We start from the raw sequence: 114,648 nt of genomic DNA, 5'->3' as shown, positions 1-114,648 counted from the left end.
CCGTACCCTGAAACCATGCCTTCTTATCGCGTCACCATGAGTATCGAATCCCTGCACCCGGGAACCGCGCCAGCCTCGGTCGTGCCGCTGGCTGCAGCCGCAGCCGCAGAATTCACCACAGTGGAGGCCTCCGACCTGTCGATCGTTGCCGGCGCACCCCGGGTGATCGTGCGTTTCACAGCGGATGACGCCCCGTCGGCCCTGCAGATCGGCGCCCACGTCGTGGCCGAGCTGAGGGTCGTCGCCGAGCTGCGAGCGTCCCTGGTCACCGAGCGAGTCAAGGGCACGTGGGTGCCGGTGCGCTGAAGTGAACTGACAAAGGCGCGGGTGACGATGCGTCACCCGCGCCTTTGTCGTCTGCCGTGTTACGTCTGCCGTGTTACGTCTGCCGTGTTACTGCAAGGGCGCGGTGACCGTGTTGCTCTGCAGCGTGACGGCCGTCTGGGCCAGGAGGCGGCCGTTGATGGTCGCTCCGGTCTTCATGGCGATCATGGTGTGGCTGAGAATGGTGCCCTCGAGGTGCGCGGTCGTGCCGATGGCGACGGATCCGGCAACCTGCCAGAACACGTTCTTCGCCTGCACGCCGCCGACCAGGATCACGTTCTGGGCGGATGCCTGTTCCAGGCCCTTGGAGATCTGAAAGATGAAGACGTCATCCGCGGTGCCGGTGAGGACGACATCGGTGCAGATATTCACATCGGTGCCCCACTTGTAGAGGCCCTGGGTGAGGGGCAGGCCGCCGATTTCGCCGGCGCCCAGGTTGATGAAGTCGGGAGTGGTGCGCCCGGCGGCATCGGTGTAGGCGATTTCGAGGTCGCTGACGGCCTCGGTGAGGTACGTGGCATCGGTCACCTTGCACGAGGGGCCCTCGGCGTCGACGCTGTAAATCGTTCCGTTGGTCACCTCCGGGCAGGTGAGGTGGATACCGGCACCCGAGATGACAACAATGATTCCAACGAATAGAATCTGTCTAACCCAGACGAGGGGTAGTTTGCGCCGTCAGGGAACGTACTAGACAACCGGGTCCATCGAGCTCAGGTGGCAGGCGTCGTTCCACATCTGCAACACCCTGTTCTCGCGCTCCCAGCCGAGCGTCGACATCGTCGCGGTACCGAGGCTGAGGCCCTTGCCTGCGACGGCGGGCAGGCCCATCCAGCGCGCGGTCATGATGCGCAGAAAATGTCCGTGCGCGAAAACGGCCACCCGGCCTTCGGCCGCGAGGCATTGTTCGATGACGAGGTCGGCGCGTGCGCCCACCTCGTCGACGGACTCACCGCCCAGAACCGGGTTGTCCCACACGGTCCACCCGGCAATTTCCGAACGGATGTCCACCGTGCGCCGACCCTCGTACACCCCGTAGTCCCACTCCAGCATGTCGTTGCTCGGCACACCCTGGGCGCCGTAGCCCGCCCGTTCCATGGTCTCCCAGGCCCGCACGAGCGGACTCGAATAGACCCGATCGAAGTGTGCGCCGTCGAGCATCTCGCCGAGGGCATCCGCTTGCCGACGCCCGAAGTCGGTCAGAGGAACGTCGGTGTGCCCGGTGTGCTGGCCGGAGATGCTCCACTCCGTCTGGCCATGGCGAATAAGAACGATGTCGTTCTGGGTCATGCGGCTCCTCGCGGTCGCCGAAGTGACCTCCGGGCTTTCCAGTCTACGTTTGCGCGCCGCAACGCCTCGGTCTTCGCACTGGAGATCGATGCCAGGCGCATCCTGACCCCGATCGTGGGGCTCGCCCTCAGGCGTACCTTGTCATTCATTTCGTCGAGGGGGAACGCCCTCATGGCGTTGCTCGCGGCCGGCCTGGTGAACGAGTTCGTGCCGTCTGGCGGCGAGCCGTTTGCTGCACGGGCCGGCGCGAGGCTGGACACCACCTGCGCATGTAGCAACTGACCCCGGACGTTCAATTTCGACCCCGACGAGAGTCGTAGGCTAAAGGCTAGCCATCGAGTCTGAGACGGGTGCCATGAGGGTCATTAGTTACAACCTCCGCAAGAATCGCGCCAGCGGCGAACTCGTCGCACTGACCGAGCGTTACACGCCCAACATTCTCTGTCTGCAGGAATGCAACACCATTGACCTGCCGGCCGAGGTCGGCAACCTGCACCTGGCCGACTCGACCCGCCGCAACCGGCTCGGCCTCGCCATCTACTACCGCAAGGATCGCTTCACGGCGGTCAAAACCCAGACCTTCGCGCTCAAGAAGTCCTTGCACGACCGACTCGCCGCGCCCGCGCACGAACGACTGATCGCCACCCGTCTTATCGACCATGTCGCACAGCGGGAGTTCGTCGTCGCATCGTTTCATGCGGCGCCGCTGACCGCCCTCAATTCCTTGCGCCGTAACCAGATCCACTCGGCACACGAAGAGTTGAGCATCCTCGGCCCCGGCCTGCCGACCCTCATGGTCGGCGACTACAACTACCCGATCTTTCAGGGCAAGCTGGGCAACAGGGTGAACCGCACGGGCTACGACCTCACGCTCAGCGACACGCGCACCTACACCCGCTACAAGTTCTTTCGGGGGCACTTCGACCTCGCGACCTCGATGGGCCTGACGATCTCCAACGTCGAGACGCTTCCGCAGGGAACGTCCGACCACATGCCCATTCTCGTGACGGCCACCTATGAGCAGCAAACGGATGCCGCGCATCACCCCGCCGAGCCAGCGTCGGTGTCGGCAGAGGGCCTCGACTTCATCATCTAGACGCTGCCGAAACAAATGAACCGAAGTCCGGTCAGGGGCACCTCTCGGAGAAGAATCGCGAGAGCCTGCTGCGCGGGCCCTCCGAGCGTTTTTTGTGCTGGGAGTGGGCGGGGCTTGCGCGATCAGGTGAGCAGCTCGAGAACTCCGCGCACGATGGTCGCGATCGACCCGAGGTAGGCCACAATCACGAGCAGGCGCCGGGCCACGTGCGGCTCGATCACCGTGGAGAGCAGGTCGCCAACGATGAGGCCGATGATGCAGGCGCATCCGATCAGAATCCAGACCACGGTGGGTAACTGCGGTACGTCGGCCGAGCCCAGGGCGAATTTCGACGACAGGGACGCCAGCCCGATCGTGAGAAAGTACGGCTGCATCGTGGCGGCAAAGGAACGCTGCGGCCAACCCGTGGCGATCGCGTAGATGCTCACCGCCGGGCCGCCGACGCCGGCAGTCGTGTTCATGAACCCGCTGGTCACGCCCGCAATCACGCGGAAACCCAGCCGGTCCCGCACGACAACCCGGCCGAGATTCACCGAGACGGTCAGTCCAGCGGCCACGAGTACGCCGATCGAGATTTCAAGCCACGCCACGGAGACGAACTGCAAAACGTACGACCCGGGAACAATGCCGACCACGGCGCACGCCGCCAGAAGGCCGTAGCGCCGCCAGTCCACCTGTCGAAACACGCGCATCAAAATCACGCAGGAGGTGAGTGCCCCGCACACGTTGACCACGATGACACCGTCAACCGGTCCCAGCAGCAGAACCAGAAACGGAGCCGCGACCAGCGCGAACCCCATGCCGGTGATGCGCTGCATGCTCGAGCCGATCAGCACGGCCGCAATCACCGGAACGGTCGTCCACACAGTAGGGTCTCCCAGCTCGGTTGTTGCTGCCAACGATACCGGCCCGGGCCGCACCATACGCGGTGAGCGACCACGCGGGGTTTACCGCGGAGACATCCCGCCACGACGAAATGACACGCCCCGCGGCACACCGTTCGCGCTGCTGGTGATCGAGCACGCGCCAGCCGGGTTGCAGGCCGGCTGCGATTGTTCACGTGGAGTCGCCGAAAAGGTAGAGAACGGTCACCGCCACACCCCAAATGAACGTAACGTTGATAGGCGGTATGCACGTTCGGCTTTTCCGAGTGGCGCGAGCCGCAAAACGAAAGGTTTTTCCCTCTTGGACGACGAATGCATCCACGGACTCGAGGGCCAATTGTGCGCCCTGTGTTTTCCCAAAGCCGCCATTGAGCCCGCTACGCCGGTGAAGAAGACCCGCGCCCCGAAGCTGTCCTCGTTGCGCGACCCGTTGCCGACCGCGGCCACGCCGGCCGCGCGCACTGCTCGCCCCGTTCGCTTCGCCGGCGCACCCCGACCGGTGCGTGCCGAACCGCTCTCGGCCGACAATGTCGACGAGCAGCGCGTGTATCACCTCACCCACATCAGCAACCTTGCCGCGATTTTGCACGACGGGCGCTTGCTCGCCAACGAGGCCCTCACCACGCGGCCCACCGTTGACATCTCGACCCCGGCTACTCGCGACGTGCGCCGTGAGGCCCGTGTCGCTGGCGACGGCCGCGGCGTCGCCGAGTATGTGCCCTTCTTCCTGTCGCCGAATGCGACCGTCTGGGAAAACCTGCGCGCCGAGGCCGCTGACCCGCGCCTGGCCCTCAACGCCCATGGGTCAGAGGCCTTCGACTTCGTCATGCTCGTGAGCACGGTCAAAAAGATCTACGACGGACTCGCTGCCCTCCCCGCGACGGATGCCGACCCCACCGAGGACGAGACCGCCCTCATCCCCACGGTGATCGCCGTCACCAACGGTGATGCCGCCGACGAGCTCACCCGGTTCGGCGCCACGCCGGCCACCGCCGAGCGCATGCTGCAGACCCTGCGCGCCGAAGCCGATGGCGCGATGCTCCTCGAAGCCGAGCTGCTCGTGCCCGATGCGTTCCCGATCGAGTGGATCACGCTCATCGGAGTGTCCAACGACAATGTGCGCGAGACCGTGCGCGGCATTTTGAAGTCCAGCTCGTTCAAGCCCAAGGTCGCGGTCTACCCGCCGTGGTTCCACAGCTCCGCTGACGCGCAGTAGCGTAAACCCCGCCGGCCGAGACTCCAGTCGAGACCCCGGTCGTGGTGCGGGTGACGGGGGGCGCCGAGTCGTCCTCGGGCGCGCTCACCGCTAGACGACGCCGAGGGGGAGTTGCTCGCCTGCGGGGAGCTCCACCCGGATGCAGTCGCCCGGGTTCACGACCCCGCCTCTGACCACGACACCCATGATGCCGCCGCGGCGGTGAACCGTACCGGCGGCATCCGTTTTGATGAGCTGCTTCATCAGGCCTTTTTGATAGCCGTTGATGAGCGAGCAGGGGCTGCGCATGCCGGTGATTGAAACCACAGCCTGCGCGCCGAGGTGCAGCCGGGTACCGAGTGGCAGGGACATCAGGTTGATTCCCTCGGTCGTCACGTTCTCGCCGAGTTCGCCCGGCGCTACCGTGTAGCCGGTCGGCACGAGGTCATCGAAGAGCTCGGTGGCCATGAAGTGCACCTGGCAGAGGTTCGGCGCCGAAGGATTGCGCTTTTTTTCATACAGGTGCTGCACCGTCGCCCCGGCGTGCGAGTCGCCCTCCACGCCGAATCCGGCCACAAGACGAATGCTGCTCACCGTCGGTTTACTGAAGCGGTGCTTATCGTCGCGGCTCACGGACAGGACTGTGCCGGGAAGCCTCACGCGTGTCATGCCACCGATTCTGCCACAGCGCACGCACGTTCGAAGAGATGCCGACGACGCGACCGTGCAGGCGTCAGCGTGCCTCCGCCTAACGCTTGACGCAGCGGCACGCGCGGCCTACGTTGCATCCATGGAAAGGTTGCCGATGACCAGTACTGCCCCGGACCAGCCCAACGAGTCGGTGACGGTGTCTGCCCCTACAGAAGAGCCAACAGCGCACATCGCGCGCCCGTACCGGGCTCTCGAACGTGAGCTGGAACGCGCGGTGCGCGATCGGGTGGAGGTCACCCTCCGGGTCACCGCGGCGGTGAACGCGATGCGCGACGGCGGCTGTTCCTGGGCCGACATTGCGCGCATCCTCGGCACCGCACCGCAGACCGCGCACAAAAAATATAGCAAGCCGCGCGCGCCACGGGAGTCGAACGACGCCTGACCTGCCGCGAGATGCGTGCTTGCATCTGCTGCCCGAAAACCCGGGGGCCGCACTTCGGGTCTGCGACCCTCGGTCGGGCTACTGGCATTGTGCCCCAGAATCTTTCGCGGTGATATGGTCTCGATGCAAATTCCCCCCGATTGGAAGGTCACCATGCAAGCCTCCGAAAGACTCAGCAACAACCTGCAGTCCGTTCTCGTCGACATGATCGAACTGCACGTTCAGGGCAAGCAGGCGCACTGGAGCGTCGTCGGCAAGAACTTTCGAGACCTCCACCTGCAACTGGACGAAATCATCATGGATGCGCGCGAGTTCTCCGACGAAGTGGCCGAGCGGATGCGCTCCCTCGATGCCATGCCGGATGGCCGTAGCGAGACGGTCACCACAACGACGCACCTCCCGAAGTTTCCGGACGGCGAGGTCGACACCACCGAGACGGTCACGCTGATCACTGAACGGCTCGATGCGACCGTCGACAACATGCGTAAGGTGCACGATGAGGTCGACGAGGAAGACCCCACGAGCGCCGACCTTCTGCACGCGTTCATTGAAAAACTCGAGCAGTACGCCTGGATGGTCAGCGCGGAAAACCGCAAACCGCGCAAGCGCTCCTCGTCCACGTCGAAGTCTCGGGCGTCCTGACGTTCGGGCCCCCATTCGGGAGCCGCCAACGGAAAGGGTTGACATGCCGGGTGAATCGAAGGTGCTCTGGGCCGACAGCGGCAGCACACAGGGTGGCCTTGCTGGCGCTGCCTTCGCGGTCAACGGTGACGCGCGGCGGGCGCTGACGCTTGCGAGCACTCTCGCCGCCGTTCCCCGGCCAGGGGAGGGCCACACGGCGCAACTCTTCGACACACTGTCGACGCTCGCGGCGGCCGACCTCACGGCGGCGCGGGTGGCCGAGGCGCACCTCGACGCGCGGGCAATTCTGCACCAGGCGGGCTACCCGGCCCGGCCCGACCAAACCTGGGGCGTGTTCGCGGCGGAGAGTGCTGGCCCCGCGGTCACGGCAACCCGGGTCGGCGACCGGTGGCGGCTCGACGGCATCAAGCCGTGGTGTTCGCTCGCGGGATTACTCAGCCACGCGCTCGTGACGGCTCGCGTATCAGGCTCGACTGGCGACCCGTGCCGCCGTCTGTTTGCCGTCGACCTGCGCGATCTGGGCATCAGGGTGCACGACGACGCCTGGGTGGCGCGCGGGCTTTGCCAGGTGACGAGCGGCCCCGTCGATTTTTCGGCCGTCACCGCCGATCCGGTCGGCGACGAGGGATGGTACTTGCGTCGGCGAGGGTTCGCCTGGGGCGGCATCGGCGTGGCCGCCGTGTGGTGGGGTGGCGCCGTGGGAATGGCCCGCACGCTCTACGATTCCACCGCGAACCGCACCCCCGACCAGATTGCACTCGCCCACCTCGGCGCGGTCGACGTGGCCGTGACCGGGTCGAAATTGGCGCTCGGGGCGGCGGCACTCGCCATTGATGCCGGCGAGGCTGACGGGCCAGCTGGTTCCCTGCTCGCCGCACGCGTGCGGGCGCTCGTTGCCCGAACGGTCGACGAGGTTGTATTCCGTATCGGGCATGCGCTGGGGCCGGCTCCGCTCGCGCTCGATGCCCGGCATGCCCAGCGGGTGGCCGACCTGCAGCTTTATGTGCGCCAACACCATGCCGAACGCGATGATGCTGCGTTGGGCCGGATGCTCGTAGCGAGGGGGAGTGCACCATGGTGACTTTCAGTCATTCTGACAAAGGAACGCTTGAGAAGGTCTGGGAGGCAGCTCACTGGCCCGATCGCTTCGCTTCGCTGGACCTCGACGGGCTAAAACGACTTGTCGTGGTGTCGGCGCATCCCGACGACGAGAGTCTTGGCGTCGGTGGACTCATCGCTCATGTCGCCGGGCTCGGGCTGCCAATCGTGGTCATCGTGCTGAGTAACGGCGAGGCGTCTCACCCCCAGTCACCGACCCATGATCCGGCGCGACTCGCACAAATTCGCCGCATCGAGGTGACGGATGCCCTGGCGCACCTCGCTCCCAACGCCCGGGTTCACCTGTTGGAGCTTCCCGACGGCGAACTGGCCGAGCATGTGGGAATCGCCGCGGAAGAAATCGTTGAGGCGATCGGCGAGGCGGGTGGATCCACCTGGGTTGTATCGCCGTGGCGAGCCGATAAGCATCCGGATCATGCAGCGGCCAGTGCGGCGGCCGAGCGGGCGGCGCGAGAACGCGGCGCGCGCCTGTTCGAGTATCCGATCTGGGCCTGGCACTGGTCGACCCCCGACGCTGCGGTCTGGTCGGAGGCGACCGTGCGTTTGTTCGACCTGCTTCCCGCCGAGCGTAAGGCCAAGGCTCGAGCTCTCGCATTTCATCGCAGCCAGGTGGGGCCCCTGTCGGATTCCCTCGGCGATGAAGAGATCGTTCCGGCTGGCTTTCGAGCGCACTTCGCGCGGGACTACGAAACGCTCCTCGAGATGACTCTGAACGGAGCGGCGGATGCCCCGCCCCGGCCCGCTCGCGCACGAAAACCTGCGAATCGCCCCCCTCGCGCCCGGGCCGACCCGAATCAGACCCTCACCGCCGGGTTTTTCGAGGGTGTCTACGCATCGGGTCCCGACCCGTGGGGATTTGAATCCCGCTGGTATGAGAAACGCAAACGCTCCGCATTGATCGCGGCCCTCCCGCGCCAGCGCTTCTCTACCGCGCTCGAGCTGGGCTGCTCGACCGGAGTGCTGACGGCCGAACTCGCCGAGTACTGTGACACCCTGCTGTGCATCGACCTGGTTGAGGAGCCGCTCACCATAGCCCGCGAACGGCTGGCTGGCCGGCCGGGTGTCACCTTTGAGTGCCGCACGGTGCCGGGGGAGTGGCCGGACGGTGCGTTTGACCTCATCGTGCTGTCAGAGGTCGGTTATTACTGTTCCGCGAGCGATCTGCGCCGCCTGCTCGAACGGTGTCGGGCCAGCCTCGCTCCGAATGGAGTGCTCGTGGCCTGTCACTGGCGGCATCCGGTTGCGGAACATCCGCTCACCGGTGACGCGGTACACACCCAGCTCACCCGCGTGGTTGGGCTGCAGCGCACCGTGCACCACCTTGAACGTGACTTCGTGCTCGAGGTTTACGAGCCGCGGCCGGCCCTGTCGGTAGCCCAGCGCGGCGGGCTGGTTCCGTGATCAGTCTCGTTTCCATCGACGTCGTAGCGATCGTCGTTCCCGTGCGCAATGAGGAGCTGCTGCTGCCACGCTGTTTGAGCGCGCTCACCGCGGCGATCGACGCGCTGAGCGCCGTGCCCGAGCCGGACCGACCACGAGTGTTCGTGCTTCTGGTGCTCGATCGCTGCACCGACCTGTCAGCGCGAGTAGCCGCACACTGGACAAACTTCAGCTGCCACGAGATCGAGGCTGGAGCCGTTGGAGTGGCTCGCCGCGTCGGTATTCGGCGTGCGCTGGACCTGCCGCTGCATTCACGAACGGATGTCGCGGCATCCGCTGCGGGTATCTGGATCGCCACCACCGATGCGGACTCGGCCGTGCCGCCGAACTGGCTGGTGACCCAGCTGGCGCTGGCCCGCAACGGTGCCGAACTCGTGCTCGGAACGGTGCAGCCCGACGACGATCTGGCCGTTTCCGAGCTGCGGCGCTGGGAGGCCCTGCACACGATTGGCGAGGGGCATCCGCACGTTCACGGCGCCAATCTAGGCGTACGAGCCGACCTCTACCTCGCCGCCGGCGAGTTTGCACCGGTCGACCGCGATGAAGACGTGCTGCTGGTGGCCTCGCTGCGCGACCTCGAGGTGACCGAGGCCCGCACCGCGCTGATTCCGGTGCTGACGTCGGGGCGACGGGTCGGACGTGTTCCAGCGGGATTCGCCGACTATCTGCGCGATCACGTCGACGCCACACAGCTCGACAGCAAAGCCGCGCACTGATCGATTGCCTGACCGCACCCGAACTCGGCGCTGCAGATGCGATCATGGTGGAATGACCTATCTTCCGAATGAATCCCGATACGAGTCCATGCCGTACCGTCGCGCCGGGCGCAGCGGCCTCAAACTTCCTTCCATTTCGCTCGGACTCTGGCAAAACTTCGGCGACGACAAGCCGCTCGCAACGCAGCGGGCCATTCTGCGTCGGGCCTTCGACCTTGGCATCACCCACTTCGACCTTGCCAACAACTATGGGCCTCCCCACGGTTCGGCCGAAACAAACTTCGGCCAGCTATTCCGTGAGGATTTTGCCGCCCACCGCGATGAGGTCGTGCTTTCAACCAAGGCCGGATACGACATGTGGCCGGGTCCCTACGGCAACTTCGGCTCCCGCAAGTACCTGTTGTCGAGCCTCGACCAGTCCCTCGGCCGTATGGGCGTCGACTATGTCGACATTTTCTACTCCCACCGCGCCGACCCCGACACCCCGCTCGAGGAGACGATGGGGGCACTGCACACCGCCGTCACGAGCGGCCGCGCCCTCTACGCCGGCATCTCCTCCTACTCGCCCGAGCGCACCCGGGAGGCCGCCGCTATCCTGGCCGACCTGGGCACGCCGCTACTGATCCACCAGCCGTCCTACTCCATGTTCAACCGGTGGGTCGAAAACGACCTGCTCGACACGCTCGACGACATCGGTGCCGGCTGTATCGCCTTCTCGCCGCTGGCCCAGGGGCTGCTCACCGACCGCTATCTCGGGGGCATCCCGGCGGACTCGCGTGTGGCGCGTGAGGGTTCGGCGAAGAAATCCATGGTGAGTACCGAGGCGCTGACCCACATCCGGGCGTTGACCGAGATCGCATCCGAGCGCGGTCAGTCGCTCGCCCAGATGGCCCTGGCCTGGGTGCTGCGCAACTCCGCGGTGACCAGTGCCCTGATCGGGGCATCGTCGGTCGCCCAGCTCGAGACGAACGTGGCGGCACTGCAGCACCTCGAGTTCAGCGCCGAGGAATTGGCCGCGATCGACGTGCACGCCGTCGACAACGGCATCAACCTGTGGGCAGCTTCGAGCGACGTCTAACCCCGGGATCAGGGCTCGAGCAGCCCGCGAATATCGTCGGCGGTCAGCGCACTGCTGAACATGGCGTCGTCGTCGAGCACCGCGGTGAACAACTGAGATTTCTGCTTCTGGAGCGCCACAACCTTCTCCTCGATGGTGCCGGTGGCGACCAGCCGGTAGACCATCACGTTGCGGGTCTGGCCGATGCGGTGGGTGCGGTCAACGGCCTGCGCCTCAGCCTGGGGGTTCCACCACGGGTCGAGCAGAAAGACATAGTCGGCTTCGGTCAGGTTGAGACCGAAGCCGCCGGCCTTGAGACTGATCAGAAACACCGGTGCCGCTCCGCTCTTGAACCGGTCGATCACCTCGCTGCGCCGCAGTGTCGACCCGTCCAGGTAGCAATACGGAACTCCCTGCGCGTCGAGCCGGGCAGCGGCGAGCTTCAAAAACGACGTGAACTGGCTGAAGACGAGCGCCCTGTGTCCCTCGGCGATGACATCGTCGAGCTGTACAAACAGGGCGTCAAGCTTGCTCGAGCGCACACCCGCATACTTCTTGTCGACGAGTGAGGCGTCGAGGCTCAGCAGCCGCAGCAGGGTGAGCGAACGAAAAATGATGAATCGGTTCTTGTCGACCTCCTCGATCAAGCCGTAGAGCTTCTGCCGTTCCCTCTGCAGAAACGTATCGTAGAGTTTTTGGTGCGCCGGGTTCAGCGCGATCTGCAGCTCCTGCTCCTGCTTGGCCGGCAGGTCGCGGGCCACGACCTCCTTGGTGCGGCGCAAAATCAGCGGGCGGATGCGCCGCCGCAGCTTCGCGACCCGCTCCGGGCTCGATCCAAGGGTCACCGGCCGCACGTAGTCCTCGATGAATTTGCGTGACGATGCAAACAGGCCCGGTGCGACGATGCTGAACAGCGACCACAGGTCCATCAGGTTGTTCTCCAGCGGAGTGCCAGTGATAGCCAGTTTGAACGGCGTGTTCAGCTCCTTCGCGCAGGCGTAGGCGCGGCTCGTGCGGTTCTTCACGAATTGCGCCTCATCGAGAATGAGGCCGGCCCAGGTCACCGCCTGGTACGCGTCGAAATCGAGACGGAACAATGCGTACGAGGTGACGAGTACGTCGACGTCGGCCGCGGCATCCGCTATGAGCCGGCGGCTCTTGGACTCGGTGGCCGTGAGTGTGCGCACTCGCAGTCCGGGCGTGAATCGGGTTGCCTCGTTCAGCCAGTTCGCCACCACGGATGTCGGTGCCACAACCAGGAATGGCCCTGGTAATGGGAATGTCAACGTCGACTCGGTCGCGTGCACCAGTGCCGCCAGGGTCTGCAGCGTCTTGCCGAGCCCCATATCGTCGGCGAGGACCCCGCCGAGCTGGTGCTTCCAGAGAAATGCGAGCCAGGCGAACCCCTCCTGTTGATATGGGCGGAGGATCGCCTGCACACCTGCAGGCAGCGGAACCGCGTCGATCCCGGCCAGGTCTTGGAGGCCTGCGGCGGCCGCCCGCCACGACGTGGCCGGCAAGGTTTCATCGGCGAGATCCTCAAAATCGTTCCATAGGCTGGCCTGGTAGCGGCTGATGCGCAGGCCGGTCTCCCATTCCTGCAGCGCGCGGGCTTCGTTGATCAGTTCGTGCAGCTGCTCGAACTCGGGCTGTTCGAGCGAGAGAAAGCTGTTGTCGACCAGCTTCAGGCGGGTCTGGCCCTTCGCGAGGGCCTTGAACAGCGGCCCGAACGGCACGGTGATCGCGCCCACCGTGACGATGACGCCGAGGTCGAACCAGTCCCGCTGGTCGGTCTCCACCGTCGTGATCACGAGGTGCGGCACTTCGGTGCGTTCAAAATTATCGGGGAGGACCTCGGGAAAACGTACCGAGGCATCCAAGCTGGTGACTGCGACCGAGCGTTGCAACGATGGGTAGACGGTCCCAAGAAACTCGGCCGTGTCGGCCGCGGGAACCGCTGCCGCATCGACCTGGCCGACCAGATGACGCTGCTCAGCGCTTAGCGGACCAGCCGTCGGCGCCAGGGTGAACACGGTCGGGGCGCCGTACCGCACGCTGTAGACCCCGTGGCCCGCGATGATTCCGGCGGCCTCGAGCGGATGCCCGGTGCCGTCGATGTGCAGGCGAGCTTGCAATACCAACGGGCCGGCAGCATCCGCCTGGGAGGCGTCCAGGCTGATCTCAGCGAGCGACCCGACCCGCACAGAAACGCCTTTCTTGCTGCCGACGAAGCCGATGCCGAGCTGCTCGGCCTCACGCAGAAGCGGCCAGAGCAGCGGGCTGGTGAAATTGTCGAGATAGATCCAGTCGGTCTCCTGGCTCGTGTAGACCTCGCGCACGGCCTTGTAGAGGGCGGCGAACTGGGAGATCCAACGGTGATGTTCGGGGTCAAGGTTGAACCGGTTCAACTGAAAGGTGAGGTGGCTCCACGTCACGTTGCTGCGCACCCAATTACCATTGGCATTCTGGATGACCGGCCGCACGCCGAGCCGGAACTCGCCGTGGCCGGCCACGAGGGCCTTCACCGGTTTGGCGGTCGGCCCACGCCAGCGGTCGTTGGTGCGCGGAGTCTGCTCACGCAGCTCGAACTGTAGCCCCATCGGTACCTTCGGCCCGGTCGCTGACGGCCGTGGTTGGCCGAAATTGCCGATCCGTGGCAGAGCGGATGCGCCGTGCGGCGGTTTCCCCGGCAGCACCAGCCGCTTCCAGGCCGCGGTCCCGTCGGGCCCACTCGCCGGGGCACCCGCCGAATCCGTCATTCCCCTACTTGTCGCTCTCTGAGGCGTTCAGGCCGGCGGCGTCGAGCACCCAGGCGTAGTTGAACGCACGCTCGTGCCAAGCGCTGTACCGACCGGAGACCCCACCGTGACCGGCCGACATTTCGGTCTTGAGCAGGGCGTCCGCGCCCACTTCGCGCAGCTTCGCCACCCACTTAGCCGGCTCGACATAGAGCACTCGGGTATCGTTCAAGCTGGTCACGGCCAAAATTGCCGGGTAGGTGACGGCGCGCACGTTCTCGACGGGGGAGTACGACTTCATGTAGGCATACACCGCGGCATCGTGCAGGGGATCGCCCCATTCGTCCCACTCGATCACGGTCAACGGCAGGGAGGGGTCGAGAATAGAGGTGAGCGCATCGACAAATGGAACCTCGGCGAGGATGCCGGAAAACAGCTCGGGCGCGAGGTTGGCGACGGCGCCCATCAGCAGCCCGCCGGCGCTTCCACCCTCGGCGACCAGCTGAGCCGGGGTGGTGAAGCCTGTATCGATCAAGTGCCGGGCGCAGGCCACGAAGTCGGTGAAGGTGTTGCGCTTAGTCGTGGTTTTTCCATTTTCGTACCAGGTGCGCCCCAGTTCGCCGCCGCCGCGCACGTGCGCGATGGCGAAGACCATACCGCGGTCGAGCAGGCTGAGCCGGGCGATGCCGAACCCGGGATCGATGCTGTGCTCGTACGATCCGTAGCCGTAGAGCAGGGTCGGTGCCGGTGCGCCGGGCGTGACGAGGTCGCGGCGATAGACCAGTGAGATCGGCACGCGGGTGCCGTCCTCGGCGGTGGCCCACTCGCGGCGCTGCTCGTAGCGGGCCGGGTCGTAGCCGCCGAGCACGGGCTGCTGCTTGAGCAGGCGCCTCTCGCCGGTTGCCACGACGAGGTCGTACACCGTCGAGGGGGTGACAAAGCTGGTGAATCCGAACCGGATGGTCGGTTGATACCATTCCGGATTGCCCGCCGAACCGACGGCGAACAATGACTCGTCGAAGTCGAGCTCGGTGAGACCTTTCGCGTCGTGCCGGTCGATGGCGAGCCGAGTGAGGCCGTTTCGGCGGTATTCCACGACGAGAAAATCGGCGAAGGCGTCGACGCTTTCGAGGCGGATCTGCGGGTCGTGCGGCAGCAGCATCCGCTGCTCACCCTGCGGGTCTCGTGCTGCCACGCTGACCAGCTCGAAATTGATCGCACCGCCGCCGTTGTGCACGATCAGCAGGCGGTCTTCTCCGTCGATCACGGCATGCTCAACGTCGTATTCCGTATTGTCCTGCCGCGGCCAGACCACGGTGAAGTCCCCGGTCGGCTCGTTTGCGTCGAGCACCCAGGATTCGGTCGTGACACTCGAGCCGGCCTCGATCATGAGGAACCTGCGGCTGCGCGTGATGCCCACGCCTACCCAGAACCGTTCGTCGGGTTCGTGGAAGATGCTCATATCAGCGTCTGGCGCGGTGCCGATTTCATGCCGCCACACGGTGTCGGGGCGCCAGGCGTCGTCGACGGTCGTGTAGAAGAGGTAGCGACCGCTCGGGTCGAACAGGGCGCCAGCGCTCGTGTTCAAGATCGTGTCGGGCAGGTTTTCACCGGTCGCGATGGTGCGCACGCGGATCGTGTAGCGCTCGTCGCCCCCCACGTCGATCGCATAAAGCAACTGGGCGCCATCTTCGCTCAGGTCGAAGCTGCCGAGCGAGAAGAAGTCGTGGCCTTCGGCTTCGATGTTGTCGTCGAGCAGAATTTGCTCGCTGGGAAGGCCCGGACTGGTCGGGTCGGTGTCGCCGAGGATGGGGGCGACCCAGTCTTCGGGACCACTGATGGGCGCCCGGCAGTGGATGCCGTATTCCTGGCCCTCCACGGTGCGCGTGTAGTACCAAAAGCTGCCGCGACGCACCGGGACGCTCAGGTCGGTCTCCTGGGTGCGGTTCTTGATTTCGTCGAAGATCTGTTGCCGCAGCGATGCCTGGCCGGCGGTGCGGGCCTGTGTGTAACCGTTCTCGGCCTCGAGGTGGGCGAGGACCTCGGGGCTGTCCTTATCGCGCAACCATTCGTAGTCGTCAATGTAAACGTCGTTGTGGTGAATGCGACGGTGCGGCTTCTTTGCGGCGAGGGGGGCGGCGAGCGGGGCGGCGACGGGGGGAGTGATCGGGCCAGAGGTCATTTCTCCAGCGTAGTTTGTGAGGCCGACACTCCACACGCCCGTTCACCCTTGCTCTGGGTGTGTCGAATCAACCGGTTGCCTGCTCTATCGGATCGTAGACAACTCTTATAAAACATCAGCATTCAGCTGAGCTTCTTTCGCTTTTTGGTGTGATTCGGGCTAGAATTGTGGGTGAAGGAGGCATCGCCGCCATGACCCTCACCGTCCCGCCCGCTGCAGCCGGTTCTGTGCCGGAGCCTTCGTTCTCCCGGGTGGCGGCGATTGCGCAGGCTGGTGCGATTCTGGCTGGGGCGTTGGATGGGGTGCGGTTTGGTCACCTCGGCGACACCGAGGCCATCGCGGTAATGGCAGCCCTGGAAGCTCTCGGTCGCAAGGTTGATGGGGCCAGGCTTCGAGCCACCACCGACATTGGTGCGCGCGCCGAGGCCGATCTCGGTACCGGGTCGCTCGCCTATAAGAACGGATGCCGCAACCGGGTCGAGTTCATCAGCCACCTCGCCGGCATCTCCGCCCACGAAGCCAAACGCCGCCTCAAGCTGGGTGAGACCGCCGTGGAACGCACCCCGCTCGGCCTACCCGTGCCAGCCCGTTACCCGGTCATCGCCGCCAGCCTCGGGAGCGGCGACCTCGGTATCGAGTCGGCCGAGATCATCGCCACCACCCTGACCGCGTTACACGGCCGGGTCGGGCAAGACGACCTCGACCGGGTCGAACGCGCCCTCGTCGCCTCGGCGACCGGCGCCATCACCGCAGAGTCCGCCGGGCTACCCGGCGCGGGGATCCGCTTCGCGCCCGACCTGCTGCGGGCGCAAGCCCTGGAGTGGCAGGGCCGCCTCGATCCCGACGGCACCGCCCCCAACGACGACGCCGTCGAAGCCACAAGCACCCTCACGTTCGGGCTGCTCCGCAACGGGCTCTACCCGCTGCGCGCCGACGTCACACCAGAGCTTCGCGGCATCATGGACACCCTGTTCGACACCTACCTGTCGGCCCGGTCGACCACGCCGCGGTTTGTGCCGACGGACCTGCTCAACGGCACGGCCGGCACCGGCACGGGCACCGGCACAGAGCCGTTCAGTGACGACCCGTCCACGGGCGACACCCGCTTCGACGGCGACCGTCGCACCGGCGGAGAGAAACGCGCCGACATCCTCCGCTCCATCTTCGAATCCGCCGCCCGCGACCCGCGCACTCCAACCATGGGCGGCGCCGCCCCCACCGTGCTGGTGCACATCAACGCGGCCGACCTCGACCAGGGCCGCGGCGTCGGCTGGATCGACGGCGTCGAAGCCCCCGTGTCATTTCGCCGGGTGCAGGAACTCATCTGCGCCGGCGGCTACCAACAGGTCCTGCTCGGAAACGACGGCAACGTGCTCTACCTTGGCCACACACTCCGCTGCTTCACCCCGAGACAGCGCGCGGCGATCGCCGCCCGCGATGAGGGGTGCATCATTCCCGGCTGCACCATCCCGGCCCGCTGGTGTGAGGTGCACCACGTCATCCCGTGGCAGCAGAACGGACCGACCAATATCGACAATGGAACCCTTTTGTGCTGGTACCACCACCACACCATCGACACGAGTGGGTGGAAGATCCGCATGGTCAACGGCCGACCGCAGGTGCGGGGGCCTCTGCTCTGGGACCCCTCCCAAACCTGGCGGCCAGCCCGCACCCACCGTGCCAACACCCCCAGCGCTGATCCACCCTGGCGCACGTAGGTGCACATCGTGTTGAGCGTCGAGCGGGTCGACGTGCAGATCAATCGACGCGCACACCCTTGCGCCAGACCGCAGCGGTCAGTGGAACCCCGACGCGGTAGGCCAGGTGCGAAATCGACGGAGCATTCAGAACCTGCAGGTCAGCGCGTCCGCCGACAAACAGGGAGCCGACGGCATCCGCTCCCCGATCGCGGCCGAGGGACCGGGCAGCACCGCGCGTTGCGGCCCACACGGCTTCGCCCACGCTCAGGCCCATCTGCAGCACTGCGGTCGCCACGCACAATGGCATCGACGTTGTGTAGGAGGTGCCCGGATTGCAATTTGTCGCCAGAGCGATGACCACGCCGGCGTCGAGCAACTGTCGGGCTGGCGGAAAGGGCTGCCGGGTCGACAGATCGCAGGCCGGTAGCAGGGTGGCGACCGTCGTCCCGGCGGCCAGCGCATCGATGTCGGCGGGCTCCAGGTAGTTGCAGTGGTCGACGCTCGCGGCGCCGAGTTCAACTGCCAGCCGCACGCCACCGCTGAAACCGAGTTGGTTGCCGTGCACCCGCAATCCCAGACCGGCGGCACGGCCGGCCAACAGTACCTCCCGGGCTTCTTCCACATCGAACGCGCCCGTCTCGCAAAACGCGTCGATGAACTGCACATAGGGGAGCGCAGCAGTGAGCATCGGTCCGGTCACGAGGTCGATGTAGGCGCGACGATCCATGCCGGCGGGCACAATGTGGGCACCGAGAAAGGTCACGACATCGGCGACGTTGGCGGCAGCGCGCGCCGAACGCTCTTCACTCGCCACATCGAGCCCATATCCGGTCTTCGTTTCGAGAAAGGTGGTGCCCTGGGTTTCTGCCTCGTGGCGCAGATTACGAGCTGTGGCCACGAGCTGCTCCTCGGGCGCTGCCCGTGTAGCCGCGACGGTCGTGTTGATGCCGCCAGCAGCGTAGGCCCGGCCAGCCATCCGGGCTTCGAACTCCGCCGAGCGGTCCCCACCGAACACGAGGTGGGTGTGCGTGTCGACCCAGCCGGGTAGAACGGCGCGACCGTCAACATCCGTTCGACGATCGGCAGCGGGCGCCTGAGCGGCCGGGCCGATCCATAGGATTCGACCCTCGCCGATCACGAGGGCGGCGTCGTGCAGTCGTTCACTCGATTCATCGTGCGTGGTCAGTTCGCCGATTCCGGTGACCAGCTCGGTGCCATTCATGTGCTGAGCCTATCGAGAGCGTCGGCCATCAGGGTTGCCGGCCAAGCACCGCCGACCAGCTGACCGCACTCGGCGACCAGGCGCCCGCCAACGACTACGCGCTCCACGTCGGAAGCCGTTGCGGTCAGCGCAAGCTGCTCCGGCACAGACCCGATCGTGCGCACGCTGGTCGTGCTGATCTCGACAAGATCGCACGGGTCGCCCGGTTGCAGACGGTGACGTCCGAGCCCGAGGGCGGCATAGCCCCCGGTCGATGCGCCGGTCAGCAACTCGGCGGGGGCGAAGCGACCACGTTTCTGCGAGGCGAGCCGCTCACCCATTTCGAGACCGCGCATCTCCAGAAACGGATCGATAACCGCGTTCTGATCGGAACCGAGCGCAATCGGCGTACCCGCCGACGCCAGCGCGAGCGCTGGACCGATGCCGTCACCCAGGTCGGCCTCGGTGGTCGGGCACATGACAACGGTCACCCCGGCGTCACCGAGTAATTTTCTGTCGTCGTCCCTCACGTGCGTCGCATGCACCACGCTCAGCCGCGGCGACAGAGCGCCCACTGTATCGAGCAGACCGGTCGGAGTCAGGCCGTACGCCGCCAGACAATCCTCGTTCTCCTGCGGCTGCTCCGACAGATGTATGTGTAAGGGAACCTCCGGCGGCAACCCGTGCAGCAGCTCACGCATCGCGTCGGGCGGAACGGCGCGTACCGAGTGCAGGGCGGCCCCGAGCGTCACGAGCTCGTCGCCGGCAAGTTGTGAACGCAGCGACCGCCACCGGGTCAGCCAGCCAGCCGCACTGCCGTCGCCAAAGGCTCGCTGCTCCGGCGCCAGGTCCCGACCGATCGAGCCCTGCAAATACACGGTGTCGAGCAGCAGCAGACGAATGCCGACCTGCCGTGCCGCCGCCGCGAGCGCCAGTTCCATCGCATGCTCGGTCTCATACGGCTCACCGCTGGGTCGGTGATGCACGTAGTGAAACTCGCCAACGGCAGTGTAGCCACTCACGAGCATCTCGGCGAAGACCGCCGTCGCCAGTGCCTGGTATCTCAACGGGTCCAGCTGCGCGGCAACCCGGAACATCCGCTCGCGCCAGAGCCAGAAATCGCCGCCCTCACCGTGAGTCTGGCCCCGCAGAGCGCGGTGAAAGGCGTGCGAGTGCGCGTTGCCAAAACCCGGCATCACCGTTCCCAAGCAGATGTCCGCAGCCTCCGCCGCGACCCCGCGCTGAACCCGAGCGATGCGCCCAGCCACGTCGACCTCAAGCCGCACCCCCGCGTTGGCTGTTCCGTCGATCAGCAGGGACGCGCACCAGTATCCGGCCGACACCTCAGTCTTCCCACATGGGAACGCGCAGACCGCGCTCGCGGGCCACTTCTTCGGCCCGCTCGTAGCCCGCATCGACGTGCCGCATGACCCCGGTGCCTGGATCGTTGGTGAGCACGCGTTCGATCTTTTCGGCGGCCAATGCGGTGCCGTCGGCGACGATGACCTGCCCGGCGTGGATGCTGCGGCCGATTCCCACACCGCCGCCGTGGTGAATTGAGACCCAGGTCGCGCCCGAGGCGGTATTGAGCAATGCGTTCAGCAGCGGCCAGTCGGCGATCGCGTCGGAACCGTCTTCCATGTCCTCGGTCTCGCGGTAGGGCGAGGCAACCGAGCCGGAGTCGAGGTGGTCGCGGCCGATCACGATTGGCGCACTGAGCTCGCCGGAGGCGACCATTTCGTTGAACCTGAGCCCGGCCAGGTGACGTTCCTGGTATCCGAGCCAGCAAATGCGGGCCGGCAACCCTTCGAACTGCACCTTCTCCTCGGCCTTGGTGATCCAACGGTGCAGCTGTGTGTCGTCTGGAAACAGTTCCAGAATGGCTCTGTCGGTGGCCAGAATGTCGGCCGGGTCGCCCGAGAGCGCCACCCAGCGGAACGGGCCCTTGCCCTCGGCGAACAGTGGTCGAATATAGGCGGGCACAAACCCGGGAAACGCGAATGCCCGATCGTAGCCGCCGAGCTTCGCCTCGGCGCGAATGGAGTTGCCGTAGTCGAACACCTCAGCGCCGGCATCCTGGAATTCGACCATGGCCTGCACCTGCTTGGCCATCGCGGCCCGGGCCCGCACAGTGAACTCTTCGGGATTCTCAGCCGCATAAGCGTGCCACTGTTCGACGCTGACACCCTCGGGCAGATAGGACAGCGGGTCGTGCGCGCTGGTCTGGTCGGTGACGATGTCGATCGGCACCCGGCGGGCCAGCAACTCGGCGAACACGGTCGCGGCATTGCCGACCAGGCCCACGGAGAGGGCGCGGCGTTCTGACTTGGCTGCGAGCACCCGGTCTAACGCCTCGTCGATATCATCGGTCATCTCATCGAGATAGCCGTGGTCGACCCGGCGGTGCAGTCGCGCCGGGTCAACGTCGACAATGAGCACGACACCGTCATTCATGGTGACGGCGAGCGGCTGCGCGCCGCCCATACCGCCCGCGCCGCCGGTCAACGTGAGAGTGCCGGCCAGAGTGCCGTTGAACCGTTTGGTGGCGACAGCGCCGAAGGTCTCGTAGGTGCCCTGCAAAATGCCCTGGGTGCCGATATAGATCCACGATCCGGCGGTCATCTGCCCGTACATGGTGAGCCCGAGGTGCTCGAGCCGGCGAAACTCGGGCCAGGTCGCCCAATCGCCGACGAGGTTGGAGTTGGCGATGAGTACGCGTGGCGCCCACTCGTGGGTGCGAAAGACGCCGACCGGTTTGCCGGACTGCACGAGCAGGGTTTCGTCTTTCTCCAACGTTTCCAGGGTGCGCACGATCGCGTCGTAGCACTCCCAGTTGCGGGCGGCCTTGCCGGTGCCGCCATAGACGACGAGGTCGTCGGGGCGCTCGGCGACCTCCGGGTCGAGGTTGTTCATGAGCATGCGCAGTGGCCCCTCGGTCTGCCAGCTCTTCGCGGTGAGTTCGGTGCCGCGTGCGGCGCGAACGGGGCGTGCGGTGTGGGTGCTAGCGGTCGTCATGCGTGTTCTCCCTCGAATGCTGCTCCTGCAGTGAATGATTACGAGACGGATGCGGCGGCGCGATACAGCGCGCGGCTTTCCGCGAGCAGAACCTGCGCCGTCTGCTTGATGCTGTGGGGTGTGACGCGGTAGCTCGGAACGACCACGCTCAGGGCTCCGACCACGTGGTCACCGACCAGGATCGGCACGGCGATGGCGGTCACGTCCTGCTCGACGCCGTCGCTGATGACGCAGTATCCGCTCACGTCGGTCGCGCCGTCGAGCGCCCGGCCCGACGCACTCGACTCCGCCGGAAACCGGCGGCCAACCCAGTTTGCGTGCCGCACGGGGTGGGTTCCCTCGACGATGGCAATGTAGAGGCCTTGGCGCCCGGGGGCCGGAACGCTCAGATAGGCGGATTCTCCAGTCTGTTCGACCACGCGATTCATGGGTTCGCGGCAGAGCGCGACGAGCGATTCGTGGCTGAGCGCGAGCACGCCGAGCTGCACGATGGCCACGCCCGGGCGATAGGCTCCCGTGTCATCTCGACGCACGAAGGACGTGGATTCGAGCGTGCGCAACAGCCGCAGCGCGGTACTCGGCGACAGGTCGGCGGCTTTGGCCGCGTCGCCGAGGGTGACCGGGCCGCGCTCGCAGACCACGCTCAGGAGGGTCAGGGCGCGTTCCGCAGTGCGGGTGGTGCTGTCTGACTTGCGTGACACCACAACCTGGGCACTCTGCATGGGCGCACCCTCCTCGTGCGCTCAGTAAAACACTGATGTCACTAGATGGCAAGACCTCTGACGACCGTCGCGTCCAACTCGTCAGCCCACAGGATACGGGCGCGCGCAGCCGTGCGGTGATATCAACCGGGGTGAGGTCGGCAGTGCGTGCCGGCATGGACGTCTCCTGATGATGCCGGCGGAGCAGAGACACCCAACGCCCGGGTCTTGAAGGGTGGGCGCGCCGTGATTACCCTGAAAGCATGTGCCGAAATATTCATGTCCTACATAATTTTGAGCCCGCTGCGACCGAGGACGAGGTGCACGCGGCCGCGCTGCAATACGTGCGCAAGATCAGTGGCTCGACGCGCCCGTCAAAGACGAACGAGGAGGCGTTCGATCGTGCGGTGCAGGAGATCGCGCACATCTCGCGGCATCTGCTCGAGGACCTCGTCAGCACCGCGCCGCCCAAAAACCGTGAGGTCGAGGCCGACAAGGCCAAAGCGCGCTCGCAGAAGCGGTTCGCGGCCGCCTAGCGGCTTTGCCATTCCGCAAAATGCACCATAACGGCCGCCACGACGGCGGCTGCCACACCGAAAACCAGACCGAATGCAATGGTGATGCCGGTGTATGCCCCGTCGTCCAGCATGGACAGCAGCACGGCAACCACGACCGACAGCAGCACCACGCCGCCACTCGCACCGAATGCGGCCAGAGTCGTGCGCATGCGCGGCGATTTCACGAGGTGTCGATCGAACATCGCGATGGTAGCGAGGCCGCCAAGCAGCGCGGCTGCCGCTATGACGAAGCCGACGACGCCGTAATTCGCCATGGATAGCACAACAAACCAGAACCGAAAGTCGGTCTCTCCGCTCCCGCCGTCGGTCATCACGACCGCCACGACCGCCGCGAGGAGAAACCCCACGATCGGTGCGAACACGGCGATGCGCCAATACCGCCTAATTATCATGTGCCCACCCTACGCGGTGGCCGGGTTTCAGGCGGTCTTCTAGAACTCGGCCCGGGCGCTCGGCGGCGGATGCTCCACCGGCTGTGGCCGGGGGCGCGCTGTGCCGGTGCGCGCACCAGACGACTTCGCGAGGCGCCGATCGATGCAGCCGACCACGGTGATGCCGGTCATGACGATAAGCCCGAACACGGTCAGCCTCTGTGTACAGAGGCAATACGACTGTGCCGCCCAAAAAGTGTCGGAGACCTACTGCGCGTCCTTTTAACTCTTGATCGTTTCGCGGATGTCATTAGCGAAGAGACAGATCAAGTGTCGTCTCGCTCTTCGTGTCACGCGCGAGATCGCCCTCAACGATGTCGTGGCTGTTGATGACATTGCCCGCGGACTCTGCTGCAGCGCCCGAAAAGTTTGAACCGCCCAATGCCGTTTTTTAACCGATCGTCGACTTGATCATTCAGAAACTGCTTCGTCGACTTTGTTACCAATGATGTGAACTGTGCCGCGATGGTTCGCTTGATCTGACCCATGTACTTGAGCTCCTCAGCAGAGTTGATGATGGAGTCGAGGTCAAACACCTCCTTCGTCACCTTCCTCAATTCAGGAATCAACGTTTCGTCAATGTTCATCGACCTTTACAACCGATGGTCCTACGCTGATCGAATGGTGTCTACGCAGAATCTGCTCCTGCCCGACGGTCGCACGTTGCAGGTGCACGACAGCGCCGACGCGCACAGCCACGTACATGCCTTCACTGTGCTCTGGCACCACGGCTCGCCCCAAACCGGGGCTCTGCTCGACCCGTTGCTGGCGGCAGCGGCCGCACGGGGCATCCGTCTACTGTCGTACGGGAGACCCGGCTACGGCGGGTCGACCGGGCTGCTGGGTCGCACCGTGGCATCGGCCGCCGCCGATGTGGCGCAGCTGGCCGAGCAGCTCGACCTCGACCGTTTCGCGGTGATGGGGGCATCGGGCGGGGGACCGCACGCACTGACCTGCGCCGCCCTGCTGCCGGAGCGGGTGTCGGCCACGGCGTGCCTGGCGAGCCTGGCACCTTCAGATGCCGATGGCCTCGACTGGTTCGACGGGATGGCATCGGATGGTGCTTCCTTGCGCGCAGCGCTGCTCGGCCGCGCCGCCCGCGACGAGTATGAGCAGACGGCCGAATTCGACCCGGAGAGCTTTATCGACCGCGACTATGCGGCCCTCGCGGGCAGCTGGGCCTGCCTCGGAACAGATGTCGGCCTGGCGGCGGCCGATGGAACCGATGGCCTGATCGACGACGACCTCGCCTTCGTGCTGCCGTGGGAATTCAACGTTGGCGACATCGATACCCCGGTGCTCTATGTGCAGGGCGGCCGCGACCGCGTTGTACCGCCAGCGCACGCGACCTGGCTGGTGCAGAACACGTCCGAGGCAGAGTTATGGCTGCGACCTCGCGACGGCCACATTGCCGTTCTGGATGCCTGCGCCGTCGCGATGGATTGGCTGCGAGAGCACTCCTGAGCGCCCGGCCGATAGTCTGAAGCGATGATCGACCTCGTCTGCTCCGAGTGCGCCGCAACCTACCCGGTCGAGAGCCTGGTCTGGCAGTGCACCTGTGGCGGCCTTCTCGACGTGGCCGCGTTTGCCACCGAAGTGGATTCCGCGGCCCTTCCCGGCCGCGCTCCCTCACTCTGGCGCTATGCCGAGGCGCTGCCGATCGCCGTCGACCCCACAATCACGCTGGGGGAGGGAATGTCGCCGCTCGCGCCCTCCCGCGCACTGCGACACGCGCAACTCAAACTCGATTTTCTGCTGCCGACGCTCTCGTTCAAAGACCGCGGCGCCGTAGTGCTCGCGACTCTCGCCAAACGGCTGGGCGTTCGTCGTGCCCTGGTCGACAGCAGCGGAAATGCCGGCACGGCGATGGCCGCCTATTTTGGGCGGGCCGGCATACATTGCACGGTGTACGTTCCCGAGTCCACCTCGCCCGGCAAGCTCGCGCAGATGCGCGCGCACGGCGCAACGGTCGAACGGATAGCCGGTTCACGGGCAGACACCGCCGAAGCGGCCCGGCAGGCGGCAAACAGCGATGGCGTCATGTTTGCAAGCCATGTCTACCATCCGTACTTTCTGCACGGCGTGAAAACCTACGGCTACGAGATCTGGGAGCAGCGCGGGCGCTCACTGCCGGAGACGGTCGTGGTTCCGGTCGGCAACGGCACCATGGTGCTCGGCTGTTACCTCGCCTTTAGCGAGCTCGTCGCTGCGGGGCTTGCCGAGCGGATGCCGCGGATCATCGCAGTACAGGCATCCGCTTGTTCACCGCTCGAACAGGCCATGGCGCAGGGACTCGACGTACCCGTGGCCGTCGACGGCCACGCCACGATTGCCGAGGGCATCGCCATCGCGGCGCCGCCGCGGGGAAAACAAATTCTGCGTGCTGTGCGCGCCACCGGTGGCACCATCATTGCCGTCACCGACCGGCAAACGGCGGCCGCACGCCGGGAACTCGGCAGCGAAGGACTTTTCGTCGAGCCGACCTCGGCGGTGTGTTACGCCGCTGTGCGAGCCGCCGTCGACCAGACTTTCGACGCCGCCAGCCCCACTTGGGCGGTCGCCGCGAGCCTGCTCTCGGCCGGATCGGTGGTCGTGCCCCTGTGCGGTGCCGGCCTGAAATCACCCGGCGTCACTATACCGGTGCCGTCGACGCGGTCGCGTCCGTCCCGCTTCGAACAGATTTGACGCGCCGCTAGGGTTTACAGATGTCGCTGGGTCGGGGATTCACGCCGCTGTGGGCCGGCAGTGCCGCCGGCAACCTGAGCGACGGCCTGGTTTTCGTGGCGATTCCGCTGCTGGCCACGTCGCTGACGTCGAATGCCCTGCTCATCGCCGGTCTCGCCGTTGTGTACTCGGCGGTGCGCTTGCTCGTGGTGGTCCCCGTTGGTGTCTACGTGGATCGCTTTGATCGTCGAACGATGCTGTGGCTGACGAACCTCCTGCGAGCGGCCCTCCTGATAGTGACGTCCGTGCTATTCGCGGTCGGACTGGGTTCGCTCCCGCTTCTGTATATCGCGCTCGCCGGGATCGGAGTGCTGGAAGCTGCGGCAGACAACGCGGCTCTGTCGATCCTGCCCTCGCTGGTGCCAATCCATCAACTCGACCGGGCGAACAGCCGGATTTCCGCGGCTCAGCTCATCGCGGATGAATTCGTCGGCCCGCCGCTTGGAGGTCTTCTCTTCGCCCTCGGCCTGGCGCTTCCCGTGCTGGCCGCTGGCAGTCTCTATCTGGCGGCCGGGTTGTTCTTCCTTGCTTTGCCTCGCCTACGAGTGGCCAAGGTCGTTACCAAGCCGAGCCGGTCCGTCTTCCGTGAGGCCGTCGCTGGCGCTCGATGGTTGCGCGGGCACCGCTTGTTGAACGGCCTTGCCGTCGTGGGCGGGCTGGCGAGCGTCGCCTACATGATGCCATTTTCTGTCTTGGTACTCTTCTCCCAGAAGACACTGGGGCTCGACTCAGCTGGATATGGCCTGATCCTGGCGATTTCCGCATTGGGTGGTCTGGTCGGCTCCGCCATCACTGTCCCACTGCGATCGCGGATCGGATACGGCTGGACCATCACCGCAAGTCTTGTCCTCGGGAGCGCGGCAATGCTGGCGCTGGCGTTCGTGCGTGCGCCGTGGGTCGCCGCTGCCCTGTTGGCGGCCTACATTCTGCACGCCGTTGTATGGGGAATCTGCGTGAGTTCGCTCCGTCAACGCCTCGTGCCCGACGCCCTCCGCGGACGAGTGAACGCTTCCGCCCGGGTGCTCAGCCTCACCGGGTTGACCCTGGGGGCGCTGCTGGGCGGCATCCTGGCGGCGTCCTACTCCTTGTCTGCGCCCTTCCTGGCCAGCGGCGCCCTCTTCCTGGGCTGTGCCGTGGTCGTCTGGTACCTCTTTCGAGCCGATCATGGTCTCATCCCTGCAGCGGATGCCGACGGCCCAGACCGACCGTGATGCCAGACCGACCGTGATGCCAGACTGACCGTGATGCCAGACTGACCGTGATGCCAGACTGGGGGAATGCCAGACACTGACGATGACCTTACCTGCCCCGCGTGCGGCGCCGAGATGATCACGGACGGCGTCGATACTGCCGACGGCCTGGAATCCTGCCATCGGTGCCGCCGCTGCGGGCTGGTCATCGTCGTGCCGGGCCTCTGGCCGGAATAGACGCATTCTCCCGCATAACTTTTCAATTGCAGAAGAAGTGCACTTCTTCTGCGCAACTTTCCTGAGAAGACTGGTTGTTCTTGCGCCAACCTGGGATGAGTAGCCGATAGCGGCCCGCCGGGCCAGAAGTCCCGGCTCAGCCCACCTCACACGTCGAAGGAAAGAACATGACTGTCTACCAGAAAGACATCGAAGCCATCGAAGCGCTCAAGCAGCAGGTTGGAAGCAGCTGGGACGCCATCAACCCCGAGTCTGTCGCCCGAATGCGGGCCCAGAACCGGTTCAAGACCGGCCTCGAGATCGCGCAGTACACCGCGGACATCATGCGCCAGGACATGGGGGAGTACGACGCTGATTCCTCCGTATACACCCAATCATTGGGCGTCTGGCACGGTTTTATCGGCCAACAGAAGATGATCTCGATCAAGAAGCACCTCAAGACGACCAACAAGCGCTACCTCTACCTGTCCGGCTGGATGGTTGCCGCGCTGCGCAGCGAGTTCGGTCCGCTCCCCGACCAGTCCATGCACGAGAAGACGGCCGTCCCCGCGCTCGTCGAGGAGCTCTACACCTTCCTTCGCCAGGCCGATGCCCGCGAGCTCGACCTGCTCTTCACAGCTCTGGACAACGCCCGCATCGTCGGAGACGACAAGAAGATCACCAGCCTGCTGGCACAGATCGACGCCTTCGAGACTCACGTCGTGCCGATCATTGCTGACATCGATGCCGGTTTCGGTAACCCCGAAGCCACATACCTCCTGGCCAAGAAGATGATCGAGGCCGGTGCCTGCGCCATCCAGATCGAGAACCAGGTCTCCGACGAGAAGCAGTGCGGCCACCAGGACGGCAAGGTCACGGTTCCTCACGAAGACTTCATCGCCAAGATCAACGCCGTTCGTTACGCATTCCTCGAGCTCGGCATCGAAAACGGCATCATCGTGTCCCGCACCGACTCGCTCGGTGCCGGCCTCACGCAAAAGCTCGCTGTGACCACCCAGCCCGGAGACCTGGGCGACCAGTACAACTCCTTCCTCGACGTCGACGAGATCACCGAGGCCGACCTCGGCAATGGCGATGTCGTCATCAAGCGGGACGGCAAGCTGCTGCGCCCGAAGCGGCTGGCCAGCAACCTCTTCCAGTTCCGCCAGGGAACCGGCGAGGCCCGCTGCGTGCTCGACAGCATCACCTCGCTGCAGAACGGCGCTGACCTGCTCTGGATCGAGACCGAGAAGCCGCACATCGGCCAGATCGCCGGCATGATGAACGAGGTTCGCAAGGCCATCCCGAACGCCAAGCTGGTCTACAACAACAGCCCGTCGTTCAACTGGACCCTCAACTTTCGCCAGCAGATGTTCGACGCGATGGTCGAAGAGGGCAAAGACGTCTCGGCCTACGACCGTGCCAAGCTCATGAGCGTCGTCTACGACGAGACCGAGCTGGCGCAGCGTGCCGACGAGAAGATCCGCACCTTCCAGCGCGACGCGTCGGCCGAGGCCGGCATCTTCCACCACCTGATCACCCTGCCGACCTACCACACGGCCGCACTCTCAACGGATGACCTGGCCAAGGGCTACTTCGCCGACCAGGGCATGCTCGCCTACGTCAAGGGCGTGCAACGTCGCGAGATCCGCGAGGGAATCGCCACGGTCAAGCACCAGAACATGTCTGGATCCGACCTGGGTGACAACCACAAGGAATACTTCGCCGGTGAGGCCGCGCTGAAGGCTGGCGGCAAGAACAACACGATGAACCAGTTCGAGGAACCGGTTTTGAGCAGCCACTGACTCCAACGGAGTGCGTAACGAAGAAGCCCCAGTCAGTGGACTGGGGCTTCTTCGTTTGTGTGCTAGTGGCCGCCGCCGAGGTGGCCGGCGAGGCGGTTGTGAAGCTCGTGGCTGGCCTCGTTGAGGCCTTCGATGACGACATGCTTGTCGTGCTGCTGGTATTTATAGGTGATGGCGTCGAGCGTGGCGACGGTCGAGGCATCCCAGATGTGTGAGGCCGAGAAGTCGATGACAATGCGGTCCGGGTCGTCGACGTACTCGAACTGCGTCATCAGGTCGTTGCTCGAGGCGAAGAACAGCGCCCCGGTCACCGTGTAATAGGCGGTCGGTACAGGCTGTTCGAGTTCGAGGGTGCGTTCCACCCTGGCGAGGTGGGCGACGCGGCGCGCGAACGCGACCATCGCCACGATCACGCCCGCGACGACGCCGATGGCCAGGTTGTGGGTGAGGACGATGACGATGACCGTGGCGATCATGACGGTGGTCTCGCTCTTGGGCATCCGCTTGAGCGTTGACAAGCGGATGCTGTGCCAATCGAAGGTCAGATACGACACGATGATCATCACGGCCACCAGGGCGGCCATGGGCACGACGGCGAGCACGTCGCCGAGGCCGAGTACCAGAACGAGCAGGAAGATGCCGGCGAGGAAGGTGGAGATGCGGGTGCGGGCGCCGGAGGCCTTGACGTTGATCATGGTCTGGCCGATCATGGCGCAGCCTCCCATGCCGCCGAACAGGCCGGAGAGCACGTTGGCAACGCCCTGACCCCAGGTTTCGCGGGTCTTGTTGGAGTGGGTGTCGGTGATCTCGTCGACGAATTTCGCGGTCATGAGCGACTCGAGGATGCCGACCAGGGCCATGCCGAGGGCGTAGGGGGCGATGATGGTGAACGTCTCCCAGCTGAGCGGGATGCTCGGGAAGAACAGCTCAGGAAAGCTCTTAGGCAGCTCGCCCTGGTCGCCGATCGTCGGTACGTTGATAGCCATCAGCACGGTGACGACGGTGATGACGACAATCGCCACGAGCGGCGCGGGAATAACTTTGGTGATGCGGGGCATGACGATCATGATGATGAGGCCCGCCGCGACGAGCGGGTAGACCAGGAAGGGGACGCCGAGTAGCTGGGGCAGCTGTGAGGTGAAAATGAGGATGGCGAGGGCGTTGACAAAGCCCACCATGACGCTGTGGGGGATGAACCGCATGAGCTTGGCGACGCCGATCAGGCTGAGCACGATTTGAAACACACCGGCGAGGATGACCGTGGCGATGAAGTAGTCCATGCCGTAGTCGCGGGCGACGGGGGCGATGACGAGGGCAACGGCGCCGGTGGCGGCGGTGATCATGGCGGGGCGTCCGCCGACGAAGGCGATGGTCACGGCCATGACGAACGAGGAGAACAGGCCAACGCGCGGGTCGACGCCGGCGATGATCGAAAAGGCGATCGCCTCGGGAATGAGGGCCATGGCCACGACGAGGCCGGCGAGGACCTCGCGGGTGAGCAGGCGGGGCGTGCGCAAAGCGGTGAGGACGGAGGGTTCCGCCCGGTAACGGTTGGGCGCGGTGGATTTGTGAATAATGGCCATGAGGCCTCCAGAAGCTGGGCCGGCTGTGCGGCCGAAATGGATACAGAGAGTTTGGATGGGCGCCGCGGTGCGCACCTCCACCGGTCATCGAGGACAATGGTGGGAGAGTGGGCTCACAGATGAAGGTCAGCCGACTCCTGCAACACTACCCTAACGTAAGGGTTGATTGCGACTCCAGGGAAAGAGGTCTTCCGGTGACATCAAGCGCGACAGGGTCCGCGGTCACGATGCACATCGGCGAGCTCGCGGAGAAAACCGGGCTGTCGCTGCGCACCATTCGCCACTACGACGAGGTCGGCCTGCTGAAGGCATCCGCTCGTACCGAAGGCGGATTTCGCCTGTACACGCAGGAAGATCATTCTCGGCTGATGGTGATTCGACGGATGAAGCCGCTCGGATTCTCCCTCGACGAGATGATGGCGTTGTTGAAGGTCATCGACACGATGCAGGGTGGCGTGGCCGGCTCGAACAATCCGAGTGTGCGCGCGGAGCTTGACGCGTTCGTTGCCGAGGCAGTGGAGCGTCGTCAAAAACTGCAGGACCAGCTGGCAATGGCGGACGAGTTTCTGGAGTTGCTGCGCATGCAGTAGCAGCCCGACATTTCGCCGATCTACGCCACGCCGGCTGGCCGCTTCCGCTTGAGCAGGCGTGATACTGCGAGAATGATCGCGACTATGACCAGGCCCAGAATGAGCCCGAACACGGCCGACATCGCAGTGTCGGTGACCCAGACGACGACAGGTCCGGCCGATTCTATGGCGTTCGTCACGGCGTGCAGCACGTCGTAGGGAACGTGCCAGAACGTGTCGGCCAGGTTGGCGATCACCAGGTGGCCGCCAACCCACAGCATGGCGACCGTTCCGATGATGCCGATCACACGGAACACGGTGGGCATTGCCTGCACAATGCTTGCGCCGATGCGTCGCACCCGTCGTGCTGCGTTCTCCATCAGTGCCAATCCGACATCGTCGATCTTGACCAGCAGCGCGACCGCGCCGTAGACGAGCACTGTCATGCCGAGGCCGATCACGACCAAAGCGCCGAGCGTCATCCAGATCCCAAAATCGGGATCGAGGCCCGCCAGTGCGATCAGCATGATCTCTGTGCTGAGGATGAGATCGGTACGAATAGCGCCGAAGATCAGCTTCTTCTCATCCCGCGATTCGGTTTCGTCGGTGGCGTGATGTGCGCCGAACCATTCCGTGACTTTCTCCGCACCCTCGAAGCACAGATACGTCCCGCCGAGGATCAGCAGCCACGGCAAGACCCACGGCGCGAATGCGGAAAGCAATAGTGCGAGCGGGATGATGATGATGAACTTGTTGAACAGACTGCCCAGGGCGATCCGCCAGACGACGTGGAGCTCGCGCGCCGGTGAGAGCCCCTGAACGTATTGCGGGGTGACGGCCGCGTCGTCGATCACAACGCCGGCGGTCTTGGCACTGGCCTTGAGGGCGGCGGTGAGTATGTCATCGACCACGGCGAGCAAGCCGACCGACATCTAGTTCTCCTCGGTTTGGGGCGTCCTTCTGGTGCAGGGCGACCAATCGAGGCCGTGTGTCCGAACACCACGGCGTAATCCGACCTTCGTGGCACGAGACACGGTGCCCCCAGGCAGATTCGAACTGCCGCCCCTGCCTCCGGAGGGCAGTGCTCTATCCCCTGAGCTATGGGGGCCAGGGTGGTTCAAGGTTAGCATCATGGCTCGGCCACCAGGACCCACCGGCAGCATCCGCTACCCGAGGTGTCCGAGCACCGACGACATGAGGCCTTCGGCGTCGCCGGGCTCGCCGAACGCGGGGGTGCTCAATGTGACCCAGTAGGTTTCGGTGAAGACCTGAGCCTGGCCGTTGCCGCCGGCGTCGGTGAAGAACCCGTCGACGGTCGGCGGGGTGCCGTAGGTGGGCACGGGCTGGCTGTCGGCATCCGCTTGCTGCTTGAGTGTGGTCATCAACACATCGTTGGGTGCCACGACCGAAACCTCGACAAGCTCCCCGCTGGTCTGATTCGACCAGCCGCAGCTCAGTCCGTTGTAGGTCTGAGCGATCGTGGCCAGACCATCGGCGGTCGGCGAGTAGTCGGGCGCCGTGCCGTAGTTCGGGTTGAATTCGTAGACATCCTGCAGGGTGAGCAGATCACCACAGGTCTGCGCGATCGGAGAGCCGGTCGCTTCCGGTGTCGGCGTCGGAGACGACGAGGGGACCGCGCTGGTCGTCGGGTCAGCGGATGCTTCGCTCGTCGCAGCCGCGGAATTCGTCGGGATCGGGGTGTCGCCACTGGCGCATCCACTCAGAACGAGGGAGAACAGTGCACCGCCGGCGAGCACCAGGCCGGCTCGTCGGCGCGCGGAAAGCCGAGCGGCACGCGCTGCGGTACGAGTGAATAGGGGGTAGACGCGTGTATCAGTCACGCGTTGACCTTACCAACAGGACGGGCCGGTACGATCGAGCAGTGACTCCTGCAGAACTCTCCCAATCCCTTTTCGACCTCATCCAGGGCGTCAGCGAACGCCGACGTCAGGCTGACACGGCAGGGGCAGACCTCGGGCTCACCCTCGCCGATGTCGCCGTCGAACGCCCGCGCAACCGCGACCACGGCGACTGGGCCTCGAGCATCGCGCTGAAGATCGCCAAACCCCTCGGCGCCAACCCGCGTGAAATCGCGGCCGAACTGGCCGCCGGTCTCGAACAGCTGGCAGACGTCGCATCCGTTGAAATCGCCGGGCCCGGCTTCATCAACATTCGCCTCGAGGCGGCGGCGGCGGGCGCACTCGCCAAAACCATCGTCGACCAGGGCACCGTCTACGGCACCGGACACCGGTATGACGGGCTCAAAATCAACCTCGAATTCGTCTCGGCCAACCCCACCGGTCCGATCCACATGGGCGGAGTGCGCTGGGCTGCGGTCGGCGACAGCCTGGCCCGCGTGCTGGCGGCCCAGGGCGCCGCCGTGACCCGGGAGTACTACTTCAACGATCACGGTTCGCAGATCGACCGCTTCGCCCGCAGTGTGCTCGCCAGCTACCTCGACGAGCCCACTCCCGAAGACGGCTACGGCGGAGCGTACATCGGAGAAATAGCCGCCAACGTGCTCGCCAGGTACGACGGCGACGTCGCCGCCCTGCCGCGCGAGGAGCAGCAAGAAGTGTTCCGCTCGATCGGCGTCGACCTCATGTTCACCGAGATCAAAGACAAACTGCACGGCTTCGGCGTGGACTTCGACGTGTACTTTCACGAAGATTCCCTGCACGAATCCGGCGCCGTCAACCGCGCCATCGAACGCTTGCGCGAGCAGGGGCACATCTTCGAAGCGGATGGCGCCATCTGGCTGCGCACGACCACATTCGGTGACGATCGTGATCGGGTGATCATCCGCTCGAATGGCGAACCGGCCTACATCTCCGGTGACCTCGGCTACTACCTCGACAAGCGCGAACGCGGATTCGACCAGTGCCTGATCATGCTCGGTGCCGACCATCACGGCTACGTCGGCCGCATGATGGCAATGGTCTCCGCCTTCGGCGACGAGCCCGGCGTGAACCTGCAGATTCTGATCGGCCAGATGGTCAACCTGCTCAAAGACGGCGAACCGGTGCGCATGTCCAAGCGGAACGGCACCATTGTCACCCTGGACGACCTCGTCGACGCCGTCGGTGTCGACGCTGGCCGCTACGCCCTGGTGCGCTCGAACAGCGACTCGCAGCTCGACATCGACCTCGACCTGCTGGGCAAACGCACCAACGACAACCCCGTCTTCTACGTGCAGTACGCCCACGCCCGCACCTGCTCGGTCGCCCGTAACGCGAGCGCGAGCGGCGTCGACCGTACCGTCTTCGCCCCGGAATTACTCACCCACGACAGCGAATCCGCGCTGCTCGGCGTGCTGCAGGAATTTCCGCGCGTCGTCGCCCAGGCCGCCGAACTGCGCGAGCCCCACCGCGTCGCCCGCTACATCGAAGAGGTCGCCGGCTACTACCACCGCTGGTACGACAACTGCCGGGTCATTCCGCTCGGCGACGAACCGGTCACCGACCTGCACCGCACCCGCCTCTGGCTGAACGACGCGACCGGCCAAGTGATTCGCAACGGCCTGGGCCTCGTCGGCGTTACCGCCCCGGAGCGCATGTAATCATGGCCAGGACCAAACGTCGCGGCCTCGTCCCGCTGATCATCGTTGGTGTACTGGCGATTCTGCTCGTCGTCGCCTATTTTCTTGTCGACAGCGGGGTGCGCGCGTTCGCGCAGGATCGCGCCGAAACTGCGATCAGCAACCGGATGCCCGCTTCCGTGACCGGTGACGTCACCGTCGCCATCGGCGGCACTTCCGTCATCGCACAGTTCATCACCGGCAGTTTCGACCAGATTGAACTCACCGCGCCGAACCTGACGGTCGACGGCGTACCGGCCTCCGTTCATGTCATCGCCCGTGATGTGTCGACCAACACCGCCAAGGCCATCGGCTCGCTCAACGCGACGCTCGACCTCGACCAAGACGCCCTCAACCAGCTCGTGCAGGCCTCCGGTACCGCGCCCGCGGACGCCGTGATGACCCTTGGCGACGGCACGGTGGCGTACACCGGCACGGTGGCGTTGTTCAATTTCAACGTCGGTTACACCGCCACCGCCACGGCCACGGCCACCGGCGATAGCCTCAACTTCACGCCCACCGAGGTCACAGTGACGAGCGGCGTCGGCGACATCGACGCCACCCCCCTCGTCAACCTGATCCTGCAGCAGGCGCCGATTGGGGTCTGCGTTGCGAGCTATCTGCCCGAGGGAGTCGAGCTGAGCGGCGTCGATATTTCGCCCGAGCGGGCACGCGTTACGCTGGAGTCGAGCAGTCTTCGGCTCACCGCGCAGTCGCTGACCACCTTCGGCAGCTGCGCCGGCTGATTAGAACGCCACCATCTGCGGCGATAGAATACGGCCTGGCACGCCCGTTCACCCGGGCTGACCCATTTTCCGGCTTCAGGGACCAACCCGGGTTCGCTCGCTGAGATTCCCCTTCGACTCTCGTGAGGTAACTCCTGTGACACCTGCACCAAATCCGCTGGCGCCCGACTGGTTGCGCCTGCCCACCGACGCCAACGAGCTCGCGCCCGGGCTGTGGCCCGCCTCGGCTTCCCGCAACGGCACCGGCGAGCTCGTGCTCGGCGGCGTGACGGCCACGGCCCTTGCCGCCGAATTCGGCACCCCGCTCTACGTCATCGACGAAGCGGATGCCCGCGCGAGCGCCGCGGAGATGCTCGCCGTGTTCCAGGCCGAGTTCGCCCGCATCGGTACCAGCGCCAAGGTGTACTACGCCGGCAAGGCTTTTCTCTCGACCGAGATGGTGCGCTGGATGATCGCCGCCGGCCTCAACATCGACGTGTGCAGCGGCGGTGAACTGGCCGTGGCGCTCGCCGGCGGTGCCGATCCGGTCCGGCTCGGTTTTCACGGCAATAACAAGTCACTCGCCGAACTGGATCAGGCCACCCGGGTCGGTGTCGGCACGATCGTGATCGACAGCGAGGTTGAAATTGGCCGTGTTGCCGAAGCCGCCGCTCGAAATGGTCGGGTGCAGAACGTGCGCCTGCGCGTGAACAGCGGCGTGCACGCGCACACCCACGATTTTCTGGCCACCTCGCACGAAGACCAGAAATTCGGTATCGTGCTCACCGATGCGCCGAGGCTCGTCGCCCTTATTCGCGCCGAACCGGCGCTCAATTTCGTCGGCCTGCACTGCCACATCGGCTCGCAGATCTTCGGCGCCGACGGATTCGCCGAGTCGGCTGCCCGGCTGCTCGATGTGCACGCCGCCCTGCTCGCCGATGGCCCGATTCCCGAGCTCAACCTCGGCGGCGGCTTCGGCATCGCGTACACGAGCGCCGACGAACCCACCCCGCTTCGCGAACTGGCCGTCGCCCTGGCGGACATCGTCGCCGCCGAGTGCACCCGACTGAACATTCCCGTGCCGGTCGTCGCGTTCGAACCCGGCCGCGTCATCATCGGTCGCGCCGGCGTGAGCCTCTACCGCGTCGGCACGACCAAGGCCGTCGACGTCTCCGGCAACCCGCGGCTCTACATCAGCGTCGACGGCGGAATGAGCGACAACGTGCGCCCGGCCCTCTACGGCGCCGACTATGCCGTGCGCCTGGCCGATCGCAGGTCCAGCAGTGCGCCGGTACTCGTGCGCATCGCCGGCAAACACTGCGAGAGCGGCGACATCGTCGTCGATTCCGACTACCTGCCCGGTGATGTGACTCCCGGCGATCTGCTGGCCGTGCCGGCCACCGGCGCCTACTGCTGGGCGCTGTCCAATAACTACAACTATCAGGGACGCGCGCCGGTCGTCGCCGTACTGAACGGATCAGCGCGCATGCTCGTGCGCGGCGAGACGATTGCCGACCTGCTCGCGCGGGACACCGGGGTTCGGCCGCCCGCCGACGGAGCAACACCCACCGAGGGAACACTCACCGAGGGAACACTGTGAAGATCGAATACCGCAATCTGCGCGTCGCCCTCCTCGGCGGCGGATCCGTCGGCGGCCAGGTAGCGCGCCTGCTGCTCGAACAGGGTCCAGAGCTCGCCAACCGCGTCGGGGCCACCCTCGAACTGGTCGGCATCGCGGTTCGCGATGTGAACGCGGAACGCTCTGTCGACCTGCCGCGCGAACTGTTTACGACCAACGCCGAGGAACTCATCCTCGGTGCCGATATCGTCATCGAACTGATGGGCGGCATCGAGCCGGCCCGCAGCTACATCCTGCTCGCGATCAGTTCCGGAGCGGATGTTGTCACCGCCAACAAGGCGCTGCTCGCCCTCCACGGATCCGAACTGTTCGCGGCCGCGAACCATGTCGGCGCGCAGATCAACTACGAGGCCGCGGTCGCCGGGGCCATTCCCATCGTTCGACCGCTGCGGGAGAGCCTCGCCGGAGACCAGATCAAGCGAATCCTCGGCATCGTCAACGGCACCACCAATTTCATTCTCGACCGGATGGATACCGAAGGGTCCAGTCTCGAAGACGCGCTGGCCGAGGCGACCGCGCTCGGCTACGCGGAGGCCGATCCGACCGCCGACATCGGAGGGTTCGATGCGGCGCAGAAGGCGGCCATTCTGGCGAGTCTGGCGTTTCACACCACGGTGCCGCTCGCATCCGTCTATCGCGAGGGCATCACCGCGGTGACCGCGGCGCAGATTGAATCGGCCCGCAAGGCCGGCTATGTCGTGAAACTGTTGGCCATTTGCGAGCGCGTCACCGACGAGAACGGTGTCGACGGGGTATCGGCGCGGGTCTACCCGGCGATGGTGCCGCGCAGCCACCCGCTCGCCGCGGTCCATGGAGCCAACAATGCCGTCTTCGTCGAGGCGGAATCCGCCGGCAGCCTCATGTTCTACGGTGCCGGAGCCGGGGGAGTGGAGACGGCGTCGGCCGTGCTCGGTGACGTCGTCTCGATCGCCAGGCGCCACGTCGCCGGTGGGCCGGGAGTGGCTGCATCGAGCTATGCCGCCCTGCCCGTCTTCGACATCGGCCGGGTCACCACCCGGTACGCGGTGACCCTCGAGGTCACCGACGAGCCCGGGGTGCTCGCGACCATCGCGAGCGTGTTCGGCCGGCGCAAGGTGTCGTTGGCGCTCGTAGAACAGTCCATAACGCCGGCCGTGATCAAAACGGCGAGTCGTGCAGCCCGCCCGGCCACGGCTACCCTAGTCATCGGGACCCATGACGCAACGGAGGCCGCGCTCGCCGCCACCGTGCAGGACCTGGCCACCAACAGTGTTGTCACCGACGTTGCATCCGTACTGAGAGTTGAAGGAGTCTGATGTTCAGCCCAAGCGAGACCAGTCCCAGCCTGACCAAGCCCGGCGCGATTATCAGCCGCCAGTGGCGCGGGGTATTGAACGAATACTCCGACCGACTGAACATCTCGGCCGCGACCCCGATCATCACCCTGGGTGAGGGCGGCACACCGCTCATTCCGGCCGCCGCGCTCTCCGCCCGCACCGGTGCCAAGGTCTGGATCAAGTTCGAGGGCATGAACCCGACCGGGTCGTTCAAAGACCGCGGCATGACCATGGCCATTTCCAAGGCCATGGAAGACGGCGCGAAAGCCGTCATCTGCGCCTCGACCGGCAACACGAGCGCCTCCGCCGCTGCCTATGCCGCCCACGCTGGCATCACCGCCGCCGTGCTCGTGCCTGAGGGCAAGATCGCCATGGGCAAGCTCAGCCAAGCCGTCGCCCACAACGCGCAGCTGCTGCAGGTGCAAGGCAACTTCGACGACTGCCTCGACATCGCCCGCGACCTCGCCACCAACTATCCGGTGCACCTGGTCAACTCGGTCAACCCCGACCGCATCGAGGGGCAGAAGACCGCCGCCTTCGAGGTCGTCGAGGCACTCGGCGACGCCCCCGACTTTCAATTCGTTCCGGTCGGCAACGCCGGCAACTACACCGCGTATTTTCGCGGCTACAGCGAAGAGGTCGCGCGCGGCGCCACGACGAAGCTGCCGCGCATGTTCGGCTTCCAGGCCTCCGGCAGCGCCCCGATCGTGCTCGGCCACCGCGTCGACCAGCCCGAAACCATTGCGAGCGCCATCCGCATCGGCAACCCGGCGTCGTGGGACCTTGCGCTGAACGCGCGGGAGCAGAGCGACGGCTACTTCGGCGCCATCACCGATGCGAAAATTCTCGAAGCCCACCGCATCCTCTCGGCCGAGGTCGGGATCTTCGTGGAACCGGCATCCGCGATCGGTGTGGCTGGTCTACTCGAGCGTGCCGAAGCCGGGTTCATTCCTCAGGGATCGACCGTGGTTATCACGGTCACCGGTCACGGATTGAAGGACCCGCAGTGGGCGCTGCGTACCGCCGACGGCTCCGACGTTTTCCCCACCATCGTTCCGGTGGACACCGCCGAAATCGCGAGCGTGCTCGGCCTGGCCAAGGCATGACCAGCCCCGTTTCACTACTCGGCCGCGCGGTCTCGGTGCAGGTACCGGCCACGACGGCCAACCTCGGCCCCGGCTTTGACACCCTCGGCTTGGCGCTCGCCAAATACGACCAGCTCGAGGTGACCGTGCGCGCCGAACCCGGTGTGTTCGTCGAGGTGCACGGTGTCGGTGCCGGCCTGGTACCGACCGACGAGAGCAACCTCGTCGTGCGGGCCATCATCCACACCTTCATGGCCGTCGGCCAGCCCATGCCCGGACTCGATATCGTGGCGCACAACGTCATTCCGCACGGGCGCGGCCTCGGCTCCTCCGGCGCGGCCATCGTGTCGGGCATCATGGCCGCGAAGGGACTGCTCGAGGGCATCGTCGACATCGATGCCGAAATGTTGCTCGTGCTCGCCACCGAGATGGAAGGACACCCCGACAACGTCGCTCCGGCGCTGTTTGGCGGATTGACCATTGCCTGGACCACCCCGGAGGGCCCACGTCACAAGAAGCTCATGGTGCATCGTGGCGTCAAGCCGCTCGTGTTCGTGCCAGAGCAAGAAATGTCAACCGCGCTCGCACGCAGCCTGCAACCGGCCTCGGTGCCGCACGAGGATGCCGTCTTCAACCTGTCGCGTTCCGCATTGCTGATCGCTGCCCTCATACAGAGCCCGGAGCTGCTGCTCGCCGCGACCGAGGACAAGCTGCACCAGAGCTACCGCGCCGCCGCCATGCCGGAGACGAACAAGCTCATTATTCTGCTGCGCGCCGCCGGCTTCGCGGCCGTCGTGTCCGGTGCCGGGCCATCCATTCTCGTGCTCGCTAGCGACCCTGGCCAGCGCCTGGTGGCGGCCGAACTCGTCGCGAGTCAATCAGATACCCCGTGGCGCGCCCTGATGCTCGCCGTTGACGTGCAGGGTGCCACCGTGCATCCGCTCACCCAGGAGAGCGCTGCGTAGCGAGCGTTCCGACGGACCGGCGCGCCGCGCGCGCGTCGGTCCGGCTGGCGGTGGAGTGCTATGGTTGAAGCGCACCCGATAGAAACCGCCCATGGCGACATCTTCTCCGGTGCATTCCCTCCCTCACTGCTATTGCGATTTCGTGCGTAGCTGTGTGTCTTTACACCAATCCCCTCCACTTGTCGGATTGGATCACCCGCAGCGCATTCGTCGCTGCATACATCTCCTGGCCTGAATTTTTGTTCGGCAGGGGAAAGGAACCCCCTTCGTGACTGATGTCAACCTCCGCGCCACTGGCTCGGATCTTCCCCGCCTGAGTACTCTTCGCGTGTCCGAGCTTCAGGCTCTGGCCCTTGAACTGGGAATCTCCGGCGCTTCCAAACTTCGTAAAGGAGAACTCGTGGCCGCAATTACCACGGCTCAGACAGGTGCCAGCGGCGCTGCTTCCGTCGAAGCTACGCACGCAGTTGATACTGCGCCGGTTGATACTGCCCCGGTTGATACTGCGCCGGTTGATACTGCCCCGGTCGCTGCTGCCCCGGTTGCCGTCGTACCCGAGAGCGCACCGATCGAGAGCCTCGCCGAGGCTCTCGAAACCGCCCCGCGCAAGCGAGCACCGCGTCGTGCCAGTACCAGCACGGCCGCTCCCGCCAAGTCCCACGTCAATGCCGACGCCAGTACCGGATTTGGCATCATTCTGCCTGACGCTCCCGCCGCCGGGTCCCGCATCGCCCGCAACGCCCGTGGCGCGGCGGTTTCCAATGCGGTGACTTCCAGCACTGATCCTGCAACGGCGGATGCTGCGGCATCCGCTTCAGAAAACGCCTCCACCGACGTCGCACCAATTATCGACAAGCCGGTTCGCCAAACGCGTAAGCGCGTGCAAGTGGCGACCACGCACATTGACGACGTTGCCGCCGTGGTCTCCGACTCCGCTGATGCGCCCGTCGAAACACCCGTCGAGGCACCTGCTGAGGCACCCGCCGAGAACGCACCGGCCGCCCGCCGCCCGTCCCGTCGTGCCTCATCGCAGCGCCCTTCCGCTGAAACGCCCGCCGAGTCGCCCGCCGTGTCTGATGATGACGTGGCCGCCGATCTTGAAGTCGTTGACGCTTCGGAGACCCTGACTGACGCACCCGCCGAATCGACGGAGGACTCGACCGACTCCGGCGTACCCCGCCAGGGCCGCAGCCGTAGCCGCAGCCGTGGTGCTGAGCGGGCGCAGGGCGCTGACCGCAGCCAGGGCGATCAGGCTCCGGCCACCGATCGCCAGAACAACCAGAACAACCAGAACAGTCAGAACAACCAGAACGACCGCAACCAGAACGGCACCAACGATGAGGGAATGACGCGGGCGCAAAGCCAGCGTCAGGCTCGCAACGAGCGAAACCAGGAACGCAACCAGGAGCGTGCACAGGCGCAGGCCGAGCGCAACCAGGGCCAGGGCGACCGCAACCAGGATCGCAATCAGGGCCAGAACGATCGCGGCCAGGATCGCAATCAGGGCCAGGACCGCAACCAGGGTCCCGACCGCAACCAGGGTCCCGACCGCAACCAGCTCGACGACGATCTGAACGGCCGCGGCAACCGCAACCGGTATCGTGACCGCAAGCGTCGCGGCCCGAACCAGGGTGACGACTTCGAACCCGAGGTCAACGACGACGACGTTCTCATTCCCGTTGCCGGCATCCTCGACGTGCTCGACAACTACGCGTTCGTGCGCACCTCCGGCTACCTGCCCGGCGCGAGCGACGTCTACGTGTCACTCGGCCAAGTCAAGAAGTACAACCTGCGCAAGGGTGACGCCGTCGTCGGATCCATCCGCCAGCCGCACGAGGGCGACCAGTCCGGCCGCCAGAAGTACAACGCCATCGTCAAGGTCGACTCGATCAACGGCCAGACCGTTGAGGCGGCCCAGGCCCGCGTCGACTTCCACAAGCTCACCCCGCTATACCCGACGGAACGCCTGCGCCTCGAGACCGAGCCGGGCAAACTCACCCAGCGCATCATCGACCTCGTCGCCCCGATCGGCAAGGGCCAGCGCGGCCTGATCGTCGCGCCGCCCAAGGCCGGCAAGACCATCGTCATGCAGCAGATCGCCAACGCCATCGCCACCAACAACCCCGAGGTGCACCTCATGGTCGTTCTGGTCGATGAGCGCCCCGAAGAGGTCACCGACATGCAGCGCACGGTGAAGGGTGAGGTCATCGCCTCCACCTTCGATCGCCCCGCCGAAGACCACACCACGGTCGCCGAACTCGCCATCGAGCGCGCCAAGCGTCTGGTCGAACTGGGTCACGATGTCGTCGTGCTGCTCGACTCGATCACCCGCCTCGGCCGCGCCTACAACCTGGTGGCGCCAGCCTCCGGTCGTATCCTCTCCGGCGGCGTCGACGCATCCGCTCTGTATCCGCCGAAGCGCTTCTTCGGCGCGGCGCGCAACATCGAGAACGGTGGCTCACTCACCATCCTCGCCTCCGCGCTCGTCGAGACCGGTTCAAAAATGGACGAAGTCATCTTCGAGGAGTTCAAGGGCACCGGCAACATGGAACTTCGCCTGTCGCGCCAGCTGGCTGACAAGCGAATCTTCCCCGCCGTCGACGTGAACGCATCGGGCACCCGCCGCGAAGAAATGCTGATGAGCGCCGATGAAGTCAAGGTCACCTGGAAGCTGCGCCGCGCCCTCGCCGGGCTCGAACAGCAGCAGGCACTCGAACTCATCCTCGGCCGTCTCAAGGAGACCTCGTCGAACGTTGAATTCCTCATGCAGGTTCAGAAGTCGATGCCGACCCTGAACGGGTCAGACAAGGACAAGTAATGTTCGAATCCGTCCTCACGCTGCTGGCCGAGCACGACGACCTGCAGTCGCAGTTGGCGGATCCGGAGCTGCACGCCAATCCGGTCCGTTCGAAGAAGGTCAACCGGCGCTACGCCGAGCTGAGCCGCATCATCGCGGCGTACCACGAGTGGAAAGAGGTTGACGACAACCTCGAGGCCGCTCGTGAGCTCGCCGACGAGGATGCTGCCTTCGCCGAGGAGATTCCAGGCCTCGTGGAACAGCTTGAGGTGTCGGCTGAAAAGCTGCGACGACTGCTGATTCCGCGTGACGAACTCGACGCCCGCGACGTGATCATGGAGATCAAGATGGGGGAGGGCGGTGCCGAATCGGCGCTGTTCGCCGCCGATCTGCTGCGCATGTACCTGCACTACGCCGAGTCGAAGCGCTGGAAAACCGAGATCATCGAGCAGACCTCGAGTGATCTCGGCGGCATCAAAGATATTCAGCTCGCGATCAAGGGCAATTCGAGCGATCCGGCCGAGGGCGTGTGGGCGCACCTGAAGTATGAGGGCGGCGTGCATCGCGTCCAGCGCGTGCCGGCCACCGAGTCGCAGGGACGCATTCACACCTCGGCCGCCGGCGTTCTGGTCTTCCCCGAGGTTGATGAGCCCGAAGAGGTCGAACTGCACCCGAACGACCTCAAGATCGACGTATACCGCTCGAGCGGCCCGGGCGGCCAGTCGGTCAATACCACCGACTCCGCCGTACGCATCACCCACCTTCCCACCGGGATCGTGGTCGCGATGCAGAACGAGAAGTCGCAGCTGCAGAACAAGGAAGCCGGCATGCGCGTATTGCGGGCCCGCGTCCTGGCCCGGCAGCAGGAAGAGATCGATGCGGCAGCGAGTCTCGTGCGCAAGGGTCAGATTCGTACGATGGATCGCTCAGAGCGCATTCGCACGTACAACTTTCCGGAGAACCGCATCGCCGATCACCGCACCGGTTACAAGGCCTACAACCTGGATGCCGTCATGAATGGTGCCCTCGGCCCCGTCATCGACTCCTGCATCCATGCCGACGAGGAAACCCGCCTGGCCGAGCTCGGCGACCCCGAGTAGCCTCGCGCCGGTGGGGCGGCAGCGGCAGACCCGTTCGCGACGGGTTAGAGGTAGTATTCCGGTTCGAGGGTGCCTCCGCGGGCAGACTCGGCCGTTTCCGGGGTTTGTGGCCGTATCGTTGCGGGCACGCCCACGAGCAGCGACCGCGGCGGGGCGGTCTTGGTCACGACGGCGTTCGAGCCGACGGTGCTCCAGGCGCCGATGGTGATCGGACCGAGCACCTTGGCGCCGGAGCCGACGGTGACGCCGTCTTCCAGATGCGGATGCCGTCGCACCCCACGAGCATGCCCGTGTCGGCTCTTGCCGCCCAGCGTTACGGCGTGGTACAGCATGACATCGTCACCGAGCACTGCCGTTTCACCGATCACGACGCCCATGCCGTGATCGATGAACAAGCGCCGTCCGATGGTTGCCCCCGGATGAATCTCAATCCCGGTCAGGAATCGCGCCAGTTGCGACACCAGGCGGGCCGGCAGCTGCAGCCCGGCCCGCCAGAGGCGGTTAGCGATCCGGTACGACCACACCGCGTGCAGCCCACTGTAGGCAAGAAACACCTCGGTGTTGCTGCGCGCGGCGGGATCGTGGGTGCGCGCCGCCGCGACATCTTCCCGGATACGGGCAAAAGGATTCATAGCGGGCAGTCGAATTTCGCTTAGTCCAGCAGGTCTTCGTAGAGCACGGTCGAGATGTAGCGCTCACCGAACCCGGGAATGATGACGACGATCGTCTTGCCCTCGTTCTCGGGCAGCTTGGCCTGCTCGAGCGCTGCCCAGACGGCGGCGCCGCCGGAGATTCCGCCGAGGATGCCCTCGTCCGTGCCAAGTGCGCGGGCCGTGGAGAGCGAGTCGGCCAGGGTCACGTCGGTGATCGAATCGTAGATACCGCGGTTGAGGGTTTCCGGCACGAAGTTGGCGCCGAGGCCCTGAATCTTATGCGGGCCAGGCTTGCCGCCCGTGAGAATGGGAGAGTCGATCGGCTCGACACCGACGACCTTGAGACCCGGCTTCCGCTCCTTGAGGTAGCCGCCAGTGCCCGAGAGGGTCCCGCCGGTACCGATGCCCGCGACGAGAATGTCGACCGTGCCCTCGGTGTCGTCCCAGATCTCGACCCCGGTGGTCGCTCGGTGAATGGCCGGGTTGGCCGGGTTCGTGAACTGGCTGGCCAGTACGGCACCCGGCGTGTTGGCGACGATCTCGGCGGCCTTCTCGACCGCTCCGCGCATGCCATCGGCACCGGAGGTCAGTACGATCTCGGCGCCGTACGCCCGCATCATGACGCGGCGTTCCTTGCTCATTGTTTCGGGCATGGCCAGAATGACCGCATAACCGCGGGCGGCGCCGACCATGGCGAGGGCGATGCCCGTGTTGCCACTGGTCGCTTCGACGATGGTTCCGCCGGGCTGGAGTGAACCGTCCTGCTCAGCCGCGTTGATGATCGCCACGCCAATGCGGTCCTTCACACTGCTGGAAGGGTTGTAAAATTCAAGCTTCGCTAGCACAGTCGCGCCGAGGCCGGCGGTCAAACGATTGAGTTTGACGAGCGGGGTTCCACCAACAGCTTTGGTGATGTCGGCATAGATCTTCTGGGACACGAGGGCAACTTTCGTTCGGTGGAAAAGGCCGTCTCCAGCCTAGGTCTTCGGGCCCGCAACGAATTGGTGCGTTACATTTCACTACGTGCCATCTTCAGATTCTGCCCTGCCCCCGACCCTGACTTCCGTGCGAAACCGAGCGATCGGCCTGCTCACCGCGGCCGGCATCACCGATCCCGAGGTCGACGCCGACCTGCTGATCGGCCACGTGCTCGGCCAAAGCCGCGGTGAGGTGCAGGCCGGCAGCATTTTGGATCGACCGATCAGTCAAGAGGATGCCGCCGTCATCGACACCCTGCTGGCCCGCCGCAGCACGCGCGAACCACTGCAGCACATCACCGGCCGGGCCCCGTTCCGGTCCCTGTCCTTGAACGTGGGGCCGGGGGTGTTCGTGCCGCGCCCCGAAACGGAGCAGGTCGCCCAATTCGCCATCGACGCGCTGCGTTCCATGCCTGATCCGGAGCCGATCGGCGTCGACCTCGGCACTGGAAGCGGCGCGATCGCCCTGGCCCTGGCCACCGAGGTGCCGCACTCCCGCATTTTCGCGATCGAAAACTCGCCGGAAGCCTTCCCCTGGACCACCCGCAACTTCGACGAGGTCGCCGCCGGCAACGCCACTCTCGCATTCGGTGACCTCGCCGACGCGTTCGCTCTGCTCGACGGCACGGTCGCCGTCGTCATCTCGAATCCGCCCTATATTCCTGCGGATGCGATTCCCCGCGATCCCGAAGTACGCCTGTTCGATCCCGCCCACGCACTGTTCGGCGGCGCCGATGGCCTCGACGTGGTGCGCAGCGTGTCGACAACCGGCCTGCGATTGCTGCGGGCCGGCGGTGTACTCGTCATCGAGCACGGCGAACTGCAGGGAGCGGACATCCGCGCGCTGCTCAGCGCCGACGGTTGGCGCGTACCGGCGACGCACCGCGATTACACCAGCCGTGACCGAGCCACCACGGCGGTGCACCCCTAGACCGCACCGTGCCCTGAACTGGGCGCGCATCCGCTCTTTACAGCCGCGCTGGGCTAGAATTGCCGGAAATGACACGTATCTACGATTGCACGAGCGACTCAGACACGAGCGAGTCAGACACGAGCCCCTCGAACTACCGCGCGCACATCGCACTGGCGCGCACAGCGATCGGCCGCGGCGCGCTCGTCGTCGTCCCCACCGACACGGTCTACGGTGTGGCCGCTGACGCATTCAACGCCGAGGCAGTACAGCTGCTTCTCGACGCGAAGGGCCGCGGACGCCAATCGCCTCCGCCCGTCCTCATTCCCGGCATCCCCACCCTCGACGCCCTGGCCGTTGACGTGCCCCAGCCGGTGCGCGACCTGGTCGCGGCGTTCTGGCCCGGCGGATTGACGGTCATCGTGAACGCCCAGCCCTCGCTGGTCTGGGATCTCGGTGAAACCCGCGGCACCGTTGCGCTGCGCATGCCGAGCAACCAGATCACGCTCGATCTGCTCGCCGAAACCGGCCCGCTCGCCGTCTCGAGCGCCAACCTCAGCGGGATGCCCGCAACCCGTGACGCCCAGGCCGCCGAAGCGGCATTCGGCGAGAACGTCGACGTCTACCTCGACGGCGGCACCGCCGGCACAACGTATGACAGCGTGTTCGGCCAGACCGGCGACGGTTCCTCGACGATCGTGGACGCGAGCGGCTTCGAGACGAACGGCGGTTTCCTCTACATCGTGCGTAGCGGCGTCATCTCCCGCGACGCGATCGAGGCTGTCGTGGGCGACCTGCTCGCCGCCGAGCCCGCTGTGCCCGGAACACCAGCAGAACCGGTTCCAGCGGATGCGGCACCTACGGTCCTTGCCCCCTCCCAGGACGCAGCTCAGGACGAATCGGATGCCAGCCGGTAGCACATGACTCTTTTTTTCCTGCTCGCGCTCGTTTCCGCGATCGTCACGTTCGTGCTCTCGATCGTGGTCTACAAACTCAGCCACAAGTACCGGCTGTACCCGAAAATTCGCGAACGTGACGTGCACACCCGGCCCACGCCGCGCCTCGGCGGCATCGCCATGTTCCTCGGCATCCTGGTTGCCTTCGGTATCGCCTACATTGTGGCGGGCGCCTTCGCACCGCTCCGGCTGGTGTTCGCCGATCCGCACCAGATTCTCGCCATTCTCGGCGCGGCCCTGCTCATCGTGCTCGTCGGCGTCGCCGACGACATCTGGGACCTCGACTGGATGACCAAACTAGCCGGCCAGTTCATCGCCGCCGGGCTTGTCGCCTGGCAGGGCGTACAGATCTACTCCCTGCCGATCGGCGGACTGACGGTCGGCAGTGGCTGGATGTCGATAGTGTTCACGGTCGTCGCCATCGTGGTGGTCATGAACATGATCAACTTCATCGACGGCCTCGACGGCCTCGTCACCGGCGTGGCCCTGATTGCCAACGGTGTGTTCTTTCTCTACAGCTATTTGCTCGTGCGTGACACCTCGCCGACCAACTACTTCAACCTCGCCTCCCTCATCGCCGCCATCCTGGTCGGTGCCTGTGTGGGGTTCCTCCCGTTGAACTGGCACCCGGCCAAGATGTTCATGGGCGATGCCGGCGCGCTCCTCGTCGGCCTGCTCATGGCCACAAGCGCCATCGCCATCACCGGCCAGATCGACCCGACCGCCATCAACCGCTCGCAGCTCTTCCCGGCGTTCATCCCCATCCTGCTGCCGGTGGCGATCATGATCATTCCGCTGCTCGACTTCGGGCTGGCTGTGTTCCGGCGGGTGAGGGCCGGCAAATCGCCTTTCAGCGCCGACCGAAAACACCTGCACCACCGGCTGCTCGATATGGGACACTCCCACCTGCACGCCGTATTGATCTTCTACGGGTGGACAGCCGCAGCATCCATTGGATGCCTGCTCTACTACATCCTGCCGGTCTATTTCGCCCTGCCGACCTGGTATGCGACCATCTTCCTGGTGACCTCGCTGCTCATCTGCACCGTCGTCACGCTCGCACCGCTCGGCCGCCGCAAGACCGGTGAGTGGATCAGCCAGTCGGCTCCGGTGCAGGGAGCCCTGCTCGATCAGCTCGACCCACTCGACGAAGCCGCCCAGGCTCACGACCAGACCATCCCCGCAACTGCAACAGCAGAACCACACACGACACGAGCGACCGCCTCCGCGGCGGCGCCTGCCGAGGAGAACGTATGACCAGCGCCACCCCACCCGCCTCCACTCAGCCCACCTCGATCCCCGTGCTGCGTCGCATCCTGATCTACGGGGCCTGGGTCGCCATCGCCATCGCCGTGGTCGGTTCCGTCATCGGCTACCTCATCGACGGCGGCACCGGTGTGCTCAGCGCCCTGATCGGAACGGTCATGTCGGTGGCCTTCATGGGCATCACGGCCGGCAGTATTCTGCTGGCCAATCGGGTGGCCGGAAACGAATCCGCCATCGGCGGCTTCTTCGGCATCATCATGGGCGGTTGGTTGCTCAAATTCGTCGTGTTCCTGGTGCTGCTCGTGGTGCTGCAGGATCGGGAGTGGATTCAACCGATGGTGCTCTTCTTCTGCATCGTCGCCGGCGTCGTGGGTTCCCTCGTCGTGGACGCTGTGGTGGTTATGACGAGCCGGATGCCGTACGTCAGCGACGTCAGACTGCCCCCCGCCCCGGTCGACGAGTAACCCTTCGACCCGTTCGCCCACGGATCCTGCTCTCGATTCGGCTCCGCGCGTGATCTTTGCTAGAGTAAACACCGATCCCACCCCGGTTTGCACCTGCTATTCAGCGTCGTAAACCTGCCCCATTCGTCGTTGCGCGAGCAGAGCTCACCGCCCCGAAACAGGAGAAAGCGCTGCTAGAAATCGCCGTAAACCTGATGGTCCCGTCTGCCACCGGCGACGGTGAATTTCACGGTCCCTCCATCAATGAGTTCTTCCCCGACGTAATATTTTTTGCTGATACTCCGTTCGAGATCAACCGCATCATTCTGATTCGCTTCCTCGCGATCGCCGTTCTGATGCTGGTCTTCTGGCTCGGCACTCGCCGCATGAAGATCATTCCCACCCGCGGCCAGAGCCTGGCCGAAATGGGACTCGATTTCGTGCGCGTCAACATCGCCGAAGACCTGCTCGGCAAGAAAGACGGCAAGCGTTTCCTGCCGCTGCTGACGACCATCTTCTTCATGGTGTTGTTCATGAACATCACCGGAATCATTCCGTTCCTCAACATTGCCGGCACGTCGGTGATCGGGGTTCCGCTGCTTCTCGGTGTCATCTCCTACGGCACGTTCATTTACGCCGGTGTCAAGAAGAGTCCGGCGAAGTTCTTCCGCAACTCGCTCTTCCCGCCCGGAGTGCCGCCAGCCCTGTACATCATCGTGACGCCGATCGAATTCATCTCGACGTTCCTGGTGCGACCGGTCACGCTGACGCTCCGACTGATGATGAACATGATCGTCGGGCACCTCCTGCTCGTGCTGTTCTTCAGCGCCACCCAGTTCTTCTTCTTCACTGCGGATGGCGGGTTCAAGCTCTTCGGCGCTGGCACCCTCGTCTTCGGCTTCGCCTTCACGCTCTTCGAAGTGCTGATTGCCGTCCTCCAGGCTTACATTTTTGCCCTACTCACCGCCGTCTACATCCAGCTCGCGCTGGCTGAGGAACACTAGACACTTTAGGAATCCGGCACTCGCCGAATTCACCATCACGGAAGGAAACATACGTGGACGCAACAACCGTTCTCGCGGAAATCAACGGAAACATCGCGACCGTCGGTTATGGCCTCGCAGCCATCGGCCCGGCAATCGGTGTAGGTATCGTCGTTGGCAAGACCATCGAAGGTGTCGCACGCCAGCCTGAGCTGGCCGGTCGCCTGCAGGTGCTGATGTACATCGGTATCGCCTTCACCGAGGCGCTCGCCTTCATCGGCATCGCCACCTACTTCATCTTCACGAACTAGTCCTCTTCACTACTTAGTTAGGAGGCATGATGCTTCACGCAGTAATTGCAGCCGCAACTGAAGAAGCGGCTAAAAACCCGCTCATTCCGGAGTGGTACGACATCATCTGGTCGGCGGTCTGCTTTGTCGTGATTTTGTTCTTCTTCTGGAAGCTTGTGCTGCCCAGAATGCAGAAGCTTCTTGACGACCGTGCAGAAGCCATCGAGGGCAACATCGCCAAGGCCGACGACGCCCAGCGCAAGGCCGAAGCTGCACTCGTGCAGTACACGGCCCAGCTTGCTGACGCCCGCGCCGAAGCCGGCGCGATTCGCGACCAGGCCCGCACCGACGGCCAGCGCATCGTCGCTGAGCACAAGGAGCAGGCTGCGGCCGAAGCCGGTCGCATCGCGGCCAGCGCCAAGACGCAGATTGAAGCCGAACGTCAGGCAGCCGTCGTATCGCTTCGCAGCGAGGTTGGCACCCTTGCCATCGACCTCGCCTCGGGTGTGATCGGTGAAAGCCTGTCCAACGACGCGAAGGCCAGTGCCATCGTCGATCGTTTCCTGGCCGAACTCGAAGCCAGCGAAGTACCAGCTCACGCAGCAGCTCCAGCAGCAGGAAAGATCTAGCAAATGGGAAGCGCCACCAGAGAAGCACTCGCCACATCGAGGGCGGCACTGTCCGTTCCCGACGGCACGACTGATCTGGCGACGGGCGAAAGCCTCTTCGGGGCCGGTCGTGTGATCGGGTCGTCGTCCCAGCTTGTGTCGGCCCTGGGCGATGCGTCAGCGGAGCCGTCCGCCAAGGTCACTCTCGTTCGTGCCGTCTTCGGACGCGACGTGACGCCTCGGGCGCTCGACCTGCTTGCCGCCGCCGTTGCCGAACGCTGGTCCAGCCACGACGACCTGCTGGCCGGGATCGAAGAACTGGGCCTGCGGGCATCCGCATTGTCTGCTGCGGCCGGAACGTCAATCGAGGGCGAACTGTTCGCCTTCGGCAAGACGGTGTCGTCGGACGCTGGGCTGGAGCTGGCCCTGGCCAGCAAGCTCGGAAAAGTCGACGCTAAAGCCGCCCTGGTTGAGAAGCTCTTGGCCGGTAAAGTCTCCGGTCAGACGCTCGCCATTGTGCGGCATCTGGTTCAGCAGCCTCGCGGCCGCCGCATCGGTGAACTGCTGCGACACGCAGCAGCTATCGTGGCCGACCAGTCCGGCACGTCGATCGCGACCGTGACGTCGGCGAGCGTTCTGGCGCCCGCCCAGCTCGACCGCTTGCAGAAGAACCTCCAGGAACGCCACGGACGCGCACTCACCATCAACCAGGTCGTCGACCCGGCCCTGGTGGGTGGAGTACGCGTGCAAATCGGCGATCTGGTGATCGACGGCAGCATCGCAACCCGCCTTGCAGATCTGAGACTTCAGCTCGCTCGCTGAGTACCAGCAGGATCGGTACCAGCAGCACCATAAACCCAGCAGCACCAGATGACCCAGGGCGGCAGCGTCCTCGAACAGACAGAACCTGTACCCCCGTACAGAAAAGGGAAGATGATGGCAGAACTAACGATCAGCCCCGATGAGATCCGTGGCGCTCTCCAGGACTTCGTGAAGTCCTACGAGCCGAACAAGACATCAACGACCGAGGTCGGCTACGTCACCACGGCCGGCGACGGTATCGCCCACGTTGAGGGCTTGCCCGGTGTGATGGCCAACGAGCTCATCAAATTCGCCGACGGCACCCTGGGCCTGGCCCAGAACCTCGACGAAGATGAGATCGGCGTCGTCGTGCTCGGCGAGTTCGGCGGCATCGTTGAGGGCATGGAGGTGCACCGCACCGGCGAGGTTCTCTCCGTTCCCGTCGGCGACGGTTACCTCGGCCGTGTCGTCGACCCGCTCGGCGCCCCCATTGACGGACTCGGAGACATCGCGACCGAAGGCCGTCGTGCCCTCGAACTGCAGGCTCCCGGCGTAATGAGCCGCAAGTCGGTCCACGAACCGATGCAGACCGGTATCAAGGCCATCGACGCCATGATCCCGATCGGCCGCGGCCAGCGTCAGCTGATCATCGGCGACCGCCAGACCGGCAAGACCGCGATCGCGATCGACACCATCATCAACCAGAAGGCCAACTGGGAGTCGGGCGACAGCAACAAGCAGGTTCGTTGCATCTACGTCGCCATCGGCCAGAAGGGTTCCACCATCGCTTCGGTGAAGGGTGCACTCGAGGATGCCGGAGCGATGGAGTACACCACCATCGTCGCTGCTCCCGCCTCTGATCCGGCCGGCTTCAAGTACCTCGCCCCGTACACCGGTTCCGCCATCGGCCAGCACTGGATGTACGCCGGTAAGCACGTTCTCATCGTCTTCGATGACCTCTCCAAGCAGGCCGAGGCCTACCGCGCCGTATCACTGCTTCTGCGTCGTCCGCCGGGACGCGAAGCGTACCCCGGAGACGTCTTCTACCTGCACTCTCGTCTGCTCGAGCGTTGTGCCAAGCTCTCCGACGAGCTCGGTGCGGGATCGATGACCGGTCTTCCGATCATCGAAACCAAGGCCAACGACGTTGCCGCCTACATTCCGACCAACGTGATTTCGATCACCGACGGCCAGATCTTCCTGCAGTCCGACCTGTTCAACGCCAACCAGCGTCCCGCTGTCGACGTCGGCATCTCGGTCTCTCGTGTCGGTGGCGACGCGCAGGTCAAGTCGATCAAGAAGGTTTCCGGCACGCTCAAGCTTGAGTTGGCCCAGTATCGTTCACTCGAAGCTTTCGCGATGTTCGCCTCCGACCTGGACGCGGCCAGCCGTCGTCAGCTCGCCCGCGGTGCCCGCCTCACCGAACTGCTGCGTCAGCCGCAGTACTCGCCGTATCCCGTCGAGGACCAGGTCGTCTCGATCTGGGCCGGTATCAACGGCAAGCTCGACGAGGTTCCCGTTGCGGACGTGCTGCGCTTCGAACGCGAGCTGCTCGACTTCCTCGGCCGCAACACCGAGATCCTGAAGAACCTGCGCGAGACCAACGTTCTCTCTGACGAGACCGTGCAAGCTCTCACCGCAGGCGTGGACAAGTTCAAGCTCGAATTCCAGACCGGCGAAGGCAAGCCGCTTGCCTCGGTGGGCACGGAGAAATTCGAGGCTATCGCCGTCGAAGACGTCAACCAGGAAAAAATCGTCAAGCACCGTCGGTAGTCCGCGCGGACTCTGACGACGCAGTAACACTGATGACAACGAACTGAAAGACAAGGAAGCAGACACATGGGAGCGCAACTTCGGGTCTACCGGCAGAAGATCAAGTCTGCCCAGACGACCAAGAAGATCACTCGGGCCATGGAGCTGATCTCCGCCTCGCGCATCCAGAAAGCGCAGGCGCGGGTCGCTGCGTCGACCCCGTATTCGCGAGCGGTGACGCGTGCCGTTTCAGCGGTGGCCACGTACTCGAACGTCGAGCACGTGCTAACCACCGAGCCGGAGAAGATCGAGCGCGCAGCGGTCGTCATCTTCGCCTCCGACCGAGGCTTGGCCGGCGCGTTCAGCTCGCAGGTTTTGCGGGAGGCGGAGTCGCTCAGCGAGCTGCTCCGTGGCCAGGGCAAGGAAATCTCCTATTTCCTGATCGGCCGGAAGGCCATCGCCTACTTCAGCTTTCGCAACCGCACGTCGGAGCGAGTCTGGACCGGTGGAACCGATCAGCCGCAGTTTGAAACGGCCAAGGAAATCGGCGAAGCACTGCTGGAGTCATTCCTCACGGACTACTCCGACGGCGGCGTCGACGAGATACACATCGTCTACAACCGTTTCGTGAGCATGGTCACGCAGGTTCCCGAAGTTGTTCGGCTGCTTCCCCTCGAGGTCGTTGAGGGGGTGGAAGAACCCGGCGACAACAAGGTTCTTCCGCTCTACGAGTTCGAACCCGACGTCGAAACGGTTTTGGACAGCCTTCTTCCGGTGTACATCGAGAGTCGTCTGTTCAACGCCATGCTGCAGTCGGCGGCCTCCGAGCACGCGAGTCGCCAGAAGGCCATGAAGTCGGCAAGCGACAACGCCGACAAGTTGATCACGGACTACACACGCCTGTCGAACAACGCGCGTCAGTCTGAGATTACCCAGCAGATTTCCGAGATCGTGGGTGGAGCCGACGCGCTCTCATCCGCTAAGAAGTAGTTCACATGTCCCATGGGCAGAGAAGAGAGAGCAATGACTGACACCGCAATCGCGCCAGTCCGGGCGGAGGACACGGCCGGCTCTGTTGGCCGCATCGCGCGCGTCACGGGCCCCGTTGTCGACATCGAGTTTCCGCATGACTCGATCCCCGGCATCTACAACGCCCTGAAGACCACGATCACCATCGGTGACCAGTCGAACGAGATCACTCTCGAGGTTGCACTGCACCTCGGTGACGACCTCGTTCGCGCCATCGCGCTGAACCCGACCGACGGACTCGTCCGCGGCCAGGAAGTTCGCGACACCGGCAGCCCCATCACGGTTCCGGTTGGAAACGTCACCAAGGGCAAGGTCTTCAACGTCATCGGTGAGGTGCTCAACGCCCAGCCCGGCGAAAAGATCGAGATCACCGAGCGCTGGCCCATCCATCGCAAGCCCCCGGCCTTCGACCAGCTCGAGTCCAAGACTCAGCTGTTCGAAACCGGAATCAAGGTCATCGACCTTCTCACGCCGTATGTTCTCGGTGGAAAGATCGGCCTGTTCGGTGGTGCCGGAGTCGGCAAGACCGTGCTGATCCAGGAAATGATCCAGCGCGTCGCGCAGGATCACGGTGGAGTATCGGTGTTCGCCGGAGTCGGTGAGCGTACCCGTGAGGGCAACGACCTCATTGCCGAGATGGAAGAAGCCGGCGTCTTCGACAAGACCGCGCTCGTCTTCGGCCAGATGGACGAGCCGCCGGGAACGCGCCTGCGCGTCGCGCTCTCCGCCCTCACGATGGCTGAGTACTTCCGCGACGTGGAAAAGCAAGACGTCTTGCTCTTCATCGACAACATCTTTCGCTTCACCCAGGCCGGTTCCGAGGTGTCGACCCTGCTGGGCCGTATGCCGTCCGCCGTGGGCTACCAGCCCAACCTGGCTGATGAGATGGGTATCCTGCAGGAGCGCATCACGTCGACCCGTGGCCACTCGATCACCTCCCTCCAGGCGATCTATGTCCCTGCCGATGACTACACCGACCCGGCACCGGCGACCACCTTCGCCCACCTGGATGCCACGACCGAGCTGTCCCGAGCGATCGCGTCGAAGGGCCTGTATCCGGCCGTCGACCCGCTGACCTCGACCAGTCGTATCCTCGACCCCCGTTACCTGGGTGCCGATCACTACAACACGGCCGTGCGCGTCAAGGCGATCCTGCAGAAGAACAAGGAACTCCAGGAGATCATCGCGATCCTCGGCGTTGACGAGCTCTCCGAGGAAGACAAGGTCACGGTTTCCCGTGCCCGCCGCATCGAGCAGTTCCTGTCGCAGAACACCTACATGGCGAAGAAGTTCACCGGTGTCGAGGGTTCGACGGTTCCGCTCAAGGACACCATCGAGTCGTTCACCGCAATCGCCAACGGTGAGTTCGACCACGTGGCCGAGCAGGCCTTCTTCAACGTCGGTGGCATCAACGACGTTGAAGAGAAGTGGGCTCAGATTCAGAAGGAGAACGGCTAAGCATGGCAAAGTCGCTGTCCGTCAGCATCGTGTCGGCCGACCACCAGGTCTGGACCGGCGAAGCGTCGATGGTTGTAGCCAAGACCGTCGAGGGCGAGATCGGCATCCTCGCCGGTCACGAGCCCATGCTGGCGATTCTGGCGCTGGGTGACGTGCGCCTGACCCTGCCTGACGGCTCGAAGGTTCTGGCCAAGGCAGAGGATGGGTTCTTGTCGGTCGATAACGACACGGTCACCATCGTGGCCCGCACGGCCGAACTCGTGGGTTCATAACACCTGCGTCTGTCACACCAGTGCTGATACTGCTTCCGCCGTCGGAGACGAAACGCTCCGGCGGCGAAGCTGTACCCCTGAACTGGTCGCTGTTGGCGCACCCGGGCCTGAATGTGAAACGCCGGGTACTTGCGCGGGCGCTCGTCGCCCTGGCGCGGCATCCGGAAGCTGCTCGTGCCGCCCTCAAACTGGGCCGCACGCAGCTGTTCGAGATCGACCGTAATCGCGAATTATTGTCCTCTCCGACGCTCGCGGTCATTGACCGGTATACCGGCGTCCTGTTCGACGGACTGGATGCTGGAACCCTCTCGGTGGCTCAGCGTGACTTCGCGCACGCCCACCTCGTCGTGCACTCCGCACTCCTTGGGCCCCTCGCTGCGCTTGACCCGATACCGGCGTACCGGCTCTCGCATGATTCGCGCGTGCCGAATGTGACCGTGGCCAATCACACGTTGAAACAGCACTGGAGCGCTGACATTCAGAAACTCCTCGGCCAGACCGGGGGGTTGCTGCTGGACCTGCGGTCGGAGGCCTATGTGGCTCTCGGCGCCCGACCCGTCCGACCGGAGTCGTTCTATCTGCGGGTCGTCGCCGACGGCGGGGACGGTCAGAAGCGTGCCCTGAACCACTTCAATAAGAAGTCCAAGGGCGAATTCACCCGGGCCCTGCTCGAACACGAACACGATTTTGCGAGTGCGGCTGAACTCATCGATTGGGCCGGATCTGTTGGAATTCGCCTGGAGCACGGTGCGCCCGGCGAGCTCGAACTGGTCGTGGAGCAACATCTCGCGTCAGCGGGCCGCGCGGCATCATCCACGATCTATAACGGGGTTAAGCTAGGCGCGTGACTACAGACGCCAGCACCGTACCCGAAGCGGCAACCGTAAACGTTCCCGTTGCCCGGCAACCGGTTCGTGTGACCGTCACCGGTGCGGGCGGTCAGATCGGTTATGCGCTCGTGTTTCGCATCGCCGCCGGAGCGTTACTCGGCACGACGACGCCGATTCACCTGACTCTGTTGGAAATACCGGAAGGTGTGAAGGCGGCCGAGGGCACCGCCCTGGAACTCGAAGACTGTGCCTTCGATCTGCTGCGGGGGGTGACGGTCACCGATGATCCCGCTGTCGCATTCGATGGCGTGAACATCGCAGTGTTGGTCGGCTCTCGCCCGCGCGGTCCGGGCATGGAACGCGCCGATCTGCTCGAAGCCAACGGGCGCATCTTTGGGCCGCAGGGTGCCGCCATCAACGCGGGCGGCGCCGATGATGTGCGCGTGCTCGTGGTGGGTAACCCGGCCAACACGAACGCGCTCATTGCGGCCGCACACGCGCCCGACGTGCCGTCGGACCGCTTTTGCGCAATGACGCGGCTCGATCACAACCGGGCCGTCGGGCAATTGGCGAATCACCTCGACGTCAGCGTGGGGGCGATTCACGGGCTGACCGTGTGGGGAAACCATTCGGCCAGTCAATATCCGGATGTCTTTCACGCGACGGCAGGCGGCCGTGCGGTTCGCGAGCTCGTCGATGAGCGGTGGCTGGCAGAGACCTTCATTCCGCGAGTCGCCCAGCGTGGCTCCGAGATCATCGCCGTGCGTGGCGGTTCGTCCGTCGCCTCCGCCGCCAACGCCGCCATCGACCACGTGCGTGACTGGGTTACCGGCCGCGGTGTGGACTGGACCAGCGCCGGAGTGGTCTCTGATGGCTCGTATGACGTTCCGGCTGGATTGGTCTGTTCCTTCCCGGTGCGATCCGTTGATGGGCAGTGGCGCATCGTGCCCGCGCTGCAGCTGAACGAATTCTCGCGCAGCCGCATAGCAGCCTCTGTCGCGGAGTTGGTGGAGGAGCGCGACGCAGTGCGGGCGCTTGGCCTGCTCCCGCTCGCTCGGCGCTGAACCGACGGGGAGTTCGGCGCGGTTATCGGTGTGCGATTTTCTCGTGGTCGAGCAGCCAGGCCTTGGTCGTGATGCCTTGACCGGCGCTGTAGCCGGTGATCTGGCCGCTCGTCGCGAGCACGCGGTGACAGCCGATGATGATCGGCACGGGATTCGCGCCGACGGCCCCGCCGATGGCGCGGCCCGATCCGACCCGTCCGATCTCGCTGCCGAGCGCACCGTACGAGATGACGTCGCCGAATTTCAGGGTCGCCAGCCGCGCCCAGACGCTGCGTTGAAACTCGGTGCCCCGCGTCAGATGCACGGGAAGGTCGAAGGTCTGGCGGGTTCCGGCGAAGTACTCATCGAGTTGTTCGGCCGCACGCTGCAACACCGGGGAGGGCGTCTCCGCGGTCGCGTCGAGGGGCAGCTGGCCGTTGGTTTCAATGGAAAGAGTGAGGATGCCCCCCGCGTCTGCGGTGAGTTCGAGTCGGCCGATGGGGCTGGGAAGACGAAGGAGCGCGTGATTTGTTCGCGGCGTCGGGATGCTGTCCATGATTCGACTGTAGCCGCCGACCCTGTTATCACTTCGCGGGTTTCGGACATCGGTACACAACGGCCCCGCACCCCGCCTGTGCAGGAGGTGCAGATTGGTTCGCCAGAAACGGATGCTGCGCCCCTAGTCTGTAGGGATGGCTCAGATTGAATATCGCAGACTTGGCTCTTCCGGACTGACCGTATCGACAGTCGGGCTCGGCTGCAACAATTTCGGCCGCACGGGAACAGCGTCGGAGAATCAGGACGGCACGACGGCGGTGATCGACGCGGCACTCGAGGCGGGGGTGACGTTGTTCGACACGGCCGATATCTACGGTGCCGAGCGCGGCCTGAGCGAAACGCTCATGGGGCATTCCCTCCGCGGTAAACGCGATCAGATCGTGCTTGCCTCCAAATTCGGCATGGACATGGGCGGGTTGAACGGGGCGGACTGGGGCGCACGCGGCTCGCGCCGCTACATCCGCCTGGCTGTCGAGGCCTCCCTCAGACGCTTGCAGACCGACTGGATCGATCTGTACCAGCTGCACGTGCCGGACCCTTCGACACCGATCGAGGAGACCCTCGCCACGCTTGACGACCTCATCACCGAGGGCAAGATTCGGTATATCGGTCATTCCAACCTGGCCGGCTGGCAGATCGCCGAAGCCGAGTTCACCGCGCGCATGAACGGACACCCCGCGTTCATCTCCAGCCAGAACGAATACAGCCTGCTCGTCCGGGACGTCGAGGACGAGGTGTTGCCAGCGGTGAATGCATTCGGTCTGGGCTTCTTGCCGTTCTTTCCGTTGTATAACGGCTTGTTCACCGGCAAATTCTCCCGTACCGGTGGCCCGGCCGACAGCCGGATCATGATGATCCGACGCCACCTCGCCGACGACGCCCCGTGGGATGTGATCGAGCGATATCAGGAATGGTGCGACGCGCGCGGAGTGAGCATGCTCGCGGCGACATTCGCCTGGCTCCTGGCGCAGCCCGGCCTGACCAGCGTCATCGCCGGTGCCACCAAGCCAGAGCAGATCATTCAAAACGCGACGGCGGCCACCTCATGGAACCCGTCCGCCGACGAAGTCGCATACATTTCGAACCTCTTCGCCTGACCTCAGGATCGACTCCGCGCGCATTGTGCTCGACGGCTATGACACCGTGCTCGACGACTATGACGTGCTCGACGACCAGGGCAACGCTGTGCGCGCCGACGAAATGCTGCTGCTCGCCGCGCTTCCTCCCCAGCAATAGACCCGCCCGGTTCATCCTCAGATGCGGGCGGGGCGGCCATTGCGGGTACGCTCCCCGGCACAGTGGCTGCATGCAACCCACCATTGTCAAAGCTCAGAAGGCACAAGACTTTCTGGCACTCGTTCCCCAGTTGCTCGGTTTTCTGCCCGAGACCAGCGCGGTTCTGGTTGCTTTTCGCGGCAACCGCACCTGCGGTGCGCTGCGTTTCAACCTGCCAGAACCAGGCGCACCCCAGAAGGTGTACAAGCGCATTGCGACGACTCTCGCCGGCATGCTGTGCAAGATTCCGGGAGTCGACGCTGTCGTTCCGGTCCTGTACACCGGGGCGTCCTTCGCGAGCACCACCGGCATCCCGGGTGAACGGTTTGCCGAGATCTTGAATCGGCGACTCGAGCTGAGCGGTTTTCTGCTGCGAGATTCTCTGTGTGTAGCAGCGGATGCCTGGGGCAGCTATCGTGACCCGCAGTGCCCGGCGGGCGGGCATCCGCTCAGTGACATCGCAGAGTCGCCGGTGTTCGAGGCGGCGACGACCGCCGCAGAGCATCCGCTTGGCACCTTGCAGAACGGCGTCGAGCCGATCGGTGTTGATTCGGCCACCAAGGAACGCCTGGCCAGGGTCTACCGGCGGTACCACCGCCTGCTCATGCGGGCTGAGAACGCTCCGGCATTATTTCCCACCCTTGGTTTTATGCTCGACCCGGTCATGATCGCCGAGGAGGCGCTGACCTGGCAGAATCCCCCCTCGGAGGAGAACGCCGCGGCACTGCTCGTGCTCGTGCAGTCGCCGCCCAATCGCGACCAGATCATGGTGCAGTTCGCGTTCGGGCGTGCAGAGGGAATGCGCGCCCACGAACTCAATCGGCGATACGCACGACTCCAGTCCGAAACCGGGCGCAGTCTCGACGACCTGGTCACCGAGGAGATGCACGCCGGCGACCCGAACGCCAAGCACACCGGCGACATCATGCTTGGCCTGCAGCGTGAACGACCCGACGTTGACCGGATCCGCATCGCGATCACCCTGCTGCGTACCGTCGTCGCGATGGCGCCGCGCGCGGCCCGGCCCGCGCCGCTCTGCATGCTGGCATGGCTGTCGTGGGCTCTCGGCAGCGGTTCCGTGGCCGGAATCTTCGTGGACCGGGCGCTCGTCATCGACTCGCAGTACAGCATGGCGACCCTGCTGGACCTGCTGCTCACGTCGGGGCACCTGCCGGAGTGGGCGTTCGCGGTGCCGCGCACTGGCGAGGAGGAAAACGACGGCTACGCACGCGACGAAGACTTTGATCAAGACTTTGATGAAGACCTCGACGAGCGCGCAGCCGGCCGCTGAACCCGGCCTCCATCAACTACATGTGCTGTGGTGCCTCCGAGAGCACCCCGTGCAGAATCTCGCCGATCTCAGCGAATTCATTCGGGCCGATCGTCAGCGGGGGAGCGAGCTGGATGACCGGGTCGCCACGGTCATCGGCGCGGCAGTACAAGCCAGCGTCGTAGAGCGCCTTCGACAGGTAGCCGCGCAGCAGACGCTCCGACTCCTCGTCGTTGAAGGTTTCCTTCGTGCCCTTGTCCTTGACCAGTTCGATGCCGAAGAAGTAACCGGCGCCGCGCACGTCGCCGACGATTGGCAGATCGAGCAGTTTCTCCAGCTCCTGGCGGAACAGGGGCGAGTTCTTTCGAACGTTCTCGTTGATTTTCTCCTCTTCGAAAATGTCGAGGTTGGCCAGGGCCACGGCCGAGGAGACCGGGTGGCCACCGAAGGTGTAGCCGTGGTAGAAGGTCGTATCGCCGTGTCTGAACGGTTCGTAGATGCGGTCGCTGACAATGGTCGCGCCGATCGGTGAGTATCCGCTCGTCATGCCCTTGGCACAGGTGATCATGTCGGGCTGGATATTGTAGGTCGTCGAGGCGAACATGTTGCCGATGCGCCCGAACGCCGTGATGACCTCGTCGGCGACCAAGAGTACGTCGTACTTGTCGCAGATTTCGCGCACGCGCTTGAAATAGCCGGGCGGCGGTGGAAAGCAGCCGCCGGAGTTCTGAACGGGCTCCAAGAACACGGCGGCGACAGTTTCGGGTCCTTCGAACTCGATCATCTCTTCGATGCGGTTCGCGGCCCACTGGCCGAACATTTCGAGATTGTCCCCGAGCCCGAGGCCCGGGCTCATCTCGTCGGCCCGATAGAAGTTCGTGTTGGGTACGCGGAACCCACCGGGGGTGACCGGCTCGAACATTTCCTTCATCGCTGGGATACCGGTGATGGCCAGTGCGCCCTGCGGTGTACCGTGATAGGCGACATTGCGGGAGATGACCTTGTGCTTGGTCGGGCGCCCCATCAGCTTCCAGTAGTACTTGGCGAGCTTGAACGCGGTCTCGACGGCTTCACCGCCGCCGGTCGAGTAGAACACCCGGTTGAGGTCGCCGGGAGCATAGGAGGCGAGCCGGTCTGCGAGTTCGATCGCGTTCGGGTGCGCGTAGGACCAGATCGGGAAGAACGCGAGTTCCTCGGCCTGCTTCGCGGCGACCTGGGCGAGACGTTTGCGTCCATGCCCGGCGTTGACCGTGAACAGGCCGCTCAGGCCGTCAATATACCGCTTGCCCTTGGAATCCCAGATGTGGTGGCCCTTGCCCTTGACGATGATGGGCACTCCGGCGCCGGATTCCATCACCGACTGACGCGAAAAATGCATCCAGAGGTGATCTTTGGCCTTCTGCTGCAACTCGGCGTTGTGGGCATCGCTGTAAGCGGTCGGTGCATCGACGGGTGTGGTGAGAGTCATTTTTTTTACCGTGTTCCCCAGTTGTAGAACTGTTTGCGGAGTTTGAGATAAACGAACGTCTCGGTGGAGAGGACTCCCTCGAGATTGCGAATCTTGGAGTTGAGTAGTTCGAGCAGTTCGTCGTCGTCTTCGCAGACAACCTCGGCAAGGATGTCAAAGGTGCCGGCCGTGAGCACGACGTAATCCACGGCATCGATTGCGGCCAGTTGCTCGGCGAGCACGCGGGTGTCGGCCGAAGCGCGGATGCCGATCATGGCCTGGCGAAAAAAACCCAGCTGCATCGGGTCTGTCACGGCGACGACTTGCATGACGCCTGAGTCGGTGAGCTTCTGCACTCGTTGGCGCACGGCCGCCTCGCTGAGACCGACGGCTTTGCCGATCTCCGCGTATGACCGACGCCCGTCGGCTTGAAGCTGTTCGATGATCTTTTTCGACACATCGTCGAGCTGAGCCGGCTTGGGCGGGTGACCGCGCCTTTGTCCATTCATTCATCGATTCTGTCAGTCCAAATACACTTCGGCAAGCGAATCAGTCGCACATTATGCAGATCACCGTTGATTTCATTTGTGGATCTGGGTGCAAATCAAAATGGAATAGGTACACTGATCCGCATGAGTGCCCCCGAACTACGCAACTTCATCAATGGCCAGTACGTCGACTCCACATCGTTGGATCGGTTCGACCTCGTCAATCCCGCGACCGAAACGGTCTACGGCAGTAGCCCGGTGTCGAATGCGTCCGACGTGGACACGGCCTACCGGGCTGCGGCATCCGCTTTCCAGATCTGGGGAGAGACGACACCGGCAGTGCGGCAGCTCGCGCTCTTTCGCATAGCGGATGCGGTGGAGGCGCGCGCGGAGGAATTCGCCGACGTCGAGTCGCTCGACACCGGGAAACCACGCTCCACCCTGGTCGACGATGAGATTATGCTCTCGGTCGACCAGATTCGCTTTTTTGCCGGCGCCGCCCGCACTCTCGAAGGCCGTGCGGCCGGCGAGTATATGACCGACCACACTTCTTTCATCCGGCGGGAGCCGATCGGCGTCGTTGGCCAGGTCACACCCTGGAACTACCCCTTGAATATGGCGGTCTGGAAGTTTGCGCCCGCCCTCGCCGCCGGTAATACCACGGTGCTCAAACCGTCTGATACGACCCCGAGCGCGACCCTGCTGCTCGCCGAAATCGCTGCGGAATTCTTGCCAGATGGCGTGCTCAACGTGATCACCGGAGACCGCACGACCGGCGCGGCCATGATTGACCACAAGACCCCGCAGCTCGTCTCAATCACCGGTTCGGTTCGGGCCGGAATGGCCGTGGCCGAGGCTGCGTCACACGACCTCAAGCGGGTGCACCTGGAATTGGGAGGAAAGGCACCGGTGATCGTGTTCGACGACGCCGATATTGAACTCGCCGTTGCCGGGATCGTCGCCGCCGGCTTCTTCAACGCCGGCCAGGACTGCACCGCGGCTACCCGGCTGCTCGTGCAGGGCGGCATTCACGACGAATTCGTCGCCGCGCTCGCCGCCTACGCTCGGGACAATGCCCGCACGGGAACTCCCACCGAGCAGGGGATCTTGTTCGGACCGGTCAACAACGCCAACCAGCTTGCCCAGGTCTCTGGCTTTGTCGACCGGCTGCCCGACCACGCCGTGCTCGAACTCGGCGGTCATCGGTTGGGTACCACCGGGTATTTTCACGAAGCGACCATCGTCAGTAATCTGCTGCAGTCCGACGAGGCGGTACAGCAGGAGATCTTCGGCCCGATGATGACCGTGCAGCGTTTCACCGACAAGGCCGAGGCGCTGCGGTGGGCGAACGACGTGCAGTACGGTCTGGCATCGTCGGTATGGACCCGCGATCACGGTCGCGCGATGCGCTTGGCCAAACACCTCGACTTCGGCTGCGTGTGGATCAACACGCACATTCCGATCGTTGCCGAGATGCCGCACGGCGGTTTCAAACACTCCGGCTACGGTAAAGACCTCTCGATGTACGGGTTCGAGGACTACACGCGCCTCAAGCATGTGATGTCGTACATCGGGCACTAGTCGGTCCGGTGGGCCCGAGTGGTGACGTTATTATGGTCCAAGTCCTTCGGTGAACGTTGGAACGGCGGGGACGGTTTCGTGCCCCACACTCGGAAGGCACCACCCGTGACCCAGATTGGTCAAGGTTCGACCGAATTTCGCGTCGAACTGTCCAGCGTCGCAACGACGGTAACACTGGCTTGGGCAGCCCTGACCGATGTCGGTCATCGCCGCGAGGTCAACGAAGACAGCTTGCTTGCCGCACCGCCGCTGTTCGCCGTCGCCGACGGAATGGGCGGTCACTCGGCCGGCGATGTCGCCAGCGGTGCCGTCGTAACCAGGCTCGCGGAGCTCTCCGGAACGCTCGTCGCCGAGGCCGAATCGATCGATCGGGCACTCGCTCTCGCGGTTGAAGACATGGCGCAGGGTGTCGGAGTCACCGATCAGGGTACCGGCACCACGGTGACCGGCGTCGCATTGGCCCTGGTGTCGGATAACGTCAGCTGGATTGTGTACAACATCGGTGACTCACGGGTGTACCAGCTGACCGGCGGTATTCTCGAGCAAATCACCAACGATCACTCGGTCGTGCAGGAACTGGTCGACGCCGGGCGCATCACCCGCGAAGAGGCCGACGTACACCCCCACGGCAATATCATCACTCGCGCCGTCGGCTTCCACGAACCGCCGATTCCCGACTACCGTATCGTGCCGCTTCAGGCCGGCATGCGCATTCTGATCTGTTCCGACGGTCTCACCAAGGAACTCACCTCCTACGGCATCCGGCATTTTCTGCTCGAAAAGAAGCTCGCACAGGATGCCGTCGCGGCGATGGTCGAGGCGGCCTTGGAAAATGGTGGTCGCGACAACGTCACGGCGATCGTGGTCGACGTGCTCGCGGTCGAACCGTACGAGACGCCCGAAGCCTGACCGCGTCAGCCGCCTGCCGTCCCCGTCCCCGGGCAGTCGCGTATCATAAAACGAGTGGATGAGACCCTGCCCCCGTGCCCTGAATGCTCCAGCGACCTGACCTACGAGATGGGCGCGTTGCTGGCTTGCCCGCTCTGCGCTCACGAATGGTCGAACGAGCCGGCGGACGACGAGCAGGATCAGGAAACCGTGGTCAAGGACGCCTTTGGAACCGTCCTGAACGACGGGGACACCATTTCGATCATCAAGGACCTCAAGGTCAAGGGCCAGTCGTTGTCGATCAAGGTCGGCACCAAGGTGCGCAACATTCGCCTCTCCGATCCGGTCGACGGCCACGACATCGACTGCAAGGTCGATGGTTTCGGCTTCATGCAGCTCAAGTCCAGCGTGGTCAAGAAGGTCTAGGTCGAGCCGATCGTGACCTGTCAGATATGCGGTGCCTCGTTGCCGGTTGGGGCTATGTTCTGCGGTGGATGCGGCAGCTCCCGCACCGCCACCGCGGAGTCGCGCAAGCGCCCGGACCCCCGCCCGAACGACACGACGATCATTGCGCGCCTGCCGCGCCCGACCGGCGTCATTTCTGTGCCGATTCCCGCAGGCGTTGCGACTACCGCGCCGACCGCCGCACCGACTACCGCACCGACCACCGCACCGACCGCCGCGCTGCCGAGCAGCGTGACCTTCGTCATGAGCTTCAGCACCGGCCAGCGGGTGTCGGTGCAGGGCTCCGGTCTGATTGGACGAAAACCCTTGCCCCAGCCCGACGAGATTTTCGACGATCTGATTTGGGTGACGGATGCCGACCGATCCGTCTCGAAGACCCACCTCGAATTCGGCCAGCACGATGGCGAGTTCTGGGTCAGCGACCGCGTCTCGGGCAACGGTACGGTGATTCGCCGACCCGGCGAAACGGCCGAGTCGCTCGAACCAGGACGACGGTACGTCCTGCCGCGCGGTACCCGGGTCGAGATCGCAGACCACTCCTTCAGCGTCGCCTGAGGCGCTCGACCCAGGATGGCTCCTGCACCGGCGAGCACAACGCCGGTTGTGCACTGATAGCCCGATCGTGGTCCCTCCGTGGTCGCCGATCTGGTCTGCTGGACCCGTGTCCGCCGTCGATGAAACCCTGTCCCTGCCGCCCGCGCCGGCTGCGCTGCCGCACGTTGGGTTTCCGCTACTGGCCACGGTGGCGCCCCTGGTCGCCGCTGGAGTGATCTGGATGATCACCGGCTCGGCCTTTGCGCTGATCTTCGCCGTTCTCAGCCCGATCATCCCGGTGGCCAGCATGTTCGATTCGAAACGCTCGGGTCGCAACCGCCACCGTGCCGAGACGGCTTCGCGCGCCGCGGCAGTGGCGCTGTTGCGTACGGTCATCGCCGAGCGTCAGTCCCGCCGGCGCGACGAAGCCTGACAACACACACCATCGGCCCGAAATATTGTGCTCGGCCGTGCGGCGGCCGCACGTTGGCGACAAACGGATGCCACGCTCGTCGCGCTCGGGACGGGCCCGGTTGCGAGCGGCATCAGACTCGGCGGGGCGAGCGCCACGAACGAGCACCGGGAACTTTCGGAGTGGGCCGCGACCGTCACCGGTGCCCCCATCGTCGTCGACCTGACCCACGGGCTCGGCATCGTCGGGCCGCCGCCGTTGGCGACCGCCCTTGCCCGCGCCGTGTTCGTGCAGCTCTGCTTTGCCCTGCCGCCGACCGACCTCGGCGTTTCTCCAGATGGTCTCACCGGTTCCACAAACTGGAACTGGGTGGCTCAGCTTCCACACGTCGCGTCGACGCCGAGCAGGTACACGCTTGTGCTGCGTGCGGCGGCGGCCGGAATGTCGAAGCCGGTCGTTAGTACCCCGGAACCCCGCGGCGTCGAGCCAGCCCGGGGGCGGCTGCTCCTTGCCGTGGCCACGCGGCTCGAAGATCTGCCCCCGGGCTGTGGAACGGTCGTGCGCGTCGGTGGGCCGGCACGGGCGCAGATTATCCGTTCGCCAAATCGCGCGCCGCCCCTCGATTTTTGCCCGGAACTGCTCGCAAGGGCCGAAGCGGTCACCTTCGCGGTGACGATTGCCGGGCAGGCCCGGGCCGCCGGACTCCTGACAGCGGCCGGGCAACTCCCGGACACGGTCCCCATTCTGGAACTGCTCGAGCAGGTCGAGCAGGTCGAGCAGGTCGAGCAGGTCGACAAGGCTGCCGCGATCGACGGGGCGATCGACCGGGCGATCGATCGGGATACGGCACCGCCAAGCCTCGACTGCCTGATCGGCGTGGGCCGCGACGGGCCGGTGCGCATCGACCTGGTGCAGTCCGGGCCGCACGCCGTGGTTGGAGGAACCACCGGCAGTGGCAAGAGCGAGCTCCTCACCACCTGGGTCGTGGCGCTCGCCGCGACCTACTCACCCGGCCAGGTGAACTTTCTGCTCATCGATTTCAAAGGCGGCGCTGCCTTTCAACCACTCGGTCGGCTGCCGCACTGCGTCGGCCTCATCACCGACCTCGACTCGAACACGGCCGCGCGAGCCCTGGCCAGTCTGGGGGCCGAACTTCGCTACCGTGAGCGCATGCTGAGCGAGGCCGGAGCGCGGGACGTGACCGACGTGCGGTTGGAGCACCCGCTTCCCCGGCTTGTCATCGTCGTCGATGAGTTCGCGACCATGCTTGGAGTGTTTCCTGAGCTGCACGCTCTCTTTGTCGACATCGCCGCCCGGGGACGGTCGCTCGGCGTCCACCTGATTTTGTGCACGCAACGGCCGGCCGGCGTGGTGCGTGACGCGCTGCTGGCGAACTGCAGCCTGCGATTGTCGCTGCGCGTGAATAACCGCGCCGACAGCCAGGCTGTGATCGGCACGGATGCCGCGGCCGCGTTGGCGCCGAATCAGCCCGGCCGGTGCATGATCGCCACCGAGTCGAGCGCGCCGGTGCTCTGCCAGGTGGCCACAACCGGGGATCTCGACATTGCGAGCATCGCCGCGGCCCCGCTGTCGATGCCCCGCACAGGCGCCCCGCGTCGTCCGTGGCTCGATGCGCTCCCGCCGCGGGTGACCGATGCCGACCTGCATGTGGCCGACCTGCAGGCTGCCGCCGCCGGCGAGGCCGTGACGACGGGCTACCGCCTCGGGTTGCTCGATGAACCCAACCGTCAGCGGTACCGCGTGTGTGCCTATAGTCCCTCCCACGACGGGAACCTGCTCGTCGTGGGAGGGGCGGGTTCGGGTAAATCCACGCTGCTGCGCACGCTCTCCCGGGTGGTCGAGCACCGGACCGAGGCCCAGCTGGTCACCGCCGACATCGAATCAGCCTGGGATGCCCTGGCGCAGATCAGTGCCCAGGTGGAAACGGGGCAGCAGACGTGGGAGTCGCCTCGGTTGATGCTCTTCGACGACTTTGACTCCGTGTGCGCCCGCTGGCAGCCAGACCATCGGCTAGCGGCCGTCGACCTGCTCACCGGGCTGCTGCGCGACGGACCGGCCGCCGGTGTGCACGTCGTCGTCGCCGTGCAGCGGCAGACCAGCATGGTTCCCGGTCTGGCTGCCCTCTGCCAGAGCACCCTGCTGTTGAAACTGCCCTCCGTGCAGGATCACCTTGCAGCCGGCGGACAATCAGCCAGTTACCACGCGTCGCTGCCGCCCGGCGGGGGAGTCTGGCGCAGCCTGCGCGTGCAGCTGGTGGCTCCCGTGCTGGCGCCGCCCGTGCCGCCCGGTGCGTCCATCCCGGCCCTGCCCATTCCAGCTTTGCCCATTCCAGCCCTACCCACGCACGGCCCGCTCCTGATCGTGTCGACGTCACCGGTCGGCACCGCAACCCGCCTGCGCGGTGCCTTGGGCGTGCCGGTGATCGAACTGGCGGGAACGAGCGGGCCGGCGGCATCCGCCCTGCTGGTGTCGGGGGAGGAGAGTCAGCCGGATGCCCCTGGCCAACTGATCGTCGTCGGTGACCCCGAAGCCTGGCAGGCGCACTGGACTCTGCTGGCGCGATTGCGCGGCTTCATTTCGAGCGGTCAGGCTGCGAGTGGGCAAACGGCGAGCGGCCCGGCCAGCCTGGTGTTCGACCGGTGCAGCCTGTCGGACTTTCGGCTGCTCAGTCACCGCCGGGAGCTTCCGCCGCCGCTGGCACCCGGGCGCGGACGAGTCTGGGTATTGCACCCCGACGGCGCGGTGACCCGGGCGACCTTGCCGGAGCCGGACTGCGGTGACAGCCCCGACCGGTGACAGCCCCGACCGGTGACAGCCCCGACCGGTGACAGCCCCGACCGGTGACAGGCCCGACCGGTGACAGGCCCGACCGGTGACAGGCCCGACCGGTGACAGGCCCGACCGGTGATGCTAGCGAAGAGCCTCGGCCACGGCCTGGTGCGGTAATCCGTGGGCGAGCGCGACGGGAGCGCTGGTCAGCCGCCCATCGAAGGTATTGAGCCCTCGGGCCAGCGCGGAGTCCGCCCGCAGGGCGTTGACCCAACCGAGAGTGGCAAGAGCACGCACATAGGGCAGCGTCGCATTCGTCAGGGCATAGGTCGAGGTATGCGGCACGGCGCCGGGCATGTTCGCCACGCAGTAGAACAACGACCGGTGCACGGTGAAGGTGGGGTCGGCGTGCGTGGTCGGGTGGCTGTCGGCAAAGCAGCCACCCTGGTCGACGGCGATGTCCACGAGTACGCTGCCCGGCTTCATTCGAGCCACGAGCTCGTTACTGACCAGCTTGGGGGCCTTGGCGCCCGGAATCAACACCGAGCCGATAACCATATCGGCCTCCGATGCGGCCCTGTCGATCTCGAAGCTGTTCGAGGCGATGGTCTTCACCCGGCCGAAGTGCAGGGCGTCGATCTCACGCAGTCGAAACAGGTTGGTGTCCAGCACGCTGACCTCAGCGCCGAGACCAAGCGACATCTGCATCGCGGCGGTGCCGGCGACACCGCCGCCGAGCACAACGATCTTCGCCGGATGGGTGCCCGGAACGCCGGGCACCAACAGGCCAGGACCGCCGTTCGGCTTGAGCATGGCATTGGCTCCGACGATCGGCGCCAGGCGGCCGGCGACTTCGCTCATCGGCGCCAACAACGGCAAGGCCCGCGAGGGCAACTGCACGGTTTCATAAGCGATCGCGGTGACACCGCTGGCGAGCAATGCCCGGGTCAGATCCGGTTCGGCGGCGAGATGCAGGTAGGTGAACAGCACCAGGTCGGCGCGAAAATAGCCGTACTCGCTCGCGACGGGTTCCTTGACCTTGAGCAGCAGATCGGCGGCCGCCCAGATGCTCGCGGCGTCCGGCAGAATCGTCGCACCGGCCGCCGTGTACTGCTCATCACTGATCGAGGAACCCTTGCCGGCACCGGCCTGTACGAGCACATCCTGACCGTGCAGCACGAGGTCATGCACCCCCGCCGGGGTGATCGCGACCCGAAACTCATTGTTTTTAATCTCGGTCGGAATGGCGATTCTCATGGTGTTCCTCTCGTGAAGCGTGCTCCTCAGTCGAAGCGTTCAGCGCCACTTCTCGCCACCACCCTAGTCGCGAAGAACGGGTGATTTCGAGGGCGGATGTTGGGAGTTTGTGCTGATTTCGTGACAAATCGGTTTCAAAATCACTGTTTAGAACTCTTTTCGGTGTGTCCACCACCGAAATGTGCAATTATCGACCAACTCGCAACGCAGCGAGTGCCGACCGTGTGCGTGCCCAGAATGCTAGGAGAACCATGATGAAGTCCAAGCCGCTGCCCGCCGATCCCATGATCCGCCAGCTCATTCGTCAGGCGCAGAACACCCAAATGGGCCGTCGCACGTTGCTGGCCGGTGCCGGTGCCGGTGCGACCGCTATCACGCTGGCCGCGTGCTCGTCCGGAGCCGCGGCCAAACCTACCGCTGCGGCCGATACCTCGGCCACCAACAAGACCCTCCGCTGGGACAATTGGGCGCTGTACATCGACGTGGATGATGCCGGCAGCTATCCGACCCTCGACGCGTTCAAGGCGCAGACCGGCATTTCGGTCAAGTACACCGAGGCCGTCGATGATAACAACTCCTACTACGGCAAGGTGAAGGACCAGCTCGCCCTCGGACAGGACATCGGCGCCGATGTCGCCTGCCTGACCGACTGGATGGTCAGCCGCATGATTCGGTTTGGGTACACCCAGGAACTGGACCACGCCAACATTCCCAACCTTGCCAACCTGCTGCCGTCCCTGCAGAACGTCGACTTCGATCCGGGCCGGGCCATGAGCGTGCCGTGGCAGGGCGGTTTCGCCGGCCTGGCCTGGAACAAGGAGAAGTATCCGCAGGGACTCAAGTCGGTCGAAGACCTGTGGGCCCCTGAGCTGAAGGGCCGCGTCGGTGTACTCTCCGAAATGCGCGACACCATGGGCCTGATCATGCTCGATCAGGGCATCGACATTTCCGGCAAATGGGGCGAGGAGGAATTCACCGCCGCCATTGACGAGTTCAAGAAGCGGGTCTCCGACGGCCAGATTCGCAACATCAAGGGCAACTCCTATAAGGAGGACCTCGCGAACGAAGATACTCTCGCCGCCATCGTCTGGTCGGGAGATATCGTGCAGCTCAACGCTGAAAATGGCGACAAGTGGGGCTTCATCGTTCCCGAAAAAGGCGGCACGCTCTGGAACGACAACTTTGTGGTGCCGATCGGCTCGCCCGGCAAGAAGAACGTCGAAGAACTCATCAACTACTACTACGACCCGGCCGTCGCCGCCGAGGTCGCCGCATACGTCAACTACATCACCCCCGTCGCTGGCGCCAAGCAAGCCATGATGGCCATCGACCCGGTACTGGCCGAAGATTCGCTGATCTTTCCCGATGACGCGACCCTCGCCAACGCTTACGTCTTCCGCGGTCTCGACGGCGCGGAGGAACAAACCTTCAACGGACAGTTCCAGTCGATTCTGCTGGGTGCAGCCTGATGACCATCGGTGCGTTCGCTGATCGTGGCGCCGACCTGCAACTGGTCGGTATCGAGAAACGTTTCCCCGGGTTCACCGCCATTGAAAATCTCAACCTCACCATTCCGGCCGGGTCGTTCTTTGCGCTGCTCGGCCCCTCCGGCTGCGGCAAGACGACGACCCTGCGGCTGGTCGCCGGACTGGAAGAACCCACCGGTGGCCGAATCCTCATCGGCGGCGCGGATGTGACGAATCAGAAATCCTTCCAACGCCCGGTCAATACCGTGTTCCAGAGCTATGCTCTTTTTCCGCACATGACCGTGCTGGAGAACGTCGCATTCGGGCTACGCCGACGCAAGATCGGCGATCCGGTCGCCAAGGCACACGAGGCACTGCTCCTGGTGGAGCTTGATCACCTTGCCCACCGCAGGCCACAGCAACTCTCCGGCGGCCAGCAGCAGCGGGTGGCCCTGGCCCGCGCCATCGTCAACCGACCGGCGCTGCTTCTGCTCGACGAGCCGCTCGGGGCTCTCGACCTCAAGCTGCGACGTCAAATGCAGCTTGAGTTGAAGACCATCCAGGAAGAGGTCGGCCTCACCTTCCTGCACGTGACGCACGATCAGGAGGAGGCCATGACCATGGCCGACACCATCGCGGTCATGAACAAGGGCCGCATCGAACAAATGGGCGAACCGCAGCAGCTCTACGAATTGCCCAAAACCGCGTTCGTCGCGAATTTTCTCGGCCAGTCCAACCTGTTCACCGGCCCGGTCGTCTCCACCACGGGTACCGCCATCGCGGTGGACGTTTCTGGGCAGAAGATCGTTGTGCCGCTTGAGCGTGCACACCGGGTGTCGGGCGCGGTCACGATCGGTGTGCGCCCCGAAAAACTCACCCTGCACGACGTCGCGCCGACGTACTCCGATGGCCGCAACGTGCTCGGGCCGGGCAGGGTCATCGACGTGTCGTTCAGCGGGGTCAGTACGCAGTACCTCGTGGCCGTGCCCGGAATCGGCACCCTGGTCGTGTTCGCCCAGAACATGGCCTTCGGACCGGCCGCGCACGTCGGCGCTGAGGTCTGGCTCAGCTGGAACGTCGACCACGGCTTCGGACTCGACGACGATCCCACCGATGCGCCGCGGTTTGAGGCGGACCTCGACACGAAGACCATCGCGCAGCAGCGTCGGTCCTCGCTGATCACGGAGTTTGAGGAGGCGTAGCGATGGCCTTCGCCGCATTTTCTTCGACAGCCCCGTCCGCCACGACCGCGCCGTCGACCGAACCGGTCGCTCGGCGTCGCAGCCCGGTGGCGCTGTTCCTGCTGTTGCCGGGCATCCTCTATCTGGTGCTGTTCTTTCTCACGCCGCTGGTGTCGTTGCTGCTGACGTCGTTCCAGTCGCCGCGGGAGTTCGGCGATATGGGCCAATTCGACTACGCCTTCCGCTGGCAGAACTATGTCGAGGTCGTCACGACCTACTGGCCGCACATCGTGCGATCATTCAGCTACGCGTTGGCCGCCACGTTCTTCGCGTTGCTGATCAGCTACCCGCTCGCCTATTTCATCGGTGTGAAGGCCCGCAAGTGGCCGCTGTTGCAAAGTCTCATGCTCGTGCTCGTGATCGCGCCCTTCTTCATCAGCTTTCTGCTGCGCACCCTGGCCTGGAAGCAGCTGTTCTCCGATGAGTCTTTCGTCGTGCAGTCGTTGAAGGCGTTATCCCTGCTGGGGCCGGAAGCGCACGTGACCGGTACCGCTTTCTCGGTGATCTTCGGCCTGACCTACAACTTCATTCCTTTCATGACCCTGCCGCTGTATACGACGCTCGAACGACTCGACGTGCGCTACCTTGAAGCTGGCAATGACCTCTACGCGAGCCCGTTCCAGGTGTTTCGCAAGATCACCATTCCGCTGTCCATGCCCGGCATCGTGGCTGGCACCCTCCTCACCTTCATTCCAGCGGCCGGTGACTATATCAACGCCAGCCGCGACTTTCTCGGTGGTACCGGCACCCAGATGATGGGCAACGTGATCGAGGCCAACTTTCTCGTGCTGCAGAACTACCCCTCAGCGGCGGCCCTGTCGATCATTCTGATGACGGTCATCCTTGTGATCGTCAGCATCTACGTCAAACGATCCGGAACGGAGGAACTGCTGTGAAGCTCTCCCTCGGCAAGTGGCTGCTGCCCGTGTACAGCGGTCTGGCGCTGTTGTTTCTGATGATTCCGATCGGTTACACCTTCGTCTACTCGTTCAACGACTCGCTCAAGTCGAACATCACCTGGCGCGGTTTCACCTTCGACAAGTGGCTCAATGTCTGCAACGTACAAAACGGCGCCGTCTGCCAGGCCTTCGGCAACAGCCTGTTCATCGGAGCCGTGGCCACGGTCGCAGCCACCACCCTGGGCACCATGATCGCGATCGCCATCGTGCGCTACCGGTTCAAGTTTCGGTCGCAGACCAGCCTGCTCCTGTTTCTGCCGATGGCCACCCCGGAGGTCGTCCTCGGCGCCGGCCTGGCCGCACAGTTTCTGTCGCTCGGTGTGCCGAAAGACATGCTGACGATCATTCTCGCGCATACCATGTTCTGCATCAGCTTCGTGGTGGTCACCGTCAAGGCGCGTGTCGCGAGCCTCGACCCCGCGTTGGAGGAGGCCGGCCGCGACCTGTACGGCTCCGCCTGGCAGGTGTTCGCGCGCATCACTTTTCCGCTGCTCCTGCCCGGCATTCTGGCGGCCGCGCTGTTGTCGTTCGCGTTATCGTTCGACGACTTCATCATCACGAATTTCAACTCCGGAGCGGTGACGACCTTCCCCAAGTACATCTACATATCGGCGGCGCGCGGCATTCCGGCCGAAGCTAACGTGCTCGCCTCGGCCGTGTTCATTCTCGCGCTCGTCGTCGTCGTTACGGTGCAGGTGTCGGGGGCGGCGAAGGCGCGGCGGCTGGCCAAGCTCAGCTGACCCACCCGGCACCGTGAGAACCCTCGACCCGCTGGTCAACCCGGCGCCGGTACCGACCTGCCGCTGACCGGATCGATACGTTCTGTCGACGTGGTCGAGGTGGGTTGGCGATCGCCACGTACCGTTCGACCACGTACCGCTGGTCATCGACGGCCGGCTTCGACCGCATCGCCCCGCCCGGCCGAACCGGCTAGACGTAACAGGCACGAATCTCTCCCACCGGCCGTCCGCCGCCGGTCACGGTGAGACCGAGCTCGGGCAGCAGCTCGGCGACATCCGTTCGAGCGATTGCGCCGGCATCGGCCAGCAGGCTCAGCGCGACCGCCGCGGCGGCGCGAAGGTTGCCGTCGAGGATTTTCAGGGCCACGGTGGTGCCGTTCTCGGCGGCGGCAACCATGATGCCCTCGGCGCCGCCCTTCATGAACAGGCCGAGCCGGTCGATCACGATGCTGTCGGAGTGGCCGGGTCCGGCCACGACCCAGCCATTGGCGCGCACCGCTTCGGCAAGAAAACCCGCCTCGCGATAAATCGCAAACGGTGAGTTGGACTTGCTCGTGGCAATGCGCGCGATGCCTCGGGCCAGCCCGGTGAGGGAGATCGCGTGCACGGGGGCGCCACAGCCGTCGACGCCCGATGCCAACGGTCGTTCGCCGGTGAAGCGTTCGAGCACGTCGAGAATGCGTTTTTGCAGCGGATGCGCAGGGTTCAGATAGCCCTCCACAGCCCAGCCGTTCTGCTGGCACGCCACGAGCATCGCCGCATGTTTGCCCGAGCACTCCATGTACACCGGTGCTTTGCTGGCGCCGAGGCGTACGAGGGCGTCGCGGGCGACGGAGTCGATCGGCCAGGCAGCCGGGCAGGCGAGAGCTGTCTCGGGCACTCCGGCCCGGGAGAGGAGCCCGCGAACGAGATCGACGTGGGCGGCGGTGCCGCTGTGACTGGCGGTGGCGATCGCAGCATCCGCTCCCCGCAGGGCGGCGCCGCTCGCCATGACCGCAACGGCCTGGAACGGTTTCATCGCCGAACGTGGAAAGACCGGGCTGGTCACGTCGCCGAGCGCCCGCAACACCTCACCGTTGGTGCCGAGCACGATCGCCGCACCGGCGTGCCGGGATTCGACGAAGCCGCTGCGCTCGACGACGGCGAGCTCGACGGAGTCGTCGACCGTGAAAGTTTCCGTCACGGCGTTAGTGTGACGACGCGGTAAGCGCTGCGGTAAGCGCTGCAGCGTGCGCGGCGATGGCGTCGTCGATCACCGAGAGGGCGTCGATGATCAGGGAATCGGACAGGGCGAGGCTCGGCAGGAAGCGCAGCACGTTGCCGTAAGTTCCTGCGGTGAGCAGCAGAACCCCGTGCTGGCCGGCGTAGGTGGAGATGGCGCTCACCGCGGCGGCGTTCGGCGCTTTCGTGGTGTCTCCGGTGCCTGGCTGCACGAGCTCGATCGCCATCATGGCGCCGTGGCCGCGAATCTCGCCGATGATGTCGTACTTGTTCTTCAGCGCGGTCAGCCCCGTGGTGAGGGACTTCCCGATGCGCACTGCCTCGCCGAGCAGATTGTTGGCCTCGATCGCGTCGAACACGGCAATGGCGGCGGCGCAGGAGACCGGGTTGCCACCGAAGGTGCCGCCGAGGCCGCCGGGCTGCGAGGCATCCATGATTTCGGCGCGGCCGGTGACAGCGGCGAGCGGGAAACCGCCGGCAATGCCCTTGGCGGTGAGGACGAGGTCGGGGATCCAGCCGAAGTGCTCGCTCGCGAAGTACTTGCCCGAGCGGGCCATGCCACTCTGGATCTCATCGGCGATCATGACGACACCATTTGCGGTGCACCATTTCTGCAGGGCCGGGAGATAGCCATCCGCTGGAACCATGAATCCGCCCTCACCCTGGATGGGTTCGACGACGAGGCAGGCCAGATCGGATGCCCCGATCACCTTGTCGAGGTACGTGATGGTGCGGACGGCCGCCTCGGCACCGGTCAGACCGTCGTGGTAGGGGTAGGAACTCGGTGCGTGGTAGACGTCGCTGGCGAGCGGGCCGTAGCCGGTGGCATAGGGCATGGCCTTATAGTTCATGGCCATGGTCAGCACGGTGCGACCGTGGTAGGCGTGGTCGAGCACGGCGACGGCGCGACGGCCGGTGTACTTGCGGGCGATCTTCACGCCGTTCTCGACGGCTTCGGCTCCGGAGTTGATGAGCACACTCTTCTTCGCAAAATCCCCCGGGGTGTGCTCGGCGAGCAGCTCGGCGACGCGCACATACTCTTCGTAGGGCGTGACGGTGAAGAGTGTGTGAATAAAGTCCTGAGACTGTTCGACAGCCGCCGCGACAACGCTTGCCTCGGTGTGGCCGATCGTGGTCACTCCGATTCCGGCGCCGAGGTCGATGAACTGGTTGCCGTCAACGTCGACGACGATCGCGCCATTGGCCTTGGCAATGTAGACGGGGAGCATGGAGCTCACACCATCGGAGACGACCGCCCGGCGCCGCTCATGCAACGCTGCCGAGATCGGACCGGGGATCGCGGTGCGGATCTTTCGTTCTTGCGTCACGACGTACTGGGTGGGCGCAATGTCAGCGGCGGCAATGGGGGCGGAGTCTGTGAGGGTGTCAGTCATGATGCCTCCACTTTACCGACCGTTGGCGGGGTAAACCTGAGATGTCCTGCAAGAATCTTGTAGAGCCAAGGGAGAAGCATGAACGGAGTGCACGAATATGCGGTGCGGGTTGAGTGGACCGGGAATCGCGGTACCGGAACGAACCACTACAAGGCGTACGGGCGCGACCATCTGATCTCGCCGGCCGGTCGGGCATCCGCTGACAAGGCGACGATCCAAGGCTCGTCCGACCCGACGTTCCACGGAGACAACGATCGGTGGAACCCCGAAGAGCTGCTGCTCGCGGCGCTTTCCCAGTGCCATCTCTTGTCGTATCTGCACTTCGCTGCCCGCAACGGGGTCACCGTGACGGCGTACGCGGATGCCCCGATCGGCACCATGGAACAGCTATCAGCGGGCGGCGGCCACTTCACCGCGGTCACCCTGCGGCCGCGCGTGACGATCACCGACCCCGAGCAGATCGAGTTCGCGCAGTCGTTGCATGCCGAGGCTGCCCGCGAATGCTTCATCGCGGCCTCGGTCAACTTTCCGATCGGTCACGAGCCTGTCACCACCGCCTGAGCGCGCCACGCGTCGCCGAGCCGGAAGTTCGAGCGCTTTTCGGCGCGCTGAAACGAGTCGAAACTCACGGCTGGGCGAGCAGGTCTAGCAGTAGAAGGCGCGCGTCGTATCGGGCGCCACGATGCTGACCACTTCTCCGCCGGTCGCCAAGCGGGAGACGCCTCCGTAGGCGTTGCTCTCGCCCCACGGGGACGCGTCCGCTACTTTGTCGTAGACGAAGGGCCCAGAGCCGTCGTTGTACTCATCGAAAGCCAGCTCGGGGGGAAGTGCATCGAAGAAGGCTTGGGCATTGTCGCCGACCGCGAAGTGGCCGCTGCTTTCCAGGGTGATACCGTTGACGCTGGGCTCGTTGAAGGTGACAACAAAACCAGCTGGTTCCCAGACATCGAGCACGAGCGCGGTGCCGCCCCAGGAATAGCGGGCCGTCACGTTGCCGCACGCCTCGATCTCGCCCGTGGATTGCTCTGGCGCAGTCGCCAGTGCGTCGGTGAGGAAGACCACGGCGGCGTCCGTCCCCTCCGCAAAGTCAACGCTGGACAGCGGCTGCTCGGTAGCCGTCTCACTCATCAACTGCGAACCGCTCATCGTAATGGTCGAAACGGTCGCGGCCGTCGCTGGTGCCACTGGCGTTGGAGTTGTGTCGGCTTGCCTTGGTGTCACGCTCGCTTCCGGGGCAGCTGGCGCTGGCGAAGCGCACCCAGAAAGCACTAGTGCCGACAGCATGACTATCGCTGCACGGGCGATCACCGTAGCCTGCCGGCGCCTCGATGACTCCATTGCGCGTGGGGGCAGACCGCTGCGTGAAATATCGCCACCGGCAGAACTGAAATCCATTGAGTCCCCGCTCGTTCACTGCATGAAATGTGCTTTTAAGCGCAAGCGTAGTCCGGTCGGTCAGGAGCCGGCCCGGAGCCGGTCACTACCGTTGAAGCGCGCTGCGCGTCGCCGAGCCGCGAATTTTAGAGCTTTTCGGTGCTGAAACGAGCTGATACCCACGGCTTGGCGCGGGCGGCAGCGGCTGGAATGTGTACCCGCTGCGGCTGGTGACCTCAGGAGATATCGACTACTCCTACGACTATCTCGGGCAGGCTCACCAAGCGGATGCCGCAGCAGCGCCGCTCCCGTTCACCCAGGTGCAGCCGCTCGTCGACGTGCCCGCTGCGGGAGAGCCATCGCCCACACCTTCGCGGCGACGACACCCGCGCCCACGCTATCGCCGGCGACGACACCATCTGCTGCACCAGTGGCCGAACAATGACGCGCCACGCGATGGCTCAACGCGGGTACCGAGATAGCCGTCGCACTTCTTGTTCTCACGGGCTGCGCGACCGGCGAGACCGTGGCTGCCGACACCGTCGACCACATCGCTGCGGAACTTACCGGCGACCTGGACTCGCCGGTGTCGCGGGTGCGCGATGCGGAGTGGTTCCCGGCCACCTGCATCACTCCGCTGAATTCCGAGGCTGGCGGCCGCGCGAGCGTCGCCTGCCCGCGCAATCCAGAACTTACGCGGGGTAGGCGGCGACGAGGGCGGTCAAGGCTTCTTCGAGCACGGTCGCCGCGTCGTCGATGAGTTCGTCGGAGATCACGACGGACGGCATGATGCGCAGCACGGAATCCCAGCTGCCGGCATCCAGGGCAATGACACCGTTCGTGGTCGCGTGCTTGATCAGCGCGGTCAGCGCTTCGGGGTAGGGCTTCTTGGTGCCCGGGTGCACGAGCTCGACGCCGAACATGGCGCCCTTGCCGCGCACTTCGCCGACGATGGAGAACTTCTCGGCCCAGTCGCCGATGCGCGCCCAGAGTGCCGCTTCGACCCGCTGCGCCTCCCCGAGCAGGTTGTCCCGCTCGATCAGGTTGAACACCGCGAGGGCGGCTGCGGTCGAGACCGGGTTGCCACCGAAGGTGCCGCCGATACCGCCGGGCTGCACGGAATCCATGATGTCGGCGCGACCGGTGACGGCGGCGAGCGGAAGACCGCCGGCGATGCCCTTGGCCGTGGTGATCAGGTCGGGCACGACACCGTGGTGTTCGATCGAGTACCAGACTCCGGTGCGGGCAATGCCAGCCTGAATCTCATCGGCGACGAAGACGATGCCATTCTCGGTGCAGAATTCGCGAATGCGCTTGAAATAGCCGGGCGCGGGAATGACGACGCCGCCGTCGCCCTGGATGGGCTCGACGAAGAACGCAGCGACTTCACTCGCTCCGATGTGGGTGTTGATGTAGTCGATGGTCTTTTCTGCCGCTTCCAGACCGCTCAGGCCGTCCCGGAACGGGTAGCTGGTCGGCACGCTGTAGATTTCGCCGGGGAACGGACCCATGCCGGCCCGTTCCGGCCAAGGCCGGTATGTCATCGTCATGGTGAGGTTGGTGCGACCGTGAAAGGCATGGTCGAGGGCGACGATCGCGCGGCGACCGGTGAACTTGCGGGCGATCTTCACCGCGTTCTCCACCGCTTCCGCACCGGTGTTGACGAGCACCGAGTGCTTCTCGAAGTCGCCGGGGGTGATCTCGGCGAGTTTCTCGGCGACGGCCACGTAGTTCTCGTATGGCGTGACGGTGAACAGGGTGTGGGTCAGTTTCGCCGCTTGAGCGGATGCCGCAGCTGCGACCTCCGGATGGGCGTGACCAATCGTGGTCACCCCGATGCCGCACCCGAGGTCGATGATCTGGTTACCGTCGACGTCGACCAGGATGGCTCCCGCGCCGTGGTCCATGTAGATGTTGGCGAGGGTTCCGGCTCCGCGGGCGACCGTCTTCTCCCGCCTGGCCTGTAATTCAACCGACTTGGGGCCGGGAAGAGCCGTCACGAGCTTGCGTTGCTGGGGCACCGAATACGTTGCAGTCATTCCTCCAGCCTATGACTGTCGGCTGTGTCCGCCCTCCGTGCCGCCGACAAGCCGAAGCCTGTTGTTACAGGCGTTCGCGCGGAAAGACCCGATGGGCGAGGCGATTCAGCGTTCCGACCGGTGGGGATTCGTTGTAGGCGTGTGCCAATTCTTGGCCGGACAGGCCGTGAATGGCCGCCATGACCTCATCCGTGGCCTGGCGGCGGGCCTTCCCGGAGTTGGCATGGCCGTGATGGCCGAGGTCGAGCGGTTGACCGAAGCTGACCGTGACCCGGCGGATTCGCGGAACCTTGGTGCCGACCGGCTGAATTTCCTGGGTGCCGATCAGTCCGACCGGCACCACGACGGCGCCCGTGCTCAGAGCAAGCCAGGCGACGCCGGTGCGGCCTTTATAGAGACGCCCGTCGAGGGAACGTGTGCCTTCCGGATAGATCGCGAAGGCGCCCTCGGCTTCGAGCACGGCGCGACCGGCGTCGAGCGCGACTTGTGCGGCCTGTCCGGCGCCGCGTTCGACACCGATCGCACCGATCGCGGTGAAGAACGTGCGGGACACCCAGCCCTGAAACCCGGTTCCGGTGAAGTAGGTCGATTTCGCGAGAAACTGCACGCGCCGGGTCGCGACGAGTGGAATGACGATGCTGTCGATGAAGGAGAGATGGTTGCTCGCGAGGATGACTTTGCCGGTCGCCGGGATGTTCTCGCGGCCAACGATGTGCGGGCGAAACACGATGCGGGCGACCGGGGCCATGATGCCGTAGCCGAGAAAGTAGACGAATCCTGGACGCTTCACGCGTTCTGGTTCGTCGGGCACGTCGGCGATGACGGCTGAGGCGTCGCTATCTTGGGGACCGGCTTCGTCTTTGTCTTTGGGTTCTGCTTTGGCACCAGTCACCCGTTGACACTACATCTCCGGCGGCGTGCACCTAGCATGGAGGGGTGCAGAGAGTAATTGTCCTCGGGTCTACGGGCTCCATCGGTACCCAGGCCCTCGACGTCATCCGTGCCAATCCCGAGCGGTTTGAGGTGGTCGGTCTCGCTGCCGGCAGCAACCGCGAGATGCTCGATGGGCAGGCCCTCGACTTTCGGGTCGAGCACACCGCTTTAGGAGCGGATGCTGCCGAGCAGCTCGTGCGCGACGTCGACGCCGACGTCGTGCTCAACGGCATCACCGGTTCAGTCGGCCTCGGACCGACACTCGCCGCGCTGAAGGCCGGTCGTACCCTGGCCCTGGCCAACAAGGAATCGCTCATCGTCGGTGGCGACTTGGTGAAATCGCTCGCTGCGCCCGGACAGATCGTGCCCGTCGATTCTGAACACTCCGCCATCGCGCAGGCCCTGCTCGCAGGAACCCAGCCTGAGGTGCGACGACTCGTGCTGACGGCATCCGGTGGGCCGTTTCGCGGTTTCACCCGTGAGCAGCTTGCCCGGGTCACTCCCGCGCAGGCCCTCGCGCACCCGACCTGGAACATGGGCCTCGTCGTGACCACCAATTCGGCCACCCTCGTGAACAAGGGGCTGGAAATCATCGAGGCGCACCTGCTGTTCGACGTGGAATATGACCGCATCGACGCCGTCGTGCACCCGCAATCTGTGGTGCACTCGATGGTTGAATTCATCGACGGGTCGACCATCGCGCAAGCGTCCCCGCCCGACATGCGGCTGCCGATCTCGCTCGGACTGGACTGGCCAAACCGGGTCGCCGCAGTCGGCACCCCGATCGACTGGACGGTGCCGCACAGCTGGACCTTCGAACCGCTCGACACGAACGCCTTCCCGGCGGTTGAACTGGCCAAGACGGTCGGCCGCAAGGGCGGTACCTATCCCGCCGTGTTCAACGCAGCCAACGAGCAGGCCGTCGCTGCTTTTCACGCCGGACGCATCGGTTTTCTAGACATCGTCGACACGGTACTACGCGTGGTCGAGTCACACGAACCCGACGGTGCCCTCACCCTCGACTCGCTCGCCGACGCTGAGCGCTGGGCGCGGGCCGCCGCCGATCGGCTGATCGCCGCGCGCTAGCTGCCAGGCGCCTGGGGCTAGTCACACTGTGCGGACGAGTCCTGGTCTCCGTCCTTGAGACACTCTTCCCACGCCTTCCTCGCGTCTTCAGCGGCCTTCCTCTCCGCCTCGCGAGCGTTGTCGGCCGCCTCCCTGGAGTCCTCGGCCGCCTTTTCGGCGTTATCGGCGTTCTGCTGTTCGGTGAGGGCTGCGGCCTTCGCTGCGGCCGCAGCAGCCGCTTCGGCCGCCACCGCTCTAGCCTCGATCTCCGCCGTCAAATCGGCGCTGACCAGGTTGATCGCGGTTTGAATCGACGAGGATCGTTCGGCGCTCACCTGCCCGGCTACGGCGGCAGCGTGCAGGTTCGCCTGCATATCGGTCAGGAGTGATTGGGCCGCGCTGAAGTCGCCGGCCGCGGCCGCCTCGGTGATGTCGAGCATCGCAGCCTGCAGATTCCCGGCGGTCGAAGCCTCAAGCTGGACCGGTTCACCAGCGCAGCCGGCCAGCGGCACCAGAAGGAGAAGTCCGGCGGCCACGGCCACGGTCAGACGATTGCGGATACGTCGATTCACGGGTTCACGCTTTTCTGTAGCTGTTCGAGGTGCGTGCCGAGGGTGCCGTCGACCGCTGGATAGTTCGGCGGAACCACGGCCGGCTCGTCGCCGCCGCGCAGGAACAGCGCACCAAGGGCGATCACGGCGACAACCAGGGTGGCCGCGGTAGTCCAAAGGATGGTCCGGCGGCTGCGCGTAGCCGGGGCCGGCTTGGTCCCGGTCTGCTTCCAGGAAATAGCCGCGGTCGCCGGCTTGGGCTTCGGCGCAGGATCCGCCGTCAGGACCTCGGTCGGCGCGGCGTCACTGCCCGTACTGGCCGGCAGCACCAGCGTGGCCACGGCCTGATCCTCGGTTTCAGTGGCGAGGGCGCGCAGCAGCAGGGAGGCCTCGGCGGCGGTGGACCGGTCGGCGGTGTCGCGGGCGGTCATGGCCGCCAGTACCTCGATCCAGTCTCGGCCGAGCGCGTTCGGAATCTCGGGCTGGCGTTGCAGCCGGGCCATTGCCGATTCCACAGCCGTTCCGGGATAGGCGCGCAGGCCGGTGAGGCACTCGAGCAGAACCAGGCCGAGCGAGTAGACATCCGTTGGTGCCCCGATCGCGCCACCGAGGGCCTGCTCGGGGCTGAGATAGCTGGCTGTGCCGAGCAGTGACCCCGTCGCGGTGAGCCGGGTCTCATCGAGCAGCCGAGCGATGCCGAAGTCGGCGAGCTTGGCGTGCATGCTGCGGCCGGGAAAGCCAGAGGTCGCCAGCAGAACGTTGGCCGGCTTCACGTCACGGTGAATGATGCCCTGCTCGTGCACGTAGTGCAGCGCTTCGGCGAGGTCGGCACCCATCACGGCCACATCGAGGCTCGGTAGTGGTCCACCCTCGATGCGTGCACGGAGGTCGGGGCCGTCGACGAGTTCCATCACGATGAACGCGCGCGGCACGCCGTCGACCATCGCGGTGCCGGCATCGAACAGGGTGACCAGGGCGAAATGGTTCAGGCTCGCGAGCAGGGCGATCTCGCCGCTCTGGCGCTCAGGTTCGGCGGCAGAGCCGTCGGCTCGAAACAGTTTGACGGCCACCGTGCGGCCCAGCGCCGTGTCCGTCGCTCGATAGACGGATGCCATCCCCCCGGTACCTATGAGGCTCTCGATCATAAAACGGTCCGCTAGCAGGCTGCCGACCAGGCCGGGTCTAGCCGTAGCGGGCAACTGCTGCGTGGGAATAGATTCGTCAGACAAGGGACCTCCTCGTGCGTCCATCCTCTAGCAAAGCACATGCACTCCCGTATCGGGAGGTCGGGCCGCACGGCCAGCCCCTTTGCAGCTTGATGCGGTTACTCTACAACAGTGGAAACCGTACTGCTGTTCATACTCGGTGTCGCTATTGTCGTCGTCGGCCTTGCGCTCTCGATCGGCCTGCACGAAATCGGCCACCTGGTGCCCGCCAAGCTGTTCGGCGTCAAGGTGACCCAGTACATGATCGGCTTCGGCCCGACCATCTGGTCACGCACCAAGGGCGAGACGGAGTACGGCGTCAAAGCCATCCCTATGGGTGGATATATCGCCATGATCGGCATGTTCCCTCCCGCCAAGAAGGGCGGAGCTCCCCGGAGCACCACCACCGGATTCTTCGACCAGATGGTGCAGGAGGGCGCGGCGGAGAAAAAGACGAGCGCCCTGTCGACCCTGGCCGATGACGCCCGCCAGGCCAGTGCGGAGACCATCGGCGAGGGCGAAGACCACCGCGCGTTCTATCAGTTGCCCGTCTACAAACGTGTGATCATCATGCTGGGCGGGCCGGCCATGAACCTGCTCATCGCGATCGTAATGTTCGCCATTTTGCTCATGGGATTCGGTACCGCGCAGATCAGTACCACCGTTGGCAGCGTGAGCGAGTGCGTGCTGCCCGCATCGAGCGACCGACAGACCTGCGCGGCCACCGATGAAGCCTCACCCGGGGCTGCTGCCGGATTACAACCGGGCGACAGCCTGGTCAGCATCGCCGGAACCGCCATCACGAGCTGGGCACAGTCGACCGAGATCATCCGCTCGTCTCCAGGGCAGACCCTCGCGGTGGTCGTCGAACGTGACGGCGCCAACGTGAATCTCACGCTCGCCCCCAAACTCACCGAACGCTACGTGTACACCGACGGCGCCACGATCAAAACGGATGCCTCCGGCGCTGCGGTCACCGAGGAGGTCGGCTTCGTCGGCATCGGGGCGGCCACCGAGCTGGTGCCGCAGCCGGCGACCGCTGTGCTGCCCATGGTCGGCGCCAACATCGCCAATGTCGCGCACCTCATTCTCAACCTGCCCGACCGGCTCGTGGCCGTGGCCAATGCTGCGTTCGGGCCGGGGGAGCGCGATGTGAACGGTCCGATCAGTGTGGTCGGTGTGGGCCGAGTTGCCGGCGAGCTCGCGAGCATCGATACGATCCCGGTCGCGTCCAAGGTTGCGAGCATGCTCGGCTTGCTCGGGTCACTGAATATCGCCCTGTTCGTCTTCAACCTGGTGCCCCTGCTGCCCCTCGACGGCGGCCATGTTGCCGGAGCGCTGTGGGAGGGAATCCGTCGCTTCTTCGCGAAGCTGCTCAAACGACCCGATCCGGGGCCGGTCGATATGGCCAAGCTCATGCCGCTCACCCTGGCTGTGGTGGTTCTGCTCGGTGGGATGAGCCTGTTGCTCATCTACGCCGATATCGTCAAGCCGATCAACTTCTTCGGATAGGGCACTGCTCCCCGGGGCGGATACGGCGCCCCACCCTGAGACAAAGAATCGAGTTCTGGCACAGAGCGACATCGACGAGGTGGAGAACCGCGCCGGGCTCGAAGTAGTGCGGGCCAATCGTCCGGGCAGCCAGGCCCCGCCTGCCTGGCAGCATCTAGCCAGAAGCTACCGCGACAGCAGCAGCGCTTCGCCCTGGCCGCCGCCGCCGCACAGGGCCACGGCGGCCTTGCCGGTGCCGCGACGCGCCAGTTCGAGCGCGGCATGCAGGGCGATACGCCCGCCGCTCGACCCGATGGGGTGTCCGATCGCGATGCCACCGCCGTGAATGTTCACCACGTCGGGGCTCACCCCGAGCACCTTCGACGACTGCGCCACGACCGAGGCGAAGGCCTCGTTGATCTCGATCACGTCGAGGTCCGCCACGGTCCAGCCCTGGCGGGAGAGTGCGTGCGCTATCGCGTTGGCCGGTTGGGAGTGCAGGGAGTTGTCGGGGCCGGCGACCTGGCCGCTGGCCTCAATCACGGCCAGCCAGGGCAGGCCGTGCTTCTCGGCCCAGGCGCGGCTGGTCACGACGACCGCGCTCGCCCCGTCGCTCAACGGGGCGGCATTGCCGGCGGTGATGCTTCCCGCCGGGTCGAAGGCGGGGCGCAACCGGCCGAGCGTCTCGGTCGTGCTCTCCGCACGCACACCCTCATCGGTGCTGATGACGCGCGGCTCGCCCTTGCGTTGCGGCACGCTGATCGGCGTGATCTCGTCACTGAACACGTCGCTCGCGGCGGCAGCTGCGGCGCGCTGGTGTGATGCGGCAGCGATTTCATCCTGCTCGATCCGGGTCTGACCGAGCTCAATGTTGGCGCGCTCGGTCGAAAGCCCCATCGAGAGACCGTCGAACGCGTCGGTGAGGCCGTCGTAGGCGGCGTGGTCGAGAGCGGACACCGTTCCGTAGGCCCAGCCCTGGCGTGCGCCCGGCAGCAGGTGGGGAGCACGCGACATGGACTCCTGCCCGCCGGCCACGACGACATCCGCTTCGCCGAGCCGTACCAGGCGGGCGGCATCGACGACCGCGGCCAGGCCCGAAAGACACACCTTATTGAGTGTCATAGCCGGCACGTTCCACGGGATGCCCGCGGCCACGCTGGACTGCCGAGCCGGGTTCTGCCCGCAGCCGGCTTGCAACACCTGCCCCATGAGCACGAAATCAACCTGCTCCGGAGCCACTCCGGCGCGGGCGAGGGCGCCAACGATGGCGGCGGCGCCGAGATCAACGGCGGTGAGGGACGAGAGCTGCCCGTTCACGCGACCCTGTGGGGTGCGGGATCCGGCCAGGATTACGACGTCTGTTTCGGTCATCGGGACTCCTTTGTCAATGATGTGCTTGAATGCCGCGGCTCTGCCACCTTCCCAGCATATTCGGGCGTGGCGTGGATAGATTCGCACGCCTCGAGAGCGTGATGCCGCTCGTCTTGCTGCGGCGCTGAATCGGGGCGACATTCAGCTTGGTGCACGCTACGACAACTAAGCTAGGTAAGTGGCTGCAATCAACTTGGGGATGCCCAAAGTACCTGAGGTACTCGCTCCCAGACGTAAATCCCGTCAGATCAAGGTCGGAAAGGTCTTGGTCGGTGGCAATGCTCAGGTGAGCGTGCAATCAATGACGACGACTCCGACGACGAACATCAATGCGACGCTCCAGCAGATCGCAGAGCTCACGGCGACCGGCTGCGACATCGTGCGCGTCGCGGTACCCACGCGCGATGACGCCGAAGCCCTGCCGATCATCGCGAAGAAGAGTCAGATTCCGGTCATCGCGGACATTCACTTTCAGCCGAACTATGTCTTCGCCGCGATCGACGCGGGCTGCGCCGCCGTGCGAGTGAACCCCGGCAACATCCGCAAGTTCGACGACCAGGTCGGCAAGATTGCTGCCGCGGCGAAGGCCGCTGGCGTGAGCCTGCGCATCGGCGTCAACGCCGGCTCGCTCGAGCCGAGCCTCATGCAGAAGTACGGCAAGGCCACCCCCGAGGCGCTGGTGGAGAGCGCCGTCTGGGAGGCGAGCCTGTTCGAAGAGCACGACTTTCACGACTTCAAGATCTCGGTCAAGCACAACGACCCGGTGATCATGGTCAAGGCATACCGGCTGCTCGCCGAACGCGGCGACTGGCCGTTGCACCTCGGTGTCACAGAGGCGGGCCCGAGCTTTCAGGGCACGATTAAGAGCGCCACGGCGTTTGGTCTTCTGCTCGGCGAGGGAATCGGAGACACCATTCGCGTGTCCCTGAGTGCCCCGCCGGTCGAGGAGATCAAGGTGGGTCTGCAGATTCTGCAGTCGCTGAACCTGCGCGAACGCAAGCTCGAGATCGTCTCTTGCCCGAGCTGCGGCCGGGCCCAAGTAGATGTCTACAAGCTCGCCAACGATGTCACCGACGGACTCGAGGGCATGACCGTGCCGCTGCGCGTCGCCGTCATGGGTTGCGTCGTCAACGGACCGGGCGAGGCTCGCGAGGCCGACCTTGGCGTCGCGAGCGGAAACGGCAGGGGCCAGATCTTCGTGCGCGGCGAGGTCATCAAGACCGTGCCCGAGTCCGAGATCGTAGCGACACTCATCGAAGAGGCTAACCGTCTCGCCGCCGAGATGCCCGCCGCAGCGCTCGGCAGCCCGACGGTGTCCGTCGGCGCAAAATAGCCGGCAGCAACTCCGCACGATCCGGCACACGCCTGTCAGGTGCGCCAGGGTGGTTCAGGCCGGCTGGTGCTGGTGCTGGTGCTGGTGCTGGTGTTGGCGCGGTGGGTGCGGGCGGGTCGCCAGGTTTGGGTCGGGTCCCAGATGAGTGGCCCGCGGATCTGGGGTCTTCCTCGGACCATGCGGATCTTCCATCCGGCGGTGTCGATGGTGTGGTGGTGGTACCAGCACAAAAGGGTGCCGTTACCAATGTTGGTGGGTCCGTTCTGCTGCCACGGGATAACGTGGTGCACTTCGCACCAGCGGGCCGGAATAGTGCAGCCGGGGATGACACAGCCTTCGTCGCGGGCGGCGATCGCCGCGCGTTGCCTGCGGGTGAAGCAGCGAAGTTTGTCGCCGAGGTTGAGGACGTTGCCGTTCTGGCCGAGCAGTACCTGTTGGTAGCCGCCGGCGCAGATGAGTTCACTCACGCGGCGGAAGCTGGTGGGGGCGTCGACGCCGTCGATCCAGCCGACACCGCGGCCCTGTTCAAGGTCGACGGCATTGATGTGCACCATCACGGTCGGGGCGGCGCCGCCCATGGTCGGGGTGTGTGGGGCGCGGGCGGCGGATTCGAAGATGGAGCGGAGGATGTCGGCGCGTTTCTCCCCACCGGTGCGACGGTCGCCACTGGTCTGATCAACACCGAAGCGGGTGTCGCCGCTGAACGGTTCGTCGCTGAACGGCTCCGCGCCGGTGCCGGTGCCGGTGCCAGCCGTGCCGTCGAGCAGTTCGGTTGGCAGAAACCTGGGTGTCGTCGACCGCGCCGACAGATACGTATCGAACAGGGTGTCCATGATGCCGCGGAGTTCGGGGGTGACGTCGGCGCGCAGCGGGTAGAGCCCATTGCGGAGCAGCCCGAACGTGAGGGTGCTTGTCGCTTCGACGGCGTCGTCGTTGGGGGCGGTGCCGTCGGGGTCGAGGCGGCCCTGCCATTCCAGGGCTTGGGCCTGTAGCAGGTCGGGCGCGAAGCGGATCCCCGCGCCGGGTAGCCCGGCGGTCTCTGGGGTGATGGCGCCGGTCGCCGAGGCGACGAGGGCGCGTTCGACCCGGTCGAGGTCGTCTTGCCCGACCCGGCCGTGCAACGCGGTCAGGGTGGTGGCGATGATCTCGGCCGACTCGATGCCGAGGTCGCCGCTTTTGAGGCCGGCGGCGATGACCGGGTAGCGGGCCGGCACGGGCAGCCCGAGCGGGGTGCGTTCCACGGCGGTCTCACCCAGCTTGAGGCGGCGTTTGGCTTCGCGGGCGGAGATGCCGGCGAGGTGGCTGATGAAATCGACCCGGTTGCGGCATCCGTTCTTGTAGGCGAGCGACCCGGTACCGAGATCGGTTTCGGCACGCGCACCAATGTCGGTGGTGGCTCGAAGTCTGGCCCCATCAACCTTGCGGCCAAGAGATTCCAGGGCGACCAGCACCGCGATGGCCTCGGTGTCGCCGAGGTGACCAAACCGCACCCCATCCAACGCCCCAGCCAGAATCGCACCAGCCTGCGCAATCGCCGCCACCCGGGAAACCTCGGGTTCCGGCACAGAGCCGGCTGCGGCGGGCGGGGCGGTGAGGGTCATGGCGACGGTGCCTCCTTCACCCACAATTATAGCCCAAACCACACCTGAAAGCGAGCTAATCTCAGCACTATGCTGATAAAAATTCAGAAATATCTTCCAAACTGGCGGCAGCCCGCTTGAACCGCACATCGTCGCACTGACAATTTCAAAATTGGGGAGCGTACGGTCTGCGAGCACGTAGTCGAGATGGAAGCCTCCTGCCTCGTGGGGACTTCACGTTTTTTTCGGCAGTCGATACTCTGACCGGCGATTACCAGTTCGTGCCGCTGCAGTAGACGTTCGCGCGTGCGCGCAGGCAGTCTGAGAGCGGATGCCCGAAGCGGTACTGTCGGTAGGTGCCCGGACGGCGCCGACAGGAGCACCGTGCGTATCAACCGGGACCAATTGAGCGGGATGGGAGCCCAGCTCGCCACCGAAGTCAGCATCAACTTCGGGTCGTCAGTGGCTGGCCTGCTCATCCCGGTGATCGGTGCGCCCGTCGTCGTCGCGGCCCGCCAGATTGTCATGGTTCTCGTCGTGCTGCCGCTGGCCCGTCCTCAGCTGAAAAAGATGACCTGGGGCCGAATCTGGCCTCCGTTGGCCCTCGGGGTCGTACTCGCCGTCATGAACCTCAACTTTTATCAAGCCGTCAGCATGATCGGACTCGGCGTGGCGGCGACGATCGAATTTCTCGGACCGTTCGTCCTCGCCCTCGTGACCAGCCGCCGCCTTCTCGACTTTGTGTGCGCCGCGGCCGCCGCCGGGGGAGTGTTTCTGCTGACCTGGTCGGACGGCACCCTCGATGTGCTCGGCATTGTGCTCGCGCTCACCGCGGCCGCCTCCTGGTTTTGCTACATTCTGCTGACTCGCCGGGTGGCGACCCAATTCCCCGGCCTCGAAGGCATTTCGATCGCGAGTCTGGTGAGCCTCGTGATCGTGGTTCCGATTGCCGTATTCACGCTCGATCTGTCGGCGTTCACCTGGGGCATCGTCGGATTGCTCCTGCTCGTCGGCGTCGTCTCCTCCGCCTTTCCCTACACGCTCGACACCTTTATTCTGCGTCGGATCAGCCCGCGTTTGTACGCGATCATCACGAGTTTCGGCCCGGTGATCGCGGCCGGTTTCGGTGCGCTCGTGCTCGGCGAGTCCTTTACCGCGCTGCAGCAGATTGCCATCGTCGTCGTGTGCGTGGCGGCAGGGGCGGCGATCGCGACCCAGCGTGACCGGCCTACCTCCGACCTCGAGCTGACCGCGACCGCCATTCCCTGAAGCCGGGCGAATCTCGCAGCCAGCCCCGGGCATCCGCTCCGGGAGAGAGAGGGTCACTCGACGCGCAGGGTGAGGTGGGCGGCGAGCAGCGGGGCGAATAGGTTGAACCTGGTGCCGCTCGACGCTGGGCGGGTGCGTGTTTTACGCCACCCTCAGGCGAGCGGTTCGAGCACGAAGACGGGTATCTCGCGGTCCGTCTTGGTCTGGTACTCGGCGTAGTCGGGGAACGCCGCCACGGCGCGCTTCCACCAGGTGGCCTTTTCGTCGCCGGTGACCTCGCGGGCGCGCATATCCCACTTCTGCGTGCCGTCCTGCAACTCAACCTCGGGATGCGCCACGACATTCGCGTACCAGACCGGATTCTTGGGGCTGCCGCCGAGCGAGGCCACAGCCGCGTACTGACCGGCATGCTCGACCCGCATGAGCGGCGCCTTGCGCAGCTTGCCGGACTTCACGCCGAGCGTCGTCAGTACGATGACGGGCATTCCGCGCAGGGTTGTGCCCTCGGTGCCACCGGACTTCTCGTACTGGTCGACCTGGTCGCGCACCCACTGGGCGGTGCTTGGCTCGTATTCTCCGATGAGAGGCATACCCACATCAACCACGATGGATGCGGGATCATTCCGCGCCCGTCGGCCGCACGGTTGCGCTCTAGAGCAGGTGGCGTGGCCGATGGGGGGCGAACCGGGGAATGTAGCGGCGCAACAGCACGGCTCCGACCAAGCCGAACACCCCCATGATGCCGCTTGCGATCGAGAGTGAGGCGAGGGCGGTGATGCCGGCCAGGGCGAGCGGCGCGGCGGCGCTGCCGAAGTCGGCGGTGAATCGCCAGGCGCCGAGAAACGGCGCCGGATACCGCTGCGGCGCGAGGTCTGCGCCCAGCGTCATGAGCAGGCCGCTGCCGATGCCGTTGGCGAGGGACAGAAACATCGCGACGCCGATGAACCAGCCGACGTTGCTCGGCAGATCGTGCGTGAACGCGAGCGCGACGTGGCCGAGGCCGAGGCCGATCATCGAGGGTACCGCGCTCCAGATACGACCGAAGCGATCCATGATCTGACCGCTGGCGTAGAACAACAGGAAGTCAATGCCGCCGGCGATACCGATGATGAGGGCCGTTTCGGGCGCACTGATGCCGATGCTGACCGCCCAGAGGGGCAGCATGACGGTTCGGCTGGCGCGCATCGCGCCCACGAGGGCGGCACCGGAGCCGAGTCGCACGAGTACACCGCGGTGGCTGCGGATGGTCTGAAAGAGGCCCTGTGCGGCGAGTGCTGCGGCATCCGCTTCGGCAGCCCTGGTCGGTGCAACGCCGGCGGGTGCAACGTCGGCAGGTGCAACGCCGGCAGGTGCAACGTCGGCAGGTCTAGCGGGTGCTGCCCGCTCCGGCACAGCGCTTTCCGGCGCGTCGAGGCCACGGGCGGGGTCCGGGAGGATCAACAGCAGCGTGATCGCGAATACGCAGCACACGATGAATACCCAGAACGCCGCCTGGGTGCTGCCGGTGAGGTGGATGAGCGCGGCGGACAGGAACGGCCCCACACACCAGCCGGCCCGAAACACGCCGCCGAGTGTCGACAGTGCGCGGGCCCGGTAGACGAGGGGCACATAACTGGTCATGAAGGCGTGCCGGGCCAGGGCGAACACGGCCGTCGCAATGCCGATCAGAAAGATTCCCAGGCCGAGTATGAGCGGGTTGGGTGCCGCGAGGCAGATGATCACGGCACCGACGGTGATGACGGATGCCCAGATCATCGAGTTGCGTTCGCCGATGCGGGAGACGACCCAGCCGCTGGGAATGTCGCCGACGAGTTCGCCGAGCATGATCATGGCGGCGATCACCCCGGCGATGGCGAGCGTGGCGCCCAGGTCATTGGCGACCAGTGGAATGAGCGGAATTATCGCGCCCTCACCGACGGAAAACAACAAGGTGGGCAGAAAAGCCGTCAGGGCGATCGCACGCAGGTTGAGGGGGCGCTGGGCATTGCTCATCAGAGACGATGCTACGCCAGCCCGGTAGGCTGAACAGAACATGATTGACTTGGATTTCTCAGTACAGATCGCCGCGCTGCGGACCACGTTTGGCGACATCCGTTCGGTGATCGACATTGATCGACTGCGCGCGGACATCGACGACCTGAGTGGCGAGGCCGGTATGCCCGATTTGTGGGACAACACCGAGCACGCGCAGAAGGTGACGAGCGACCTCAGCCATCGGCAGTCGCAACTGGCGCGTATTGAGAGCATCACGACGCGCCTCGACGACCTCGAGATGCTCGTCGACATGGCCAACGACGGCCAGGGCGATCAGGAACTGGCCGATGAGGCAGCGCTCGAGCTAGCGAGCCTGCAGAAGCTCCTCGGCGAACTCGAGGTGCAAACGTTGCTCAACGGCGAATTCGACGAACGCAACGCCGTCATCACCATTCGCGCCGGCGCCGGGGGAGTGGATGCGGCCGACTTCGCCGAAATGCTCCTGCGCATGTATCTGCGGTATGCGGAGCAGCACAACTGGCGCACGAGCGTGCTCGACATCAGCTACGCCGAAGAAGCCGGCATCAAGAGCGCAACCTTCGAAGTCGACGCTTCCTACGCCTTCGGCACGCTCAGCGTCGAGGCCGGTACGCACCGCCTGGTGCGCATGAGCCCGTTCAACTCGGCCGGCAAACGCCAGACCTCGTTCGCCGCGGTCGAGGTGGTTCCGCTGATCGAGCAGACCGAATCGATCGAGGTGCCCGACGGCGATATTCGCGTCGACGTGTTCCGGTCGAGCGGTCCCGGCGGCCAGTCCGTCAACACGACCGACTCGGCCGTGCGCATCACCCACTTGCCCACCGGCACCGTCGTGAGCTGCCAGAACGAGAAGAGCCAGATTCAGAACCGCGCGGCCGCCATGCGCGTATTGCAGTCGCGACTGTTGGTGCTGGAGCGCGAGAAAGAAGCGGCCACCAAGAAAGAACTCGCCGGCAACATCACCGCAAGCTGGGGTGATCAGATGCGCAGCTACGTGCTCGCGCCGTACCAAATGGTCAAGGACCTGCGCACCGAGTATGAGGTGAACAACCCCAGCAACGTCTTCGACGGTGACCTGGACGGATTCATCTCGGCCGGCATCCGCTGGCGCAAAAAGGCACCCGAAGACTAGAGGCATGCTGAGGCTTGGCCCAACGGGTATGTCGCTGTTGGGAAAACGCCCCTGGTTGCCTAGGCTCTAAGAGCTATGATCCGTTTTGATCACATAACCAAGAAGTACCCCGGCACCACTCGGCCGGCACTGAACTCGATCGACGTCGAGATTTTGCGAGGCGAATTCGTCTTTCTGGTCGGCGCCTCCGGATCGGGAAAATCGAGCTGCCTACGGCTCGTGCTCAAGGAGGAGAAGCCGACCAGTGGCAGCATTCACGTGCTCGGCCAGGACCTGAGGTCGATCTCGAACCGCAAGGTTCCTTACTTTCGTCGCAACATGGGCGTCGTCTTTCAAGACTTTCGTCTGCTGCCGAACAAGACCGTCTTCGACAACGTCGCCTTCAGCCTGCAGGTCATCGGCAAGAGCCGCGGTTTCATCCAGGAAGCCGTGCCGGACACGCTCAAGATGGTCGGCTTGGCCGAAAAATCCCAGCGCCTCCCGCACGAACTCTCCGGTGGAGAGCAGCAGCGGGTGGCTATTGCCCGCGCCATCGTGAACAAGCCACAGATTCTGCTGGCCGACGAGCCAACCGGAAACCTCGACCCCACCACGAGCGCCGAGATCATGTCGCTGCTCGCGAGCATCAATGCCAGTGGCACCACCGTCATCATGGCCACCCATGAAGCTGGCATCGTCGACCAGATGCAGCGCCGCGTGATCGAGCTCGTTCACGGCGAGATCGTGCGAGACGAGCGCCAGGGCGGCTACGCCACGGCATCCATCCCGACCATTCTGCCGGCGCCCACAACGGATGCCCCCGCCAGCGAGCCGGCGCCCGTCGCAGCGGTCTACGCCCGGCCCGCAGCTGCACTCAAACCGGCGCTGACGCACCCGTCGGCCCCGGTTCCCGAGACCTCCCTATCCTTGCATCAGGCGGCGGCTGCCGCGGTGGCCGCTGCCGCCTCGCCGGTTTCCTCGCCGGTTTCCAGGCCGGAGCCCGCTGCCCCGGCCCCGGTCGTCGTGCCGCCGACCGAGGACGCCCCGCACACGCCGGTACCGCCGATGACACGGCCGGTTCTGCCGGTTGCCCAGGACGATGAACCCGAGCAGCTCACTCTCGCCGAGAAGCTCGGCCTGCGCGCGCCGGGGGAGAAACCCGACCAAACCGGCGAGCAGAACGTGGGGCCGACCCGATGAGGCTCGGTCTGGTGTTCTCTGAGGCCGCCAACGGTCTGCGGCGCAACGCCTCGATGGTCGTCTCCGTCGTGCTCGTGACGTTCATCTCGCTGACCTTTGTCGGCGCGGCCATTCTGATGCAGATGCAGATCGGCCAGATGAAGAACTTCTGGTACGACAAGGCGCAGGTCGGCATCTACATGTGCTCCGATATATCCCCGGGCGAAACCTGCACCGGCGGCGACGCCTCACCGGAGCAGATCGCCGCGGTGGAGGCGCAACTCAAATCGCCCACCCTCGCGCCGTTCGTTGACAACTACTACTTCGAGACGCACGAGCAGGCCTTTGAGAACTTCAAGAAGCAGTTTGCGGGCAACCCGGTCGCCGACTATGTCACGGCCGAGCAGCTCAACCAGACGTTCTGGGTGAACCTGAAGGATCCGTCCCAATCCGCGGTACTGGTGGAGAGCCTGTCGGGAGTCGCCGGCGTTGAAAATGTCGCTGACCAGCGTAAATATCTCGACCAGATCTTCTCCGTGCTCAACGTCGCAAGCTACACCGCCATCGGCATCGCCGGGTTGATGCTGATAGCGGCGGCCCTGCTGATTGCCACGACCATCCGTTTGTCGGCGTTCTCGAGACGCCGGGAACTGGGCATCATGCGGTTGGTCGGCGCGAGCAACCGGTTTATTCAGACGCCGTTCATTTTGGAGGGTGTCTTCGCGGCGTTGCTCGGTTCGCTGCTGGCTGGCGGCGCGATCCTGGCGCTCGTGTACTTCTTCGTGCAGGGCTATCTCGGCGCGCGGCTGACCGGCTTCGCCCTGGTCGGCATGGATGATGCGCTCGTGGTGGTGCCCATCCTGCTCGTCGTCGGTGCGGTGCTGGCGGCGTTCTCGGCGAACTTCGCGATCACCCGCTACCTCAAGGTCTAACCCTCAAGCGGATGCCGGGGGGCCAGCCGGCCCTCGGTTCCGCTAGACTGGTGGGCTGCTGAGCAGGCCGTGTGCCCGCTCGACCGGCGGCATCCGCTGGAAGAAACGAAGGGAGGTGAGGCAACATGCCCAGGGAACGTGGCGAAAAGGTCGTAGCGACCAATCGCAAGGCCCGACATGACTACCTCATCAGTGACACTTACGAGGCCGGGATAGTCTTGAGCGGCACCGAGGTCAAATCTCTGCGCGCCGGCCGGGCTACCCTGGTCGACGGTTATGCCTTCATCGAAGGCGGCGAAGCCTGGCTGGATGCGGTGCACATTCCGGAGTATTCCGGTGGGTCGTGGACCAATCACCCGCCGCGCCGCAAGCGCAAACTCCTTCTACACAAGAAAGAGATCGTGAAGATCAGCCATAAAACCAAAGAGGGCGGCTTCACGCTCATTCCGCTGCGCATCTATTTTGCGGACGGCCGAGCCAAAGTGGAGATCGCCGTGGCCAAGGGCAAGAAAGAATACGACAAACGCCAGACGTTGCGGGAACGCACCGACAAGCGGGAGTCCGACCGTGCCATGTCGGCGCAGCGACACCTCGGCGACTAGCCAGCTGTGCGCTTCTGTTGGGGGCGCTTCTGGTGTAGTATGGAGGGCTGCACCGAAAGGTGCCGTTTGGTAACTCAACAGCGTGTGACACGAACCCATCGCGAGCCCGTCGGTTCGCTATGTGTATGGGGATGATCGGTTTCGACACTGTTTGCGCAATTGTGAGAAGCGGGTCGAGGATGCAGGGTTATCTCGTAAACGATCTCTGCAAAACAATAAGTGCCAAATCAAACCGCACTGACTTCGCTCTCGCTGCCTAAGCGAAAGCACTAACGAAGTCCGCCAGACCGGGAATGCTCTCTACCCGGATCCTGACGCCATTTAGAGAGCTTGCTTCTACGCTGAGCCACGGGGCATAGAGGGACTTAAACGAAGGCTGGGCCTGTCGGAGTAGATGCCAGCGGCAAATTCCGGGGCCGAGAAAGCGACTTCACTGGATACACCCGTAGAAGGCATATGACCACAGCAGTGGACCGGGGTTCAATTCCCCGCATCTCCACCATCGGTTCTGTCACACGCTGTTTTGACCAAATCAGGCCGCCCGCTGGGCGGCCTGATTTGATTTAAGCGCGATTCGCCGGTCAGAGCAGGCGCAGGCCGATCGCGGTGCGGATGGGGTCGCGCTGGCCGCCGGAGTGCACGACATCGTCTCCGTCGACACTGAGCTGACTGGCATGAAAGCGCAGGGCCGCCACGACGGTCTCGCGCTCGGCGTCGAGGTCGAACCACTCCGCATCCGCGGCACAAGCACCGAGAATTTCCGCGTAGGGGATCGTGAGCGCTCGGCTGGCGCCGAGCGCGGCGTCGTGCACGCGCACGTGGTCGGGATGCCCGTAACCGCCAATGGCGTCGTAGCTGATGACGAGGCTCGGTCGCACGTACCGCAGCACGGCCACGAGGTCGTTGATGACCTCGGCGAGCGGCGCGCGAGCGAGCGCATCCGCTTCGGAATCTGCGGCCGGACCGGCCAGGCCGGGGCGGATCCACTCCATGCCGGAGTCCCGGTAGCGGCGCGCGGGCAGCCCGGGCGCGCGGGCTGGTATTTCACCGAGCCAGAAGCCCTCGTCGACGCCGAGGGCGCGGGCGGCGCGCTCGAGTTCCCGCTCGCGCTCCTCGGCCAGGGCGGGGGTTCCGGCGAGCACTGAGAGCGGCCCGGCGACGACCTCTCCGCGCTCACCGCGCGTCGCCGTGACCAGGCTGACCCGGATGCCGCGGCTTGCGAGATACGCGATGAGGCCGCCAGTGCTGATGGTCTCGTCGTCGGGGTGCGCGTGCACGAACAGCACGGAGGTGACGGAGTCCAGCAGACTCATGCCTCGATCAACTTCTGGCCGCCAGGGGCTGATTGATCGGCCGGCGGGTCGGGGTCGACGAGGTCGTCGTGGTGGATGGAATCGATTAGAGTGTGCAACGGCTTCCCGCTGCCGCCCCACTGCAGCGAGATGATCTCGGCGGCGATCGAGACCGCGGTCTCCTCGGGTGTGCGGGAGCCGAGGTCGAGCCCGATCGGGCTGCGTAGCCGCGCCAGCTCGGCATCGGTCACCCCTGCCGCGCGCAGGCGCTCGAGGCGGTCGAGATGGGTGCGGCGTGACCCCATAGCGCCGATATACGCCACGGGCGGGCCGTGCAGGGCCGCTGCGAGCAGGGGAACGTCGAATTTGGGGTCATGGGTGAGCACGCAGATGACCGTGCGGGGGTCGATGAGCCCGCCGGCGATCTGCTCGCGCAGGTAGCGGTCGGGCCAGCTCACCACGACCTCGTCGACGCCGGGAAACCGGGCGGCGGTCGCGAAGACGCTGCGCGCATCGCAGACCGTGACCCGGTAGCCGAGAAAGATGCCGAGCCGGGCGAGGGCGGTGGCGAAATCGATCGCCCCGAAGACCAGCAGACGGGGCCGCGGTGCGTAGCTCGCGAAGAACACCCGCATGCCCTCGCCCCGACGCTCGCCGTCTGGGCCGTAGGTGAGGGTGGCGTTGCGGCCGGCAGCGAGCAAACCCTGGGTATCGTCGCCGATGGCGTGGTTGGCGCGGTTCGAGCCCAGGTCGCCTTCGAATCCGTGCGGCCGCACTACGAGGTGGCGGCCGATCCAGCCGGCATCCGGATGCTCGATCACCGTGGCGACGCCCACCGGCAGGCCGGCATCGACGTCATCATGCACCCCCTCGAGCAGGGCAAAGGTGTTGCGGGAGACGGGCTCGACGAAAACGTCGAGGATGCCGCCGCAGGTGAGCCCGACGGCGAACGCATCGTCGTCGCTGATGCCGTATCGCACGAGCACGGGCACGCCGTCCTCGGCCACCTGCGTGGCGAGCTCGTAGACGGCGCCCTCGACGCAACCGCCCGAGACCGAGCCGGCCACGGTGCCATCGGCACTGACCAGCATGGAGGCGCCGGGCGGGCGCGGCGCGGACTGAAAGGTTCGCACGACCGTGGCGAGGCCCGCCGTGGCGCCATTCTGCCAGCCCGTGAAGAGGGTATCCAGAACTTCACGCATGTCGGTATCCCTTCGGTCGGTGGGTCAGCGGCCGGACGCGCGCCGACCAATTCGGTATGCGATAAACGCTACCGTGGCCAGCAGACCCAGGAGTTTCACCGGGTCACTGAGCTGGTCGGTGATGACGCCCCTGACCAGGGTCATCGCATCGAGGCTCGGCGCGGCGCTAGGTACAGACCGGTGCGGCGGCAGGGTCGCCCGCGCCGGGGCATCCGCCGTAACGTGGGGGAGCCTGCCGGCGGCCGGGGCGTCCCCGGGCGGAACGTCGGTCAGATCAGCGACCGCCCGCGGGGAGGCCTGGGCGATGGCAGTCGGGTCGTCGACGTGCTCGCCGACGCCGGCCACAGCACCAGAGCCGTCATCGCCTGTGATCAAATCTTGCAGGTTGCCGGCGAACAGGGCCATCATCTGTTCGGTGACGCTGCTGATGACGCCCTTGCCCATGGCAGCCGCCTTACCCGACAGCGACAGGTCGGCGCTGACCGTGCCCCGGGTGACGCCGTCGGTTTCGACCAGTACGAGCGTGACCGTGGCCTGGGCAGTGCCCTGCCCGCGGGTCTCCTGCGCCTTGCCGGAGAAGACAGCGCGGAGGCCCTCGACGTCGCGTTCGTCGACGTTCATCTGGCCGCGGTACTGCATGGTCACCGGGCCGAGCTTGACCTTCATGCCGACCTGGTAGTTGTCGTCGGAGAGCTTGTTCAGAATCTGCGCGCCCGGTACACAGCCGGCGACGCGTTCGAAGTCCATCAGGGTGTTCCACACCGTGTCGACGGGGGCGATGACGGTGAAGGTACTGTCGAGTTGCATCAGGGTGTCCTCTGCTGGATGGTTACGGATGGTCGAGCGGATGCCGACGGGTCGCCGCGAATGGCGGTCGCCACCTCGAGGAGGGCCGTGTAGCTGTGCCCGCTGACAAACGCGTCGCAGTAGGGCAGGGCGGCGGCCATGCCGCCGACGAGCGGCCGGTAGCCGGCGGCGGCTTTGCGCGGATTCACCCAGACAATGCGATGCGCGAGCCGGCGCAGTCGTGCCATCTGGGCGTCGACGTCGGCCGGGTCGTCCTGTGCCCATCCGTCGGAGAACAGCACGATCACCGCGCCGCGAGCCAGGCCGCGCCGCCCGAAGTCGTCGATGAACCGGCGGATGCTGGTCGCCAGCCGGGTGCCGCCGGCCCAGTCGGTCACGGTGGCGGATGCCTGCGCGAGCGCCTGGTCCGGGTCGCGTATGGCCAGCTGGCGGGTCAGCCGGGTGAGGCGCGTCGAGAACACGAACGCTTCGGCCCGGGCGCCGGACGCCGCACCCTGCAACAGCGACAGGAATACCCTCGTGTACGGTTCCATCGAGCCCGACACGTCGCAGAGTAGCACCAGCCGGCGCGGCTTCGGGCGGCGGCGGGCGTAGTGCAGGGTGATCGGGTCGCCGCCGGTGCCCTGCGCGGCCCGCACGGTGCGGGCCACATCGAGCCGGTCGCGGCTGTGCGGCGACGGATAGGTCCGGCGGCTCAGCCGTGTCGGCGTCGACAGGACGATGCGGGCGACGAGCCGGCGCAGGCGGGCCAGTTCCTCGGGGTCGAGGTCGGCGAACGCGATCTCGTGCAAGTGCTCGTCGCTCGAGGCCATGGCAAGGATCGCGTCGCGCTCGGGACCGTCGCCGTCGCCCGAGTCGTCGAAACCGGGCAACGGAGCCGGCGGGCGAGCTTCTGGCTGCAACTGGGGGGCAGAGACCGGGCGGTTGGTTGGCGGGGCAGCTTTCGTGCGCATCTCGGAGCCGATCGCCGGGGGAGCGTTCGGGTCACCGCGTCCTTCGGCCGGGTCGAGCCGGCCGTCGAACACGGCGCTGAACACCGCGTCGAAGCGGGCAAGGTGCTGTTGCCGGGAGACGAACACGATCCGGCACGCCCAGTACAGGGCGGCCCGGTCGGTCGGCGGGACCAGCCGCAGCGCCTCGGCCAGTCGGGCCGCGCGGTCCGGCGACACCGGCAGACCGGCCCGGTGCAGGGCCGTGCTGAAGCCGGCGGCAAGGGCGGCCGCTTCGATCGGTCGATAAGGGCCGCGGTCATCCATGCGCGGCCTCCGCCACCCAGGCGCCGCCGCGGGCTGCAGCGAGATCCAGGTCGTCCCGGTTCTTGAGCACGGAGCCCCAGGTCTGCTCGACCGCGCGGCCGCTGATCTGCTCGATGCCGAGCACTCCGAGGGCGCTGACCCAGTCGATGGCCTCGGCGATACCCGGCGGCTTCACGAGGTCGAGCGATCGCAACCGGGTGATCGCCGCCGCGGCCTCGGTCGCGAGTGCCTGCGAGCTGCTCGGCACCCGGCGGCGCACAATCTGCGCGATCCGCTCCGGCCCCGGGTAGTCGATCCAGTGATACAGGCAGCGCCGGGTGAGGGCGTCGTGCAGGTCGCGGGTGCGATTGCTCGTCAGAATCACGATCGGCGGATGCTCCGCCGTGACGGTTCCGAGCTCGGGAATGGTGACGGCCGCCTCGGCCAGCAGCTCAAAGGTGAAGGCTTCGAATTCGGCGTCGGCCCGGTCGATCTCGTCGAGCAGCAGCACGGCCGGACGCGGACCGGCGTGTTCGATCGCCCTCAGCAGCGGGCGACGCAGCAGATAGTCGGGTCCGAACAGCTCCGTTTCAGCCAGTTCCACCCCGCGCGCTTCGGCCAGGCGAATGCCGAGCAGCTGCCGGGGGTAGTTCCACTCGTAGAGTGCCTCGCCAGCGCTGATTCCCTCGTAGCACTGCAATCGAAACAGTTCGGTATCGAGCAGCCGAGCGAGCGCCTTGGCGATCTCGGTCTTGCCCACCCCGGGTTCGCCCTCGAGCAGGAGCGGCTGCCGCATGCGCACGGCCAGGAATACGGCGGTCGCGAGGCCCTCATCGGCGAGGTAGTCCTCGGCATCGAGGGCACGCTGCAGCGCGCCGACGGACGGCACCAACTCGGGCACGGTCACCATCACCGGCACCGGCACCGGCACCGGCACCGGCACCGGGCAATCGGGCCCCTAGCGCGCGGTCGCATACTGCTCCGGATGTCCGAGAAACACCGTGCGGCAGCCCGCCGCGCAGAAGTACACGGTCGTGCCGTCGTGCTGCACCTGCAGCGACGAGGGCAGCGCGGCCACCGTCATGCCGCAGACAGGGTCGATCGCGATCGCTTCCACTGCCGTCGCCGTCTCAACCACCTCCGCGGCTTGCGGTTGCCCGTGTCCGGCCCGGTCCTGCACCAGCTGCGCGAAAATCGACACCGCGATCTCTCCGGGGGTGCGCGCCCCGAGGTCGAGGCCCGCCGGGCTGAACACACGCGCGCGCTGCTCGGGCGACACGTCGAGCGAGGCGAGCACGGCAGCGCCGCGCCTCGGGCTCGCCACGAGCGCCACATAGGGCACCCCGGCGGCGAGGGCGGCGAGCAGGGCTGGCTCCTCATCCCGGCCGTGCGAGGCGACGATCAGGGCGGCGTCGCCGACCTGCGGGGCGGCGGAGGCGCCATCCGTTTGGATGAGGTCGAAGCCGACGAGCGGTGCCAGGGCAGCAAGCGCCTCGGCATCGGGCGTCGAGCCGACGATGATCATTCGTGGCAGCGGAAGGCGCGGCTCAAGAAAAATCTCGATCGCCCCGCCGCTCACACACGGGTTGGAGACCTCGACCGCGCCGTCTCGCACGGTGCTAGACGGCACGCCGGCGACGACCTTGAGCAGCAGCGGCTGCCGGCTCGCGAGTACCTGCAGGCTGTACAGGCGAACGGATGCCTCCACGCACGTTCCTCCGACGAATCCCTCGATCTCGCCGGTCGCGCGAACGAGCGCCGTGTCGCCGGCGTGCGCGCTCGTCGGGCGCTGGGCGCGCACGACGGTCGCGTGCACGAACGCTTCGCGGCGATCGATGAGCTCTTGTGCGCGGGTCGGGTGGGCAACGGGCATGCTACACCGGCGGTCTCGTGCGGCCCTGCATGGCTTCCCACACCCGGGCGGGGGTGCAGGGCATATCCATGTGCACGACCCCGAACGGGGCGAGGGCATCGACGACGGCGTTGACGACGGCCGGCGGTGACCCGACCGTGGCAGACTCACCAACGCCCTTTGCTCCGATCGGGTGGTGCGGCGACGGGGTCACGGTGAAGCCGGTCTCCCAGTCGGGCACCTCCATGGCGGTGGGGATGAGGTAGTCCATGAACGAGCCGCCGAGGCAGTTGCCCTCGTCGTCGAACTCGATGATCTCCATGAGTGCCATGCCGACACCGTCGGTGAGGCCACCATGAATCTGGCCCTCGATGATCATCGGGTTGATGCGGGTGCCGCAGTCGTCGACGGCGATGAAGCAGCGCACCTTGACATGGCCGGTACCCGGGTCGACGTCGACGACGCAGATATAGGCGCCGAACGGAAAAGTGAGGTTGGGCGGATCGTAGGTGACCTCGGCGTCGAGATTGCCGTCGATACCCTCGGGCAGCGCGACCGTGCCGTGGGCGCCCATCGCGATCTCGGCCATGGTCTTGCCCACGCTCGGATCGCCTTTGACGAACCAGCGGCCCTTCTCCCACTCGAGGTCTTCCGGCCGGGTCTCGAGCATGGCCGCGGCGATGAACCGGGCCTTCTCCCGCACCTTGCGGGCGACGAGTGCCACGGCGGCGCCGCTGACCGGAGTGGACCGGCTGCCATAGGTGCCGAGGCCGAACGGCGTCTGGTCGGTGTCTCCGTGCACCACATCGATGTCTTCCGGCGGGATGCCGATCTCCTCCGCCACGATCTGCGCGAACGTCGTTTCGTGGCCCTGACCTTGGCTTTGCACCGAGATGCGCACGACGGCCTTGCCGGTGGGGTGGATGCGCAGTTCGGCGCCGTCCGCCATTCCGAGGCCGAGAATGTCCATGTCTTTGCGCGGGCCGGCACCTACCGTTTCGGTGAAGAACGAGATGCCGATGCCCATGAGCTCACCGCGTTCGCGTTTCTCTTTCTGTTCGCGGCGCAGTTCGTCGTAGCCGGCCATCTTCATCGACAGCCGCATGGTGGGTTCGTAATCGCCCGAGTCGTACTCCCAGCCGGTCTTGTTGGCGTAGGGAAACTGTTCCTTCTTGATGAAATTCTTCAGGCGCAACTCGGCTGGGTCCATGTCGAGCTTGCGGGCCAGGATGTCGACCATCCGCTCCACCAGATAGACCGCCTCGGTGACCCGGAAGGAACAGGCATAGGCCACCCCGCCCGGGGCCTTGTTGGTGTACACGCCGGTGACGGTGCAATACGCTGCCGCGAGGTCGTAGCTGCCGGTGAAGATGTGGAAGAACCCGGCCGGATATTTGGTGGGCTGGGCGGTGGCGTTGAACGCGCCGTGGTCGGCGAGTACATTGGTGCGCAGGGCCAGGATCTTGCCGTCCTTGGTCGCCGCGATCTCGCCCTGCATGATGTAGTCCCGGGCGAAGGAGGTGGACATGAGGTTCTCGGAGCGGTCCTCGACCCATTTCACCGGTTTGCCGGTGACGATGGAGCCGACGACGGCGAGGATATAGCCCGGGTAGATTCCGACCTTGTTACCGAATCCGCCGCCGATGTCGGGGGAGACCACCCGAATCTTGTGCTCGGGAATGCCGGAGACCATCGCGAACAGGGTGCGGTGGGCGTGCGGCGCCTGCGTCGTCTCGTACAAGGTGAGACGGCCGTCGATGGGGTCGAAGTCGGCGACGGCGCCGCAGGTTTCCATCGGCGCCGGGTGCACGCGCGGGTAGACGATCTCCTGCTTCACCACGACGTCGGCGCTCGCGAAGACGGCATCCGTTTCGGCTTTGTCGCCGGCTTCCCAGTCGAAGATGTGGTTGTCGGTGCGGCCCTCGAGGTCGTCGCGAATGACGGGAGCGTCCGGGTCCATCGCCTTGCGGGCGTCGACGACGGGCGGTAATACGTCGTACTCGACCTGGATCAGTTCGAGGGCATCTCGGGCGGCGTAGCGGTCTTCGGCGACGACGAAAGCGACCTCCTGGCCCTGGAAGCGCACCTTGTCGGTGACCAGCACGGCCTGCACGTCCATCGAGAGGGTCGGAGCCCAGGCGAGGCCGAGGGCCTGCAGGTCGGTGCCGGTGATCACGGCGAGTACCTTTGGGTGCGCGAGCGCCTCAGACGTATCGATCGAGACCAGCCGGGCGTGGGCGACGGGAGCGCGCAGAATGGCGCCGTGCAGCATGCCGGGCAGCACGATGTCGTCGACATAGCGGCCCTTACCGCGCACGAAACGCGGGTCTTCCTTGCGCTGCATGCGGCCATGGCCGATGGGCCGATCGTGGTCGCCGGCGGCCGGGTTTGACGGGCGGTCCTCGAGGATGGTCATGCGTGCACCTCGTGCTCGGTTGATTCGGACGTGGTCGTTTCTGGAGCCGCACCGGCGGGATGCTCGGCGGCCCACTGGATCGACCGCACAATGGTGGCGTAGCCGGTGCAGCGGCAGATCTGGCCTGAGATGGCCTCGCGAATCTCCAGCGGTTCCGGGTGCGGGTTGTGGTCGAGCAGGGCGCGGGCGGTGAGCATCATGCCGGGGGTGCAGAAACCGCACTGCAGGCCGTGCTCCTCCATGAAGCCCTGCTGCACCGGGTCGAGGGTGGCGCCATGGGCGAGTCCCTCCACGGTCGTGATCGTGTGTCCGTCGGCCATGGCGGCGAGCACGGTACACGATTTCACCGGTTGGCCGTCCATCAGTACCACGCAGGTGCCGCAATTGGTGGTGTCGCAGCCCCAGTGCGTCCCGGTGAGACGCAGGTCGTCGCGAATGAAGTGCACGAGCAACACGCGCGGTTCGATCTCGCGGGTGACGTCGGTGCCGTTTATGGTCATGCTGATCTGCATCGGGCTCAGCCTTCCTGGATTGTCACGTCTGGAACGGATGCCGCGGCGCGGCTGCACGCGACCCGCAGCACGCGGCGGGTCAGCTCGTCGGCGAGGTGCCGCTTGTAGTCGATCGGTCCGCGCTGATCGGCGAGGGGATCGCAGGCATCTGCAGCCAGCTGCCCGGCTTCGGCGAAGAGTTGTTCAGTGGGTACCTGACCGACGAGCACGGCTTCGACCTCGGTCACGTTGCGGTCGAGTCCGACCGCGGTGAGGCCGACGGTCGCCTTGCTGATCGTGCCGTCGGCGTCGAGCGTCACGCTCGCACCGGCCGCGGCGACAGCCCAGTCTCCGACGCGCCGTTCCACCTTCTCGTAGGCGCTGCCGGAACCGGCCCGAATGGGAACGCGCACCTCGATGAGTAGTTCGTTCTGGGCAACGGCCGTCTCGTAGGGGCCGCGGTGGAATTCGGCCATCGACAGCATCCGTTCGCCGGCCGGTCCGCGCACGACGGCCACCGCGTCAAGAACGTGGCACACCGTGGAGAGGTCTTCGGCCGGGTCGGCCTGGCAGAGGGAGCCGCCGATGGTGCCGCGGTTGCGCACGATCGGATCGGCGATGACGTGTTCGGCGTCGATGATGATGGGGAACAGACGCCACACGTCGTCGGATTCGAGCAGGGTCGTGTGCCGGGTCATCGCGCCGATGCGTAACACGGGGCCATCGACAAGCAAGTAATCCAGCTCGTACAGGTCGTTGATATCGATGAGCCAGTCCGGGCGGGCGAGGCGCAGCTTCATCATGGGAAGCAGGCTGTGTCCGCCGGCGACCACCCGGGATTCGGCCCCGTGGCGATCAAGCAGGGCGAGGGCATTGTCAACCGAACTGGCGCGAACGTAATCGAACGGAGCCGGAATCTGCACGGGCTTCTCCTCACGAAAGAAGGTTCCACGGCGCCGCGCATCGTTGCGCGACACTGTCGTGCCACAGCTTGCTCCCCGCTCCGTTGGCTGTCAACATCGTCCTAAGCGAAAGGTTATGTGCGTGTGCCCTCGCTGTTTATTTCGCGCGGCGCACGCACCAGCCAGGCACCGAGAGGGGTCCGGGAGAGGAACGACATGGCTGCGGCGTGGCTGCGGAGGTGGGTGCCGGGAATCGATAGGGCGCTCGGCTACCGGCGCGCCTGGCTACTGCCAGACCTGCGTGCGGGCGTCGTCCTGACCGCTCTACTTATACCGGTCGGCATCGGCTATGCCGAGGTGGCGGGGCTTCCGCCGGCATCGGGCCTGTACGCCACGATCATCCCCCTGGCCGCCTATGCCGTCTTCGGACCGTCGCGCATCCTCGTGCTCGGCCCCGATTCGGCACTGGCGCCGATCATCGCGGCCGCGATCGTGCCTCTCGCTCTCGGCGATGATGCACGCACGGTCGGCCTCGCCGGGCTCCTGGCCATCATGGTCGGAGTGATTCTCGCGCTTGGTGGCATTCTGCGCCTCGGGTTCGTGACCGACCTGCTCTCCAAACCTATCCGCGTTGGCTACCTCAACGCTCTCGCCGTGCTGGTCATCGTTTCGCAGTTGCCCACCCTTTTCGGCTTCTCCATCACAGCGGACTCGGCGCTGCGCGACGCGATCGGGATATTCGTCGGAATCGCCGGGGGTCAGGTCAACCTGACCGCGACGCTTTTCGGCCTCGGTTCGCTGGCCGTCATTGTCGTCCTGTCGTGGTGCAGAACCCGGATTCCGGGCGTGCTCGCGGCGGTCGTACTTGCGACGGCGGTGACCGCGGTCTTCGGGCTGCGGGATGCCCTGCCCGTCGTCGGTGCGCTGCCCCGGGGCCTCCCCGCACCCGCGCTCATTGGTGTGCAGTGGGCGGATGCGGCGGCTTTGGTGGCTCCGGCACTGGGCATCGCGCTCATCGCCTTCGCCGACACCGCCGTGCTTTCGCGATCGTTTGCTGCCCGCGGCGGAGAGAATGTCAACGGCAGCCAGGAGATGAGGGCGATCGGCGCGTCGAACATCGCGAGCGGACTGCTTGGTGGATTCCCCGTCTCGGCGTCGTCCTCGCGCACCCCCGTCGCCGAGAAGGCGGGGGCTCGCTCCCAGCTCACCGGAGTCGTCGGCGCCGCCCTCGTTCTGGCCTTCATGCTATTCGCGCCCGGCCTCACGGATTTCCTGCCCTCGGCGGCGATCGCCGCGGTCGTCATCGTCGCCGCTGCCGGGCTCGTCGATGTGAAAGGGTTCATCGCGCTCGTGCGCATGAACAAAGTCGATGCCACGCTCTCGCTCGCGGCCTTTCTCGGGGTGCTGGTGGTCGGCGTGATCGAGGGTATCGTCGTGGCAATCATTCTCTCGCTCGGCGCATTCGTCAGCCAGGCCTGGCAACCATATCGGGCCGAACTCGGCCGGATCCGCGGTCTTCGCGGCTACCACGACCTGTCGCGGCATCCCGAGGGCGAACGCCTACCCGGCATCGTCATCGTTCGTTTCGACGCGCCGCTCTTCTTCGCCAACGGGGGGATCTTCGACGACTATGTGCGGGCCACGGTCGCGGCAGCCGGTAGCGGGGTACACACGGTCATCCTCGCGGCGGAGCCCATCACCGACATCGACACGACCGCCGTGGAGGAACTGCTCGAACTCGACGATTTCCTGGTTTCCCGCGGCATCACGCTCGTCTTTGCCGAGATGAAAGGCCCGGTGAAAGATCACCTGCGTGACTACGGATTGAGCGGGCGGTTTCCTCCCGAGCGGTTCGCGGGCACTGTCGGAGAGGCTGTCGATGAGGCCACCGGAACGCTGCGCGGCGACCTCGACGGGACCCAGTGGGACACGGACGCCTGACGAGGCCGGAGTGACCGGCGCCGCGCATCGGTGCGCGACACTGGTGTGGGCCGCAGCTTGCTCCTCACTCCCGTGGCTGTCACTATCGACCTAAGCGAAAGGTTATGAGCTGTGACAATGACGCTGAACCAGCTGAGGGCCTTCGCCCTCGTGGCTCGACTCGGGTCGCTGCGTGCCGCTGCGGCCGTGCTCGGAATCAGCGAACCGGCGGTATCGTCGTCGCTCGCCGCGCTTCGCCTGGACCTCGGGGACGCCCTGGTCAGGCGGTCGGGGTCGGGGATCGCCCTGACGGCCGGCGGTCGGGCGCTCGCCGATCACGCCCAGGAGATCGTCGGCCTGGCCGACCAGGTGCGCTGGGAGGTCTCGCATGCCGCGGAGTCCGCGGCGTGCCTGCGCGTCGTTGCCACTGCGGGCTTCGCCGAACACGCGGCCGGCCGGCTGCTCGACGCGTTCACCCGCCGGGTTCCTGTCCACTCCCGCGGGATTGACGTGGTCGTCGAGTCCGCCGATGACATCGGGTCGCTGTTGCAGGACCATGCCTACGACGTGGCGCTCGGCTCCCGGCCGCCGCAGGGAACGCAGCTCGAAGTGGTGCCATTCTTGCGCTACCAGCGGGTGCTGGTGGCCGCGCCGGGGCATCCGCTTGGCCAGCGGCAGCAGTCGTTGCCGCTCGCCGCCCTGCTGGGGGAGCCGTGGTTCACCGGCCCGGCCGGGGTTGAAGAGTTCACGGCCGAGAGCAGCTGGCTGGCAGCAGCATTCCTTGCCTCTGCGCTCGGCGTTCCGGAGATCGTGCCGCTCAGCAGCGAAACAGATGCCCTCGCTGCGGTTCGCGCCGGCGAAGGGATCATGCTCGCGTTCATGCACATCGTGCGGGCCGAGGTCACGGCCGGGTCGCTCGTGGTGCTGCCGGTGCCGAATACGCCGATCGCGGGGCTGTGGTGCGCGAGCACCCTCGATCACGGACGGGCGTCGACCGCCGCGCGCACCCTGCAACGTTTCGTCACGACCGCCGAGGCGACCGCGGCGATGCTCGCCCCCGGTGGATCACGCGGCGTCGCCCGGCGCGGCTCCAAGGTGCACGTGGCGCTCTGGAGCTGATCTGTCAGGGGCGGTGCGACCAGGCCTTCCAGAAGAGAGCCTCGGCATCCGCTGCTTTCTGCTGTTCCAGAGCGTGCAGGCGGCCGTAACTGAAGGTGTTCTCGCCGCGAAGGTAGGCGTCGACCCCGCCGCGGCGCAGTAGGCGCTCGCGGGCGATGACACTGTCGTGCTGGTCGCCGAGAATGGTCTGCAGTTTCTGGGCGAATCCGCTCACCCGCGCGGCACGCTTCGGGTTGAGCGGATGCGCCGTCTCGGCCGCGTAGCGCAGCCTCTTGGCGCGCTTGCGCACCTCGTGCAGGGCGAGGTCACGTTCCGGCCCCGGTACGGTCCCGGTGGCGCGGCGCACGGCGCGGCGCAGTTTCTTCCATTCCTTCGTGACCAGGGCGGGCACGACCACGCGGGCGTCCTGGCCGGCCGTGGCCGTGAACGGCGGCGAGGCGGCGAGGGCGTCGAGGGCGTTGAGCAGCCGAAAGTAGCGGTGGCTGTCGAGGGCGACGACGAGCGTGTGTCGGGCGGTGGCGGCATCCGCTGCGGAGCGGGTCGTCAGGCGGTCGCGGATGGAGCCGAGCAGCACTGCGGGGTCCTCGCGGTCGAGCAGGCCGGCGAGGCGGCGTTGCAGCACCTCCTCGTCGCGGGAGCCGCCGAGCACGGCGGCGAGCCAGCCGAGTTCGGTGCGGAGGTGTTGCACGACGGTCGGGTCGACGAGGGATCGATAGGTGGCCAGCACCGAGCGCAGCCGGCGTAAGGCGACGCGCATCGCGTGCACGGAGCCGAGCGTGTGCTGGCGAATCTGCGGGTCCTGCGCGCGAATGACGCCGATCTGCTCGCCCAGGCTGGCCAGTAATACGTTCCCGGCCGGTCCGGTGGGCGTCGGGCGCTGCCGATTGCGGGGCGATTCCGCAGGCAACCGGTCGCCGAGGGCACGCGCCAGTTTCGACGCGTGCCGTGACACGAGGATGCCGGCGACCGCGAGCACAGCCTGCCCCGCGTCCAGCAGGTCTTCCGGTGCGTCGACGAGCTCGAACTCCCATTCGCGCCAGGCTGCTGAGGCCGGTTGGTGAACGAGCCGCTCGGCCTGCACCCGATCGTCGCAGAGCACGGCGAGGGTTTCACCACCCGCACCGATCAGGGCATGCACGACGCGGGTGGTGGTGAGGCGTGCCACGGGAACGAGCGGTGCGGCGCGCACGTAGACCCGCACGAGTTGCGCGAGCGACTCGGGTACGGCATCGGCTTCGCCCTGCCTGTCTCGGCCGAGGGGCGCGTGGATCTCACGGCGACGGCCGGCGTTTTGTGGCAGTTTGAGGTGCCATCCCGCGTCGTCGCCGCCGGTACGCCGGCGCAGCGTGATACGTGCGGCGCTGAGTACGAGATCGTTCGTGTCGAAATAGACGGCCTCGAGGTCGTGAACCACCGGCTCGGCGATGGCCTGCACGCCGGGCAGGTCGATCAAAGGAGGCAGCACGGCCAGGCCGTCGACGTCAAACTTGCGTTCTATCTCGATACCACCGTTAGCATCCACGGTCCAAACCTAGCGTGGGCCGACGCTCAGGCGTTGGCGAGCCAGAGGTCGGGGCCGAAGATCTCGTAGTGGATGCGATCGGCCGGCACGCCGGACTGCAGTGCCTGGCTGCGCAGGCTGCGCATGAACGGGAGTGGACCGCAGAGGTACACCGAGGCATCCTCCGGGATGGTCACGTTCGCCAGCGACATGAAACCCTCGTGGTGGCCCTCGCTCGGGATCTCCAGCCAGAGCTCGAGTTCGGCCGCCTCCAGGAGCGCGACGTCCTCATTCATCTGTTCGCGCAGCGCCCAGCGCTCGAGGTTGCTTTCGGCATGCAGCACGAGCACCTCACGCTTCGATCCCGTGTCCACCAGGGAGCGCAGGATGGAGGCGCTGGGCGTGCAGCCGATTCCGGCCGAGGCCAGGATCAGCGGGCCGGTGCCCGCATCGAGGGTGATATCGCCGCACGGCACGGAGAGGGTGAGCGTATCGCCGACCTGCACGTCGCGGTGCAGCACGGGGGAGACCTCGCCGTCGGCGTCGAGCTTGGTGGTGAAGACTCGCGTCGTGGCCGTGCCGGCTGAGAGGGAGTACTGACGCACTTGGCGGATACCGTCGGGCATGGTGGCGGTGACGCTGACGTACTGGCCCGGCAAGGCGGGCGTCACTGGAGTGTCGTCGGCCGGTTCGAGGGTGAACGTGACGGCATCGGTTCCGGCCGCTTCCTTCTTCACGACGATCCAGGGGGCGAGCGGCTTGTCGCTGGCGAGTCCGGCGTAGAGGCCCTTCTCCATCTTGATCAACGCATGGGCCATCAGCCAGTAGACCTCGGTCCAGGCGGCGGCGATCTCGGCCGTGATGACGTCGCTGAGTTCGTCGGCGATGCCCTCGAACAAATACTTGTAGACGATGT

At 65.4% G+C, this 114,648-nt stretch carries 107 protein-coding genes, 1 tRNA gene and 1 other RNA gene (1 of these 109 cut by a window edge); 64 read left to right on the top strand and 45 right to left on the bottom strand.

The annotated features are described in order from the left end of the window. The first annotated feature begins 15 nt into the window (after nucleotides 1-15). On the top strand, nucleotides 16-306 hold the full coding sequence (locus tag E3N85_RS05125; RefSeq protein WP_134460227.1) for a hypothetical protein: 291 nt from the start codon (nucleotides 16-18) through the stop codon (nucleotides 304-306). A gap of 87 nt (nucleotides 307-393) precedes the next feature. Here E3N85_RS05125 and E3N85_RS05120 read toward each other — a convergent pair whose 3' ends face one another. Continuing rightward, nucleotides 394-924, bottom strand: a complete 531-nt coding sequence (locus tag E3N85_RS05120) for an ice-binding family protein (protein ID WP_255453864.1) — start codon at nucleotides 922-924, stop codon at nucleotides 394-396. A gap of 87 nt (nucleotides 925-1,011) precedes the next feature. After that, a complete protein-coding gene (locus E3N85_RS05115; protein WP_134460222.1) occupies nucleotides 1,012-1,611 on the bottom strand; it encodes a histidine phosphatase family protein in 600 nt (199 codons plus the stop codon). 355 nt (nucleotides 1,612-1,966) lie between these two features. Here E3N85_RS05115 and E3N85_RS05110 point away from each other — a divergent pair, with 355 nt between their 5' ends. Continuing rightward, nucleotides 1,967-2,707 carry an endonuclease/exonuclease/phosphatase family protein gene (locus E3N85_RS05110; RefSeq protein WP_134460219.1) on the top strand — a complete coding sequence of 247 codons (741 nt, stop codon included), beginning with the start codon at nucleotides 1,967-1,969 and terminating at the stop codon, nucleotides 2,705-2,707. A gap of 122 nt (nucleotides 2,708-2,829) precedes the next feature. Here E3N85_RS05110 and E3N85_RS05105 read toward each other — a convergent pair whose 3' ends face one another. Then, nucleotides 2,830-3,573, bottom strand: a complete 744-nt coding sequence (locus E3N85_RS05105) for a sulfite exporter TauE/SafE family protein (RefSeq protein WP_134460215.1) — start codon at nucleotides 3,571-3,573, stop codon at nucleotides 2,830-2,832. 319 nt (nucleotides 3,574-3,892) lie between these two features. Here E3N85_RS05105 and E3N85_RS05100 point away from each other — a divergent pair, with 319 nt between their 5' ends. Beyond that, nucleotides 3,893-4,807 carry a DarT ssDNA thymidine ADP-ribosyltransferase family protein gene (locus E3N85_RS05100; RefSeq protein ID WP_166783861.1) on the top strand — a complete coding sequence of 305 codons (915 nt, stop codon included), beginning with the start codon at nucleotides 3,893-3,895 and terminating at the stop codon, nucleotides 4,805-4,807. Nucleotides 4,808-4,897: 90 nt separating this feature from the next. Here E3N85_RS05100 and E3N85_RS05095 read toward each other — a convergent pair whose 3' ends face one another. Beyond that, nucleotides 4,898-5,455, bottom strand: a complete 558-nt coding sequence (locus tag E3N85_RS05095) for an MOSC domain-containing protein (protein ID WP_134460209.1) — start codon at nucleotides 5,453-5,455, stop codon at nucleotides 4,898-4,900. Between the two features lie 136 nt (nucleotides 5,456-5,591). Here E3N85_RS05095 and E3N85_RS05090 point away from each other — a divergent pair, with 136 nt between their 5' ends. The 6 genes from E3N85_RS05090 (at nucleotide 5,592) to mgrA (ending at nucleotide 10,874) form a co-directional block, all read left to right on the top strand. Then, nucleotides 5,592-5,879, top strand: coding sequence for a hypothetical protein (locus E3N85_RS05090; protein WP_134460206.1), 288 nt, complete (start codon nucleotides 5,592-5,594; stop codon nucleotides 5,877-5,879). A gap of 123 nt (nucleotides 5,880-6,002) precedes the next feature. Beyond that, nucleotides 6,003-6,521: a Dps family protein gene (locus E3N85_RS05085; RefSeq protein ID WP_241978310.1), complete on the top strand. Its 519-nt coding sequence runs from the start codon at nucleotides 6,003-6,005 to the stop codon at nucleotides 6,519-6,521. A gap of 43 nt (nucleotides 6,522-6,564) precedes the next feature. After that, complete coding sequence (locus E3N85_RS05080; protein ID WP_134460203.1) at nucleotides 6,565-7,602, top strand: acyl-CoA dehydrogenase; 1,038 nt, start codon at nucleotides 6,565-6,567, stop codon at nucleotides 7,600-7,602. Next, entirely contained in the window at nucleotides 7,596-9,041 is a 1,446-nt protein-coding gene (locus tag E3N85_RS05075) for a PIG-L family deacetylase (protein WP_134460200.1), read from the top strand. The genes E3N85_RS05080 and E3N85_RS05075 overlap by 7 nt, the downstream gene beginning before the upstream one ends. Then, nucleotides 9,038-9,796, top strand: coding sequence for a glycosyltransferase (locus E3N85_RS05070; RefSeq protein ID WP_134460197.1), 759 nt, complete (start codon nucleotides 9,038-9,040; stop codon nucleotides 9,794-9,796). Before E3N85_RS05075 ends, E3N85_RS05070 begins: the two co-directional genes overlap by 4 nt. A 52-nt stretch (nucleotides 9,797-9,848) precedes the next feature. Beyond that, on the top strand, nucleotides 9,849-10,874 hold the full coding sequence (gene mgrA / locus E3N85_RS05065; protein WP_134460194.1) for an L-glyceraldehyde 3-phosphate reductase: 1,026 nt from the start codon (nucleotides 9,849-9,851) through the stop codon (nucleotides 10,872-10,874). Nucleotides 10,875-10,882: 8 nt separating this feature from the next. Here the strand turns inward: mgrA and E3N85_RS05060 are convergent, their stop codons facing one another. Together E3N85_RS05060 and E3N85_RS05055 are read right to left on the bottom strand one after the other, a co-directional pair. Beyond that, nucleotides 10,883-13,612 (bottom strand): DEAD/DEAH box helicase, encoded by a 2,730-nt coding sequence (locus E3N85_RS05060; protein WP_134460191.1) that lies wholly within the window; start codon nucleotides 13,610-13,612, stop codon nucleotides 10,883-10,885. Between the two features lie 4 nt (nucleotides 13,613-13,616). Then, nucleotides 13,617-15,773 carry a S9 family peptidase gene (locus E3N85_RS05055; protein WP_134460188.1) on the bottom strand — a complete coding sequence of 719 codons (2,157 nt, stop codon included), beginning with the start codon at nucleotides 15,771-15,773 and terminating at the stop codon, nucleotides 13,617-13,619. A gap of 191 nt (nucleotides 15,774-15,964) precedes the next feature. On the opposite strand from E3N85_RS05055, the gene E3N85_RS05050 reads away from it, so the two are divergent. Continuing rightward, entirely contained in the window at nucleotides 15,965-17,491 is a 1,527-nt protein-coding gene (locus tag E3N85_RS05050) for an HNH endonuclease signature motif containing protein (RefSeq protein WP_134460185.1), read from the top strand. Between the two features lie 40 nt (nucleotides 17,492-17,531). Here the strand turns inward: E3N85_RS05050 and hutI are convergent, their stop codons facing one another. Genes hutI through E3N85_RS05030 form a run of 4 tightly spaced genes read right to left on the bottom strand, consistent with a single transcriptional unit; the run spans nucleotide 17,532 to nucleotide 22,411 of the window. Next, nucleotides 17,532-18,695, bottom strand: a complete 1,164-nt coding sequence (hutI, locus tag E3N85_RS05045) for an imidazolonepropionase (protein WP_134460182.1) — start codon at nucleotides 18,693-18,695, stop codon at nucleotides 17,532-17,534. After that, nucleotides 18,692-20,017, bottom strand: a complete 1,326-nt coding sequence (locus E3N85_RS05040) for a formimidoylglutamate deiminase (RefSeq protein WP_241978309.1) — start codon at nucleotides 20,015-20,017, stop codon at nucleotides 18,692-18,694. Before E3N85_RS05040 ends, hutI begins: the two co-directional genes overlap by 4 nt. A 1-nt stretch (nucleotide 20,018) precedes the next feature. After that, nucleotides 20,019-21,689, bottom strand: a complete 1,671-nt coding sequence (hutU, locus tag E3N85_RS05035) for a urocanate hydratase (protein ID WP_134460177.1) — start codon at nucleotides 21,687-21,689, stop codon at nucleotides 20,019-20,021. A gap of 38 nt (nucleotides 21,690-21,727) precedes the next feature. After that, nucleotides 21,728-22,411, bottom strand: a complete 684-nt coding sequence (locus E3N85_RS05030) for an IclR family transcriptional regulator (RefSeq protein ID WP_134460174.1) — start codon at nucleotides 22,409-22,411, stop codon at nucleotides 21,728-21,730. A 242-nt stretch (nucleotides 22,412-22,653) separates the two neighbouring features. Here E3N85_RS05030 and E3N85_RS05025 point away from each other — a divergent pair, with 242 nt between their 5' ends. After that, nucleotides 22,654-22,926, top strand: a complete 273-nt coding sequence (locus E3N85_RS05025) for a DUF2277 domain-containing protein (protein WP_134460171.1) — start codon at nucleotides 22,654-22,656, stop codon at nucleotides 22,924-22,926. Here the strand turns inward: E3N85_RS05025 and E3N85_RS05020 are convergent. The 3 genes from E3N85_RS05020 to E3N85_RS05015 form a co-directional block, all read right to left on the bottom strand. After that, nucleotides 22,923-23,360: a hypothetical protein gene (locus E3N85_RS05020; RefSeq protein ID WP_134460168.1), complete on the bottom strand. Its 438-nt coding sequence runs from the start codon at nucleotides 23,358-23,360 to the stop codon at nucleotides 22,923-22,925. The genes E3N85_RS05025 and E3N85_RS05020 overlap by 4 nt on opposite strands. A gap of 39 nt (nucleotides 23,361-23,399) precedes the next feature. After that, the gene (locus E3N85_RS16225; protein WP_166783860.1) at nucleotides 23,400-23,549 is read right to left on the bottom strand and encodes a hypothetical protein; all 150 of its coding nucleotides are present in this window, start codon (nucleotides 23,547-23,549) and stop codon (nucleotides 23,400-23,402) included. Between the two features lie 158 nt (nucleotides 23,550-23,707). Then, a complete protein-coding gene (locus tag E3N85_RS05015; protein WP_134460165.1) occupies nucleotides 23,708-23,986 on the bottom strand; it encodes a hypothetical protein in 279 nt (92 codons plus the stop codon). Between the two features lie 34 nt (nucleotides 23,987-24,020). On the opposite strand from E3N85_RS05015, the gene E3N85_RS05010 reads away from it, so the two are divergent. The 5 genes from E3N85_RS05010 to E3N85_RS04995 all read left to right on the top strand — a co-directional run bounded on the left by E3N85_RS05010 (nucleotide 24,021) and on the right by E3N85_RS04995 (nucleotide 29,334). Further along, complete coding sequence (locus E3N85_RS05010) at nucleotides 24,021-24,863, top strand: alpha/beta fold hydrolase (protein ID WP_134460162.1); 843 nt, start codon at nucleotides 24,021-24,023, stop codon at nucleotides 24,861-24,863. A gap of 24 nt (nucleotides 24,864-24,887) precedes the next feature. After that, entirely contained in the window at nucleotides 24,888-26,084 is a 1,197-nt protein-coding gene (locus tag E3N85_RS05005; protein WP_134460159.1) for a threonine synthase, read from the top strand. Between the two features lie 20 nt (nucleotides 26,085-26,104). After that, complete coding sequence (locus tag E3N85_RS05000; protein ID WP_134460156.1) at nucleotides 26,105-27,334, top strand: MFS transporter; 1,230 nt, start codon at nucleotides 26,105-26,107, stop codon at nucleotides 27,332-27,334. A gap of 66 nt (nucleotides 27,335-27,400) precedes the next feature. Continuing rightward, nucleotides 27,401-27,550 carry a hypothetical protein gene (locus tag E3N85_RS16220; RefSeq protein ID WP_166783859.1) on the top strand — a complete coding sequence of 50 codons (150 nt, stop codon included), beginning with the start codon at nucleotides 27,401-27,403 and terminating at the stop codon, nucleotides 27,548-27,550. A gap of 167 nt (nucleotides 27,551-27,717) precedes the next feature. Further along, on the top strand, nucleotides 27,718-29,334 hold the full coding sequence (locus E3N85_RS04995; protein ID WP_134460153.1) for an isocitrate lyase: 1,617 nt from the start codon (nucleotides 27,718-27,720) through the stop codon (nucleotides 29,332-29,334). 62 nt (nucleotides 29,335-29,396) lie between these two features. On the opposite strand, the gene E3N85_RS04990 is transcribed toward E3N85_RS04995, so the two are convergent. Continuing rightward, on the bottom strand, nucleotides 29,397-30,917 hold the full coding sequence (locus tag E3N85_RS04990; RefSeq protein ID WP_134460150.1) for a SulP family inorganic anion transporter: 1,521 nt from the start codon (nucleotides 30,915-30,917) through the stop codon (nucleotides 29,397-29,399). A 227-nt stretch (nucleotides 30,918-31,144) separates the two neighbouring features. Here E3N85_RS04990 and E3N85_RS04985 point away from each other — a divergent pair, with 227 nt between their 5' ends. After that, the gene (locus tag E3N85_RS04985) at nucleotides 31,145-31,507 is read left to right on the top strand and encodes a MerR family transcriptional regulator (protein ID WP_241978328.1); all 363 of its coding nucleotides are present in this window, start codon (nucleotides 31,145-31,147) and stop codon (nucleotides 31,505-31,507) included. Nucleotides 31,508-31,527: 20 nt separating this feature from the next. On the opposite strand, the gene E3N85_RS04980 is transcribed toward E3N85_RS04985, so the two are convergent. From E3N85_RS04980 to E3N85_RS04970, 3 genes are all read right to left on the bottom strand, one after another. Beyond that, entirely contained in the window at nucleotides 31,528-32,418 is an 891-nt protein-coding gene (locus E3N85_RS04980) for a DUF808 domain-containing protein (RefSeq protein WP_134460148.1), read from the bottom strand. Between the two features lie 104 nt (nucleotides 32,419-32,522). Then, a tRNA-Arg gene (locus E3N85_RS04975) sits at nucleotides 32,523-32,594 on the bottom strand. 58 nt (nucleotides 32,595-32,652) lie between these two features. Beyond that, nucleotides 32,653-33,327 carry an iron ABC transporter ATP-binding protein gene (locus E3N85_RS04970; protein WP_134460145.1) on the bottom strand — a complete coding sequence of 225 codons (675 nt, stop codon included), beginning with the start codon at nucleotides 33,325-33,327 and terminating at the stop codon, nucleotides 32,653-32,655. A 41-nt stretch (nucleotides 33,328-33,368) separates the two neighbouring features. On the opposite strand from E3N85_RS04970, the gene argS reads away from it, so the two are divergent. The 8 genes from argS (at nucleotide 33,369) to prfA (ending at nucleotide 44,690) form a co-directional block, all read left to right on the top strand. After that, nucleotides 33,369-35,045, top strand: coding sequence for an arginine--tRNA ligase (gene argS, locus E3N85_RS04965; protein WP_134460142.1), 1,677 nt, complete (start codon nucleotides 33,369-33,371; stop codon nucleotides 35,043-35,045). 2 nt (nucleotides 35,046-35,047) lie between these two features. Next, entirely contained in the window at nucleotides 35,048-35,809 is a 762-nt protein-coding gene (locus tag E3N85_RS04960; protein WP_134460139.1) for a DUF2993 domain-containing protein, read from the top strand. A 136-nt stretch (nucleotides 35,810-35,945) separates the two neighbouring features. Continuing rightward, a complete protein-coding gene (gene lysA / locus E3N85_RS04955; RefSeq protein WP_134460136.1) occupies nucleotides 35,946-37,388 on the top strand; it encodes a diaminopimelate decarboxylase in 1,443 nt (480 codons plus the stop codon). Continuing rightward, entirely contained in the window at nucleotides 37,385-38,722 is a 1,338-nt protein-coding gene (locus E3N85_RS04950) for a homoserine dehydrogenase (RefSeq protein WP_241978308.1), read from the top strand. Before lysA ends, E3N85_RS04950 begins: the two co-directional genes overlap by 4 nt. A 50-nt stretch (nucleotides 38,723-38,772) precedes the next feature. After that, entirely contained in the window at nucleotides 38,773-39,849 is a 1,077-nt protein-coding gene (thrC, locus tag E3N85_RS04945) for a threonine synthase (protein ID WP_134460754.1), read from the top strand. Next, on the top strand, nucleotides 39,846-40,793 hold the full coding sequence (gene thrB / locus E3N85_RS04940; RefSeq protein ID WP_134460133.1) for a homoserine kinase: 948 nt from the start codon (nucleotides 39,846-39,848) through the stop codon (nucleotides 40,791-40,793). Before thrC ends, thrB begins: the two co-directional genes overlap by 4 nt. 268 nt (nucleotides 40,794-41,061) lie before the next feature. Next, on the top strand, nucleotides 41,062-43,611 hold the full coding sequence (gene rho / locus E3N85_RS04935; protein ID WP_134460130.1) for a transcription termination factor Rho: 2,550 nt from the start codon (nucleotides 41,062-41,064) through the stop codon (nucleotides 43,609-43,611). Then, a complete protein-coding gene (prfA, locus tag E3N85_RS04930; RefSeq protein ID WP_134460127.1) occupies nucleotides 43,611-44,690 on the top strand; it encodes a peptide chain release factor 1 in 1,080 nt (359 codons plus the stop codon). The genes rho and prfA overlap by 1 nt, the downstream gene beginning before the upstream one ends. 44 nt (nucleotides 44,691-44,734) lie before the next feature. Here the strand turns inward: prfA and epsC are convergent, their stop codons facing one another. Both epsC and cysK read right to left on the bottom strand, forming a co-directional pair. Then, entirely contained in the window at nucleotides 44,735-45,322 is a 588-nt protein-coding gene (epsC, locus tag E3N85_RS04925; protein WP_134460124.1) for a serine O-acetyltransferase EpsC, read from the bottom strand. Nucleotides 45,323-45,342: 20 nt separating this feature from the next. Further along, on the bottom strand, nucleotides 45,343-46,281 hold the full coding sequence (gene cysK, locus E3N85_RS04920; RefSeq protein ID WP_134460121.1) for a cysteine synthase A: 939 nt from the start codon (nucleotides 46,279-46,281) through the stop codon (nucleotides 45,343-45,345). A gap of 106 nt (nucleotides 46,282-46,387) precedes the next feature. On the opposite strand from cysK, the gene prmC reads away from it, so the two are divergent. The 14 genes from prmC (at nucleotide 46,388) to E3N85_RS04850 (ending at nucleotide 58,982) form a co-directional block, all read left to right on the top strand. Further along, nucleotides 46,388-47,251, top strand: coding sequence for a peptide chain release factor N(5)-glutamine methyltransferase (gene prmC, locus E3N85_RS04915; RefSeq protein WP_134460752.1), 864 nt, complete (start codon nucleotides 46,388-46,390; stop codon nucleotides 47,249-47,251). Between the two features lie 68 nt (nucleotides 47,252-47,319). Then, on the top strand, nucleotides 47,320-48,147 hold the full coding sequence (locus tag E3N85_RS04910; RefSeq protein ID WP_134460118.1) for an L-threonylcarbamoyladenylate synthase: 828 nt from the start codon (nucleotides 47,320-47,322) through the stop codon (nucleotides 48,145-48,147). 3 nt (nucleotides 48,148-48,150) lie between these two features. Beyond that, nucleotides 48,151-49,443: an MraY family glycosyltransferase gene (locus tag E3N85_RS04905; protein ID WP_134460116.1), complete on the top strand. Its 1,293-nt coding sequence runs from the start codon at nucleotides 48,151-48,153 to the stop codon at nucleotides 49,441-49,443. Then, nucleotides 49,440-49,916, top strand: a complete 477-nt coding sequence (locus E3N85_RS04900; protein WP_134460113.1) for a hypothetical protein — start codon at nucleotides 49,440-49,442, stop codon at nucleotides 49,914-49,916. Before E3N85_RS04905 ends, E3N85_RS04900 begins: the two co-directional genes overlap by 4 nt. Before the next feature lie 194 nt (nucleotides 49,917-50,110). Next, entirely contained in the window at nucleotides 50,111-50,899 is a 789-nt protein-coding gene (atpB, locus tag E3N85_RS04895; protein ID WP_134460110.1) for a F0F1 ATP synthase subunit A, read from the top strand. 53 nt (nucleotides 50,900-50,952) lie between these two features. Beyond that, a complete protein-coding gene (atpE, locus tag E3N85_RS04890) occupies nucleotides 50,953-51,189 on the top strand; it encodes an ATP synthase F0 subunit C (RefSeq protein ID WP_079728361.1) in 237 nt (78 codons plus the stop codon). Nucleotides 51,190-51,218: 29 nt separating this feature from the next. Then, nucleotides 51,219-51,797 (top strand): F0F1 ATP synthase subunit B, encoded by a 579-nt coding sequence (locus E3N85_RS04885; protein WP_134460108.1) that lies wholly within the window; start codon nucleotides 51,219-51,221, stop codon nucleotides 51,795-51,797. Nucleotides 51,798-51,800: 3 nt separating this feature from the next. Next, nucleotides 51,801-52,598 (top strand): F0F1 ATP synthase subunit delta, encoded by a 798-nt coding sequence (locus E3N85_RS04880; RefSeq protein ID WP_134460105.1) that lies wholly within the window; start codon nucleotides 51,801-51,803, stop codon nucleotides 52,596-52,598. Nucleotides 52,599-52,712: 114 nt separating this feature from the next. Beyond that, complete coding sequence (gene atpA / locus E3N85_RS04875) at nucleotides 52,713-54,350, top strand: F0F1 ATP synthase subunit alpha (protein ID WP_134460748.1); 1,638 nt, start codon at nucleotides 52,713-52,715, stop codon at nucleotides 54,348-54,350. A gap of 66 nt (nucleotides 54,351-54,416) precedes the next feature. Then, nucleotides 54,417-55,319, top strand: coding sequence for a F0F1 ATP synthase subunit gamma (locus E3N85_RS04870; protein WP_134460102.1), 903 nt, complete (start codon nucleotides 54,417-54,419; stop codon nucleotides 55,317-55,319). A 33-nt stretch (nucleotides 55,320-55,352) separates the two neighbouring features. Continuing rightward, nucleotides 55,353-56,816 (top strand): F0F1 ATP synthase subunit beta, encoded by a 1,464-nt coding sequence (gene atpD, locus E3N85_RS04865; RefSeq protein ID WP_134460099.1) that lies wholly within the window; start codon nucleotides 55,353-55,355, stop codon nucleotides 56,814-56,816. A gap of 2 nt (nucleotides 56,817-56,818) precedes the next feature. Further along, on the top strand, nucleotides 56,819-57,088 hold the full coding sequence (locus E3N85_RS04860) for a F0F1 ATP synthase subunit epsilon (RefSeq protein WP_134460096.1): 270 nt from the start codon (nucleotides 56,819-56,821) through the stop codon (nucleotides 57,086-57,088). Between the two features lie 20 nt (nucleotides 57,089-57,108). Then, complete coding sequence (locus tag E3N85_RS04855; RefSeq protein ID WP_134460093.1) at nucleotides 57,109-57,936, top strand: YaaA family protein; 828 nt, start codon at nucleotides 57,109-57,111, stop codon at nucleotides 57,934-57,936. Next, the gene (locus tag E3N85_RS04850) at nucleotides 57,933-58,982 is read left to right on the top strand and encodes a malate dehydrogenase (protein ID WP_134460092.1); all 1,050 of its coding nucleotides are present in this window, start codon (nucleotides 57,933-57,935) and stop codon (nucleotides 58,980-58,982) included. The genes E3N85_RS04855 and E3N85_RS04850 overlap by 4 nt, the downstream gene beginning before the upstream one ends. Before the next feature lie 22 nt (nucleotides 58,983-59,004). Here the strand turns inward: E3N85_RS04850 and E3N85_RS04845 are convergent, their stop codons facing one another. Beyond that, nucleotides 59,005-59,517, bottom strand: a complete 513-nt coding sequence (locus E3N85_RS04845) for a methylated-DNA--[protein]-cysteine S-methyltransferase (RefSeq protein WP_134460089.1) — start codon at nucleotides 59,515-59,517, stop codon at nucleotides 59,005-59,007. A 136-nt stretch (nucleotides 59,518-59,653) separates the two neighbouring features. Here E3N85_RS04845 and E3N85_RS04840 point away from each other — a divergent pair, with 136 nt between their 5' ends. Further along, entirely contained in the window at nucleotides 59,654-60,616 is a 963-nt protein-coding gene (locus tag E3N85_RS04840; RefSeq protein ID WP_134460087.1) for an aldo/keto reductase, read from the top strand. A 209-nt stretch (nucleotides 60,617-60,825) separates the two neighbouring features. Further along, nucleotides 60,826-62,085, top strand: a complete 1,260-nt coding sequence (locus tag E3N85_RS04835) for a DUF4192 domain-containing protein (protein WP_166783857.1) — start codon at nucleotides 60,826-60,828, stop codon at nucleotides 62,083-62,085. A 16-nt stretch (nucleotides 62,086-62,101) separates the two neighbouring features. On the opposite strand, the gene E3N85_RS04830 is transcribed toward E3N85_RS04835, so the two are convergent. Both E3N85_RS04830 and E3N85_RS04825 read right to left on the bottom strand, forming a co-directional pair. Then, on the bottom strand, nucleotides 62,102-63,532 hold the full coding sequence (locus E3N85_RS04830; RefSeq protein WP_134460081.1) for an aspartate aminotransferase family protein: 1,431 nt from the start codon (nucleotides 63,530-63,532) through the stop codon (nucleotides 62,102-62,104). Between the two features lie 5 nt (nucleotides 63,533-63,537). Continuing rightward, on the bottom strand, nucleotides 63,538-64,020 hold the full coding sequence (locus tag E3N85_RS04825; protein ID WP_134460078.1) for an Lrp/AsnC family transcriptional regulator: 483 nt from the start codon (nucleotides 64,018-64,020) through the stop codon (nucleotides 63,538-63,540). Nucleotides 64,021-64,143: 123 nt separating this feature from the next. Between E3N85_RS04825 and E3N85_RS04820 the strand changes: the two genes are divergently transcribed. The 6 genes from E3N85_RS04820 (at nucleotide 64,144) to E3N85_RS04795 (ending at nucleotide 70,696) form a co-directional block, all read left to right on the top strand. Continuing rightward, entirely contained in the window at nucleotides 64,144-65,580 is a 1,437-nt protein-coding gene (locus E3N85_RS04820) for a gamma-aminobutyraldehyde dehydrogenase (protein ID WP_134460075.1), read from the top strand. 105 nt (nucleotides 65,581-65,685) lie between these two features. Next, nucleotides 65,686-66,489, top strand: coding sequence for a PP2C family serine/threonine-protein phosphatase (locus E3N85_RS04815; protein ID WP_370289062.1), 804 nt, complete (start codon nucleotides 65,686-65,688; stop codon nucleotides 66,487-66,489). 54 nt (nucleotides 66,490-66,543) lie between these two features. Beyond that, nucleotides 66,544-66,894 carry a zinc ribbon domain-containing protein YjdM gene (locus E3N85_RS04810; protein WP_134460072.1) on the top strand — a complete coding sequence of 117 codons (351 nt, stop codon included), beginning with the start codon at nucleotides 66,544-66,546 and terminating at the stop codon, nucleotides 66,892-66,894. A gap of 12 nt (nucleotides 66,895-66,906) precedes the next feature. Further along, entirely contained in the window at nucleotides 66,907-67,488 is a 582-nt protein-coding gene (locus E3N85_RS04805; RefSeq protein ID WP_241978307.1) for an FHA domain-containing protein, read from the top strand. A 106-nt stretch (nucleotides 67,489-67,594) separates the two neighbouring features. Continuing rightward, a complete protein-coding gene (locus E3N85_RS04800) occupies nucleotides 67,595-67,900 on the top strand; it encodes a hypothetical protein (RefSeq protein ID WP_134460069.1) in 306 nt (101 codons plus the stop codon). Nucleotides 67,901-67,927: 27 nt separating this feature from the next. Continuing rightward, the gene (locus E3N85_RS04795; protein WP_134460066.1) at nucleotides 67,928-70,696 is read left to right on the top strand and encodes an FtsK/SpoIIIE domain-containing protein; all 2,769 of its coding nucleotides are present in this window, start codon (nucleotides 67,928-67,930) and stop codon (nucleotides 70,694-70,696) included. A 114-nt stretch (nucleotides 70,697-70,810) separates the two neighbouring features. On the opposite strand, the gene ald is transcribed toward E3N85_RS04795, so the two are convergent. Then, entirely contained in the window at nucleotides 70,811-71,926 is a 1,116-nt protein-coding gene (gene ald / locus E3N85_RS04790; RefSeq protein ID WP_134460063.1) for an alanine dehydrogenase, read from the bottom strand. Nucleotides 71,927-72,180: 254 nt separating this feature from the next. Between ald and E3N85_RS04785 the strand changes: the two genes are divergently transcribed. The 4 genes from E3N85_RS04785 to E3N85_RS04770 are packed head-to-tail and all read left to right on the top strand — an operon-like array spanning nucleotide 72,181 to nucleotide 76,332. Beyond that, nucleotides 72,181-73,395, top strand: a complete 1,215-nt coding sequence (locus tag E3N85_RS04785) for a PotD/PotF family extracellular solute-binding protein (RefSeq protein ID WP_134460739.1) — start codon at nucleotides 72,181-72,183, stop codon at nucleotides 73,393-73,395. Next, on the top strand, nucleotides 73,395-74,594 hold the full coding sequence (locus tag E3N85_RS04780; RefSeq protein ID WP_134460060.1) for an ABC transporter ATP-binding protein: 1,200 nt from the start codon (nucleotides 73,395-73,397) through the stop codon (nucleotides 74,592-74,594). Before E3N85_RS04785 ends, E3N85_RS04780 begins: the two co-directional genes overlap by 1 nt. A 2-nt stretch (nucleotides 74,595-74,596) precedes the next feature. Further along, the gene (locus E3N85_RS04775) at nucleotides 74,597-75,529 is read left to right on the top strand and encodes an ABC transporter permease (protein ID WP_134460057.1); all 933 of its coding nucleotides are present in this window, start codon (nucleotides 74,597-74,599) and stop codon (nucleotides 75,527-75,529) included. Further along, entirely contained in the window at nucleotides 75,526-76,332 is an 807-nt protein-coding gene (locus tag E3N85_RS04770; RefSeq protein WP_174722463.1) for an ABC transporter permease, read from the top strand. The genes E3N85_RS04775 and E3N85_RS04770 overlap by 4 nt, the downstream gene beginning before the upstream one ends. Nucleotides 76,333-76,522: 190 nt before the next feature. Here the strand turns inward: E3N85_RS04770 and E3N85_RS04765 are convergent, their stop codons facing one another. Continuing rightward, on the bottom strand, nucleotides 76,523-77,515 hold the full coding sequence (locus E3N85_RS04765; protein WP_134460054.1) for an asparaginase: 993 nt from the start codon (nucleotides 77,513-77,515) through the stop codon (nucleotides 76,523-76,525). A gap of 4 nt (nucleotides 77,516-77,519) precedes the next feature. Then, nucleotides 77,520-78,947, bottom strand: coding sequence for a 4-aminobutyrate--2-oxoglutarate transaminase (gene gabT / locus E3N85_RS04760; RefSeq protein WP_134460051.1), 1,428 nt, complete (start codon nucleotides 78,945-78,947; stop codon nucleotides 77,520-77,522). 78 nt (nucleotides 78,948-79,025) lie between these two features. On the opposite strand from gabT, the gene E3N85_RS04755 reads away from it, so the two are divergent. Continuing rightward, nucleotides 79,026-79,508 (top strand): OsmC family protein, encoded by a 483-nt coding sequence (locus tag E3N85_RS04755; RefSeq protein ID WP_134460048.1) that lies wholly within the window; start codon nucleotides 79,026-79,028, stop codon nucleotides 79,506-79,508. An 84-nt stretch (nucleotides 79,509-79,592) separates the two neighbouring features. Here the strand turns inward: E3N85_RS04755 and E3N85_RS04750 are convergent, their stop codons facing one another. Beyond that, entirely contained in the window at nucleotides 79,593-80,093 is a 501-nt protein-coding gene (locus E3N85_RS04750) for a hypothetical protein (protein WP_134460045.1), read from the bottom strand. Between the two features lie 458 nt (nucleotides 80,094-80,551). On the opposite strand from E3N85_RS04750, the gene E3N85_RS04745 reads away from it, so the two are divergent. Then, the gene (locus E3N85_RS04745) at nucleotides 80,552-80,803 is read left to right on the top strand and encodes a hypothetical protein (protein WP_134460042.1); all 252 of its coding nucleotides are present in this window, start codon (nucleotides 80,552-80,554) and stop codon (nucleotides 80,801-80,803) included. Nucleotides 80,804-81,013: 210 nt separating this feature from the next. Here E3N85_RS04745 and E3N85_RS04740 read toward each other — a convergent pair whose 3' ends face one another. Together E3N85_RS04740 and E3N85_RS04735 are read right to left on the bottom strand one after the other, a co-directional pair. Next, nucleotides 81,014-82,360 (bottom strand): aminotransferase class III-fold pyridoxal phosphate-dependent enzyme, encoded by a 1,347-nt coding sequence (locus E3N85_RS04740; protein WP_134460040.1) that lies wholly within the window; start codon nucleotides 82,358-82,360, stop codon nucleotides 81,014-81,016. 64 nt (nucleotides 82,361-82,424) lie between these two features. Further along, a complete protein-coding gene (locus E3N85_RS04735) occupies nucleotides 82,425-83,108 on the bottom strand; it encodes a 1-acyl-sn-glycerol-3-phosphate acyltransferase (protein WP_134460733.1) in 684 nt (227 codons plus the stop codon). Between the two features lie 188 nt (nucleotides 83,109-83,296). Here E3N85_RS04735 and dxr point away from each other — a divergent pair, with 188 nt between their 5' ends. Beyond that, nucleotides 83,297-84,379, top strand: coding sequence for a 1-deoxy-D-xylulose-5-phosphate reductoisomerase (gene dxr, locus E3N85_RS04730; protein WP_134460037.1), 1,083 nt, complete (start codon nucleotides 83,297-83,299; stop codon nucleotides 84,377-84,379). 17 nt (nucleotides 84,380-84,396) lie between these two features. Here the strand turns inward: dxr and E3N85_RS04725 are convergent, their stop codons facing one another. Both E3N85_RS04725 and E3N85_RS04720 read right to left on the bottom strand, forming a co-directional pair. Then, nucleotides 84,397-84,930 carry a hypothetical protein gene (locus E3N85_RS04725; protein ID WP_134460034.1) on the bottom strand — a complete coding sequence of 178 codons (534 nt, stop codon included), beginning with the start codon at nucleotides 84,928-84,930 and terminating at the stop codon, nucleotides 84,397-84,399. Further along, nucleotides 84,927-86,138, bottom strand: a complete 1,212-nt coding sequence (locus E3N85_RS04720; protein WP_241978306.1) for a serine/threonine-protein kinase — start codon at nucleotides 86,136-86,138, stop codon at nucleotides 84,927-84,929. Before E3N85_RS04720 ends, E3N85_RS04725 begins: the two co-directional genes overlap by 4 nt. 108 nt (nucleotides 86,139-86,246) lie before the next feature. Here E3N85_RS04720 and E3N85_RS04715 point away from each other — a divergent pair, with 108 nt between their 5' ends. Continuing rightward, nucleotides 86,247-87,626, top strand: a complete 1,380-nt coding sequence (locus tag E3N85_RS04715; RefSeq protein ID WP_134460028.1) for an RIP metalloprotease — start codon at nucleotides 86,247-86,249, stop codon at nucleotides 87,624-87,626. 165 nt (nucleotides 87,627-87,791) lie between these two features. Here E3N85_RS04715 and E3N85_RS04710 read toward each other — a convergent pair whose 3' ends face one another. Next, a complete protein-coding gene (locus tag E3N85_RS04710) occupies nucleotides 87,792-88,976 on the bottom strand; it encodes an acetyl-CoA C-acetyltransferase (RefSeq protein WP_134460025.1) in 1,185 nt (394 codons plus the stop codon). Nucleotides 88,977-89,154: 178 nt separating this feature from the next. Here E3N85_RS04710 and ispG point away from each other — a divergent pair, with 178 nt between their 5' ends. Next, complete coding sequence (gene ispG, locus E3N85_RS04705) at nucleotides 89,155-90,309, top strand: flavodoxin-dependent (E)-4-hydroxy-3-methylbut-2-enyl-diphosphate synthase (RefSeq protein ID WP_174722462.1); 1,155 nt, start codon at nucleotides 89,155-89,157, stop codon at nucleotides 90,307-90,309. Nucleotides 90,310-90,344: 35 nt separating this feature from the next. Here the strand turns inward: ispG and E3N85_RS04700 are convergent, their stop codons facing one another. Continuing rightward, entirely contained in the window at nucleotides 90,345-91,910 is a 1,566-nt protein-coding gene (locus tag E3N85_RS04700) for an HNH endonuclease signature motif containing protein (protein ID WP_166783856.1), read from the bottom strand. Nucleotides 91,911-92,273: 363 nt separating this feature from the next. On the opposite strand from E3N85_RS04700, the gene E3N85_RS04695 reads away from it, so the two are divergent. Then, nucleotides 92,274-93,158 (top strand): DMT family transporter, encoded by an 885-nt coding sequence (locus E3N85_RS04695; RefSeq protein ID WP_241978305.1) that lies wholly within the window; start codon nucleotides 92,274-92,276, stop codon nucleotides 93,156-93,158. A 152-nt stretch (nucleotides 93,159-93,310) separates the two neighbouring features. Here the strand turns inward: E3N85_RS04695 and E3N85_RS04690 are convergent, their stop codons facing one another. Beyond that, a complete protein-coding gene (locus E3N85_RS04690) occupies nucleotides 93,311-93,748 on the bottom strand; it encodes a nitroreductase family deazaflavin-dependent oxidoreductase (protein ID WP_134460019.1) in 438 nt (145 codons plus the stop codon). 61 nt (nucleotides 93,749-93,809) lie between these two features. Beyond that, nucleotides 93,810-95,150 carry an MFS transporter gene (locus E3N85_RS04685; protein WP_134460016.1) on the bottom strand — a complete coding sequence of 447 codons (1,341 nt, stop codon included), beginning with the start codon at nucleotides 95,148-95,150 and terminating at the stop codon, nucleotides 93,810-93,812. A 40-nt stretch (nucleotides 95,151-95,190) separates the two neighbouring features. On the opposite strand from E3N85_RS04685, the gene prfB reads away from it, so the two are divergent. From prfB to ssrA, 5 genes are all read left to right on the top strand, one after another. Beyond that, nucleotides 95,191-96,303 (top strand): peptide chain release factor 2, encoded by a 1,113-nt coding sequence (gene prfB, locus E3N85_RS04680; protein WP_134460013.1) that lies wholly within the window; start codon nucleotides 95,191-95,193, stop codon nucleotides 96,301-96,303. 75 nt (nucleotides 96,304-96,378) lie between these two features. Next, nucleotides 96,379-97,482, top strand: a complete 1,104-nt coding sequence (gene ftsE, locus E3N85_RS04675) for a cell division ATP-binding protein FtsE (protein ID WP_134460010.1) — start codon at nucleotides 96,379-96,381, stop codon at nucleotides 97,480-97,482. Further along, nucleotides 97,479-98,393, top strand: coding sequence for a permease-like cell division protein FtsX (gene ftsX, locus E3N85_RS04670; protein ID WP_134460007.1), 915 nt, complete (start codon nucleotides 97,479-97,481; stop codon nucleotides 98,391-98,393). The genes ftsE and ftsX overlap by 4 nt, the downstream gene beginning before the upstream one ends. A 125-nt stretch (nucleotides 98,394-98,518) precedes the next feature. Next, a complete protein-coding gene (gene smpB / locus E3N85_RS04665; protein ID WP_134460004.1) occupies nucleotides 98,519-98,995 on the top strand; it encodes an SsrA-binding protein SmpB in 477 nt (158 codons plus the stop codon). Between the two features lie 127 nt (nucleotides 98,996-99,122). Further along, nucleotides 99,123-99,497: a transfer-messenger RNA gene (gene ssrA, locus E3N85_RS04660) on the top strand. A 79-nt stretch (nucleotides 99,498-99,576) separates the two neighbouring features. On the opposite strand, the gene E3N85_RS04655 is transcribed toward ssrA, so the two are convergent. The 9 genes from E3N85_RS04655 to E3N85_RS04615 are packed head-to-tail and all read right to left on the bottom strand — an operon-like array spanning nucleotide 99,577 to nucleotide 109,213. After that, nucleotides 99,577-100,308: a PIG-L family deacetylase gene (locus E3N85_RS04655; RefSeq protein ID WP_134460001.1), complete on the bottom strand. Its 732-nt coding sequence runs from the start codon at nucleotides 100,306-100,308 to the stop codon at nucleotides 99,577-99,579. After that, complete coding sequence (locus E3N85_RS04650) at nucleotides 100,305-101,489, bottom strand: XdhC family protein (protein ID WP_134459998.1); 1,185 nt, start codon at nucleotides 101,487-101,489, stop codon at nucleotides 100,305-100,307. Before E3N85_RS04650 ends, E3N85_RS04655 begins: the two co-directional genes overlap by 4 nt. A gap of 24 nt (nucleotides 101,490-101,513) precedes the next feature. Next, a complete protein-coding gene (locus E3N85_RS04645) occupies nucleotides 101,514-102,296 on the bottom strand; it encodes an SRPBCC family protein (protein WP_134459995.1) in 783 nt (260 codons plus the stop codon). Further along, nucleotides 102,296-103,552 (bottom strand): VWA domain-containing protein, encoded by a 1,257-nt coding sequence (locus E3N85_RS04640; protein ID WP_134459992.1) that lies wholly within the window; start codon nucleotides 103,550-103,552, stop codon nucleotides 102,296-102,298. The genes E3N85_RS04645 and E3N85_RS04640 overlap by 1 nt, the downstream gene beginning before the upstream one ends. After that, nucleotides 103,545-104,441: a MoxR family ATPase gene (locus tag E3N85_RS04635; protein ID WP_134460723.1), complete on the bottom strand. Its 897-nt coding sequence runs from the start codon at nucleotides 104,439-104,441 to the stop codon at nucleotides 103,545-103,547. Before E3N85_RS04635 ends, E3N85_RS04640 begins: the two co-directional genes overlap by 8 nt. Nucleotides 104,442-104,489: 48 nt before the next feature. Continuing rightward, on the bottom strand, nucleotides 104,490-105,404 hold the full coding sequence (locus tag E3N85_RS04630) for an XdhC family protein (protein ID WP_134459989.1): 915 nt from the start codon (nucleotides 105,402-105,404) through the stop codon (nucleotides 104,490-104,492). A gap of 1 nt (nucleotide 105,405) precedes the next feature. Next, entirely contained in the window at nucleotides 105,406-107,799 is a 2,394-nt protein-coding gene (locus E3N85_RS04625) for an aerobic carbon-monoxide dehydrogenase large subunit (RefSeq protein WP_134459985.1), read from the bottom strand. After that, the gene (locus E3N85_RS04620) at nucleotides 107,796-108,311 is read right to left on the bottom strand and encodes a (2Fe-2S)-binding protein (RefSeq protein ID WP_134459983.1); all 516 of its coding nucleotides are present in this window, start codon (nucleotides 108,309-108,311) and stop codon (nucleotides 107,796-107,798) included. Before E3N85_RS04620 ends, E3N85_RS04625 begins: the two co-directional genes overlap by 4 nt. Before the next feature lie 5 nt (nucleotides 108,312-108,316). Continuing rightward, nucleotides 108,317-109,213, bottom strand: a complete 897-nt coding sequence (locus E3N85_RS04615) for a xanthine dehydrogenase family protein subunit M (protein WP_134459980.1) — start codon at nucleotides 109,211-109,213, stop codon at nucleotides 108,317-108,319. Between the two features lie 222 nt (nucleotides 109,214-109,435). On the opposite strand from E3N85_RS04615, the gene E3N85_RS04610 reads away from it, so the two are divergent. Then, nucleotides 109,436-111,133, top strand: a complete 1,698-nt coding sequence (locus E3N85_RS04610) for a SulP family inorganic anion transporter (RefSeq protein WP_241978303.1) — start codon at nucleotides 109,436-109,438, stop codon at nucleotides 111,131-111,133. 117 nt (nucleotides 111,134-111,250) lie between these two features. After that, the gene (locus E3N85_RS04605) at nucleotides 111,251-112,231 is read left to right on the top strand and encodes a LysR family transcriptional regulator (protein WP_134460720.1); all 981 of its coding nucleotides are present in this window, start codon (nucleotides 111,251-111,253) and stop codon (nucleotides 112,229-112,231) included. A gap of 4 nt (nucleotides 112,232-112,235) precedes the next feature. Here E3N85_RS04605 and E3N85_RS04600 read toward each other — a convergent pair whose 3' ends face one another. Together E3N85_RS04600 and E3N85_RS04595 are read right to left on the bottom strand one after the other, a co-directional pair. Then, entirely contained in the window at nucleotides 112,236-113,753 is a 1,518-nt protein-coding gene (locus E3N85_RS04600; protein WP_134459974.1) for a CYTH and CHAD domain-containing protein, read from the bottom strand. A gap of 26 nt (nucleotides 113,754-113,779) precedes the next feature. Further along, nucleotides 113,780-114,648, bottom strand: the 3' portion of a protein-coding gene (locus tag E3N85_RS04595; protein ID WP_134459971.1) for a globin domain-containing protein. It continues 295 nt past the right edge of the window; only the last 869 of its 1,164 coding nucleotides appear in the window; the start codon falls outside the window, past its right edge; it ends in the stop codon at nucleotides 113,780-113,782.

Origin of the sequence: Cryobacterium sp. Hz9 (genome assembly GCF_004402825.1) — a bacterium.
GTDB classification, from domain to species: domain Bacteria; phylum Actinomycetota; class Actinomycetes; order Actinomycetales; family Microbacteriaceae; genus Cryobacterium; species Cryobacterium gelidum.
Note: the sequence above shows the minus strand (reverse complement) of the source record. Positions and strands in the feature narration are given on the sequence as shown.

Excerpts from the sequence above, each read along its gene's own strand:
- E3N85_RS05110 (WP_134460219.1), top strand. The coding sequence starts at position 1,967 with ATGAGGGTCATTAGTTACAACCTCCGCAAGAATCGCGCCAGCGGCGAA.
- smpB (WP_134460004.1), top strand. The coding sequence starts at position 98,519 with ATGCCCAGGGAACGTGGCGAAAAGGTCGTAGCGACCAATCGCAAGGCC.
- E3N85_RS04985 (WP_241978328.1), top strand. The coding sequence starts at position 31,145 with ATGCACATCGGCGAGCTCGCGGAGAAAACCGGGCTGTCGCTGCGCACC.
- E3N85_RS04960 (WP_134460139.1), top strand. The coding sequence starts at position 35,048 with ATGGCCAGGACCAAACGTCGCGGCCTCGTCCCGCTGATCATCGTTGGT.
- E3N85_RS04880 (WP_134460105.1), top strand. The coding sequence starts at position 51,801 with ATGGGAAGCGCCACCAGAGAAGCACTCGCCACATCGAGGGCGGCACTG.
- E3N85_RS05085 (WP_241978310.1), top strand. The coding sequence starts at position 6,003 with ATGCAAATTCCCCCCGATTGGAAGGTCACCATGCAAGCCTCCGAAAGA.
- E3N85_RS04775 (WP_134460057.1), top strand. The coding sequence starts at position 74,597 with ATGGCCTTCGCCGCATTTTCTTCGACAGCCCCGTCCGCCACGACCGCG.
- E3N85_RS04650 (WP_134459998.1), bottom strand. The coding sequence starts at position 101,489 with ATGCGTGAAGTTCTGGATACCCTCTTCACGGGCTGGCAGAATGGCGCC.
- E3N85_RS04885 (WP_134460108.1), top strand. The coding sequence starts at position 51,219 with ATGCTTCACGCAGTAATTGCAGCCGCAACTGAAGAAGCGGCTAAAAAC.
- atpB (WP_134460110.1), top strand. The coding sequence starts at position 50,111 with ATGGTCCCGTCTGCCACCGGCGACGGTGAATTTCACGGTCCCTCCATC.
- E3N85_RS05115 (WP_134460222.1), bottom strand. The coding sequence starts at position 1,611 with ATGACCCAGAACGACATCGTTCTTATTCGCCATGGCCAGACGGAGTGG.
- epsC (WP_134460124.1), bottom strand. The coding sequence starts at position 45,322 with ATGAATCCTTTTGCCCGTATCCGGGAAGATGTCGCGGCGGCGCGCACC.
- E3N85_RS04830 (WP_134460081.1), bottom strand. The coding sequence starts at position 63,532 with ATGACTCTCACCACACCCGTCGATGCACCGACCGCTTACAGCGATGCC.
- E3N85_RS04835 (WP_166783857.1), top strand. The coding sequence starts at position 60,826 with ATGCAACCCACCATTGTCAAAGCTCAGAAGGCACAAGACTTTCTGGCA.
- E3N85_RS04845 (WP_134460089.1), bottom strand. The coding sequence starts at position 59,517 with ATGGACAGCATCCCGACGCCGCGAACAAATCACGCGCTCCTTCGTCTT.
- E3N85_RS05055 (WP_134460188.1), bottom strand. The coding sequence starts at position 15,773 with ATGACCTCTGGCCCGATCACTCCCCCCGTCGCCGCCCCGCTCGCCGCC.
- E3N85_RS04625 (WP_134459985.1), bottom strand. The coding sequence starts at position 107,799 with ATGACCATCCTCGAGGACCGCCCGTCAAACCCGGCCGCCGGCGACCAC.
- E3N85_RS04750 (WP_134460045.1), bottom strand. The coding sequence starts at position 80,093 with ATGAGCGGTTCGCAGTTGATGAGTGAGACGGCTACCGAGCAGCCGCTG.
- E3N85_RS05010 (WP_134460162.1), top strand. The coding sequence starts at position 24,021 with ATGGTGTCTACGCAGAATCTGCTCCTGCCCGACGGTCGCACGTTGCAG.
- E3N85_RS05025 (WP_134460171.1), top strand. The coding sequence starts at position 22,654 with ATGTGCCGAAATATTCATGTCCTACATAATTTTGAGCCCGCTGCGACC.
- ftsX (WP_134460007.1), top strand. The coding sequence starts at position 97,479 with ATGAGGCTCGGTCTGGTGTTCTCTGAGGCCGCCAACGGTCTGCGGCGC.
- E3N85_RS04640 (WP_134459992.1), bottom strand. The coding sequence starts at position 103,552 with ATGGATGACCGCGGCCCTTATCGACCGATCGAAGCGGCCGCCCTTGCC.
- E3N85_RS04910 (WP_134460118.1), top strand. The coding sequence starts at position 47,320 with ATGACACGTATCTACGATTGCACGAGCGACTCAGACACGAGCGAGTCA.
- E3N85_RS04710 (WP_134460025.1), bottom strand. The coding sequence starts at position 88,976 with ATGACCGAAACAGACGTCGTAATCCTGGCCGGATCCCGCACCCCACAG.
- E3N85_RS04605 (WP_134460720.1), top strand. The coding sequence starts at position 111,251 with ATGACGCTGAACCAGCTGAGGGCCTTCGCCCTCGTGGCTCGACTCGGG.
- E3N85_RS16220 (WP_166783859.1), top strand. The coding sequence starts at position 27,401 with ATGCCAGACACTGACGATGACCTTACCTGCCCCGCGTGCGGCGCCGAG.
- prfA (WP_134460127.1), top strand. The coding sequence starts at position 43,611 with ATGTTCGAATCCGTCCTCACGCTGCTGGCCGAGCACGACGACCTGCAG.
- E3N85_RS04740 (WP_134460040.1), bottom strand. The coding sequence starts at position 82,360 with ATGACTGCAACGTATTCGGTGCCCCAGCAACGCAAGCTCGTGACGGCT.
- E3N85_RS04735 (WP_134460733.1), bottom strand. The coding sequence starts at position 83,108 with ATGGCCCCGGTCGCCCGCATCGTGTTTCGCCCGCACATCGTTGGCCGC.
- hutU (WP_134460177.1), bottom strand. The coding sequence starts at position 21,689 with ATGACGACCGCTAGCACCCACACCGCACGCCCCGTTCGCGCCGCACGC.
- E3N85_RS05020 (WP_134460168.1), bottom strand. The coding sequence starts at position 23,360 with ATGATAATTAGGCGGTATTGGCGCATCGCCGTGTTCGCACCGATCGTG.
- E3N85_RS04820 (WP_134460075.1), top strand. The coding sequence starts at position 64,144 with ATGAGTGCCCCCGAACTACGCAACTTCATCAATGGCCAGTACGTCGAC.
- E3N85_RS04860 (WP_134460096.1), top strand. The coding sequence starts at position 56,819 with ATGGCAAAGTCGCTGTCCGTCAGCATCGTGTCGGCCGACCACCAGGTC.
- E3N85_RS04655 (WP_134460001.1), bottom strand. The coding sequence starts at position 100,308 with ATGAGTCTGCTGGACTCCGTCACCTCCGTGCTGTTCGTGCACGCGCAC.
- E3N85_RS04700 (WP_166783856.1), bottom strand. The coding sequence starts at position 91,910 with ATGACCCTCACCGCCCCGCCCGCCGCAGCCGGCTCTGTGCCGGAACCC.
- thrB (WP_134460133.1), top strand. The coding sequence starts at position 39,846 with ATGACCAGCCCCGTTTCACTACTCGGCCGCGCGGTCTCGGTGCAGGTA.
- E3N85_RS05000 (WP_134460156.1), top strand. The coding sequence starts at position 26,105 with ATGTCGCTGGGTCGGGGATTCACGCCGCTGTGGGCCGGCAGTGCCGCC.
- E3N85_RS05030 (WP_134460174.1), bottom strand. The coding sequence starts at position 22,411 with ATGCAGAGTGCCCAGGTTGTGGTGTCACGCAAGTCAGACAGCACCACC.
- E3N85_RS05060 (WP_134460191.1), bottom strand. The coding sequence starts at position 13,612 with ATGACGGATTCGGCGGGTGCCCCGGCGAGTGGGCCCGACGGGACCGCG.
- E3N85_RS04630 (WP_134459989.1), bottom strand. The coding sequence starts at position 105,404 with ATGCCCGTTGCCCACCCGACCCGCGCACAAGAGCTCATCGATCGCCGC.
- gabT (WP_134460051.1), bottom strand. The coding sequence starts at position 78,947 with ATGACTGACACCCTCACAGACTCCGCCCCCATTGCCGCCGCTGACATT.
- E3N85_RS04905 (WP_134460116.1), top strand. The coding sequence starts at position 48,151 with ATGACTCTTTTTTTCCTGCTCGCGCTCGTTTCCGCGATCGTCACGTTC.
- E3N85_RS04690 (WP_134460019.1), bottom strand. The coding sequence starts at position 93,748 with ATGCCTCTCATCGGAGAATACGAGCCAAGCACCGCCCAGTGGGTGCGC.
- E3N85_RS04685 (WP_134460016.1), bottom strand. The coding sequence starts at position 95,150 with ATGAGCAATGCCCAGCGCCCCCTCAACCTGCGTGCGATCGCCCTGACG.
- E3N85_RS04840 (WP_134460087.1), top strand. The coding sequence starts at position 59,654 with ATGGCTCAGATTGAATATCGCAGACTTGGCTCTTCCGGACTGACCGTA.
- prfB (WP_134460013.1), top strand. The coding sequence starts at position 95,191 with ATGATTGACTTGGATTTCTCAGTACAGATCGCCGCGCTGCGGACCACG.
- E3N85_RS05005 (WP_134460159.1), top strand. The coding sequence starts at position 24,888 with ATGATCGACCTCGTCTGCTCCGAGTGCGCCGCAACCTACCCGGTCGAG.
- E3N85_RS04900 (WP_134460113.1), top strand. The coding sequence starts at position 49,440 with ATGACCAGCGCCACCCCACCCGCCTCCACTCAGCCCACCTCGATCCCC.
- ftsE (WP_134460010.1), top strand. The coding sequence starts at position 96,379 with ATGATCCGTTTTGATCACATAACCAAGAAGTACCCCGGCACCACTCGG.
- hutI (WP_134460182.1), bottom strand. The coding sequence starts at position 18,695 with ATGAATGGCACCGAGCTGGTCACCGGAATCGGCGAACTGACCACGCAC.
- E3N85_RS04870 (WP_134460102.1), top strand. The coding sequence starts at position 54,417 with ATGGGAGCGCAACTTCGGGTCTACCGGCAGAAGATCAAGTCTGCCCAG.
- E3N85_RS04620 (WP_134459983.1), bottom strand. The coding sequence starts at position 108,311 with ATGCAGATCAGCATGACCATAAACGGCACCGACGTCACCCGCGAGATC.
- E3N85_RS05090 (WP_134460206.1), top strand. The coding sequence starts at position 5,592 with ATGACCAGTACTGCCCCGGACCAGCCCAACGAGTCGGTGACGGTGTCT.
- E3N85_RS05080 (WP_134460203.1), top strand. The coding sequence starts at position 6,565 with ATGCCGGGTGAATCGAAGGTGCTCTGGGCCGACAGCGGCAGCACACAG.
- E3N85_RS05050 (WP_134460185.1), top strand. The coding sequence starts at position 15,965 with ATGACCCTCACCGTCCCGCCCGCTGCAGCCGGTTCTGTGCCGGAGCCT.
- ald (WP_134460063.1), bottom strand. The coding sequence starts at position 71,926 with ATGAGAATCGCCATTCCGACCGAGATTAAAAACAATGAGTTTCGGGTC.
- atpA (WP_134460748.1), top strand. The coding sequence starts at position 52,713 with ATGGCAGAACTAACGATCAGCCCCGATGAGATCCGTGGCGCTCTCCAG.
- E3N85_RS04995 (WP_134460153.1), top strand. The coding sequence starts at position 27,718 with ATGACTGTCTACCAGAAAGACATCGAAGCCATCGAAGCGCTCAAGCAG.
- E3N85_RS05075 (WP_134460200.1), top strand. The coding sequence starts at position 7,596 with ATGGTGACTTTCAGTCATTCTGACAAAGGAACGCTTGAGAAGGTCTGG.
- E3N85_RS04645 (WP_134459995.1), bottom strand. The coding sequence starts at position 102,296 with ATGCAACTCGACAGTACCTTCACCGTCATCGCCCCCGTCGACACGGTG.
- E3N85_RS04825 (WP_134460078.1), bottom strand. The coding sequence starts at position 64,020 with ATGAATGGACAAAGGCGCGGTCACCCGCCCAAGCCGGCTCAGCTCGAC.
- E3N85_RS05015 (WP_134460165.1), bottom strand. The coding sequence starts at position 23,986 with ATGAACATTGACGAAACGTTGATTCCTGAATTGAGGAAGGTGACGAAG.
- E3N85_RS04635 (WP_134460723.1), bottom strand. The coding sequence starts at position 104,441 with ATGGTGACCGTGCCCGAGTTGGTGCCGTCCGTCGGCGCGCTGCAGCGT.
- E3N85_RS04780 (WP_134460060.1), top strand. The coding sequence starts at position 73,395 with ATGACCATCGGTGCGTTCGCTGATCGTGGCGCCGACCTGCAACTGGTC.
- E3N85_RS04980 (WP_134460148.1), bottom strand. The coding sequence starts at position 32,418 with ATGTCGGTCGGCTTGCTCGCCGTGGTCGATGACATACTCACCGCCGCC.
- atpD (WP_134460099.1), top strand. The coding sequence starts at position 55,353 with ATGACTGACACCGCAATCGCGCCAGTCCGGGCGGAGGACACGGCCGGC.
- E3N85_RS04785 (WP_134460739.1), top strand. The coding sequence starts at position 72,181 with ATGAAGTCCAAGCCGCTGCCCGCCGATCCCATGATCCGCCAGCTCATT.
- E3N85_RS05125 (WP_134460227.1), top strand. The coding sequence starts at position 16 with ATGCCTTCTTATCGCGTCACCATGAGTATCGAATCCCTGCACCCGGGA.
- mgrA (WP_134460194.1), top strand. The coding sequence starts at position 9,849 with ATGACCTATCTTCCGAATGAATCCCGATACGAGTCCATGCCGTACCGT.
- E3N85_RS05095 (WP_134460209.1), bottom strand. The coding sequence starts at position 5,455 with ATGACACGCGTGAGGCTTCCCGGCACAGTCCTGTCCGTGAGCCGCGAC.
- E3N85_RS04990 (WP_134460150.1), bottom strand. The coding sequence starts at position 30,917 with ATGGCCATTATTCACAAATCCACCGCGCCCAACCGTTACCGGGCGGAA.
- E3N85_RS04755 (WP_134460048.1), top strand. The coding sequence starts at position 79,026 with ATGAACGGAGTGCACGAATATGCGGTGCGGGTTGAGTGGACCGGGAAT.